The organism is Rhodoferax saidenbachensis (assembly GCF_001955715.1).
Lineage (GTDB): Bacteria > Pseudomonadota > Gammaproteobacteria > Burkholderiales > Burkholderiaceae_C > Allorhodoferax > Allorhodoferax saidenbachensis.
Window position 1 is genome coordinate 1,304,124 of the sequence record NZ_CP019239.1, and the last position, 111,015, is coordinate 1,415,138.

Here is a 111,015-nt window from a genome sequence, read left to right on the forward strand (position 1 = left end):
TACACCACGGTGGCGCGTCTCACCTTGCCCCGGCAGGACACGGCGTCAGCTGCCGGTACCGCCCTGGCCGCCGAAGCGGAGGCAGCGGTGTTTGATCCCTGGCAGGCCCTGGCCGCGCACCGCCCGCTGGGTGACGTGCAGCGCGCACGCAAGGTGGTGTATTTCGAGAGCCAGAAGGGCCGCGGCGCGGTCTAACGCCCGCACCTGGGTAGGTGGCGGCAGGATCTTCGCCGAGGCTATTGCTGATCCAGATCAAGGTTGCAGCCGCGAAACCGACGCACTATGGAAGTCTTCCATACCGTTGAAAGAGGATTCCATGTTCCAACACATTTTGCTGGCCACAGATGGCTCCGCAGCGTCTGCCCACGCGGCCACCCTGGCAGTCGGGCTGGCACGTACCCATGGCGCCCGCCTCACGGCCCTGTACGTGGCCGACCCTTACCCCTATCTCGGTATTGGTGAGGTCAATCCTATGGGCTTTGAGGCCTACCAGGCCGCAGGCCAGCAACTCGCAAGCCAGGCGCATGCACAGGTGGAGGCTTTGTGCCAACAAGGCGGCGCCATCGTGCCGCTGCAGGTCAAGCTGGTCGAAGAAGTGGCCGCAGCCCGCGGTATCGTGGAGACCGCCCGTACCGATGGGGCTGACCTCATCGTGCTGGGCTCCCACGGGCGTTCAGGCATTGCACGGCTGATGCTGGGCAGTGTGGCCAACAAGGTGGTGGCCGAGTCCAGCGTGCCGGTACTGGTCGCGCGCTAAGTCTGTTGCGTTGATGCGCTCGCTGCCAGCCAGTCTTTGACACAGGTGTTGAAGGCCGCAGGCTGGTTCAGCATGACCCAGTGCCCGGTGGCAAAACCGCGTGTCGTTGAGGGCGGATGTGTATTCAGTTGCGTCAGCCATTGCGGTGAATGGAACATGAAGGGTTTGTGCTCGCCGTACAGGTACAGGGTAGGGCATTGCAGATCCACCGGCGCGGTGTGGCGCAGTCCGCCGGCCACGCCCATCCAAGCCATGGCGTATGGAAAGTTCATGGACCAATGGATGGCGTCTGCCGGTGTGGGGCAGCGCATGGCGCGCGCCATCCAGCGTGTCATGCGTGTTGCAAAGCCATCGCTGAGCCAACGGCCCACTTGCCACGCCAGCGCCAGCCACACCTGGTAGAAAACAATTTGCAGCTTGGCGGAGGTGTTGAGGGAGCGCAGGTAGGCGTTGCTGTTGTGGTCACCAATATCCACGCCGACGACACGTGCCACGCGGTCCGGGTGGCGTGCCGCAAATTCGTAGCCAAAGATGCAACCCCAGTCGTGCAGCAGCAGGGTGACCGGTTGATGGGGGCTTACCGCATCTGCGATGGCAGCGATGTGCGCCACCATCGCATCCAGCGCAATGGCCTGCGCCGTTCCGTTGGCATCGGTGGTGAAGCCTGGCAGCGTAAACCGCACACAGCGATAGTGGTTCTGGAGTGCTTCTACCGTGCCGTCCCACAGACGGTGGGTGTCGGGCCAGCCGTGCAGCATCAAGATGACTGGGCCGCTGTTGCCCTCTACCCAGACCTCGCTGGCCCCGACCTGCAAACTAGGCAACCGTCACGCCTTTCCAGAACGCCACACGCCCGCGCACCATTTCGGCTTCGGGCTTGGGATCGGCGTAGTACCAGACGGCGTCGGTGTTGATGTCACCATTGACGTTGAGCGTGTAGTAGCTGGCCTGGCCTTTCCAGGCGCAACTGGTCTTGTGGTTGCTGAACATCACGTACTCGCGCTTGAGCGCGCTTTCGGGGAAGTAGTGGTTGCCTTCCACCAACACGGTGTCGTCGCTTTCGGCAATCACGGTGCCGTTCCAGGTTGCTTTCATGGGCTTGCTTTCGGAGTGGAGTTTTCAGATTTTCGCGGTGGCGGCTTTGCGCTCGGCAGCCACCTTTTGGGCCGAGGGGCGCTCGCCGATGAACTTGATGTAAGGCTTGTAGTCCACGCCCGCAGCGAGCAGCATGTCTTCGCCGTAGACGGCCTTGCTGGCCATCCCTACCAGCGGCAGGTTGTTGTAAGCCACGCAGTCGGCCATGGTGAAGCTGCCGCCGACCACATAGGGCGCAAACTGCACGAGGCGCTTGAACGCGGCAATGTTCTTTTCCAGCTGTTTGCGCACGCGAGCCTGGGTGGACTCACTGACGGTACCGCCAAAGAACGATTGGGCGTACAGCTCGCGCGCCACCAGCTCCAGGTGCAGGTCGATGAAGAGAATCATCTCGCGCACTTTGGCTGCGGCAAAGGCATCGGCCGGCACCAGCGCGGGACTGGGGTGGGCGGCTTCCAGGTATTCCAGAATCGCGTGGCTTTCGCACAAGCTGCCCTGTGGTGTGCGGATGAAAGGAATCTTGCCCAGTGGCGAGCTGGCCAGTACGGCTTCTTCCTTGCTGCCGGTGCCCACATGCTCTTCGGCATAGGGCAAACCTTTTTCCAGCAAGGCCATCTTGGCCACGTTGTAGTAGTTGGATACGGCAAAGCCGCACAGTGTGATCATCTGCCTTGTCTCCTCGTTGTTATGCAGGCAGTCTAAGCGGGCGTCAGGGTAGGGTCAATTCAGGCCCAGAAAGGCCGCCAGACCTGCCGTGTCCATGGCGCCGGCATTGGCCACCACCTGGCCGGTGTTCTGGTTTTTGGCCAGCACGTAGGGCACCGACTCCACACGCATGCTGTTGAACAGCGTGGTGTTCTTCTTGATGGCGTCTTCGATTTCGGAGGGCACGCTGGCCGAGGCCGACATGCCGCCCTGGCCGGCCAGGATGGAAGTTTCATGCGCGGTCATGGCTTCAGCCGGGTTGCTGGCCATCAGCAGCGCCGCACCCTGGGGCGCGCTTTTGGCATTGATGAAGGACACAGGCACCCAGACAAACTTCACTTTGCTCTGCAATGGCACCGAGGCTTGCCACAGGTGGCCGCAATGCGGGCACTGCGGGTCAAACATCACATAGACGGTATTGGCGCTCATCATGGCGCCCACGGTAAAACCTTTGCCCTCTTTGGCGACGGTTGCGTAGGACTGCGCGGGTGTGCTGGTGGAGGCGGCGGGCGCTTCGTCTTTGGGGGAGCATGCGCCCAGTACCAGGGTGAAGGCGGTGGCCAGGGTGAGGCCCAGGGTTTTGAGGTTCACGGAAGTTGTCCTTGTTGTCATTGGATAAGGGGGATGGCTGATTTTCGCCGTTAGGCAATGCCCAGCGTCTGGCGCAGGGCTTGTCCGGTGATGCGCTGGCCTTTTTGGTGTGCTGCCACCATTTGGCACATGGCGGCACTCAGCGGTGCGGTGGTGTGGTGCTGGGCGGCCAGTCGGACCACGGCGCCGCACAGGTCTTCGATTTCGGTGGTGCGGCCTTGCTGCATGTCTTCCCACATGGAGGAGCGCGCTTGCGCATCCATGCGCAGCATGCGCGCGGCCACGCGCGTGAACAACCAATTGGGCAGGCGCAGCACATGGGGCAGCATGCTGGGGGCCACGGCGGACGCCTTGGCCGGCTGGATGTCCGCACGCGCCATTACGGCCAGCGCTTCGGTCTGCAGCGCGGCCAGCACATGGCGGTAGTCGCGGTCCGTCAGTTCTTCGCGCAGTGGCAGGTCTGACAACGCGTTGACCGGGTTGTTCAGGTTCAGTAGCAGTTTGCCCCATTGCACGGCCCGCATGTCGGGTGCCAGCACGGTGGGCAATCCCGATGCGGTCAGGACGGCAGCCATGTCCCGCGTGACCGGGCTGTCGGCCAGGCACAGGCTGCCCACCGTACCGCGGTGCACCTGGTTGGGTTGCAGTGCCACCACGTTGTAGGGCGCCATGCCCGCCACCGCCTGCAAGTGGGGTGCTGCGTTGGTGATGCGTGCCACGTTCTCCACGCCGTTTTGCAGCGACACCACCACGGTATCCGATGGGCAGGCCGCACCGATTTCGCGTGCGGCAGCTTCCGTGGCACCGCCCTTGACGCACAGCAAAACGACCGTAGGTTCCTTGCTGTCTTGCAGCTTGGACCAGGCCAGGGCTACGCTGTCGGCCAGTACCAATTGACTGGTCTCCAGGTGGGCCTTGAAACCCTCCAGGTCCGACACCGTCAGGCCGCCCTGTGCCAGCGGCGCCATGGTGCGTGGGCGGCCCACAAAGGCCACGCGCTGGCCTGCGGCAGCCAGCCGGCCGCCGACGTAACAACCAATGGAACCCGCGCCGACAATGATGAAATGCATAGTTTTAATAGCCTGTTTACGATTTATACGGAGTCACGTTGGGCCGCAATCGGGATGCGTTGTACGCCAAGACCTTGCGACATGGGCTCACGCCCTGCACCATTTTGCGCCTCGCAGTCCATCCCGAAAAGACACTTGCGGGACTCCGTATAGATCGTAAAAAGGTCTGCAAAATCTGCCCCTGGCCCCCGTAAAATATGCGCAAGCAGCTACTGAATTGGTAGCAATCACCGATTCCGATTACACCCATCTATCGCACCATGCCTCTGCACGCACCCCTGATCATTGATATCGCCGGTCTTTCGCTTACCAAGGTGGACCGTGAACGCCTCAAGCATCCGCTGGTGGGCGGGCTGATCCTGTTCGCGCGCAACTGGCAGGACCGGGCCCAGCTCACTGCGCTGTGCCGCGAGATCAAGAAGGTGCGCACCGACCTGCTGATCTGTGTGGACCACGAAGGCGGGCGTGTGCAGCGTTTCAAGACGGATGGCTTCACCCACCTGCCGCCCATGGGTGCGCTGGGCGAGATGTGGATGGCCCCAACAACGTCGTCCTCCAAAGCGGGCAAAAAGGCCGGCCCGTTGGACGCTACCAATGCCGCGACCGCTTGCGGCTTTGTGCTGGGTGCCGAACTGCGTGCCTGCGGCGTGGACTTCAGCTTCACCCCGGTGCTGGACCTGGATTTTGGCGAGAGTGGCGTCATCGGCAACCGCGCTTTCGCGCGCGATCCGCGTGTGGTGAGCCTGCTGGCCAAGAGCCTGATGCACGGCCTGCTGCAAAGTGGCATGGCCAACTGCGGCAAACACTTCCCTGGCCATGGTTTCGTGAAGGCCGATTCGCACACCGACATCCCCGTCGACAAACGCAGCCTGAAAGCCATCCTGGCCGACGACGCGGCCCCGTACCGCTGGCTCAACACCGTGACCAGCAGCGTCATGCCGGCCCATGTGATTTACCCCAAGGTAGACGCCCGCCCGGCCGGTTTCTCCAGCATATGGCTCAACGACATCCTGCGCGGCCAGATGGGTTTTGGTGGCGCGATTTTCAGCGACGACCTGTCCATGGCCGGTGCACGCCTGATCGACGGCAAAGAGGTCAGCTACACCGAAGCCGCCGTGGCTGCGCTCAATGCCGGTTGCGACATGGTGCTGCTGTGTAACCAGTCGCTGGGCAAGGGCGAACCGGTAGACGAACTCATCGCCGGTCTGACCGAAGCCCAGCTCAAGGGCCATTGGAATCCGCTGGAAGCCAGTGAGGAGCGTCGCCTGGCATTGCTGCCGCGCACGCCCGCTCCCGATTGGGACACCCTGATGGTTCAGCCTGATTACATGCACGCGCTGGACTGGGTGCTTTAAAGCCGGTTTCAGCCGTTGATCCGCATGTTGTGCGTGCTAGGATGGCGGCGGCAATACGCTGATAATTCTGACAACTGAAGGAGTCACCCCCATGCAATTCAAGTCCCTGATCGCTGCTCTCGTTATGGTTGCCGTCTCCAGCCTGTCGGTGGCACAGGCACAAACGGCGTCGGCAGTTGCTGCCGCTCCCCAAGGCAGTGCCAAACCCGCCAAAAAAGCGGTGCACAAAAAGCACATCCACAAGACAGCCGCCAAAAAGGCGCACAAGTCCAAGCACCACAAAAAGGCCGCCAAGGTCTGAAGCGCTTCGTGCGCCCAAAGAAAAAGGCCTCGTCAGAGGCCTTTTTCTTTGGGCGCTAACGTCCATACTCAGGGCGAGCGGTGCAGGCGCGGTGCGGACAGGGCGACGATCTGGTCGCTGGTGGCTTCGTCCACCGCACGGTGGCGCTCCAGCAGCTTGGCGTTGGTCAGCAGCACGCGCAGTTGCTGCACATCCTTGACCGTGGGAGCGACCCGGATTTGCGCCAGCGCGGCCTGGGCGTTGCCCCCTTGAACCAGGGCGGCGACTTTGGTGGCCCAAACGCTTTGACGGGACATGGTGAGATTCCTGAATACAGTGGATGCGGGGAGCCATTTTTGCACACCACCGCGCTGTGCGGTGCATTGCCAGCCCTTATTCAAATTCGGGTATCGTCCTTTGGTTTATCGCAGCTCTTTTAATCCATGAAATCCCGCTCTTCTACCGGTGGCCTCGTCTATTCCACCGACAGTGGCCGCATGTGCCCGACTTGCCGCCAGCCCATTGCCGACTGCATTTGCAAAGCCGCCACAGCCCCTGTGGGGGATGGCATCGTGCGCGTCAGCCGCGAGACCAAGGGACGTGGTGGCAAAGGCGTCACGCTGGTCAAAGGCCTGCTGCTGGATGCCGAGGCGCTGGTGGCGCTGGGCAAACAGCTCAAGACCCTGTGCGGCACGGGCGGCACCGTGAAAGACGGCGTGATTGAAGTGCAAGGGGACCATTGCGAACGCGTCATCGAGGCGCTCAAGGGCAAAGGCTTTACGGTCAAGCGGGCGGGAGGGTGATGGTTTTGCGCCGGGCCGCCCCAAACAAAACTGCGCCCCCTCGGGGGGCAGCGCAGCACATGCAATGGCAAGCGTGGGGGCATTGAACGATGCAGCCTGAAGACCTGCAATTGCTGGTGACGCGCACCATGCCTTTTGGTAAACACCAGGGTTGCCTTATCGCGGACCTGCCGGGCAACTACCTCAACTGGTTTGCCCGCGCGGGGTTTCCCAAGGGCGAGATTGGTCGCCTGCTGCAGCTCATGCACGAGATCGACCACAACGGCCTCAGTGATCTGCTCAAGCCGCTGCGTAATCCACGTTAATTTCTACAGCAGCGGGACATCGCGCAACGTGCCTGGCGCCAATCCGTCCAGCGCATAAGGCCCAATGGCAGCGCGAATCAGCCGCAGGGTGGGGTAGCCCACCGCCGCGGTCATGCGGCGGACCTGGCGATTGCGGCCCTCACGGATGACCAACTCCAGCCAACGGGTGGGAATGGACTGGCGAAAGCGCACGGGTGGGTCGCGCTCCCAGAGTGCTGCAGGCGCTGCAATCAACTGTGCGCGGGCAGGCAATGTGGGGCCGTCGTTGAGCTGCACACCGTCGCGTAGCGTCTGCAACGCTGCCTCATCGGGTTCACCTTCCACCTGTACCCAGTAGGTCTTTTCCATCTTGTGGCGCGGGTCGCTGATGCGGGCCTGCAACTTGCCGTCGTTGGTGAGCAGCAGCAGGCCTTCGCTGTCGGCGTCCAGCCGGCCAGCCACGTACACACCTGGAATATCGATGAAATCCTTGAGCCCGCGCCAGCGCCCCTCAGGCGTGAACTGGCTCAACACGCCATACGGTTTGTTGAAACAGATCAGGCGGGAAACGGTCGGTGAAGCCATGGCTGGGCTCAGTCTGCGGCGGCAGCGGTCCAGAGCCGCTCGCCTGTGGTCTCCAGGTGTGTCAGGTAGATGCGCACCTCAAACTCCAGTTGGTGGTAGCTGGGCTCCATGTGGGCGCAGAGTTGGTAGAAAGCCTTGTCGTGGTCGCGCTCGCGCAGGTGGGCCAGCTCGTGCACCACGATCATTTTGAGGAAAGGCTCGGGCGTGTCCTTGAACAGGCTAGCCACGCGGATCTCGCGTTTGCTCTTGAGCTTGTTGCCCTGCACGCGCGAGATGGTGGTGTGAGTGCCCAGTGCGTTCTTCACCACGTGCAGCTTGCTGTCAAACGCCACCTTGGCTAAAGGCTCGGTACTGCGCAGGTAGTCCTGCTTGAGGTCTTGCACATAGCCATACAGCGCCCGGTCGGTACGCACGCCATGGGGCTGCGGGTACTTGCCCAACAACCAGGGGCCCAGGCCCTTGCCGTCCATCAGTTGTTGGACCTGTGCAAGCGTTGCTTCGGGGTAACCCTGAAGGTAGGGGAAGGGAATATTTACTATCGATTTCATAGCTGCATGCGCATGTTGGGTGCGGGCTAGAGCCAGATTTGGCTACTTTTTTGCAGCTGCGCCCTGGGTCAGCCGCGGTATCCTGCCACTCTTGTGCAGCTCGCGCAGGGCCTTGTTGAAGCGTTCGATCACGTCTTTCTGGCCCATGCTCTTGGCCACTGCGAGGTACAGGGGATCGCGCGCCAGCGGCGTCTTCAGGGTCACCAGTTGGCTGCGTTGTGTCCATAGATCCGGTTCGCTGCGCAGTATGGCTTCGTAGCCCGCCAGACCGTTGCCGATGATCGCGCCGTCGATGCGCCCTGCCAGCAGCTTGCGCAATCGCCCGGCTTGGCCAATGTCCCGGTCGACCTTGAACAGGCCGTCCTGGATCGCGTTGTCCACCAGGTCACCGTAACTGGCGCCAATCACACCACCCAGCGTTTTGCCCCGCAGATCGCCGAGCTGCGCAAAGTTGAATGCATGCCCCCTGCGCACCACGATCTGGATATCGTCGTTGTACATCGGGTCGGAAAAATCAAAGATCTCGCTGCGCTCCGCCGTAAGGGACACACCGACCACGGCCCCACCGCCCCGGCGGGCCAACTCGTAGGCTCGTTTCCAGGGGAACAGCTGGATCTCGTAGGTGTCGCCGCTGCGGGCGCTGACCTTGCGCAGGATATCGACCAGCACGCCCGCAGGTTTGCCCGCGGCATCGTGGTGGATCACCGGAAGGTAGTTGTCATCGCCATACACCACCAGCGTTTCGGCATGCAAGCCCGTAGTGCCTGCGGCCGCCAGCACCGCTGCGAACGCCAGTGAACGAAACCAGGGCGTGCGCACGGCGACTCCTTAGACCTCCCGGCGCAATGCGGGGAACAGGATCACGTCACGGATGCTCGCGCTGTCGGTCAACAGCATCATCAGCCGGTCGATACCAATGCCGCAACCGCCGGTGGGAGGCATGCCGTATTCCAGGGCGCGCACAAAGTCGTGGTCGAAGTGCATGGCCTCGTCGTCACCGCTGTCCTTGGCGTTGACCTGTGCCTGGAAACGCGCAGCTTGGTCTTCGGCGTCGTTCAACTCAGAGAAGCCGTTGCCGAATTCGCGGCCGGTGATGTAGAGCTCAAAGCGCTCGGTCACTTCGGGGCGGTCGTCATTGGCGCGGGCCAGTGGCGAGATCTCGGTGGGGTGCTCCATGATGAAGGTGGGATTCCACAGCTTCTCTTCCACGGTCTCTTCAAAGTACAGCACCTGCAGGCTGGCCAGCGTGCGGCCGGCAAGCTTGTTCTTGGCTTCGTTCAGGCCCAGCTTCTTCAGCGCGTTGGTCAGCCACTCGGCGTTCTCGACGTTGTCACCGGCTTCGGTGTATTTGCGGATGGCTTCGACGATGGTCAGGCGCTCAAACGGTTGTTCCAGGTCCACCGGTTTGTCGGCGTAGGTCAGCTGCAGCGATCCGGTGGCCTTCATGGCCGCGTCGCGAATCAACGACTCGGTGTAGTCCATCAGGTCCTGGTAGTTCCAGTACGCTGCATAGAACTCCATCATCGTGAACTCGGGGTTGTGGCGCACCGAGATACCTTCGTTGCGGTAGCTGCGGTTGATTTCGAACACGCGATCGAACCCGCCGACGATCAGGCGCTTGAGATACAGCTCGGGCGCAATGCGCAGGAACATTTCCTGGTCCAGCGCGTTGTGGTGCGTCTTGAAGGGCTTGGCATTCGCACCACCGGGGATCGGGTGCAGCATCGGTGTTTCGACTTCCAGGAAGTCGTGGCCCACCATGAACTCGCGCAGGGCGCTCACGGCCTTGCTGCGGGCCATGAAACGCTTGCGCGCTTCGACGTCGGTCATCAGGTCGACATAACGCTGGCGGTACTTGGTTTCCTGGTCGGCCATGCCGTGGAACTTGTCGGGCATGGGGCGCAGGCTCTTGGTCAACAGGCGCACGCTGGTGGCGTGGATGGAGAGCTCGCCAGTGCGGGTCTTGAACACCGTGCCTTCGGCAGCCACGATGTCGCCCAGGTCCCAATGTTTGAACGCGGCGTACAGCTCTTCGCCCACGTCTTCGCCTTTGACGTAAATCTGGATGCGGCCACCGGTGGCACCCAGTGATGAATCCTGCAGTGTGCAGAAGCTGGCCTTGCCCATCACGCGCTTGAGCATCATGCGGCCGGCCACCTTGACCTGCACATTCAGCGCGGCCAGTTCTTCGGTGGTTTTGGCTTCGAAGTCGGCAAACAGCGCTGCGGCCTTGTGGCTGGGTTTGTAGTCGTTGGGGAAGGCCACGCCTTTGCCGTCGACCTGTTGCTGGCGGATGGTTTTGAGTTTTTCGCGGCGCTCCAGGATCAGCTGGTTTTCATCCTGCACAACGGGAGCAGAAGTGGCGGCGGTGGCTTGGAGGTCAGACATGGGAGTTAGGCTCGGAAAAACTGGAAATGCAAAAATGGAATGCGAGCGGCTTGGCCGCAGCCCTCAATTCTAAGAGGGCTGCAGTCGTTATCATCCTCCCACCCTTTTCAGAGTTGCCATGCTGTACCAAATTACCTCGCTTTTGCTCGAAGTGGCCGCTGGCCTGATTGCCGGCATGTGCCTGCTGCGCCTGTATATGCAGTACCAGCGCATCCCCATGTCGGCCCGTGCTGGCAACCCCATGGGCAACTTCATCTTTGCACTGACCGATTGGTTGGTGCTGCCCCTGCGCAAAGTGCTGCCCGCCATGGGGCGCTGGGACACGGCCAGCCTGGTAGGTGCCTTCCTGGTCCAATTGGTGCGTTTTGCGCTCTTGTGGGCCATGAACGGGTTTGCCGGTGGCGCGCTGTCGTTGCTGGTGTATGCGGTATTCGGGCTGGTGTACCTGTGCCTGTACGGGCTTACCGGCATGGTGATCGTTTATGCCGTGCTGTCCTGGGTGCAAACCCAATCGGCTGTGAGCGACCTGATGGAGCGGCTGGTCATGCCGGTGCTCATACCCATTCGGCGCGTGCTGCCGCTGGTGGGTGGGGTGGACCTGTCGCCGCTGGTATTGCTGGTACTGCTGCAGATTCTGGGCATTGTGCTGGGCTCCGCCCAGACCGCCGCCCTGATGCTGCTGTAAAAGTCGGCGCCTTGGGGCGCGTCAGATCACCGCGTCTGCGGGCTGACGCTGCAGCATGGCCAGGCAATTGGCCACGTTCTGGCGCAATTCACGGCGATCGCAAATGAAGTCAATGGCGCCCTTGGTCTGCAAAAACTCGGAGCGTTGGAAGCCTTCGGGCAACGTGACACGCACAGTGGACTCAATCACACGCGGGCCGGCAAAACCGATCAGCGCCTTGGGTTCCGCAATCACCACATCACCGAGGAAGGCAAAGCCCGCACTCACACCGCCCATGGTGGGGTCGGTCAGCACGCTGATGTAGGGCAGGCCTTTCTTGGCCAGGCGGGTCAAGGACGCATTGGTCTTGGCCATTTGCATCAAGGAAAGCAGACCTTCCTGCATACGTGCGCCACCGGTGGCGGTAAAGCACAGGAAAGGTACTTTTTGCTCAATCGCAGTTTCGACGCCGCGCACAAAACGCTCGCCGACCACGGAGCCCATCGAGCCGCCCATGAATTCGAACTCGAAACACGCGGCCACCAGGCTGATGCCGTGCACGGCGCCGCCCATGACGATCAGTGCATCGGTCTCGCCGGTGTTTTCCAGCGCTTCTTTGAGGCGTTCGGGGTATTTGCGGCTGTCCTTGAACTTGAGGGCGTCCACGGGCAGGACTTCCTGACCGATCTCGAAGCGGCCTTCGTTGTCCAGAAACGTATTGAGGCGCGCACGGGCGCCAATGCGGTGGTGGTGGCTGCAACTGGGGCAGACGTTCTGGTTTTGTTCCAGATCGGTCTTGTAGAGCACCGTTTCGCAGCTCGGGCACTTGATCCACAGGCCTTCAGGCACGCTGCGGCGGTCCGCAGGGTCGGTTTGCTGAATTTTCGGGGGTAGTAGTTTCTCAAGCCAGCTCATGCATGTTCTCCAAAGCGGTGTCCAAAGGACAGGGTGGCATTATGAATCCAAAGCGTCCCGAATCTCCCGCAGGAAATTTTGCGCTGTGAAACCGACTTGGTCGCGTGGCTGGTCCTCCAGTAACTGGATGATCTTGCTGCCAATCACCACGGCGTCGGCCACTTTGGAGATGGTTTTGGCCGTCGCCGCATCGCGGATGCCAAAGCCCACGCCCACCGGCGTGCTGATGTGCTGGCGGATGCGTGGCAGCATGGCCTCCACGGCACCAATGTCCAGTGCGCCCGAGCCGGTCACGCCCTTGAGCGACACGTAATACACATAGCCACTGGCCACACGCGCCACCTGTTGCATGCGTTCGTCGGTACTGGTTGGGGCCAGCAAAAAAATCAGGTCCATGCCATGGGCGCGCAGGTCAGCCGCAAAGGTTTCGCATTCTTCGGGGGGGTAGTCCACGATCAACACGCCGTCTACACCAGCGTCGGCGGCGTCCTTCACGAACGGGCTGCTAACGCCATCTTTGGCGTGCTTCTGGTCGTAACGCTCCACGGGGTTGGCGTAGCCCATCAGCACCACGGGAGTCGTGGCATTGGTCTTTCGGAACTCGCGCACCATGGCCAGCACTTGCACCAGGCCAATGCCAAAGGCCAAGGCCTTGTCGCCTGCCTTCTGGATCACCGGGCCGTCGGCACTGGGGTCCGAGAAGGGCACGCCCAGCTCGATGACATCCGCACCACCGGCCACCATGGCGTGCATCAGCTCGGGCGTGACATCGGCAAAAGGGTAGCCTGCGGTGACAAACGGAATTAGCGCTTTTCGGCCTTGGGCCTTGAGCGTATTGAATGTCGTGGTAATGCGGGACTGGGCTTGTTTGCGAATCAAGGCGCCTACGCCTTTGAGAACGATGGTCATGCTGCAACTCCGTTCTTTACCAACTGCACCGGTTGCTCGCCGCCTTTGACGGATTGGCCTTTACAGCTGGGTCGGCAATAAAAGTCCGCATTGCTCAGATCGGCGACGGTGCCGATGTCCTTGTCGCCGCGGCCGGACAGGTTCACCAGAATGCTTTGGTCGGTGCGCATGGTCTTGGCCAGCTTCATGGCGTAGGCCACCGCATGGCTGGATTCCAGCGCGGGGATGATGCCCTCGGTGCGGCACAGGTAGTGAAACGCGTCCAGCGCTTCCTTGTCGGTGATGCCCACGTACTCGGCTCGGCCAATGTCAGACAGGAAAGCGTGCTCCGGGCCGACGCCGGGGTAGTCCAGGCCCGCGCTCACGCTATGGGTCTCGGTGACCTGGCCGTTGTCGTCCTGCAGTACATAGGTGCGGTTGCCATGCAGCACGCCCGGGCTGCCTTTCTGGATGGAGGCGGAGTGCTTGCCGCTCTCCAAGCCTTCGCCCGCGGCCTCTACGCCAATCAGGCGGGTGGTTTCGTGCTGAATATAGGGGTAGAAGATGCCCATGGCATTCGAGCCACCGCCCACGCAGGCAATGACGGCATCCGGCTGCTCGGTCTTGCAACCCGCGGCTGCCAGCATCTCGGGCATCTGCACCAGGCATTCGTTGCCGATCACGCTCTGGAAGTCGCGCACCATCATCGGGTACGGGTGCGGGCCTGCTACCGTGCCGATGATGTAGAAAGTGTTGTCCACGTTTGCCACCCAGTCACGCATGGCTTCGTTCAGCGCGTCCTTCAAGGTCTTGCTACCGCTTTCCACGGGCACGACCGTTGCGCCCAGGAGTTTCATGCGGTAGACGTTTGGGCTCTGGCGTTTGACGTCTTCACTGCCCATGTAGACCACACATTCCAGCCCGTAACGGGCGCAGATCGTTGCGGTGGCTACGCCGTGCTGACCAGCGCCAGTTTCGGCAATCACGCGCGGCTTGCCCATGCGTTTGGCGAGCATGGCCTGGCCGATGGTGTTATTGACCTTGTGCGCGCCGGTGTGGTTCAGGTCTTCACGCTTGAGGAAGATCTGCGCACCGCCCCCTTTACCGTCCGACATTTCCCGGCTCATGCGGGCCGCGTGGTAAACCGGGGAAGGGCGGCCGACAAAGTGGGCCAACTCGGACTGGAACTCGGCGATGAAAGCCGGGTCGTGCTGGTACTTGGCGTAAGCGTCTTTCAGCTCATTGATCGCGTGGGTCAGCGTCTCAGAGACAAAACTGCCGCCGTATTTGCCAAAGTGGCCCTTGGCGTCGGGTTGTTGGTAGTCGTACATGGTTTTCCATCCGTGACCGGACGGAGCTGACACTGGGTGCAGTCCGTACCGGAGATTATTGAAATTGCTGGTCCGCTGCGCGCACGGCGGCAACGAACTCGAAAATCTTTGCGGGGTCTTTGATGCCCTTGAGGGGCTTGCCCTGAGCGTCCACGGCTTCCACGCCGGAGCTCACGTCCACGGCAAGCGTTTTACAGCGCGGCCGAACCTGGGCTATGCCATCGCCCACGTTTGCACTGGTGAGTCCACCACTCAAGACGAGGTGAGCGTTGACGCTTGGAGGAAGAAGTGACCAATTGAATGTTTTGCCGCCGCCTCCGTAGCCGTCCACATGGGCGTCTAACAGAATGGCTTGGGCGTTCGAATAATCGTGCGCGTATTTTACGAGGTCAAACGCCTGCGCGTCATCCCCCAGCGGAATACGCGCCGCACGCAAGTAGGGGCGTGCCCCATTGCCGGTTGCATTCAGGCAGTCCTGCGGCGTCTCATCACCATGAAATTGGGCTGTAGCCCCCGCAATCATTGCGCAAACAGCTATCACTTCTGTATCAGATGCATTGACAAACAGCAGCACTGGCGTGATGAAAGGCGGCAGACGTTTGGCCAGTTCGGCCGCGCGCTGTGGCGTGACCGCCCGCGGGCTCTTGGGGTACAGCACAAAACCGATGGCGTCCGCACCGGCCGCCACCGCCGCATCCACATCCTCTTCGCGGGTCAGGCCGCAGATCTTGATTCGGGTTCTAGGGTTTGTCATGGCAAGCCATCATACGCAGCGGTGCGGTCCGGAATGCCCCACTTGGCGTCGTAGCGGGGCCCAAGAAAGTACAAACCGTCGGGCGAGAACGTGGGTGCTGCCGCGCGGCGGTTGCGCGCAGCCAGTACCTCGGCCATCCACTCGGGCGGCTGTTTCCCCTGGCCAATCTGCACCAAGCAACCCATGATGTTGCGGATCATGTGGTGCAAGAACGCGTTCGCCTCAAACTCAATACGCCAGTAGGCGCCGCGTTTGCTGAAGGCGATCTCCAGCATGTTTTTAACCGGAGTCAGCGCTTGGCACGCGGACGCTCGGAAAGAGGTGAAGTCGTGTTCACCGATCAGAATATCGGCGGCCTGGCGCATGGCTTGCCCATCCAGCGTGTTGAAGGTCCAGCCGACCCGGCCATGGTCCACGCTGGGGCGTATGGCTGACTCATACAACACATAGGCGTAGCGCCGCGAAGTGGCGCAGGCCCGGCAGTGGAATTCGTCGGGGGTTAAAACGGCCCACTGCACTGCGATGTCGCGTGGCAGGTTGGCGTTGGTGCCGCGCACCCAGGCGTAGGTGTCGCGCGTAAGCGGAGTGTCGAAATGCACCACCTGCATGATGCCGTGCACCCCGGTGTCAGTGCGCCCCGCACACAACGTGGAAACCCGCTGCGCAGCGAATTTGCTGAGTGCCGCTTCGAGTTTGTCCTGAACAGTCAGGCGCGAGGGCTGGCTTTGCCAGCCCTGGTAGGCCCGCCCGTTGTAACTGATGCCTAGCGCGACCCGCACGGTACTGTCTGGATGCGTGAGGAGACCCAACCCGCCGAAGCAGGTTTAGCTCAGATTGGCCAGTGCGCGTTGGGCTTTGGCCCGCATCTCGCCAGTGGCTTCGGCAACCACCTCTTCGATGAGGGCTCGGGCACCGTCTTCGTCGCCGATGGAGACGAATTCTTCGGCCAGCGCCAATTTGGTTTCCAGGGGGTCTTCACCCACGCTGGTGGGCGATTCGGAAGGCTGCTCGGAGGGCGTGGGTTCCAGATCCAGCGACAGGGAACCCATGTCGAATTCCAGCATGCCGGTGTCTTTTTCGGCTACGGGTTCAGCGGCGGCCACCGGCTCGACCTGCATGGGGCTGGTCGCGTCGAAATTGAGACCTGCACCATCGTTGCCACCCAGGCTCAGGCCGTCCATCGACAAGGAGATGTTGGGCAACTCTGGCGTGGGTTCTGGTGTGGGTGTCAGTGCGGCGGTGCCGGAAATGTCGAAGTCCAGGCCTGCCGCGGAGTCTTGCTCCGGCGCTTCCATTTTGAGCGTTTGTTCTGGCTTGGCTTCCGCAACGGTGCCACCGGTCACATCACTGATTGCGCTGGCGGGTTCGTCGTCCAGGGAGAAGTCCAGATCCAGGTCCAGATCCACACCGGGGCGGTTGTCTGCCAGGTCGGGATGCGCGGATTGCGCCACGGTGCTTGTCCCAAAAGCCGAGGCATCTGCGCTTTCGGTTGCGCCAGCCGAGCTGCCTGCCGATGGCGCACCACCAGGTTGGTACAAGGGATTTTCAGGGTCAAAGGCTAGGCCCATTTCGCAAATGCGGGCCCACTCTGGGCTGGCGTTGCCAGTGAGTTTGAAGGCCTGGGTGGCGGACGCTTCAAAGCCCTGGGCATCGCGCCGTTTGGCGAATATTTCCAGCAGCTTGGTGTGTATCGCCAGTCGGCCCGGGTTGGTGCGTACGGCTTCCTTGAGGATTTCTTCCGCTTGCAGATCGCGCCCGTAAGCGAGGTAAACATCGGCTTCCGCGACGGGGTCCACATCGTCGGCTGCATCCAGTTGGCTGGCCGAGTACACCATGGACGAATTGGAGGCCGGGCCATCGTTGGCCGTGTCCACGCGCTGTCCACCGCTGGCGCCGAAGAACGAGTCAGGTTGCAGACGGCTTTCGAGGAAGGAGCTGTCGACTTGCGCGGCGTTTTTCTTGCGTTGGCGAATTTTGTAGAAAGCCAAGCCAGCCAGGATTGCCAGCAAACCACCCGCGGCAGCGGGTACCAGCGGATCACCGAGCAATTCGTCCACCAACGAAGGCTCTTCCATGGGCGGTACGGCGACGGGAGCCGCTTTGGGCTTGGCCGGTGCCGAGGCAGCGGCTTGTGGCGCAGATGCCGGTGCAACGGGTGCTGCTGGTGCAGACGCAGCAGGGGCGGGTGCAGGTGTGGTGGCTACCGTGACGGCAGGGGTGGGAACTGCCGGTTTTCCGGCTTCAGACGCAGCAGGGGCCGGGGCTGTTGCAGCCTTGGGCGCACTGGCGGCTTTCATCTTGTCCAGGTCGCTGATGTTCTTGGCGATTTCAGCAGCGCGTGTAGCGGCGTCCTTCTCGGCGCGCTCTTTGGCGATCTTGGCATCGTCCGCTGCTTTGCTCTGCACAGAGCCTTTGGACAGCGTCAGCTTGTCAGGTGCTGCGCTGGCCGGCTTTTTGTCTTCCACTTTGGCATCGATGCTGCCACTGGCTTTGCGATCGGCTGCAGGGACGCCGGCGCTGGGCGCGTTGGCCGCCAGATTGCGACGGAAATCGTTGAAATCCTTGCTCTGGGCCACGACGATCTGGCTGGCCTCGGCCGCGGGCACGGACTGCGCCTGTTCCGCGGTCGGCACGTTCATCACGGTACCGGCACGAAGGCGGTTCAGGTTACTGTTGACGAAGGCGTCCGGGTTGGCGCGCAGGAGCGCCACCAGCATCTGGTCCAGCGACACATTGGCGGCCTTGGTGCGCGCAGCAATCTTGCTGGCGTTGTCACCGTTCTTGACCGGGACTTGTTTGTCACCCTCCGCGCCGAGCGCGGTAAGGGGCTTGGCCGGCGCTGCGGCTGCTGGAGTCGCAGCTTTGGGGGCTGGCGGGGCTTTGGCAACGGGTGCACTGCGTGGGGTGTCACTGCTGACAGGTGCCGTGGTGGCTCTGACCGGCGCAGGTACGCTGGGTGCGGGAGAAATCTGGGGCAAGGTGGGTGCGACCTGGGCCTGGCGCAATACCGGCGGGTCAAACAACATGGTGTAGTCACGCACGATGCGTCCGGAAGCCCAACTGGCTTCGAGGATCATGTCCACAAAGGGATCGTTGATGGGACGGCTGCTGCTCAGGCGGATGTAGGCCGTGCCATTGGCACGACGCTGCAAGGACACCTGCAGATTGGACATGGCGGGGTTGTATTCCATGCCCGCAGCGGTAAAGGCCTCGGGAGCCGCCACATTGGTGCGCAGGGAAGATGCCTCTTCGGCATTGATGTCCGGTACCTCAATTTCGGCGCGTAGGGGTTCGCCCAAAGCTGACTGGACCGTGAGGCGGCCGAGCGATAGCGCCATGACCTCGGTTCCAGACAAGCCGAGTAGCGCAACGGCTGCAGCCGCCAATGCGGTCTTTTGCCAACGATGTGACTTAGCGATCAATTTTGTAGCCTCCGGTGTTCGGGTGAGCGGCAATTTACTTCTCAATTTGCGGCCAAATTACCCGACTCTCAAAACGTAAAAAGTACCATAACATCAATGTCTTAGCCTGACAAGCTAAGAAACCTTTTAACTTTGAAAGCCCCCGGCCCCGAGGCAAATCTCAGGGTGAAATTGTTGCCAATCGACAACGACAGACCGCAAGTTCACAGGCGGTCTGTCGTTGAAATGGCTGGTTTATGTTGCTAGCAAAATCCGTAGCATGCGACGCAGTGGTTCTGCGGCTCCCCAGAGCAATTGGTCGCCAATGGTGAAGGCGCCCACGTATTCAGGTCCCATCGCCAGCTTGCGAATGCGGCCAACCGGGATGGTCATGGTGCCGGTTACCGCCACGGGGGTCAGGTCCTTGATCGTGGCTTCGCGGGTGTTGGGTACCACTTTGACCCACTGGTTGTCCGCGGCAATCATGGCTTCGATGTCGGCCACGGGCACATCCTTCTTGAGCTTGAAGGTCAGGGCCTGGCTGTGGCAACGCATGGCGCCCACACGCACGCAGAAGCCGTCCACGGGAATAGCGGCGGAGTTGAAACCTTCGCCCATGCCAAGTATCTTGTTGGTTTCGGCCATACCCTTCCACTCTTCCTTGGACATGCCGTTGCCCAGGTCCTTGTCGATCCACGGGATCAGGCTGCCGCCCAGCGGTACGCCAAAGTTGGCGGTCTCGGCACCGGTCAGGGCGCGCTGCTTGGCAGAGACCAAGCGGTCGATTTCCAGAATCGCGCTCTTGGGGTCGTCCAGCAGGGCTTTGACTTCCGAGTTCAGTGTGCCGTACTGGGTCAGCAGTTCGCGCATGTGTTGTGCGCCGCCACCAGAGGCAGCCTGGTAAGTCTGGGTGCTCATCCACTCGACCAGACCGGCCTTGTAAAGCGCGCCCACGCCCATCAGCATGCAGCTGACGGTGCAGTTGCCGCCCACCCAGTTTTTGCCGCCCTTGGCCAGCGCGTCCTGGATGACGGGCATGTTGACGGGGTCCAGGATGATGACCGCGTCTTTCTCCATGCGCAGGGTGGATGCGGCGTCGATCCAGTGGCCGTTCCAGCCCGCTGCGCGCAGCTTGGGGAACACCTCGGTGGTGTAGTCACCGCCTTGGGCGGTGATGATGATGTCGCAGCGCTTGAGCGCGTCGATGTTGAATGCGTCTTGCAGCGTGGTTTCGTTTTTGGCTTGCGCAGGGGCCTTGCCGCCTGCGTTGCTGGTGGAGAAGAACAGGGGTTCGATCAGGTCGAAATCCTTTTCTTGCACCATGCGGTCCATCAAAACCGAGCCGACCATGCCGCGCCAGCCAACCAAACCTACCAACTTGCTCATATCAACGCCTTTTCAAAAAGTTAAACAAACAATGCTCTTACACGAGTGTTTATGGACTTGTTTGCCCGGCTCGTCTGGCCGGGTGGGCGCACGACGAACCAGGCTGGGTCAGCCCTTAATGGTCGTGGTTTTGGTGATAGTTGCGCGCGCTGCCTTGCTTGCCAGGGCGGCAGAAGCAATGCTCAGGGAGAGAGGGAGGGCGGCAAACATGGCTTTATTGTAGCTCGAAATAAAAATTTTCTGCCCCGCGCGGACTGAAATGGTTTTTCAGTGGCAGGGCAACAACGCAGTGTGTCGCCCTGCAGAGGGTCGTTACGCCAGCGCTTTCACCACGGCGTCGCCCATCTCCTTGGTGCTGGCGCGGGTGGTGCCTTCGCTGTAGATGTCGGCCGTGCGGAACCCTTGCTCAAGTACCTTTTTCACGGCGGCTTCAATGCGCAGCGCGGCGGCTTCCTGGTTCAGGCTGAAGCGCAACATCATGGCAGCGGACAGGATGGTGGCCAGCGGGTTGGCAATGCCTTTGCCGGCAATGTCGGGCGCGCTACCGTGGCTGGGCTCATACAGGCCCTGGTTGCTGCTGTTCAGGCTGGCCGAGGGCAGCATGCCGATGGAGCCGGTGAGCATGGAGGCTTCGTCCGACAGGATGTCTCCGAACATATTGCCGGTGACCAGCACGTCAAACTTCTTGGGCGCCTTGACCAGTTGCATGGCGGCGTTGTCCACCAGCATGTGGTCCAGCTCGACGTCGGGGTACTGCTGGCCCACTTCGACCATCACGTCTTTCCAGAGCTGCGAGGTTTCCAGCACGTTGTTCTTGTCCACGCTGGTCACGCGCTTGCTGCGCTTGCGTGCGGCCTGGAAAGCCACGTGGGCAATGCGCTCGATCTCGGGACGGCTGTAGCGCATGGTGTCGAACGCTTCTTCGGCACCGGGGAAGTGGCCGTCGGTGGCGATGCGGCGGCCGCGCGGCTGACCGAAGTAGATGTCGCCGGTCAGCTCGCGGATGATGAGGATGTCCAGGCCGGCGATGAGTTCGGGCTTGAGGCTGGAGGCGCCCACCAGTTGCTCGTAACAAATGGCGGGGCGGAAGTTGGCGAACAGGCCCAGGTTTTTGCGCAGGCCAAGGATAGCCTGCTCGGGGCGGAACTGTCGCTCCAGCTTGTCGTATTTCCAGTCGCCCACGGCGCCGAACAACACGGCGTCGGCTTCCTTGGCCAGTTTCAGGGTGGCTTCGGGCAGGGGGTGGCCATGCGCGTCGTAGGCCACGCCGCCGACCAAGGCGGTTTCCATTTCCAGGGGGAGGGCCAGCGCGTTCAGCACCTTGACGGCTTCCGCGACGATTTCGGTACCAATGCCGTCACCCGGCAACACTGCGATTTTCATATTCAGACTTTGAGTTTGGTGAAGGCGGGTGGCGTTATACGCCGAATTCCGCCTGATTTGCTATTATTTTCGTAGCTGCTTACGCACGCATGGTGTGGGCTAACCACGGTTTTTGTGCCAAACGTTGTGCTTCGAAGGCCTTGATCTTGTCTGCATGGCGCAGGGTCAAGCCAATGTCGTCAAAGCCGTTGATCAGGCAGTACTTGCGGAAGGCCTGCACATCAAAGGCAATCTCTTCGCCCTGAGGCTTCATGATCACTTGGCGCTCCAAGTCGATGGTGAGCTGGTAGCCAGGGAAGGCCAGCGCTTCGCTGAACAACTGGTCCACCTGGGCTTCCGTCAGCACGATGGGCAACATGCCGTTCTTGAAGCTGTTGTTGAAGAAGATGTCCGCGTAGCTGGGCGCGATGATGGCGCGAAAACCGTATTGGTCCAGCGCCCACGGTGCGTGTTCGCGCGAGGAGCCACAACCAAAGTTCTTGCGCGCCAGCATGATGCTTGCTCCCGCGTAGCGCGGCTGGTTCAGCACAAAGTCCGGATTGGGCTTGCGGCTGGCCGGGTCCTGTCCGGGATAGCCCGCATCCAGATAACGCCACTCGTCAAACAGGTTCTGGCCAAAGCCGGTCTTGCGGATGGACTTGAGAAACTGCTTGGGGATGATGGCATCCGTGTCCACGTTCTCGCGGTCCATGGGCGCGACCAGGCCCTTGTGGATGGTGAACTTGTTCATTTCTTGGCCGCGCCTTCGATTTTTTCTCCAGCCTTCTGGATGTCCTGGCCTACGCCCTTGACGGTATTGCAGCCGGTCAACACGAGCAGGAAGGAAGCGGCGATCAGGGTAACGAGTGTTTTCATGGGGTACTCCTTGAGTGCAAAGGCTTAGCTGAATTTACGGATGTCGACAAAGTGGCCATGGATGGCGGCAGCCGCAGCCATCGCGGGGCTGACCAGATGGGTGCGTCCACCGGCGCCCTGGCGGCCTTCGAAGTTGCGGTTGCTGGTGGAGGCGCAGCGCTCGCCGGGCTCCAGCCGATCGGCATTCATGGCCAGGCACATGGAGCAACCGGGTTCGCGCCACTCAAAACCTGCGGCCTTGAAGATTTCGTGCAGACCTTCGCGTTCGGCCTGGTCTTTCACCAGACCGGAGCCGGGCACCACCATGGCCAGCTTGATGTTTTTGGCCACTTTTTGGCCCAGCTTCTTCACCACGGCCGCGGCTTCGCGCATGTCTTCAATGCGGCTATTGGTACAGGAGCCAATGAACACCTTGTCGACGAACAAGTCGTCCAGTGCCTTGCCGGGCTCCAGGCCCATGTAGGTGAGCGCGCGCTCAATGGCTCCGCGCTTGTTGGCGTCCTTTTCCTTGTCCGGGTCTGGCACGCGACCATCAATGCCAAGCACCATTTCAGGCGAAGTGCCCCAGGTGACCTGCGGCAAAATCTGCGTCGCATCGAGCTCCACCACGGTGTCGAAATGTGCGCCGACATCGGTGTGCAGCGTCTTCCAGTAGGTAACGGCTTGGTCCCACTCCACGGCGGCAGCATCGCCGTTGATGGCACTGTGGCCAGGGGCGAGAGGGCGGCCTTTGACGTAGTCAATCGTCTTTTCGTCTACGGCCACCAAGCCAGCGCGTGCGCCAGCTTCGATGGCCATGTTACAGACGGTCATGCGGCCTTCCATGCTCAGTGCACGTATGGCCGAGCCACCGAATTCGATGGTGTAGCCGGTGCCACCAGCCGTGCCAATTTTGCCAATGATGGCCAGCACGATGTCCTTGGCGGTAATGCCTTTGGCGACCGAACCGTCGACCTTCACCAGCATGTTCTTGGCCTTTTTTGCCAGTAGTGTTTGCGTGGCCATCACGTGCTCGACTTCGCTGGTACCAATGCCGTGTGCCAATGCGCCGAAGGCACCGTGGGTTGATGTGTGCGAATCGCCACAGACAACAGTCATGCCAGGCAGCGTGGCACCGTTCTCGGGCCCGATGACGTGCACGATGCCCTGGCGTTTGGACAGGAACGGGAAGTAGGCGGCGGAGCCGAACTCAGCAATGTTGCTGTCCAGCGTGGTGACCTGTTCCTTGCTGGTCGGGTCGGTGATGCCGTCGTAGCCGCGTTCCCAGCCGGTGGTGGGCGTGTTGTGGTCGGCGGTGGCGACGATGGAGCTGACACGCCAGACTTTGCGACCTGCCACGCGCAGGCCTTCAAAGGCCTGCGGGCTGGTCACTTCGTGCACCAAATGGCGGTCGATGTACAGAATGGAGGTGCCGTCGTCTTCAGTATGGACAACGTGGTCGTCCCACAATTTGTCGTACAGGGTACGGCCGGTGTTGGGTGTGCTGGTGCTGGCCATGGTTTTCCTTCGTGGTCTTGGATTTTATGCTTGGAGGGGTTGGGGCTGGGCCGATGCGGTCAGGTGGTCCACCAGCAGGCGGGCGGTACGCGGCAAGCTCGAAAAATCGCGCGCCACAAGGTCGATCTGGCGTGTTGCCCAGATGTCGGTGAGCGCTACAGATACCAGTTCACCCACGCCGCGCATGAGCTGGAACGCCTGTAAGGGCATAACGCCAATGCCCAGCCCGTTGTGGATCATGCGGCACATGGCATCCAGGCCTGTGACCTGGATGCGCAGTTTGACCGAGCGCCCCAATTGGGCGGCCGCTTCGCGCATGGCCAGATAGATGGAGCTGTTGGAGTGCAGGCCGACGTGGTCAAAGGCCAAAGCGTCTTCAAAAGCGATGGCGGGCTGCTGGGCCAGCACGTGGCCTTTGGGCACCACCATGACCAACTGGTCTTGCCGATAGGCGTGGCGCTGCAACTCGCCGATACCGTTGGCCGTATTGCAGATGCCCAGGTCGGCGGCGCCTTCCTGGACCGCACGGATGACCTCGGTACTGAGGTGTTCTTCCAAATCAATTTTTACTTCCGCATGCTGGCGGATAAAGGCGCCCAGGTCTTCCGGTAAAAACTGCACGATGGCCGAGATGCTGGCGTGGATGCGCACATGGCCGCGCACACCGTCCGCGTATTCACTGAGCTCGCCCTGCATTTTTTCCAGGCTGAACAGCACAGTACGCGCGTGGTGCAGCAGGCTTTCACCGGCCGGGGTCAGGTCTACGCCACGGGTATGGCGGTATAGCAAAACCGTATCCAGATTGGCTTCCAGGTCACTGAGGCGCTTGCTCACGGCAGACGGGGCTATGAATTCGCGTTCAGCCGCCTTGCCAATGCTGCCCAGCTCGCAGACGGCTACAAAGAGCTGCAGCGAAGTCAGATCCATGCGGCGAGCGAAACTGCGTTCAGAGTTCTTCATGGGGCGTTAAATGCCATCGCGTTTTACGATGAATCATTATTTTCACCCTTTAAAAAGATTTTTGACATCGTTTTTCGAGATGACTGTCATTCCCAGAGCTGATTTTTGTGGCCTGGAATGTAAAAACCCACCCGGTGTTACCACCGGGTGGGTTTTTACGTTTACGACGTGCGGCTTAACGTTGGCCGATAGGGGCCACGTCGCGGCGCACTGCACCGGTGAACAACTGACGTGGACGGCCGATTTTGTATTCGGGATCGCCAATCATTTCGTTCAACTGAGCGATCCAGCCCACGGTACGGGCCAGCGCGAACACTGCGGTGAAAAGTGGCACAGGAATGCCAATGGCGCGCTGCACGATGCCGGAGTAGAAGTCGACGTTGGGGTAAAGCTTGCGCTGCACAAAGTAGTCGTCTTCCAGGGCAATCTTTTCCAAAGCCATTGCCAGTTTGAACAGCGGGTCGTTTTCCAGCCCCAATTCGGCCAGTACTTCCTTGCAGGTTTCCTGCATGAGCTTGGCGCGTGGGTCGTAGTTTTTGTAAACGCGGTGGCCAAAACCCATCAGCTTGACGCCGGAGTTCTTGTCCTTGACCTTTTCCATGAATTCGCCAACCTTGCTGATACCACCCATGCGCTGGATGTCTTCCAGCATGTTCAGGCAGGCTTCGTTGGCACCGCCGTGGGCAGGGCCCCACAGGCAGGCCACGCCAGCGGCAATGGCTGCAAACGGGTTGGTGCCGGAGCTGCCGCACAGGCGCACGGTGGAGGTGGACGCGTTTTGTTCGTGGTCGGCATGCAGCGTGAAGATGCGGTCCATTGCACGCTCAATGACGGGGTTGACGACGTAGGGCTCGCAAGGCGTAGCAAACATCATGTGCAGGAAGTTGCCGGCATAGCTCAGCTCGTTCTTCGGGTACATGTAGGGCTGGCCGACGGTGTACTTGTAAGCCATGGCCACCAGCGTAGGCATCTTGGCAATCAGGCGGATCGCGGAAATGTCGCGGTGCTCTGGGTTGGTGATGTCGGTGCTGTCATGGTAGAAGGCCGACAGAGCGCCCACCAGGCCGGTCATGATGGCCATGGGGTGGGCATCGCGGCGGAAGCCACGCAGGAAAAACTGCATCTGCTCGTTGACCATGGTGTGCTGGGTCACGCGGTGGGTGAACTCGACCTTGCCTGCGGCATTGGGCAGGTTCCCGTACAGCAGCAGGTGGCAGGTTTCCATGAAGTCGCAGTTGGTCGCCAACTGCTCAATGGGGTAACCACGGTACAACAGTTCGCCCTTGTCACCATCGATGTAAGTAATGGCCGACTGACACGACGCGGTGGACAAAAAGCCCGGGTCGTAAGTGAACATACCGGTCTGTGCGTAAAGCTTGCGAATGTCCACAACATCGGGGCCCACATTGCCGTGGTACACCGGCAAATCTACGCTGGGGCTGCCGTTACTGAACGACAGGGTGGCTTTGTTGTCAGCTAATTTCATTTACTTGCCTTTCAGGGGGTTCTTTCAACATACTCAAAACTTCTTGCACGTCCGCGCGGTCCAGTTCAGCGTCCACCTGGGCCAGCGATTTCCGTGCCAATTGCACATCCAGCAGATCGTTGTCACTCAGGTCCATCAGGGCGCCCAAGGCGTTGGCCTGCCTGACCGTCAACGACGCACCAAAGCGCTTGAAAAACCGTTCGATCAGAAGATCGTTCTCCAGCAGACCGCGGCGGCATCGCCATACCAGCTTGCTGCGTGCCCGTTCGTCGATCAGTTCGTTGTCCATGCACTCAGGATGCTGCACCTTAAACGGCGCGCAGCACCATCATTTCCTTGATCTTGCCAATTGCCTTGGTGGGGTTCAACCCCTTGGGGCAGACGTCCACGCAGTTCATGATGGTGTGGCAGCGGAACAGGCGATAGGGATCTTCCAGATTGTCCAGTCGTTCGGCGGTGGCTTCATCGCGGCTGTCCGCGATGAAGCGGTAGGCCTGGAGCAGACCGGCGGGGCCGACGAACTTGTCGGGGTTCCACCAGAAGCTGGGGCAGCTCGTCGAACAGCTCGCGCACAGGATGCACTCGTACAGGCCGTTGAGCTCTTCACGCTCTTCGGGCGACTGCAGGCGTTCCTTTTCGGGCGGCACGTTGTCGTTGATCAGGTAGGGCTTGATCGAGTTGTATTGCTTGAAGAACTGCGTCATGTCGACGATCAGGTCACGCACCACCGGCAGGCCGGGCAGGGGCTTCAGGATGATGTCGCCCTTGAGCGTAAGCATGTTGGTCAGGCAGGCCAGGCCGTTCTTGCCATTGATGTTCATGGCATCAGAACCACACACGCCTTCGCGGCATGAGCGGCGGAAGCTGATGGTGGGGTCCTGTGCCTTGAGCTTCATCAGCGCATCCAGCAGCATGCGCTCGTGGCCATCCAGCTCCACTTCAATGGTCTGCATGTAGGGCTTGGCGTCGGTGTCCGGATCGTAGCGGTAGATCTTGAAAGTGCGTTTGGTCATGGTGGTTCGCTCGGGTAGGTCCGGATTTAGAAAGTACGCGTCTTCAGAGGCACGGAATCCACTGTCAGCGGCTTCATTTGCACCGGCTTGTAGGCCAGGCGACTGCCTTCGCTGTACCACAGCGTGTGTTTGTGCCATTCGGTGTCGTTGCGACCGTTCGGGTGTTCGGGTGTGTCGCCGTAGTCGTCGACCGAGTGCGCGCCACGGCTTTCATGGCGTGCTGCGGCGGACACGATGGTGGCCTGCGCTGCTTCGATCAGGTTTTCCACTTCCAGCGCCTCGATGCGGGCAGTGTTGAAAATCTTGGACTTGTCCTTGAGGCCGATGCTCTTCACCCGCTCGCGCAGAGCGGCGATCTTGGCGACGCCTTCGTCCATGATGGCCTGGGTGCGGAACACACCAGCGTGTTGCTGCATGGCGGCGCGCAGGTCGTTGGCCACGTCCTGGGCGTATTCACCGTCGGTCGCGTTGTCCAGACGTGCCACGCGGGCCAGGGTCTGGTCTGCGGCATTGGCGGGCAGCGCCTTGTGGGTGCGGCTCTTGTTGAACTCGACGATATGGTTGCCGGCAGCGCGGCCAAATACCAGCAAATCGAGCAGGGAGTTGGTGCCCAGGCGGTTGGCACCGTGCACGCTCACGCAGGAGCATTCGCCTACAGCGTACAAACCATTGACCACTTGGCTCTGGTTGTTGGCGTCTTGCGTGACGACCTGGCCGTGGATGTTGGTCGGAATGCCGCCCATCTGATAGTGGATGGTGGGCACCACGGGAATCGGTTCCTTGGTGATGTCGACGTTGGCGAAGTTGTGGCCGATCTCGAACACCGAAGGCAGGCGTTTCATGATGGACTCCACACCCAGGTGGGTCATGTCCAGCAGGATGTAGTCCTTGTTGGGGCCGCAGCCGCGGCCTTCCTTGATTTCCTGGTCCATGGAGCGGGACACGAAGTCGCGGGGGGCCAAGTCTTTCAGGGTAGGCGCATAACGCTCCATGAAGCGTTCGCCATTGCTGTTGCGCAGAATCGCACCCTCGCCGCGGCAGCCTTCGGTCAGCAACACGCCGGCGCCGGCCACGCCGGTGGGGTGGAACTGCCAGAATTCCATGTCTTCCAGCGGGATACCAGCGCGTGCTGCCATGCCCAGTCCGTCACCGGTGTTGATGAAGGCGTTGGTGGAGGCGGCAAAGATGCGGCCTGCGCCGCCGGTCGCCAGCAGGGTGGTCTTGGCTTCCAGAATGTGGATGTCGCCGGTTTCCATTTCCAGTGCGGTCACACCAACCACGTCGCCATCAGCGTCGCGGATCAAATCGAGTGCCATCCATTCGACGAAGAAGCTGGTCTTGGCCGCCACGTTTTGCTGGTAGAGCGTGTGCAACATGGCGTGACCTGTGCGGTCGGCTGCGGCGCAGGCGCGCTCTACGGCTTTTTCACCGTAGTTGGCGGTGTGACCGCCGAAGGGGCGCTGGTAAATCGTGCCATCGGGATTGCGGTCGAACGGCATGCCCATGTGTTCCAGGTCGTAAACGACCTTGGGGGCTTCCCGGCACATGAATTCGATGGCGTCCTGGTCACCGAGCCAGTCGGAGCCCTTGACGGTGTCATAGAAGTGGTAGTGCCAGTTGTCCTCGTTCATGTTGCCGAGCGAGGCGCCAATGCCGCCTTGTGCAGCCACGGTGTGTGAACGGGTGGGGAATACTTTGGACAGCACGGCCACGTTGAGACCGGCACGTGCCAGTTGCAGCGAAGCGCGCATGCCGGAGCCACCAGCGCCGACGATGACAACGTCAAATTTTCTTTTGGATACGGAGGTAGACATGAATTACAGCCTGAAGAAGCGGGCGCTCAAACGCGCCACAGAACCTGGATGGCCCAGCCGGCGCAGCCGACCAGCCAGACGATGGAAAACACCTGCAGCGAGAGACGCAGTCCCACGGGTTTGATGTAGTCCATCCAGATATCGCGCATGCCGACCCACACGTGGTAGAGCAGGGCGACGATGACGGTGAAGGTCAGCACTTTCATCCATTGCGATGAAAAAATGCCAGCCCATTTGTCGTACCCAATGGGGCCTTTGGAGAAGATGACTTGCGCCAGCACCACCAGGGTGAAAAGAGCCATCAGGGCGGCGGTCACGCGTTGGGCCAGCCAGTCGCGGAGTCCGTAATGTGCGCCAACGACGATGCGTTTGGAGCCGTAGTTCACTGCCATGGTCAGGATTCCTTGTTGTTATGGGGTGTGGTCGGGCTTAGTACAGGCCAAACAGCTTGGCGCCCAGAATCGCCGTGAGGCCCAGGCTCAAAGCCAGGGTCACGATAGCGGAGCTGCGGCCAAATTCTTTGCTCACCGCGTGGTTGACGTCCATCCACAGGTGGCGCAGGCCGGCGATGAAGTGGTGCAGGTAGGCCCAGATCAGGGACAGCGCCACGAGTTTGAAGAACCAGCCGGGCACAAATCCAAGGCCGATAGTGAAGGCACTGCTGAATTTGGCGAATGAGATTTCCGACGTGATGGAGGTGTCAAACATCCAGATGATGAAAGGCATCAGCACAAACATCAGCGCGCCGCTGACGCGGTGCAGGATGGAGACCCAACCAGCGGGCGGCAGGCGGTAGGTAGGGAGATCGGTCAGCGCGTTGATGTTGCGAAATTCCGGGCGTTTGGCGCGGGGGGAGGAGGCAAGCTCAGTCATGCGGATGGGCTTTCTTGGATGTAACTGTTATGTAATTATTCAAACGACAGACCAAAATTCTATTGCACCGCATCAATCTGACTGCGGACTTGCGTCAAATGACCTGTCAATTTAGCGTATTTCGATAGTAGTGTGTATCGGTCAAGTACAGGCCGCGGCGCATTTCCATGGGCGTGTCGTTGTAAGTGTAGGCTGTGCGTTCCACACTCAGCAGCGGTGTTTGGCTGTTGACTTGCAGCAGTGCGCATTGCTCTGTATCTGGAAGCACGGCGCGGATTTTTTCTTCGGCGCGCACCATGCGCACGCCAAATTCGGTTTCAAACAGCGCATACATCGGGCCATCGTAGTCGCGCAGGCGCTCGGCGGTCAGGCCTTTGAAGGGCGTGCCGGGCAGCCACAAATCCTCCAGAATCGTCGGCACCTTGGCAAATGAGAGGACGCGGCGCACCTGCAGCACGGCGTCACCTTGGCGAAGCGCCAGCGCGCGCGCTACGTCGGTGGACGCACGCAAACGCTTGCAGTCGATGATTTGGCGCTGTGCCGGGCCTTCGCTGTTGGGATCACCGTTGTCGGGGAAGAGTTTGAGGAAGCGGTACTGGACATGGTGCTCGGCATGGGTAGCCACAAACGTGCCCTTGCCCTGGCGGCGTACCAACAGGTTTTCTGCGGCCAGTTCATCGATGGCTTTGCGCACCGTGCCCTGGCTGACCTTGAAGCGGGCGGCGAGGTCCATTTCACTGGGAATGGCCGTGCTGGGCTTCCATTCGCCCGACTGCAGGCTTTGTAGCATCAGTACCTTGATTTGCTGGTACAGCGGGCTGAAGGCGGGGGTCGCTGCGGAAGCCGCAGGCGCACCCACTGGAGCGCTGGCAGGCGCTGCGCTTTCACTGGGTGGCGGGGGCGTTGCGGTCATGACGGGGGTTTCAGTGGTCAGCTTGAAGTCAGGCGCGGATGGATGTGGAATCATATCTTATATAAGACATAAGACAAATTGACTTCGGGCGGAAATCGGGAGTAAACTTGCCCGCATTCTGCAGGGCTCCACCCGTTTTGTGTGAAGCCGTTGTCAGTCACCGCTTTCCCAACACTTTTACAACCCTTCCTGGAGTTCTCACCATGAGCAAGAAGCCTGTTCGCGTTGCCGTTACCGGAGCCGCCGGTCAAATTGGATACGCCATTCTGTTCCGCATCGCCTCTGGCGAAATGCTGGGCAAAGACCAGCCTGTGGTGTTGAGCCTGCTGGAAGTTCCCATGGAAAAAGCCCAGCAAGCCCTGCAAGGCGTGATCATGGAGCTGCAAGACTGCGCATTCCCCCTGTTGGTGGGTATCGAAGCGCACAGCGACCCCCTGACCGCGTTCAAGGATGTGGACTACGCACTGCTAATCGGTTCGCGCCCCCGCGGCCCCGGCATGGAACGCGCCGAACTGCTGGCCGTCAACGCCGAAATTTTCACCGCCCAAGGCAAGGCCCTGGACAAGGTTGCCAGCCGCAATGTCAAGGTGCTGGTCGTTGGCAACCCTGCCAACACCAATGCCTACATCGCCATGAAGAGTGCACCGAGCCTGCCACGCAAGAACTTCACCGCCATGCTGCGCCTGGACCACAACCGCGCGCTGAGCCAGATCGCTGCCAAGACCGGCAAGGCCGTGGCCGACATCGAAAAGATGACCGTGTGGGGCAACCACTCGCCAACGATGTACGCCGACTACCGCTTCGCCACCATCAAGGGTGAAAGCGTCAAGACGATGATCAACGACGAAGTCTGGAACAAAGACACCTTCCTGCCCACCGTGGGCAAGCGCGGTGCGGCCATCATCGCGGCCCGTGGCGTGTCTTCCGCCGCATCGGCTGCCAACGCGGCCATCGACCACATGCGCGATTGGGCTCTGGGCACCAATGGCAAGTGGGTCACCATGGGTATTCCTTCGGATGGCCAGTACGGTATCCCCAAGGACACCATGTTCGGTTTTGCTGTGACCTGCGAAGGTGGCGAGTACAAGTTGGTCGAAGGCCTGGAAGTGGACGCGTTCTCGCAAGAGCGTATCAACGTCACGCTGAAAGAGCTGCAAGACGAGCAAGCTGGCGTCGCCCACTTGCTGTAATCGGCTGCTACAGTGGCCCATCCGCGCAACGTACTCTTAGGCGCCCAGGGCGCAGCAGGTTTGTTACCTGTGTGCGACCACTACAGCGGCGTGGAGGCGCGGATGGTCAAAAGCCTGCAACTGCAGGCCGAGATGATGGAGGAATTTGGGGCCTGCGTCTTTGACGTGACCCTGGACTGCGAGGACGGCGCCCCGGTGGGCGGCGAAGTTGATCATGCAAATATGGTCGTGGCCCTCGCCAATACTGCGCAAGCAGCTCCTGATTTGATAGCAAATGTGGTGCCGCGCCGTGTCGGCGCTCGGCTACATGCCGTGGACCACCCGGCATTTGCCTCGGATGTACAGATCGTGCTGGGCGGTGCCGCCAAGGCCCTGAGCTACATCATGGTGCCCAAGGTCGAATCCATCGCCGATGTGGAGCGCGCCGTTGCCGCCATTGATGCGGCCGCCTGGGGCGTGCGGTCCACGCCTGTGCCTTTGCATGTACTGATTGAGTCTCCCGCTGCCGTGCAACAGGCATTTGAGATTGCGGCGCATCCTCGGGTGGAGTCTATCAGTTTTGGGCTGATGGATTTTGTGTCGTCCCACGGCGGGGCCATTCCGGCGTCGGCCATGGGCGTGCGTGCTGCGGGTGATATGGATTCTTTCGACCAGTTTCACCACCCGTTGGTGCTGCGCGCCAAGACAGATATCTCCAGTGCCTGCCATGCATATGGCAAGGTGCCTTCGCATTGTGTGGTGACGGAATTCAAGGACACGGCCATCTTGCAGCGCGCTGCCCGCATGGCGTCGCAGGCGCTGGGCTACACCCGCATGTGGAGCATCCACCCCGACCAGATACGCCCGATATTGGAAGCATTTTCGCCGTCGACCGAAGAGGTGGAGCAGGCCAGCGACATCGTGCTGCAGGCGCAAAAGCAGGAATGGGCGCCTATCGCGGTGCGCGGCAAGCTGCATGACCGTGCGAGTTACCGCTACTTCTGGCAGGTGCTGGAGCGGGCGCACCAGACCGGCCGCAATATGCCGAACGCAGTGCAAGCGTATTTTTCAGCCCCTGTGCATTAACGAGGACAAAACACCATGTTCAAACGGATTCTCTGGAGTGTGTTGCTTGTGCTGCCATCACTGGTACTGGCACAGACGGCAACTAAGGCGCCATCGGCCAAAATGCGGGCCCTCAAGGTGCCTGCCGCGGAGGCATTGCCCCTGACAGAGTTGTCTGCCGAGCATTTGCTGGTGGCCCAGAAGGTGCTTGTGGGCGCCATACCTTGTGAGCTGTCCAATACGGTGGCCATTGCTCCCCATGCCGAGTCGCCTGGTCGTTTCCTGTTGACGATAGGGCGGCAGCAGCATGTCATGGAGCCCGTGCTGACCAGCACCGGCGCTGTGCGCCTGGAGAATGCAGCGTCCGGCATGGTGTGGCTGCAACTGACCAACAAGTCCATGCTGATGGACCATAAGCAGGGAAAACGTGTGGCAGACGGCTGTATGACACCCGGGCAGCAACTGGTGGCTGAGGCCATGGAGCGTACCCCTCCGCCCGGTCTACTGGACCCCGTGGTCGTAGCCCAGCCCGCTGACGAAGTGAAACCGCAGGCAGGCCCCCAAACGGTGGTGACTGCTACCAAATAAATAGCTGGCTGCGCAATATTGACGCGGCCTTTACTGTGTTTTGTTTTAAGAAGGAGTGAGAACCATGTTGCAAGCCTACCGAGACCATGTGGCCGAACGCGCCGCTTTGGGCATCCCCCCACTGCCCCTGTCTGCCAAGCAGACCGGTGAGCTGATTGAACTCCTGAAGGCGCCCCCCAAAGGTGAAGAAGCGACGTTGGTTGAACTGATCACGCACCGCGTTCCCGCCGGTGTGGATGATGCTGCCAAGGTCAAGGCCAGCTACCTGGCCGCCGTGGCGCATGGCACCGAAGAATGCACACTGATCTCCCGTGCGCGCGCTACCGAACTGCTGGGCACCATGCTGGGCGGCTACAACATCAGCCCGTTGGTGGACTTGCTGGATGACGCGGCGGTTGCTTCGCAAGCCGCTGAAGCCTTGAAGAAAACCCTGCTGATGTTTGACCAGTTCCATGACGTCAAGGAAAAGGCCGACAAGGGCAATGCATTCGCCAAGGCCGTGCTGCAAAGCTGGGCCGACGCCGAATGGTTCACCAGCCGCCCCGAAGTCCCGCAAAGCATCACCGTGTCCATCCTGAAGGTGACCGGCGAAACCAATACCGACGACCTGTCCCCCGCGCCCGACGCCTGGAGCCGCCCCGACATCCCGCTGCACGCTTTGGCGATGCTGAAGAACAAGCGCGACGGCATCACACCCGAAGAAGACGGCAAGCGCGGTCCGATCAAGTTCATCGAAGACCTGCGTGCGCGCGGCAACCTGGTGGCTTATGTCGGTGACGTGGTCGGTACGGGTTCGTCCCGCAAGTCCGCGACCAACTCCGTGTTGTGGTTCACCGGCGAAGACATTCCCTACGTGCCGAACAAGCGCTTTGGTGGCGTCTGCCTGGGCACCAAGATTGCGCCCATCTTCTACAACACGATGGAAGACGCAGGCGCGCTGCCGATCGAGCTGGACGTGAGCCAGATGAACATGGGCGATGTGGTCGAGTTGCTGCCTTACGCGGGCAAGGCGCTGAAGGATGGCAAGGTGATTGCCGAGTTCACGGTCAAGAGCGATGTGCTGTTTGATGAAGTGCGTGCCGGTGGCCGTATTCCTTTGATCATTGGTCGTGGCCTGACCGCCAAGGCGCGCGAAGCCCTGGGCTTGGCACCTTCGACTTTGTTCCGTTTGCCAACCAACCCTGAAGACACCAAGAAGGGCTTCAGCCTGGCGCAAAAGATGGTGGGGCGTGCTTGCGGTCTGCCGGTGGTCGATGGCGAACAGCAGGGCGTGCGCCCTGGCACCTATTGCGAACCCAAGATGACATCCGTAGGCTCGCAAGACACGACCGGTCCGATGACTCGCGACGAACTGAAAGACTTGGCCTGCCTGGGCTTCAGCGCAGATCTGGTGATGCAATCGTTCTGCCACACCGCCGCTTATCCCAAGCCCGTGGACGTGAAGATGCACCACGAGTTGCCGGACTTCATCAGCACCCGCGGCGGCATTTCGCTGCGCCCAGGTGACGGTGTGATCCACTCCTGGCTGAACCGCCTGCTGCTGCCCGACACCGTCGGAACCGGTGGCGATAGCCATACGCGTTTCCCTATCGGTATCAGCTTCCCCGCAGGCTCCGGCTTGGTGGCGTTTGCTGCCGCCACCGGCGTGATGCCGCTGGACATGCCTGAATCCGTGTTGGTGCGTTTCAAAGGCAAGATGCAAAACGGCGTGACCCTGCGTGACCTGGTCAACGCGATCCCGCTGTACGCGATCAAGGCGGGTCTGTTGACTGTCGAGAAGAAGGGCAAGAAGAACATCTTCTCAGGCCGCATTCTCGAAATCGAGGGTCTGCCAGACCTGAAAGTCGAGCAGGCGTTTGAGCTGTCTGATGCGTCCGCTGAGCGTTCTGCTGCTGGCTGCACGGTGCACCTGAACAAAGAGCCCATCATTGAGTACATCAACAGCAACATCACCATGATGAAGTGGATGATTGCCAATGGCTACGCCGATGCCCGCACGCTCGCCCGCCGCATTGCTGCGCAAGAAGCCTGGCTGAAGGACCCGCAATTGCTGAAGGGCGATGACGATGCCGATTACGCTGCGGTGATCGAAATCGATCTGGCCGACATCCACGAACCTATCGTGGCCTGCCCGAACGATCCGGACGATGTGAAAACATTGGCCGACGTCGCTGGTGCCAAGATCGACGAAGTGTTCATCGGCTCCTGCATGACCAACATCGGCCACTTCCGTGCGGCTTCCAAGCTGCTGGAAAACAAGCGCGATATCCCGGTCAAGCTGTGGGTCGCCCCACCGACCAAGATGGACGCCAAACAACTCAGCGACGAGGGCCACTACGGTGTGCTGGGCAGCGCTGGTGCGCGCATGGAAATGCCGGGCTGTAGTTTGTGCATGGGCAACCAGGCCCAGGTCAAGGAGGGCGCGACGGTGTTCTCCACTTCCACCCGCAACTTCCCCAACCGCTTGGGCAAGAACAGCAATGTGTATCTGGGTTCCGCCGAACTAGCCGCGATCTGCTCCAAGCTGGGCCGCATTCCGACCAAGGAAGAGTACCTGGCCGACATGGGCGTGTTGACCGCTGCCAGCGACAAGGTGTACCAGTACTTGAACTTTGACAAGATTGATGACTACACCGAGTCTGCGGCAACTGTGAAGGATGGTGTGGCCGCATAAGGCACTCGCCTGTTTCGCAAGGGCCCGCTGATGTAAATCACGGGCCCTTTTTCTTCGTCCCTAGGATAATGCCGACATGCACTTCTTGAACTCCATCCCGCTTTCGCTGCAGACCGTGTTGCTGTTGATTGCCAGCAATATTTTTATGACGTTTGCCTGGTACGGACACCTGAAAAACCTGGCGACCGCGCCCTGGTACACCGCTGCGATGGTGAGCTGGGGCATTGCCCTGTTTGAGTACCTGCTGCAGGTGCCTGCCAACCGCATTGGTTTTCAGCAGGCTGGTATTACGGTGGCCCAACTCAAGATCATGCAGGAGGTGATTACGCTGGGCGTGTTTGTGCCGTTTGCCATGTTCTACATGGACCAGCCCCTCAAACTCGATTACCTGTGGGCCGGGCTGTGTCTGGTGGGGGCGGTTTACTTTATTTTCAGAAGTGCCTGACGATGCAGCCAGCCCCGAGGGAGCGGGGCGGTTAAACTTCGCCCCGTCATAAGCCAGTCCGTTGGTTGGCGCGTTCGTTTGTTAGGAGTCACTATGCTGTTTGGAAAGCTGCTGCCCCGAGAAGGCAATTTTTTTGAGATGTTCAACCAGCATGCCGACCGCATCGTCGAGGCTGCACACGCCTTCTCCAAGCTGGTGGCCAACTACAACGACCTGGACCTGCGCGCCAAGTACAACCAGGAAGTAGACGACGCTGAACGCGCCGCTGACCGCGTGACCCATGATTGCAACAAGGCGATCCACATCACCTTCATCACGCCGATTGACCGGGAGCAAATCCACTCACTGATCAACACCATGGATGACGTGGCCGACTTGATCCAGGATTCGGCAGAGACCATGGCGCTGTACGACGTGCGCCACATGACCGAAGAAATTTCGCGCCTGACCGACCTGAGTGTCAAATGCTGTGAGCGTCTGCGCGACGCGGTCAAACTGCTGGGGAACATCGCTGACCCATCCACCGCAGAAGCAGCGCTCAAGACTTGCGAAGAAATTGACAAGCTGGAGTCTGATGCCGATCGCGTGATGCGTACGGCCATGAGCAAGCTGTTCCGTGAGGAGCCGGACGTCCGCGAAGTCATCAAGCTCAAGGCGATTTACGAGTTGCTTGAAACCATTACGGACAAATGCGAAGACGTGGCCAATGTGATCGAGGGCATCATCCTCGAGAACTCCTGATTCAGCCGGGTACGGAACTATGGAACCCGTTCAAACGGCCCTATGGGTAGTGGTATTGCTGGTTGCGTTGGCGTTGCTGTTCGATTTCATGAATGGTTTTCATGATGCAGCCAATTCCATCGCCACGGTGGTGTCTACCGGTGTTTTGAAGCCCGGGCAGGCTATTCTTTTCGCCGCCTTCTTCAATTTTGTCGCCATCTTTATCTTTCACCTGAGTGTGGCTGCCACCGTGGGCAAGGGCATCGTGCAACCCGGTGTGGTGGACACCCACGTGGTGTTTGGCGCTCTGGTCGGTGCCATCACTTGGAACGTGATTACCTGGTATTACGGCATCCCCAGCAGCTCTTCGCATGCGCTGATTGGCGGCATTGTGGGTGCGGTGATTGCCAAGACTGGTGCCGGCGCGCTGGTCGCCTCGGGCATTCTCAAGACTGTGGCCTTTATTTTCATTTCCCCAGTGCTGGGCTTTGTGCTGGGGTCCATGATGATGGTTGCCGTGGCCTGGATATTCCGGCGTACACGGCCTTCCCGTGTTGACCGATGGTTCCGTCGCTTGCAGTTGATCTCTGCGGGGGCTTACAGCCTGGGGCATGGTGGCAACGATGCCCAGAAGACCATTGGCATTATCTGGATGATGCTGATCGCTACGGGCTATGTCGGTGCTGGAGAGGCTTCTCCGCCCACTTGGACGATTGTGTGCTGTTACGCAGCCATTGGCATGGGCACCATGTTTGGCGGTTGGCGCATCGTGAAAACCATGGGCCAGAAAATTACCAAGCTCAAACCGGTGGGCGGCTTCTGTGCTGAGACCGGAGGCGCAATCACGCTGTTCCTAGCCACGGCCATGGGTGTACCTGTTTCCACCACACACACGATCACGGGTGCCATCGTAGGCGTGGGCTCCACCCAACGCGCCAGCGCAGTGCGCTGGGGCGTTGCAGGCAACATTGTCTGGGCCTGGGTGCTGACCATTCCAGCCAGCGCGTTTGTCGCCGCGGTTGCCTACTGGGTCAGTATTCAGATTTTCTGAAATCGGTCGCGCTTACCGTCTGGTCTTGGTTGTACTGGTACTCGAAATAGCGCTGAATACTGAACGCCAGGCTGGCCATCAAGGCGGTGGTTCCCAGTAACAGCGTGACCACCAGCCCGGCGACGGTGAACCAGTTGGTCTGACCCGGAGCTGCTTCTGTGGGTTGCGCTGGGTTGAATCGCCTGTTCCACTTTTCTGCATCCATCAGGCCGTACACCAGGGCGTTCAGTGCGCAGGCGGCGATGGTGAAGCCTAGCAAAGGGATCAGTAGCCAGCTCCACATGTCGTCCAGCCCAATGCTTCTGGCGCGGTACACGCCATATAGGCCCAGCAGCGTGGGAATCGGTAGCAGTCGAGCCAAGGTGTCGTAGCGGCCCAGCAGGTAGAGTCGGTGCAGGCCCAGTGGCCCACCCCAAAAAGTCAGCCAGACCGCGATGGTTTTGTTTTTCATGCGGGTGTACTCACCGGCGCAGTAGTGCTGCCCAGGCCAATGGCCCGCTCCATCAGCACCACATCCAGCCAACGCTCAAACTTCCAGCCACAGGCGCCCAAAACACCGACGTGCTGGAAACCACAAGAGCGATGGACGCCGACGGAGCCCAGGTTCGCAGAGTCGCCGATCACGGCAATGAGTTTGCGCACTCCCGCGCGCTCGGCCTGGGTCATCAGTTCTATCAGCAACAGTTTCCCCAAACCCTTGCCGTGTGCATCAGGTGCCAGGTAAATAGAATCTTCCGCCGAGAAACGGTAGGCCGGACGCGGCTTGAACCAGTTGCAGTAGGCAAAGCCCAGCACTTTGCCGTCCTCTTCCACGACCAGGTAAGGCAGGTCTTTCGAGAGCACGTCAGAGCGGCGTGTCGCCATGTCCTGTTCGGTGGGGGGCGCAATTTCAAAAGTGCCTGTGCCATGCAGCACGTGGTGGGCGTAAATAGCGGTGATTGCGCTGACATCAGCGTCCAGACTGGGGCGTATTTTGATCATTCGATTGGATAACGTTATAATGGAGAGCTATTCAAAGTGTCACTGGCCGGGTGGTCAGTTGCGTGTCTCAAACTCTGAATGTAATGGTTGAAAGCAATTTCAGCCACCCAAAGGATAAATCATGGTCGTCATTCGACTCGCCCGTGGCGGTGCAAAAGCTCGCCCGTTTTTCAACATTGTTGTGGCTGACAAGCGTACCCGTCGTGACGGCCGCTTCATCGAGCGTATCGGGTTTTACAACCCCATCGCGACTGCCAACGAAGAAAGCATCCGTATCGCTCAGGATCGTCTGACGTACTGGAAGGGCGTTGGCGCCCAGGCATCTCCCACCGTGGAACGCCTGATCAATCAGCACGCCAAGAAGGCTGCCTGATTTTTCATGTCGGTGGCAGGGCGCTTGTCCTGTCCGCTGACTTGATAGATTCCCCACACATGCTACCCGGGCTTGAAGCTGACGAAATGCCGGCGGATGCCATCGAGGTGGGTCGCATTGCCGACGCGTGGGGCGTCAAGGGCTGGTTCAAAGTCCTGTCCCATAGCGCCACTTCAGAGGCGCTTTTTTCATCCAAGCAATGGTTCCTGTTGCCGACAGAACGTGGCCTCAAGACTTTTGAGGGTACAGCCCGTTTGGCCATCAAGGAAGCCAAGGAACATTCCGACACGGTGGTCGCCACCGCGCACGGTGTGCTTGATCGCACCGCCGCTGAGGCTTTGCGGGGCGCCCGCATCTTTGTCTCCCGGTCCAGTTTTCCGGCTGCCAAGACCGACGAATACTACTGGGTCGATTTGATTGGGCTGGACGTCATCAACCGCGAAGACGAGCCCATGGGCACGGTGAAAGAACTGCTGTCTACCGGCCCGCAAACCGTGCTGGTGCTGGAGTACCAGCAGGACGGCAAGGCAACGGAGCGCATGATTCCCTTCGTATCCCAGTACGTTGACGACGTGGACCTGAAAGCCAAGCGCATTCGCGTGGACTGGCAATCTGATTACTAGAGACATGCACCATGCGCTTTGATGTGGTGACCTTGTTTCCTGAATTGTTTGCACCGTTTCTCACGGTGGGGATTACCCGTCGGGCTTACGAGTCAGGCCAGGTGGATGTCCGCTTCTCCAACCCCCGAGACCACGCAATCGGCAATTACCGGCGTATCGACGACCGTCCTTTTGGCGGCGGCCCGGGCATGGTCATGATGGCCGAGCCGCTGGAAAAAGCGCTCGCCAGCATTCAGGCCCAACGGCAAGACAAGGCGCCTGTCGTCCTGTTTTCCCCCATTGGCCAGCGTCTGGACCATGCTGCCGTGCAACAGTGGTCCGCCAGCGACGGTGCCATTCTGGTGTGTGGCCGTTACGAAGGCATTGACCAGCGCTTTATTGACGCCCACGTAGATGTGCAGATCAGCCTGGGGGATTTTGTGCTTTCGGGTGGTGAGGTCGCCGCCATGGCCCTGCTGGACGCGGTAGCCCGGTTGCAGCCCGGGGTGTTGACTGATCAGGATAGCCACCACCAGGACAGTTTCAACCCGGCGCTTGATGGCTTGCTGGACTGTCCGCATTACACCCGCCCGGACGATTGGGAAGGGCGCAAAGTACCGGAAGTACTCACTTCGGGAAACCACGAGCATATTGAGCGCTGGCGGCGTGACCAGCGTCTGGCTCTGACGGCGGCCCATCGCCCGGATTTGGTGGAGGCAGCGCGCAAAGCCGGACGGCTTGGCGCCAAGGATGAGGCATTTTTGACAGGGAAACGCTAGGCTTGCTATAATGGCGGGCTAACCGATCCTCTGTCCGGTCAAATCGGTCCCCCAAACAGGGTGGTCCGAGTCGCATCAATTCCGATGCTGACGCGTGCAAGATCACGAAGGAAATCATGAACCTGATCCAAATTCTCGAGCAAGAAGAAATTGCTCGCCTCGGCAAGACCATCCCCGCATTCGCTCCTGGCGACACTGTGGTGGTTAGCGTGAACGTCGTGGAAGGCACCCGCAAGCGCGTGCAGGCTTACGAAGGTGTTGTGATTGCCAAGCGCAATCGCGGCCTGAACAGCGGCTTCATCGTGCGCAAGATCTCCAGCGGCGAAGGCGTGGAACGTACATTCCAAACCTACAGTCCCTTGATCGCCGGTATCGAAGTCAAGCGCCGTGGTGACGTGCGCCGTGCCAAGCTGTACTACCTGCGTGACCGCAGCGGCAAGTCGGCACGTATCAAGGAAAAACTGCCAGCGAAGAAGACTGCCGCTTAAATCCCGGTTTGCTTCTTCCAAAAGCCGCCCAGCATCTGTCTGTGGCGGCTTTTTTATTGCCCCCTCTCTCCCAAGCTTCACCGATTCATGAGCGTTCCTCCCTTGTTTGATCCGCGTCTGGTTCCTGTCACCGGTGTGGACAGCCATTTGCCCAAGGTGCAGGCTCCGGCATTGCAGGCCGACGCGCTGGCACGCCGGTTTGCCCATCCGCCGCTGTGGGCTCCAGAAGTGATATCCGAGCCCCGCTTTGCCAGTCGTACGGCTGTGCATGCCTCCGTGCTGGTGCCCTTGGTCATGCGCGACCAGTTGATGGTGCTGTTGACCCAAAGAACGGCACATCTGTCCAGTCATTCGGGGCAGGTGGCCTTTCCTGGCGGCAAGGCCGACCCCGAAGACCGCGACGAAGTCGCCACAGCCCTGCGCGAAGCACAGGAAGAAATTGGCTTGGAGCCGCAGTTTGTCGACGTGATGGGCAGCCTGCCGATTTACACCACGGGGAGCGCCTACATCGTGACGCCGGTAGTGGCCTTGGTGCATCCCGGTTTCACGCTCACACCCAACCCACACGAAGTGGCCGATGTGTTTGAAGTGCCGCTGGGCTTTCTGATGGACCCGGCCAACCACCGCCGCCATACGGTGGACTGGATGGGTGCGCCACGGGAGTGGTTCTCCATGCCTTACACCGATGGGGCGCATGAGCGCTTCATTTGGGGCGCGACGGCGGGCATGTTGCGCAACTTCTACCGGTTTTTGCTCGGTTGAGCTCGTTATGATGAAAGCATGAGTTTCATCTCCATATTATTTGCGTTGCTGCTGGAGCAGGCCAAACCACTGGCCCAAGTGAATCCGGTGCACAACAGTGTGCGTGACTGGGTGCGTTGGGTGATGCGCAACTTTGATGCGGGCAAATCCCACCATGGCTGGCTGGCCTGGAACTTTGCCGTGATATTGCCTACCGTTCTGGTGTGTGCCGTGCACTGGTTGCTGGTGTGGTCACTGGGCTGGGCGGTGGCGGTGGTCTGGAATATCGTCATCCTGTATGCCACGCTGGGTTTTCGCCAATTCAGCCACCACTTCACTGACATCCGTGATGCGCTGGCTGCGGGTGACGAAGACCAGGCGCGCCGCCTGCTAGCCCAGTGGATGCGCATCGATGCGAGCGACTTGCCGCGCAGCGAAATCGTGCGGCACGTCATTGAACATTCCGTGTTGTCGGCGCACCGCCATGTGTTTGGCGTGTTTGCCTGGTACTCCTTGCTGGCTGCCTTGGGACTGGGGCCTGCGGGCGCGGTGCTTTACCGCATCAGTGAATATGTATTCCGGCACGCCAGTCGGCCCGGATCGCCGACCCGGCCGCCAGTCAGTGCTGCTGTGCAAGCCAATGCCAGCAAAGCCTGGAACGCTATCGACTGGCTGCCGGCGCGGGTCACCGCACTGGGTTTTGCGTTTGTGGGCAGTTTTGAAGAAGCAGTAGACAGCTGGCGCCAGTACGAAGCCCAAGGCCCAGCAACCAATGATGGCGTGGTGCTGGCTGCCACGGCCGGCGCGGTTAACGTCAAGCTGGGCGGACAAAACAGCCAGGGCGACGGTCAGGTGCCGCAACCGGTGCACCTGCGCGCGGTGGTGGGCCTGGTGTGGCGCACTGTCGTGATGTGGATGGTGTTTCTGGCGCTGCTATCGCTAGCGCGTCTCCTGGGCTAGTACCGCTTCTGCGATAGCTCTTCAAACAAATCGCTATATATTTTGTAGCGGTTTGCGCTGATTCCATGAGGGCTAGAGCCCAATTTAACCATAGAAATCACGCCACAACCGGGTTCGTGCAAATGGCTGCAGTTGTAGAACTTGCAGTCCGAGGCCTGCGCCTTGATGTCCGGCATCAGGCTGGCCAACAGCATGGGCTCGATGTGGTTCAGGCCAAACTCCTGAAACCCGGGCGAGTCGATGACGGCAGTCGTCTTGGCGGCATCCACCCAGTACAGGCTGGTGCTCGTGGTGGTGTGTTTGCCTGAATTCAGCGCCGTTGAAATCTCGTTGGTCAGCACGCGCGCGTTGGGCAGCAGCCGGTTGATCAACGTGCTTTTGCCGGAGCCTGAGGGGCCCAGTACCAGCGTGGTCTTGCCTTGTAGCAAGGGCAGCAGGGTGTCCAGCTCGGTGGCTGCGGTGTCGTCTGCTTTGGGCTTGAGTGCCAGCGGAACCACCTGGTAGCCCATGTCGCGGTAAATCCCCATGCGCTCCCAGGCGCGGCCAAAAGGCTCGGTCAAATCACTTTTGTTGAGCGCAATGATGGGGCGAATCTTTTCTGCCTCGGCCGCGATCAGTGCACGGGAGAGTTGGCTCTCGGAGAATTCGGGTTCTGCCGCAATCAGCACCAGCACCTGGTCCAGATTGGCCGCAAAAGACTTGGTGCGGATCTCGTCCTGGCGGTAAAACAGGTTGCGCCGCGGCTGCACTTTCTCGATGGTGCCTTCGTCTTGCGTGGCTTGCCACAACACGCGGTCACCGACCACGGTCTGGCTCTTTTTGCCCCGCGGGTGGCAGATCAGGCGGCGTCCGTCGGGTGTTTCCACCCACACATGGCGGCCATGGCCAGCGACGACCAGGCCGGGTTCAAGCAGGGGCTGTGCCAACGGGGGCCGTTCTCAGCGCTGCGCCAATGCGTCGACCAGTGCCGCGCATTCAAAGTCGGACCTGGAGACGCCTTGCACATCGTGTGTATTGAAGCGCACGCTGCAGGTGCCGTAGGTCACCAACAATTCGGGGTGGTGGTCCTGCTGCTCGGCCAGGTAGGCCACCGCATTCACAAAAGACATGGTCTTGAGGAAGTTATCAAAGTGGTAGGTCTTCTCGATAGCGATGTCTGCGCCGTCGCCATGCAATTTCCAGCCTTCCACCTTGGCCAGATTTGCTATTAATTGCGTAGCGCTTAGCGCAGTCCGTGGGGGGGCTGCAGACGTATTTGTTTGCGTATCTTGGGCCATGTCAAACTCCGGCAGAGGCAGTGCCCAGCATGCGCCCAAGGCGCTCCGATGCGGGCGGATGCGAATAGTAAAACTTCACGTACACCGGGTCCGGGGTGAGGGTGGATGCATTGTCTTTATAAAGCTTGAGCAGGGCGGATGACAGATCCGCGCCGCTGGTCTGCGCTACCGCATAGGCATCGGCTTCAAACTCGTGTTTGCGCGAGAGCTGTGCAAACAGCGGGCCGACAAAGGTTCCCAGCAAGGGCAGCACCATCATGAACAGCATCAGGGCCAGCGCATCGTTGGGCGCGCCCAGGTTGGGCATCACGCCCAAGCCGGTGAAGAACCACACCTGTTGGCTCACCCAGCCTAGCAATGCAAAACCCAACAGGCTCAGTGCAAACATCGACACCACCCGTTTGAGGATGTGTCTGTGTTTGAAATGTCCCAGCTCATGGGCCAGTACGGCGTCCACCTCGGGTGCGGTCAATTGCTGCAACAGCGTGTCGTAAAACACCACGCGTTTGCTGGCGCCGAAACCGGTGAAGTAGGCATTGGCATGGGCGCTGCGCTTGCTGCCGTCCATGACATAAAAACCTTTGGAGGTGAAGCCGCAGCGCGCCATCAACTGGGTGACGCGGGTTTGCAGCTCGGCGTCTTGCAAAGGTTTGAACTGGTTGAACCAGGGCGCAATCCAGGTGGGATAGACCAGCAGCATCAGCAGGTTGAAACCCATCCACACGCCCCAGGTCCAAAGCCACCAATAGGCACCTGTGGCCCCCATCATCCACACGACCAGCGCGGCCAGCGGACCGCCAATCAGCACGGCCAGCACCGTGGATTTGACCAAGTCCTGCAACCAAAGTGCCAGCGTGGTTTTGTTGAAACCAAAGCGCGCCTCGATGACAAACGTGCGGTACAGGGTGAAGGGCAGATCCAGCAAACTGCTGACCACCGTGAAGACTGCCAGCAGAGCGACCTGCTGGGCCAGGCTGCTGCTCAGCCATTGCCCCAGGGTTTCGTTGAGCAGCGTCAGGCCGCCCAGCAGGGTCCAGCCCAGAGTCACTGCCGCACCCCAGGCCAGTTCCAGCAAGCCGAAGCGTGATTGGGCGATGGTGTATTCGGCGGCCTTCTGGTGGGCTTCGAGCGAGATTTGATCTACAAAGGCGGCTGGCACTGCATGGCGGTGTTGCGCGACATGGCGCATCTGGCGGCTGGCCAGCCAGAATTTCAGCACCAGGCTCCCCGCCAAGGCGAGTGCAAAGACCAGCGTGAGTAGGTTCGAGGGGTTCAGGGGGAAATCTGTCATGGCGCCCGAGTTTAGGCCATCGGCGACAATGGCGGCATGGCTGAATCCAACACCCCCACAAACCCCGTATTGGCGAAATCTGACAAAAACCTGGTCTGGCTGGACTGTGAAATGACCGGCCTGGAGCCTGAGGTTGAGCGGATCATCGAAATCGCCGTCATCGTGACCGATTCCAACCTAGAGACGCGGATTGAGGGGCCGGTATTTGTGATCCACCAGTCCGACGCGCTACTCGACCAGATGGACGCCTGGAACAAAGGCACCCACGGCAAAAGCGGACTGATCGACAAGGTGAAGGCATCCACAACGACAGAGGCTGAAGCCGAAGCGCAACTCCTTGCGTTCCTGAGCCAGTACCTGCCGTCCAATGCTTCGCCCCTGTGCGGCAACACCATCGGCCAGGACCGCCGCTTCCTGGTGAAGTACATGCCCAAGCTGGACGCGTTCTTCCACTACCGCAGCCTAGATGTCAGCACGCTCAAGGAGCTGTCCAAGCGCTGGAAGCCTGAAGTGTATTCATCGTTCAAGAAGCAACAAAAACACACCGCGCTGGCTGATGTGCATGAATCCATCGACGAGCTGGTGCACTACCGTACCCATTTTTTGAAGCTGGATTAGGTAGAAACCCGAATCTGTGCCATAATCGCAGGCTTCGCTACACAACGTAGCGTTTTTGCACATCTCCCTTCATTCACCGGGCATGTCTTCCTAGAGAAGGCAACTAAACGCCCCCAGCACTGAAACAACCCTTTGGCGGGTCAGAGCAGGTTCCGTTTGATGGTTGATGTTTTTTAACCATTGACGGAGCAGTCGCACAACCTGCGGCGCTCGCGTGTGAGAAAAATATGACTGACGCTTTTGAAGTGACAGGCGAATTCGCGCCTGCCGAAAACTTTTCCAATTCCCCCGTGGAATCCACTCCCGAGGCTTCCAGCCACGTGGAACCCCAATTGGCTGCCGCCGAAGACGACGTGACCCCAGTGGTTGCGGAACCTGAAGTGCCTAACGGATTTGTCGAACTGGGCTTGGCGCCTGAGCTGGTGCAAGCTTGTAAGGACCTGGGTTACACCCAACCTACCGTTGTGCAAAGCAAGGCCATTCCTCTGGCCATGGGCTCTGGCGCAACCAAAGATTCGGTTGCCAAATTCATCGATCTGATGGTTTCCAGCCAGACCGGTTCCGGCAAGACCGCTGCCTTCCTGCTGCCCGTGCTGCACACGCTGTTGACGCAGCAAGCCGAAGCCGAAGCCGCTGAAAAAGCTGAATACGAACAAGCTGTGGCTGACGCCGCTGCCAAGGGCGAACCTGTTCCCAAGCGCGCCAAGCGCAAAGACCCGACCAACCCCCGCAACTTCAAGGCACCCACTCCTGGCGCCCTGATCGTTTGCCCCACCCGCGAACTGGCCCAGCAAGTGGCGCATGACGCCATCGACCTGGTGCAACATTGCCGCGGTCTGCGCGTTGCCAACATTGTGGGTGGCATGCCTTACCAATTGCAAATTGCCAAGCTGCAAAACGCGAATCTGGTGGTTGCTACGCCTGGCCGTCTGCTGGATCTGCAACGCTCCATGCAAATCAAGCTGGACCAAGTGCAATTCCTGGTGGTCGACGAAGCCGACCGCATGCTGGATCTGGGCTTCTCCGATGACCTGGCTGAAATCAACCAGCTGACCATTGGCCGCAAGCAAACCATGATGTTCAGCGCAACTTTCGCGCCGCGCATTCAGCAACTCGCTGCCCGCGTGATGCGCGAGCCGCAGCGCGTGACCATCGACAGCCCGCAAGAAAAACACGCCAACATCAAGCAAGTGCTGTTCTGGGCTGACAACGCCACCCACAAGCGCAAGCTGCTGGACCACTGGCTGCGTGACACCACCATCAACCAGGCTATTGTTTTCGCCAGCACCCAAATCGAGTGCGACGGTCTGGCTGCCGATCTGCAACAAGATGGCTTTGACGCTGTGGCATTGCATGGCGCGCTGAGCCAGGGTCTGCGTAACCGCCGCCTGATGGCACTGCGCCAAGGCCATGTGCAAATTCTGGTGGCGACCGATGTGGCTGCCCGCGGTATTGACGTGCCCACCATCACCCACGTGTTCAACTTTGGTCTGCCGATGAAGGCCGAGGATTACACCCACCGTATCGGCCGTACCGGCCGTGCTGGTCGCGATGGCTTGGCCATCACCTTTGCCGAAATGCGCGATCGTCGCAAGATTTTCGACATCGAAGCCTACAGCCGCCAGCCTATCAAGGCCGAGACCATTCCTGGTCTGGAACCCCAACAGCGTGCTCCCGAGTCGCGTCCTTCCGGCTTCGGTGGCCGTGGTCGTAGCGACGGCGCTCCACGTGACCGCAATTTCGGCGGCCCACGTGAAGGTGGCTTTGGTGGCAACCGTGGTGGTTTCGGTGGCAAGCCCGCCGGCGGCAACCGTGACTTTGGCGGCAATTCCCGTGACTTCAGCGGCGCAGCCAAAGAAGGCTTCAGCTACGAACGCAAGGGTGGTTTCAACGACCGCTTTGCGGGTCAAGGCCAAGGCGGCGCACCCCGTGGTGACTTCGCACCGCGCGGCGATTTCGCCCCACGTGGTGATGCACGTCCCCCGCGCGGTGACTTTGCGCCCCGTGGCGATTTCCAGCCGCGCGGCGACTTCCAGGCACCTCGCGGTGATTTCGGTGCACCACGTGGCAACTTCGCGGACCGCAAGCCTGCCTTTGGCAAGCCCGCTGGTTTTGCCAAGCCCGGCAACGGTGGCAAGGTGTTTGTGCCCCGTGACGCCAAGAAGCGCCCTGCACGCAACGCTGACTAAATCGTTCGCTCCATAAAAAGCCCCGCTGATAACCAGCGGGGCTTTTTTTCGTCTGTGTGAATCGGGTTGCTCTTCTTAGTCCATCAGGCCATGCCGTTGCGGCTGGCCAGTTCCACAAACAGCCCCGAATGGTCCAGGTCGGCCAAGCCATGTTCCACACCTTCGGCGTAGAGCTGCTCAAACAGGGCGGTGATGGGCGCTTCAAAGCCGATCTCCTGGGCCGTGCTCATGGCGTTGCGCAGGTCCTTGAGCTGCACGGCCATCCGGCCCTTGGGCGCAAAGTCGCGCTCCACCATGCGCTGGCCGTGCACCTGCAGGATGCGGCTGTCGGCAAAACCACCGGTGATGGCCTCTTTCACCTTGGCCATGTCGGCGCCGCCTTTGGCGCATAACAGCAGGGCCTCGGCGACGGCACCGATGGTGATGCCCACAATCATCTGGTTGGCCAGCTTGGCCAGTTGGCCCGAACCGGTGGGGCCCACATGGGTGGAGCGGCCAAAGACGGTGAGGACGGGCAGTGCGCGCTGGAAATTGGCCGCTTTGCCACCGGCCATGATGGCAAGCAGGCCTTGCTCGGCGCCAATGGTGCCGCCGGACACCGGGGCATCCAGATAGTCAATTTGTAATTCGCTCAGGCGCGCTGCGTGGTCACGCGCTTCGATCGGCTTGATGGAAGACATGTCGATCAGCAGGCTACCCTTGGCCATGGCGGTGGCAGCACCCATCTCAAACAGCACCTGGCCCACGACGCCGCCGTTGTCCAGCATGGTGATCACCACATCGGCTTGCCGCACCGCGTCAGCGGGAGCCGTGTGCACCGTGGCGCCCAGTTCCGCCAGGCGTTGTGCCTTGTGCGGCGTGCGGTTCCACGCGTGAACCTGAAAACCGGCTTCGCACAAACGTTTGGCCATGGGGAACCCCATCAGACCAATTCCCAACACTGCAATTTTCATGTGAGCTCCGTGCAATTCGCTACCAGAATAGCGCTGCACAGAGCCACCGCGCATAGCGTTTGCCCGCGAAATGCTGTCGGCGGGCTGACGGATGTTGCCCCCACGCTGCGTTGCTTCGCGGGTCGCTACCCCCGAGTGGGCCAAGCCGTCTAGGGCCGGCCTGGCAGCGGCTTACCGCTTACATCAGCAGATGCTCACCCGCGTTGTCGCCGCCCAGGGTCACGTAGTTGACCTTGCGGATGTCCATGAGCTTTTTGCCACCCGCATAGCTGATGGAGCTTTGCACGTCCTGTTCCATTTCGACCAGGGTCTCGGCCAGCTTGCCCTTGATCGGCTCCAGGATGCGCTTGCCTTCGACGTGTTTGTACTCGCCCTTGTTGAAGTCGCTGGCTGAACCGTAGTATTCCTTGAACAGCGCGCCGTCCACTTCCACGGTCTTGCCGGGGCTTTCTTCGTGGCCCGCGAACAGCGAACCGATCATCACCATGCTGGCACCAAAACGGATGCTCTTGGCAATGTCGCCATGGCTGCGGATGCCGCCGTCGGCAATGATGGGTTTGGTGGCCACACGGGCACACCACTTCAGCGCGCTGAGCTGCCAGCCGCCGGTGCCAAAACCGGTCTTGAGCTTGGTGATGCAGACCTTGCCCGGGCCCACGCCGACCTTGGTCGCGTCGGCACCCCAGTTCTCCAAGTCAATCACAGCTTCGGGCGTAGCCACATTGCCGGCAATAACGAAGCTGGCGGGCAGGTGCTTCTTCAGGTAGATGATCATGTCGCGCACGCTGTCGGCATGGCCGTGCGCGATGTCGATGGTGATGTACTCAGGCACCAGGCCTTCTTTCACGAAGGTGTCCACGGTGGCGTAATCCGCCTGCTTCACGCCCAGAGAGATCGATGCGTACAGGCCCTTGGCCTTCATGTCGCGGGTGAACTGGACGTTGTCCAGGTCAAAGCGGTGCATCACGTAGAAGTAATTGTTTTGCGCCAGCCAGGCACAAATCTTTTCGTCCACCACGGTTTTCATGTTGGCGGGGACGACGGGGAGGCGGAATTTGCGTCCGCCCAGCTCCACGCCGGCGTCGCATTCCGAGCGGCTTTCCACGCGGCACTTGCGGGGAAGCAACAAGATGTTGTCGTAGTCAAAAATTTCCATGGCCCAAGCTCCTGTCCAGTGTCAAACAAAGATATACGCCATGCGGAATCGCGTAAAAAACTGGGTCCCGCATCGCTGTCGATGAGGGCGCTTGGACTGGGCCCGGCCATAAAAAAACCGGGTCCCAATTGCTTGGGCCCGGTGACTGATTGTATACAAATCTGGTGAAGGCGTGTGGCTTTCTACAATCACCCCATGCTTTCCATGTCCGCCGCCAACGATACTGCGCTGTCCCCCCTGCTACACAACCTCAACCCCGAACAATTGGTCGCCGTGACGCTGCCGGCCGAGCACGCACTGATCCTCGCCGGCGCGGGCTCCGGCAAGACCCGGGTGCTGACCACGCGCATTGCCTGGCTGCTGCAAAACGGCTATGTCTCGCCCGGCGGTATCCTGGCGGTCACCTTTACCAACAAGGCCGCTAAGGAGATGAAGACGCGCCTGTCCGCCATGTTGCCGGTGAATGTGAATGGCATGTGGATTGGCACCTTCCACGGCCTGTGCAACCGCTTTTTGCGCGCGCATTACAAAAATGCCGGCCTGCCGCAGGCCTTCCAGATTCTGGACACACAAGACCAGCTCAGTGCCATCAAACGCTTGTGCAAACAGCACAACATCGACGGTGAGCGTTTTCCGCCCAAACAAATGGGCTGGTTTATCGGCAACTGCAAGGAAGAAGGCCTGCGCCCCAAGGACGTGGTGGCCAGCGACCCGGATACGCGCAAGAAGGTCGAGATTTACCAGCTCTACGAAGACCAGTGCCAACGCGAAGGTGTGGTGGACTTTGGTGAGTTGATGCTGCGCAGTTACGAACTGCTGCGTGACAACACCGCTATCCGCGAGCACTACCAGCGGCGCTTTCGCCACATTTTGATCGACGAGTTTCAGGACACCAACAAGCTGCAGTACGCCTGGATCAAGATGATTGCCGGGCAGGGCAGCGATGGCTTGCTCAACGGCGGCGGTGGCTCCGTACTGGCGGTGGGTGATGACGACCAGAGCATCTACGCCTTTCGCGGTGCGCGTGTGGGCAACATGACGGACTTTGTGCGCGAGTTTGCGGTGCAGCGCCAGATCAAGCTGGAAGAAAACTACCGCAGCTACAGCAACATTCTGGACAGCGCCAACGCGCTTATCAGCCACAACAGCCGCCGCCTGGGCAAGAACCTGCGCACGGCGCAGGGCGCAGGCGAACCGGTGCGGGTGTACGAGGCACCCAGTGATTTTCTGGAAGCGCAGTGGATGGTGGACGAGATGAAACAACTCATCCGCGACGACGTGGAGCGCAAGGAAATTGCGGTGCTCTACCGCAGCAATGCGCAGAGCCGGGTGATTGAGACCACGCTGTTCAACGCCGCGATTCCGTATCGCGTGTACGGTGGTCAGCGCTTCTTTGAGCGCAAAGAAATTAAGGATGCGTTGGCCTATTTGCGCATCTTGGAGAACCCCAACGACGACACCAGTTTTCTGCGTGTGGTGAACTTTCCCGCGCGTGGCATTGGCGCGCGCAGCCTGGAGCTATTGCAGGACGAGGCCAAGGCGACGGGTTGTTCGCTGCACGACGCGGTGAGCACACTCACAGGCCGCCCCGGCGCATTGATTGCGGGTTTTGTCGCCAAACTCGATGTGTTGCGCGAGCAGACGGCTGACAAGACCCTCAAGGACATCGTCACGTTGATGCTGGACCAGAGCGGCCTGCTGGAGCACTACCGCAATGACCGCGAAGGCGAAGACCGCATCGAGAACTTGGACGAACTGGTCAACGCCGCCGAGAGTTTTGTCATGCAGGAAGGTTTTGGCCGCGAAGCGCCGGGTATGGCGCAGTTGGCCAGTGCGCCCAATGCCTTGACCCAAAGCCCGGCCAGCCAGGGCTTGAGCGGCGATGCGCTGAATGCAGCGCCCGACGAATTTGGCGACACCGGCGAAACCCTCTCGCCGCTGCAGGCCTTCCTGACCCACGCCGCGCTGGAAGCGGGCGACAACATGGCCGCCGCCGGACAGGACGCGATCCAGTTGATGACTGTGCACAGTTCCAAGGGGCTGGAGTTTGACTGCGTGTTTATCACCGGCATGGAAGAGGGCCTTTTCCCGCACGAGAACTCCCTGAGTGACCGCGACGGACTGGAGGAAGAACGCCGCCTGGCCTATGTGGCCATCACGCGCGCGCGCAAGCGCCTGTACCTGAGCCATTCGCAAACCCGCATGCTGCACGGCCAGACGCGCTTCAATCTCAAGAGCCGCTTCTTTGACGAACTGCCCGAGGAGTGCCTCAAGTACCTCACGCCCAAACAGCAGCCCATGCCCGCCGGGGGCGGCTTTGGTGGTAGCTGGGGCAATGGATATGCTACGAATTCAGGAGCTGGTCGCGCATATTCCACGGGGGCTACAGCCTCATTTGGCACTTATTCCGCGCCGCAGAAGGAAGTTGCCCGCAAGGAAGACCCCACCGGCCTGCAAAAGGGCCAGAAGGTTTTCCACGCCAAGTTTGGCGAGGGCACGGTGCTCACGCTGGAAGGTGCGGGCGACGATGCGCGCGCGCAGATCAACTTCCCGCGCCACGGCACCAAGTGGCTGGCGCTGAGCGTGGCCAAACTGACACCCGTTCCCTGAGTTTTGGAGAGCCCCCATGAGTCTGGACATTGCCAACACCCCGCCCGCGCCGTACTACGCGGTCATCTTCACCAACCTGCGCACCGCTGTCGATGAGGGGTATGGCGACATGGCCGAGAAGATGGTGGCGCTGGCTGCGCAGCAGCCGGGTTTTCTGGGTGTGGAGTCGGCACGTGACGGTCTGGGCATCACGGTGTCGTACTGGAAAGACCTCGAATCCATCCGCGCCTGGAAGGCCCATGCCGAGCACCAGGTGGCGCAGCAGTTGGGGCATGCCAAGTGGTACGCCGCGTTCAAAACCCGCATCGCCCGGGTGGAGCGCGACTACGCGCTCTGAGCGCGCGCTGATTACAAGCCAAATTGGCCTCTAGCCCTTGTGGAATATGCGCAAGCAGCTATTAAAAGAATAGCTATACGGTGAAAAATGCCAACTGCTAAACTCCTGACCATGCGTAGATGGCTGGCCCTGTTGATTCTGGTTTTGTTGCCCTTGCAGCTCACATGGGCTGCAACGAGCGCCTATTGTCAGCACGAAGCCGGGTCTATGGGCCAACACGTGGGGCACCACGTGCACAAACACAGCAACCCTGCGGACGATGCCTCCGGCACAGTGAAGGCAAATATCGGCGATGCAGACTGTGGCACCTGCCACGCGGGCTGTGCGTTTGCGGTGCCCAGCCATTTGGCGGCCACGGGTTTGTATGCCGCATCGGTTCTGACGGCTGCCCGCCAGCCCCTGCGAACCTCACCACCCCTCGACATCCCAGACCGCCCTCAATGGCCTATCCAGGCCTGATGGGGGAGTTGGCCTCTCGTTTTTTTCGCTGACAGACGCAAAGGCCCGTACGGGCAACGTTGCTCTGTCCGCTGAAAAGTGCGACCTGTGCCGCCGGTTGGGCTGACCCATCCGCTTGCCAAGCGGGCGCAGCCACACGCCTCCCTCGACTCCCAAGTCGCCAGCCGTATGGCTGGCCTGCTTCACAACGGAATCTGAGGTGTTTTTATGGTGTCAAACCCGTGGGGTAGATCCCCGCGATTTTTATGGGCGCTGGTCGTCATGGGCATGGTGGCGCTGGACCAGTTCACCAAAGCGTATTTTTCAGCCACCATCCCCTTTGGCGCGGGCATGGAGATCACCAGTTGGTTCAACCTGGTCCATGCACGCAACACGGGCGCAGCGTTCTCCTTTCTGGCAGACGCCGGAGGGTGGCAGCGGTATTTCCTGATTCTGATCAGCTTGCTGGTTGTGTTGCCGATTGCTTTCGTGTGCCTGATGAAGCGCACCGATCCTGTCCAGCGCTGGATCGGTGCTGCCGTCGTCGCGGGTGGGTCCGGGAACCTCATAGACCGTATCCAGACCGGGGCAGTGGTGGACTTTCTCGATCTGCACTGGAGGGGTCTGCACTGGCCCGCCTTCAATCTGGCCGACGTGTGGGTGGTTGCTGCCGCGCTGGCCTGGCTGGTTTTGTCGGTGCGGGCGCCCTCGGGCCCGAAAGCCGCTGTCGGGGAGACCAGGCCATGAAGCAGGGTTGGCGTTTTTTGCTGGCCGCATGGCTGGTGGCCGTGTTTGCCACTGCCGGGGCCTTGTTCATTGGCGAAGTGATGCTGATGGCGCCCTGCAACCTGTGCTGGTACCAGCGCATCTGCATGTTCCCGCTGGCGCTGCTGCTGGGTAGGGCCTGTTACGGCGAAGACCGGCGCGGTGCGGTGTACGCCCTGCCGCTGGCCGCGGCCGGAAGTGCGGTGGCGCTGTACCACACGCTGCTGGTCGCAGGCGCCATTCCCACGACCTGGATTCCCTGCAGCGCCGGTATCTCGTGTGCGGACCAAAAGTTGGAAATCCTCAACGGAATCCAGATCCCGTGGCTGTCGCTGTTGGCCTTTCTAGCCATCACTGCACTGCTCACCGTTTACCTGAAAAGAACTTCGAAATGAACTCCAAAAAAATCACTGTCATCCTTCTTGTCGCAATTGTTGCCGTGGCGTTTCTCTTCGGCATGAACGTGTACCAGCGCCGTGTTGAGAATGCACAGGCCGAAAAAGTCAGCCAATCGGAAAGCAGCCTGGTGCGGGCGCATTCCACCATCCTGGGGCCCCAAGACGCGCGCGTGACCATCGTCGAATTTTTCGACCCGGCGTGTGAGACCTGCCGTGCGTTCTACCCCTTCGTCAAGGATCTGATGAAGAAGTACCCGAACGACGTGCGGCTGGTCATTCGTTACGCGCCTTTCCACAACGGCTCGGACAAAGTGGTCAAGATGCTGGAGGCCGCCAAGCGCCAGGACAAATACCTGCCTGTTCTGGAAATGGTGTTGGCCGCCCAACCGATGTGGGCCGACCATGGCAACCCCAATGTGGAGCTGGCCTACCAGGCCGCAGCACAGGCGGGCCTGGATATCAAAAAAGCGCTGGCCGATGCGCAAGACCCTGCCATCGACACGGCGCTCAGGCAAGACATTCAAGACTTGACGACGCTGCAGGTCACCAAGACGCCCACTTTTTTTGTGAATGGAAAAGGCTTGCCCACCTTTGGTTCCGAGCAACTCGCTGCCTTGGTGGCCGAAGAGGTTGCCAAGAGCCGGAAATGAGGGCGTATCCATGCAGACAAGTCATCTTCTGGCAGGCGGGCAACGTAGGGGGCCGGTCTCTTGCCCACATGGTCAGCTGTCGCGCTGGGTGCCGCTGGTCGCAGCGCTCTGGATGGGAGCGCTGCATCCTTCGTATGGCGAGCCGTTGTCGGGCAAATCCAGGCCGGTGGCCGAAGCCAGGCCAACGCCATCCACCGATGGCGTGGCAGAGGCCCGGTTGATAGAGGTGTACCGCCAGATCGCCAACGCCAACCACCGCGACGCCTTGCGCAGGGCGGAGAAGCTGGTCACGGACTACCCGCATTTTCAGTTGGCCCAGTTGGTCTACGGCGACCTGCTGTCCACCCAGACACGGCCCCTGCAGGCGGTGGGTGATGTCCCCTCTGATTTGGCGCGGGCCGGTGCCGAGAATCTGAACGCACTGCGGTCTGAGGCACAACTGCGCATTGCGGCCATCAAGGAGCGTCCTCCTGCAGATGCCCTCCCTTCCCAATTCGTGGCCTTGTCCCGGCGCAACAAACACGCTATCGCGGTAGACACCGCCAAGGCACGCCTGTATCTGTTCGAGAACACGGGTAACGGCACCCGTTTGCTGGCGGACTATTACATCTCGGTGGGCAAAGCGGGGGTGGGGAAAAATGTGGAAGGTGACCTGCGCACCCCGTTGGGTGTCTATTTCATCACCAGCAGCCTGGACCCCAAAAGTCTGCCCGACTTGTATGGCTCGGGGGCGCTGCCGGTCAGCTACCCCAATGTGCTGGATGTGCGCAGAGGCAAAACCGGCAGTGGCATCTGGCTGCATGGCACGCCATCGCACCAGTTCACACGCGAGCCCCAGGCCACCGAAGGCTGTGTCGCGGTGGCAAACCCCGATCTGGACCGCATCATCCGTACCGTGGAAATTCGCACGACGCCGGTGCTGATTGGCAAAAACTTCCGCTGGTTGCGCCCGTCCCAACTGGCCGCTGAAAAGCAGTTGTTGACCGATACCCTGAAGACCTGGGCCCAAACCAAGAAAGACGGGCAGGCGGCGGACCTGCTCCGGTTCTACGCCAACGATTTCAATGCGGATGGCAAGGACCTGGCCCAGTTCGCCCAGGGATTGCGCACCGAGCTGCAAAAGCTTGGCGGGCGGGCGGTGCAGCTCAGAGACCTGTCGCTGATCCGCTGGACGGACGAGGCCGAGATCCTGGTGGTGACCTTTGGCGAGGTGGTGATGGGCGAGCGCTCCGGGCGCACGGTGCGCCAATACTGGCAACGCCGCGCCAATGTATGGAAGATCATTTACGAAGGCGTTGCCGGGTGAGTACAGCGGTGGATTTACCCCTGTGGCTGCGTGGATTTTTATAAAAAGCGGCCGAAACCCTTTTGGAGTATGCGCAAACAGCTATTAAAACGATAGTGTTTGCATCGGCGCCCTCGGCGCACCTGTAGCGCATGGGCATCTTGCCAACACCGGACAACCGGCGGCACGTCGCGTTCAAGACCCGCATTGCCTGGTGGGGCGCGACCAAGCGCTCTGGGGGCAGGCCGCAGGGCGTGGGGGGAAGGGTTTCACACAACTGTCACGTTGGGTTTCTAGCATAGGGGTATCCATCCCCCAACCCTGGAAAACCGACCATGACATCACTGCAACAACCCGGCCGGCGCACGGCGCTCAAATTCCTTGCCACGGCGCCCATGTTGCCCCTGAGCACCCTTGGTGCAAGTACCTTGCTCGGCGGTTGTGCCACTACTGGTACGGCCATGTCCAGCGCCCCATTTGCGTCGGCGGCCTTCAGCGCCATGGCCGCCCCCACACTGGCCAATCCGGCTGCCATGGCGACCACTACCGTGGCCTCCAGCCTGCAAGTGACCCTGCAGGATGGCACCACCCGTGCGTACAAGCTGGCGTACGAGCCTTTCTTCATCACCGGTGACCAAGTGCCCGATGGCAAAGGCGGCACCGTGCTGGCCGGCGGCTACGTGGATATTCTGAACAAGCCCATTTTCGACAAATCGGTCCCAGGCAAAGAACGTCAGTTTTTCTCGGACTGCCCGGATGGCACCTCCCTGTTGCAACTGCCAACGACGACGGTCAAGGGCATCAAGGGCAAGGCCGTGTTTGCCGTAGTTCAGTTTGAATACACCAATGCCGACCAATCCGGCGCCGATGCCTATGGCACCTTGCCATCCCCCATCGCGGTGTTGACGTTGGACCAAGACCCCACCACGGGCAAACTCACACTGGTGAAGTACCACAACGTGGACACCTCGCAGGCGCAAGGTCTGTGGATCACCTGTGGTTCGAGCCTGTCGCCCTGGGGTACGCATCTGTCCAGTGAAGAGTACGAACCCGATGCCTTCTCGGTGGCGGACAACAAGGTCTTCAAATCCTTCAGCAAAAATCTGTTTGGTGACGAAAGCATTGCCAACCCTTACCACTATGGCCATCAGCCCGAAGTGACGGTGAACCCCGACGGTTCTGGCACCCTGGTCAAGCACTATTGCATGGGCCGCCTGTCGCACGAGCTGATCCAGGTCATGCCAGACAACCGTACCGCGCTGATGGGCAACGACGCCACCAACAGCGGCCTGTTCATGTTCGTGGCGGACAAGGAAAAACAGCTGTCTGCAGGTACCTTGTATGTGGCCAAGTTGGGCGCAGGCTTCTCTATCGACCCTGCTGCGCCTGGCGCCAAGATCAGCTGGATCAAACTGGGCCATGCCACCAGCGACGACATTGAAAAAATGGCCAACACGCTCAAGCCCACGGACATCATGGATGTCCGCAAGGCCGACCCGAGCGACGCCAGCTTCACCAAGATTTTCTACAACGGCACCGCCAACTGGATCAAGGTCAAGCCTGGCATGGAAAAGGCCGCCGCTTTCCTGGAAACCCAGCGTTACGCCTACCTGATGGGGGGCAGCATGGGCTTCACCAAGATGGAAGGCACGACCGTCAACATCAAGGACAAGATTGCCTACTCGGCACTGCAAAACATCCAGGACTCCATGGTCAAGGACGGCAAGGGATGGAATGCCCAAAGCGGCATTACCGTGAACAAGGCCTTGATCGCGGGTGGCGTGATGGCCCACAACCTGGCAGGCGGCCAGGCTGACCAAACCGGCGCTGCCATCAAGAGCGAGTGGGTACCCCACCAGATGCGTGCCTTGTTCATGGGTGAGGACATCGCCTCGGACGCTTTGGGCAATCTGGCCAATCCGGACATGGTGTCCAACCCCGACAACCTCAAGTTCTCGGAGAAGCTGCGGACCTTGTTCATTGGCGAGGACAGCAGCACCCACGTGAACAACTTCGTGTGGGCCTACAACGTGGACACCAAGAAGTTCAGCCGTTTGATGTCCATGCCCGTCGGCGCGGAAGCCACCGGTCTGGGTGTCGTGGACGACTTGAATGGCTGGACCTACATCACCACCAATTTCCAACACCCCGGTGACTGGATTCCCAAGTTGCACGGCAAAGTGCAAGCCACGCTGGACCCGTTGGTGCGTGCCAACTACAAAAACCGCTTCGGTGCAGCGGTGGGTTATTTGACGGGTGCTCCCGCAGCCATCAAGCTGGGCTGAACGATCGTCACATGAATGAAAAAGCCGGGCAGTGCCCGGCTTTTTCATGGTGCAAGAGAGGCTCTTAGAGCATGGGCATTTCAGCCGGATGCCGCTGACCGTCCTTCTCTTCCATATAACCCCTGCCGTCTTTCACGCCCTTTTTGCCGAGCACTTGCCAGGCGGTGCGCTGGTTCACCAGTTGGGCCAGGAACTCCAGCTCTTCGTCGGTGTGGTTGATGGCCTTGGCGGGCGTCAGTGAACGGCCGTTTTTCGGAGTGACTTCGCCCCAGAAAGCCTGGTGATAGTCGGAGCGGCTGGTGGTCTTGTCCCGGCCGGAGCTCATGTCCACCGTGCCATAACAGTTGCAGAAATAGCTGCGGCCTTCCTGGTTGGCAAAGATCTCGGTGTACACGCCGGTACCGCGGATGCCTGCGGTCAGGGTTGGCGTGATGATCTGGCGGCTGGTGCCCTTGCCCCACACGCTGATTACAGCGCCTGTCACCAAACGCAGCAGGCTCACGGCGCTCAAGGTGTTGCCACGTTCCACTGTCATCATGGAGTTCTGGCGCACGTGGAAAGACGAATTGCCCAGCACAAAAATCAGGCTGGAGCCCGGGCCGGTGGCGATCTGGTCGCCAGTTTGCACTGACTGCCCGTTCACCAGACGGCCGCCGTTGACCGTGGCGTCACCCACCAGTTCCACCACATTGCTGCGTGATTGCGCTTGTGCGGCACCAAAGCCGCCCATCGCGGTCCAGGCTGCGGCAGATTGCAGAAAACTGCGGCGCTGGAACCACAGCACCTCGGATTCAGTGCGGCCTTGCAAATGGTGCTGCGTCATGGGGTGTCTCCGGTAGTGGAAAGGTCAAAACTGTCGCTGTACGTGAAATAGAGGGAGGTAAAAAACATGGCTGCTATCAGCAGGATGGCCGGAAACAGCAGGGCGGCCGTGGCATCTGCACTGCCCCACAACGCGCCCATGGTCGCCACCAGCATACCCACGGCCAGGAATACAGCCATCCAGACCAACCCGAATACCGTGAAGGCCCAGAAATTGCGCATGCAGGCCACCAGGCTGAAAAACAGGCTCTTGACCGGCGACACGCCATGCCAGTGCACCAGTGCCGGGGCATGCCAGAACATCAGCGACAAAGGCATGTACAGCGCCAGGAACAGCAGCAGCGCGATCTGAAAATTGGGCTCCTGCAGGGTCTCGGCGTTAAACGCCCCGCCCAGCAGATACAGCTTGGCCAGTTGGCCGCCATCCACCAGCGCAGTCAGTCCCATGGTGCCCAGAAATCCCAGCGCATACAGGGCGCCCAGCACCAGCATGGCCTGGGTTTGCGGGCGTCCGGCACGAAAGGCGCTGAACAACATCAGGGGCATGGGGAACTTGCCCTCGGTGGCCTGCTGGCTCGCAGCCATCAGGCCCAGTGTGGCCGCCGGCATAAACGCCAGGGCCAGCGCACTGCCAATGAAGGGGACCATGCTCAGGATGGACATGGTGGCCATGAACATGAAGAACATGCCTGCCAGCGCCAATGGCTGTTTGAAGAAGGTCCGTATGCCCAGCTTGACCCACTGGCTTCCCCGGCTGGCCGGGACGATTTGGAGCTTCATGCGGCAAGGCTTTCGGTGGTTTCCACCACAGGCAGGGTCAGAGGGTGTTGGATACGCTGGCGCAGTACCCGCTCGAAATGGCTGGGGTCATGTGCTTTGAGCATGGAGGCTTCGCGTGGCAGGTGCAGGTCCCAGAGGCGTGAGAGCCAGAAGCGCAGTGCACCGGCGCGCGCCATGGCGGGCAGCAGCGTGCGTTCTTGCGCTTTCAGCGGGCGCACGGCGGTGTAGGCGTCCAGGAAGGCGGCGGTGCGCTCGGCATCCGTCGCGCCGGTTTCCAGATCAATACACCAATCGTTGAGGCACACCGCAATGTCGAACAGCCAAGCGTCGTTGCCGGCAAAGTAGAAATCGAAGAAACCGGTGAGGGCGGGCGTGTGCGCTGCATCGGCCGCCACCTCGAACATCACGTTGTCGCGGAACAGGTCGGCGTGGATGGCGCCTTGTGGCAGGGCGCCATAGGCCGACTGCGTGGCCACGTGGTTCTGGTAGGCCAGTTCGCTTTGCAGCAGCGCCGCCTGGGCGGGCTCCAGAAAAGGCAGCACCACGGGCACCGTCTCGTTCCACCAGGGCAGGGCGCGCAGGTTGGGCTGCTGCATCGAATAGTCACGCCCGGCCAAATGCATGCGGGCCAGCATGCTGCCTACCAGCGTGCAATGCGCGGCGTCAGGGCGCAGTTCGCTCTTGCCGCGCAGGCGGTTGACCACGGCAGCGGGCTTGCCATTCAGGTGGTGTAGCACGTCGCCGTCGCGGTTGGCGGCCGGGTCCGGCACGGGAATGCCGTGGTGGGCCAGGTGTTTCATCAGCCGCAGGTAAAACGGCAACTGCTCGGCGCTGAGCCGCTCGAACAGGGTCAGCACATAGGCGCCCTGGTCGGTGGTGACGAAATAGTTGGTGTTTTCAATGCCGCCCGAACACCCCTCCATGGATTGGAGGGTGCCCAGGGCAAGACTTTGCAAAAATTGGTTGGCTTCCTCGAAGGAAACCTCTGTGTAAACCGCCATGGCCGAATTGTAGGGCCCATGCCGGAACCGGCCGTCTGTGGGACAGGCAAAATGGCCCTATGAGTGAAACTGTCAAAACCCTGCTGCTGGTCGATGGCTCCAGCTACCTCTACCGCGCCTTTTTTGCCGGTGGCGAAACCATGAGCATCACGCTGCCCGACGGCACGGTGCAAAAGACCGGTGCCATCCGCATCATGATCAACATGATGAACAGCCTGCGCAAGGAAGTGCCGGCCGATTACGTGGCCTGTGTGTTTGACGCCAAGGGCCCGACCTTTCGCGACGCCATCTACCCCCAATACAAGGCGCACCGCGACCCCATGCCCGACGACCTGCGCAGCCAGATCGCACCCATCCACGAGGTGGTGCGCCACCTGGGCTGGACCGTACTGGACGTGCCCGGCGTGGAGGCCGACGACGTGATCGGCACGCTGGCCGTCACCGCAGCCAACCAGGGCATCGAAGTGATCGTGAGCAGCGGCGATAAAGACCTGGCGCAACTGGTCAACGAACGCATCACCATCATCGACACCATGAACGGCAAGCGCCGCGACCTGGCCGGTGTGCAGGCAGAGTTCGGAATACCCGCCCACCTGATGCTGGATTACCAGAACCTGGTGGGTGACACCGTGGACAACGTGCCCGGCGTGCCCAAAGTGGGCCCCAAGACGGCCGTGAAGTGGCTGCTGGAATACGGCTCGCTGCAAGCCGTGGTGGACAACGCGGACAAGATTGGCGGCGTCGTGGGCGAGAACCTGCGCAAGACGCTGGACTGGCTGCCGACAGGCCGCAGCCTGCTGACTATCAAGACCGACTGCGACCTGAAAGACTGGCTGCCCGATCTGCCTGCTATGGATTCCATAGCTGTCGGCGCAGAAGATACGGGGGCTTTGGTCACTTTTTATGAGAAATATGGATTCAAAGGATTGGCCAAGTCACTCAGCGGCGCCAGTGCCGACGCGGGCACACCGGCCGCCGCGCCCAAGGCTGGCAAGGCCAAGGCGTCTGCCCCGGGCCTGTTTGATGAAGCCGAGCCTGCCGCAGCTGCGCCTGCACCCCGTGCCAGCAACCTGGCCTACGACACCATCCTGACCTGGGAGATGTTCGACACCTGGTTAGCCAAGCTGGAAGCCGCCGAGCTGGTTGCGCTGGACACCGAAACCACCTCGCTCGATGAAATGCGTGCCGAGATTGTTGGCATATCGTTCAGCGTGGAGCCGGGCCAAGCGGCCTACATTCCGGTGTCCCACCGGTACCCGGACGCACCGGAACAACTGAACCGCGAAGAGGTGCTGGCCAAACTCAAACCCTGGCTGGAAAACCCCAAGGCACTGAAGCTGGGCCAACACATGAAATACGACCGCCATGTGTTTGCCAACCACGGCATCGAGGTGCAGGGCTACGCGCACGACACCATGCTGCAAAGCTACGTGCTGGAAGTGCATATGCCGCATGGCCTGTCCAGCTTGGCAGACCGGCATCTGGGGCGCAGCGGCATCACGTATGAAGATTTGTGCGGCAAGGGCGCGAACCAGATTCCGTTTGACCAGGTCGATATTGCCAAGGCCGCTGAATACTCCTGCGAAGACTCGGACCAGACGCTGGACGTGCACCGCGTGCTGTGGCCGCAACTGCAGGCCAACGACAAACTCAAGTTCATCTACGAACTGGAAATCGCCAGCAGCGAAACCCTGTACCGCATCGAGCGCAACGGCGTGTTGATTGACGCGCCCACCTTGGCCAAACAAAGTCATGAGCTGGGCCAGCGCATCCTGCAACTGGAAACCGAGGCGTACGAGATTGCAGGGCAACCGTTCAACCTGAGCAGCCCCAAGCAGTTGGGCGAAATTTTCTTTGACAAGCTGGGCATGCCGGTGGTCAAGAAGACCGCGACGGGCGCGCGCAGCACCGATGAAGAGGTTCTGGAGAAGCTGGCCGAGGACTACCCACTGCCCGCCAAGCTGCTGGAGCACCGCGGACTGGCCAAACTCAAGGGCACCTACACCGACAAGCTGGCGCAACTGGCGTTGCCAAGCGATGGCCGTGTGCACACACATTACGCCCAGGCCGTGGCCGTGACAGGACGCTTGAGCAGCAACGACCCTAACTTGCAGAACATCCCGATCCGCACCGCGGAAGGCCGCCGCGTGCGTGAGGCCTTTGTGGCACCTGCTGGCTCGGTGATTGCCAGCGCCGATTACTCACAGATCGAGCTGCGCATCATGGCCCACATCAGCGACGATGCGGCATTGCTCAAGGCCTTCCATGACGGGCTGGACGTGCACCGCGCCACGGCCGCTGAAGTGTTTGGCGTGCCGGTGGACCAGGTGAGCAGTGAGCAGCGGCGCTACGCCAAGGTCATCAACTTCGGCCTGATCTACGGCATGAGCGCCTTTGGCCTGGCGCGCAATCTGGGCATCGACAACACCGCGGCCAAGAACTACATCGCGCGTTACTTTGAGCGTTACCCGGGCGTCAAGACCTATATGGAAACCACACGCGAGCTGGCCAAAAGCCAAGGCTATGTGGAAACCGTGTTTGGCCGGCGTTTGCAGCTGGCCGGTATCAAGACCGCCAAGGGTGCGCAATTGGCAGGGCTGGAGCGGGCCGCGATCAACGCACCCATGCAGGGCACAGCGGCGGACCTGATCAAGCTCAGCATGAACAAGGTGCAGCAGGTGCTGGACGCCGAAAAACGCGCCACCAAGATGATCATGCAGGTGCACGATGAACTGGTGTTTGAGGTGCCGGACCACGAGGTGGAGTGGCTCAAGACCGAAATCCCACGCTTGATGGCCGGTGTGGCGGACCTCAAAGTGCCGCTGCTGGCCGAGGTGGGGGTGGGCCCCAACTGGGACAAGGCGCATTGAAAAGACGGTGGCTCTACAGCTTGCCATGTGTCACAGAGCGAGGCCTAGAATGCAGCACCGCATGCTGGTCACCGCCTGGGTTGGATGACAGGAATGCAGGGGTTGGTTGGGTGTGTGGAAGTGGTTTGGCGTAACTAAGAATGGAGTTGATATGGCTGCCTTTTTCAATAACGTATCGGTGGGCAAGCGTCTGGGTGCGGCATTCGCACTGGTTCTGGCGCTGTCCATTGTCGTCATCCTTGTAAGCCTGTCACGTCTGAGTGCGGTGGCGGACGCCAGCCGAGAAATGATTGCCAGTCCGATCAAGACGGAGCGCATCATCGGCGACTGGTATCGCAATATTTATGCGGGTATTCGCCGCACATCGGCCATTGCGCGCAGCAGCGATCCGTCCCTCGCTGCTTTTTTTGCGGAAGACCAGGCTGCATCTACCAAGAGCTCCACGGAATACCAAAAGATGCTCGAAGAGTTGATGGAAACTGACAAGGAGAAGGCCTTGTATGCGGCGGTCGGAGAGCAACGCAAGGCCTACATCCAGGTGAGGGATGCGGTCGTCAATCTGAAGAAGGAAGGTAAAGCGGAAGAGTCTCTGAAGCTGATGGAGGAAAAGTTCGTTCCGGCTGGAAAGGTATATCAAGCCAAGATGGAAGAGCTGCTGACCATGCAGCGCCAAGAGATTGATGAAATCGGTAAATCCATTGATGAGATTTACAAATCAAGCCGCACGTTGATGATTGCTTTAGGCGTCGTCAGCGTTTTACTCGGACTGACGGTGGCCTGGCTCCTGTCCAACAGCATTACGCGCCCACTGAACCAAGCCAGTGCTGTAGCACGGCAAGTGGCCGAAGGTGACCTGACGACCCATATTGACAACCAGCGCACGGATGAAGTGGGGCAGTTGCTCAGCAGCCTGCAGGACATGCAAACCAGCCTGGTCAAGGTGGTCAGCAATGTACGCAGTGGCTCCGAATCCGTCGCTACCGCCAGCGCCGAAATAGCCCAAGGCAACAACGACCTGAGTGCCCGCACCGAACAACAAGCCTCTGCGCTGGAAGAAACCGCGGCCAGCATGGAAGAACTAGGCTCCACCGTCAAACAAAACGCGGACAGTGCCCGCCAGGCCAATCAACTCGCCATGAACGCCTCTACCGTCGCCATCAAGGGCGGCGAAGTGGTCGGTCAGGTGGTCGAGACCATGAAAGGCATCAACGAATCCAGCCGCAAGATCAGCGACATCATCAGCGTGATCGACGGTATTGCCTTCCAGACCAACATCCTGGCCCTGAATGCCGCGGTGGAAGCCGCCAGAGCGGGCGAACAAGGGCGCGGCTTTGCGGTGGTGGCCAGTGAAGTCCGAAGCTTGGCCGGCCGTTCTGCCGAAGCCGCCAAAGAGATCAAGAGCCTGATCGGCGCCAGTGTGGAGCGGGTGGAACAGGGAACTGCGCTGGTCGACCAGGCGGGCACCACCATGACCGAGGTGGTCAGTTCCATCAAGCGGGTGACTGACATCATGGGAGAGATCAGCGCGGCCAGCAACGAACAGGCTTCTGGCGTCGCTCAGGTAGGCGAGGCGGTGACCCAGATGGACCAGGCCACGCAGCAGAATGCGGCGCTGGTGGAAGAGATGGCGGCAGCGGCATCGAGCCTGAAGAGCCAGGCCAATGAGCTGGTGCAGGTGGTGGCCGTGTTCAAACTTGGCGCCGCAGACCAGACGGTGACCCGTTCGCCAAGCCCCGTTGTTCACAAGGCCGCACCAGTGAAGGTGGCTGCGCGTAGTGCCCCCGCTGCTGCGGGTGCAAAGGCATCCGTCAAGGCCATGCCCGCCAAGCCTGTGCCGAAAGCTGCCGCCACTAAGGTGGCGAGCCTGTCTGCGCCCAAGGCCAGCGCCAAGGTCACCCCCGCGGGCGGAGATGACGATTGGGAAACCTTTTAACTTTGAAGCCACCGCGCACCGGGATTCCCCCGGTTTGCACGGAGTTTTATTGCTTGCCTACACGCATCCGCCTTTTACCAACCCTAGGAGACACGCATGTTTGAAGAATTGAAGAACAGCATCCAATCCCTCTTGCCCGGCCAGAGCACGGAAAACGGTGCCACCCGCCGTACCGCCCTGAAAACGGCGTTGGGTGTCGGCTACGCGGCAACGGCCATGCCCATCATGGCGCAGACGGCCATCCAGACATCTACACAGGGGCTCGCCGCGGGAGAAGGCATTTACGACATGGAGGGCTTTTCGGTGCCCTTCTATTACGCCGCCCCAGAAGGCAAGAAGAACCTGCCCGTGATACTGGTGGTGCAGGAAATCTTTGGCGTGCATGAATACATTGCCGATACCTGCCGCCGTTTTGCCAAGGCCGGTTATTTGGCCATCGCCCCGGATCTGTACGCCCGCCAAGGCGATGCGTCCAAATACACCGACATCGGCAAGCTGATCGCGGAAGTGGTCAACAAAGTGCCCGATGAACAGGTCATGGCCGATCTGGACGGTGCCATCGCCTGGGCTGCCGAAAACGGTGGCAATGTGAAAAAGGTGGGCATTACCGGTTTCTGCTGGGGTGGCCGTATCACCTGGCTCTACGCCGAGCAAAGCAAGAAGGTCAAGGCTGGCGTGGCTTGGTACGGGCGCCTCGTCGGTGCGCCGTCTGCACTCACGCCCAAACACCCGCTGGAACTGGCGGCCAGCCTCAAGGCGCCGGTCTTGGGTCTGTACGGCGGGCAGGACGGCGGCATTCCGCTCACCACGGTGAATGAAATGAAGGATGCCCTGGCAGCCGCCAAGGGCAACAAGGCCGCTGCAGCTTCGGAATTTGTGGTGTACCCACAGGCACCGCACGCCTTCCACGCCGACTACCGCTCCAGCTACCGCAAGGAAGCGGCAGAAGACGGCTTCCAGCGCGCGCTGGCATGGTTCAAGGCCAAGGGAGTCGCGTGACCCTCATTGCGATTCTGATAGGTACTTTGGCGGCGGGCATTGGCAGTGTCTGGGTAGCCGCCGCCCTGAGCTTCGGGCCGCTGGCACGCTACACCCAGCACATGCTGAGTCTGGCCGCCGGGGCCCTGTTGGCCACGGCCTTCATGCACCTGCTGCCCGAGGCGTTCGAGAGCCAGGCCGGTGCGCAGGAGCTGTTCATGGCCCTGCTCATCGGGCTGGTGTTTTTCTTTTTGCTGGACAAGGCCGAGCTGTGGCACCACGGCCATGAGCACCACCACGGCGGCGAGGCAGACCATGCGCACGCACATGCTGACGATCACCACCATGGGCATTCGCATGCCCCGGTCACTGGTAGCTGGGCGGTTCTCACCGGTGACAGCGTGCATTGTTTTGGCGACGGCATCCTGATTGCCTCGGCCTTTATGGCCGATACCCGCCTGGGCTTGCTCGCATCGGTGGCGGTGCTGGCCCATGAGATACCGCACCACATGGGCGATCTGATGGTGCTGCGCCGGGGCAACAGCAACCGCCGCATGGCCCTGGTCAAGGTGTCCCTGGCCGGTGCCGTGACGGCTCTGGGTGGCCTGGTGGGTTTCTGGCTGGTCGACCAATTGCAGGACTACCTGCCGTACTTTCTGGTGATTGCCTCCAGCAGCTTCATCTATGTGGCGTTGGCCGATCTGATTCCGCAACTGCAAAGGCGCCTCAATGCGAAGGAGACCGTCGTGCAGGTGGGCTGGCTGTTGGCCGGTATTGCGCTGGTCGGTCTGGTGAGCCAGATGCCCCACGGGCATTGAGCGTATTCCGTTCGCCCTGAGCCTGTCGAAGGGTGGGGCGAGCACTAGACGCGCTGGACTTCGACAGGCTCAGTCCGAACGGAGGGTTTTGAGTCGGATTTATCCCTGTGCCACGGGTCGCGCGGGGTCACTGCTCCACTCACTCCAGCTTCCGGCAAACAGGGCCGTACGGCCCAAACCCGCCACTTCCATAGCCAGCAGATTCGGCACGGCACTCACGCCGCTGCCGCACTGGTGCACTACGCTGGCCGGGTCACGCTGGCCCAGCAAGGCTTCAAATTCGGCACGTAGCGTGGCCGCGGGTTTGAACAATCCATCCGCACCGATATTCGCCGTGAACGGACGGTTCAGCGCACCGGGGATATGGCCCGCCACCGGGTCGATGGGCTCTATCTCTCCGCGGTAGCGGGGGGCGCCGCGCGCATCCAGTACCTGTTGGTCCGCGTGTCCCAGGCGGCGCACCACGGTGCCCACATCGACCAGCGTGGCCAGGGGGGCCTTCAGCGCGAATGGGGTAGCGGGGCGGGCGGCTTCGGTGGCGGCAGTGACTGCATTGCCCGCTGCCTGCCAGGCCTGCAGCCCGCCATCCAGCACGGCCACGGCTTCATGGCCCGCCCATTTGAGCATCCACCACAAGCGGCCGGCGTAGTTCACGCCCTGGCGGTCGTACACCACCGCTTGCATGCCGTTGGCAAAACCCACGCTGCCCAGCCAGGCAGCAAAGGTCTCGCGGGAGGGCAGCGGGTGGCGCCCACCGGAGGCGGCTGTCGGGTCACCTTTGGCGCTCAGCGCCGTATCCAGGTGGGCGTACACCGCGCTGGGGATATGGGCCTCTGCATATTGGGCTGGACCTTGGGTTGCGTTCATCAGATCGAAGCTGCAGTCAAACACCATCAGCGGCGCGCCGCTGGTTTGCAGGGCCTGGAGCTGGGCGACGGATATCAGGGTGGTGTAGGTCATGGTGTTGCGATTATCTATTTGCTTTCGAATTGTTGTTTGCGCTCGCTGGGCTGCGCGACGTATACCCAGTGGCCTCATCAGTCCGTTGCGCGGCGATCGCGCTCATTCATTTCGCAGCGTTAAACTGTGCGCATGGAACTAGAGGATGTCTTTGCAGTTGATAGGGTGTACAGGCGCTAAAAATGGCCCATGAAAACACTCCCTACAGCTACCGACAAGACGCACTGGTGCCCCACTTCCCCGACGACAAGCCCATCATCGTCTTCGATGGCATGTGCGTTCTGTGTTCAGGCTGGGTGAATTTCGTGCTCAGCCATGACACGCGAGCAAAATTCCGTTTGCTTTCCGCTCAAAGCGAGTTGGGTCAGGCTCTTTATAGGCATTACGGCCTGAGTCAAACCGATTTCGAAACAAATATCCTGATCGAAGATGGAAAGCCTTGGTATCGGCTGGACGGATCCATTCGCATGGCACAAGGGCTGGGGTTTCCCTGGAGTTTTGGGGGAGTAGCTCGCTTCCTGCCTCAGTCCTTGAAGGACTGGCTCTACAACCTCATTGCATCCAATAGGTACAAATGGTTTGGTCGCCGGGATACCTGCTACCTTCCGGACGCCCGATTTCAGGAACGATTTCTGAGCTGAAAACTACCATGAAGGTACTTGTTCTGGGCGGATACGGAATCTTTGGCGCGCGCCTTTGCGAAATCCTTGCGGCTGATCCTAGGGTGTCACTAGTCATCGCGGGTCGATCACTCAATAAGGCGCAGAAACTTTCCAGTACGTTGCCCCAAATTGCGACAGTCCATGCAATTGCCATTGACCGGGACTCTGACCTCCATGGCCATTTCATCCATATAAAGCCTGACTTGGTCATTGATGCCAGCGGACCCTTCCAGAACTACGGTAGGGATCCCTACAGGGTTGTTCAGGCATGTTTGGACTGCCATGTGAACTATATGGACTTTGCTGACGGTTCTGAATTCGTCAATAGCATTCACCAGTTCGATCAACAAGCAAAAGCCCAGGGGGTCTATGTTCTTTCTGGAGTCAGCAGCTTTCCTGTGCTGACAGCTGCAGTAGTTCGAAGAATCACGAAAGGTTGGCACAAAGTCATCACCATACGAGGTGGAATTGCCCCGTCCCCCTATGCGGTGGTCGGCGAGAACGTGATCCGGGCAATTGCGGCATATTCTGGCCAGAAAATCCCTCTGGTTCGGGGTGGCGTGCAAACCCATGGCTACGCCCTGACTGAAATCCATAACTACACCATCAGCCCGCCGGGCCGACTACCCCTGCGCAGGACCCGGTTTTCTTTGGTGGACGTACCCGACCTTCATGTGTTGCCCCAGCTTTGGCCTGATGTTCACGAAGTCTGGATGGGCGCAGGTCCGGTACCTGAGGTCTTGCATCGAATGCTCAACGGACTGGCCTGGTTGGTTCGGATTGGATTGATCCCATCGCTGAGGCCGTTTTCTCTGGTGTTCTATCACGCAATCAAAATCCTGCGTTGGGGCGAACACCGCGGAGGCATGTTTGTGGAGGTCAAGGGTACCGATTCGAATGGGAAGCCGGCTACCCGGTCATGGCACATGCTGGCTGAAGGGAATGACGGGCCCTATATCCCTTGTTTTGCTCTACAGGCGCTTGTCGAGCACGCGCTCGATGGTCAACCTCCAAAGCCTGGGGCACGACCAGCGTCCGGTGAACTGGAGCTTGAGGACTATGAGCGGATCTTCACCAAGCGAACCATTTATACGGGGGAGCGGCAAGACGTTACGAACATGGAAGCGCGCTCACCTGTTGAGCGAGTACTGGGACCTGCCTGGCAGCAACTTCCGCAGTCAGTTCGCGCGGCCCACACAAACACGAGATCAACTCGGGCCCTGAGTGGCTTGGCCAGCGTTGAGCGAGGCACAGGAATTTTGGCGCGTATCACGGCGGGCATCTTCCGATTTCCCAAGGCAAGCAAAGAAGTGCCCATTACGGTTACTTTCGACCAATCATCCAGTCGTGAGATTTGGACACGGGATTTTGGTGGTCGGAAGTTCCAGAGCACTTTAAGCTCGGGAAGCGGGCGCAATGAGCACCTGCTTGATGAACGGTTTGGACCATTCAAGTTCGGCATGGCACTGATACTAGAAAAAGGGAGACTTAACTTTGTTGTTCGCAACTGGAGCTTCTTCGGCTTAAGCATGCCAAGGAGTTGGGCACCGTTTGGGGATAGTTATGAATGCGAGAAAGCTGAGATGTTCCACTTCCACGTAGAGATCAGGCACCCGTTGCTAGGCTTGGTTGTGAGGTACGTGGGCTACCTTGCTCCACGTATTCCAGAAAATAGCTAACAACCTCAAACCTCAAACCTCAAACCTCAAACCTCAAACCTCATTCCCATTGACCTTTTGCTGACCTCTGCCAGCCCAGATTCACCAACCAGTCAATTTCGGTGACCGATTGCTCTCAGTCTGATTCAGTCAATGCTCTTCCGCCGGGGTATCCGGTAGCGCCCGTGAACGCAACACCGTCGCCAAAATCCCGCTCGTCACAATGACCGCAATCCCGGCCCAGCCCGTCGGCGTAATGTGGTCACCAAACAGCGCCAGACTAAAGAACACGGCAAACACGATGCCCGCGTACTGCATGCTGGCGACGACCAGCGTGGCGCCCTGGCTGTAGGCGCGGGTCATGCACCACTGGCCCAGCGAGGCGAGGATGCCGATGGGGACCACCCAGGCAGCGTCCTGCCAGGCTACCGAACTCCAGGGGGTGAATTGGGTAAACAACATTCCGGCGGCGCCCACCACGGCGCTGCCCACTGAAAAATAGAACACCGTGCGTTCTTCGGGCTCACCGATTTTGCCCAGGGCGGTGACTTGCATGTAGGCCAGTGCGGCCGCCAAGCCGGAGAGCAGGCCCACCACGCCGGCAAACAGCTGGTTCTGGTCCATGGTGGGGCGTAGTGTCATGACCACGCCGGTAAATCCCATGAGCACGGTACCGATCAGCGCGCCCTGGGGCTGGTTTTTTCCGTAGAGCAGGGCGCCGCCTACTACAAAGGCCGCCACCCAGACGCCGCTCATGTAGTTCAGTGTCATGGCCGTGGCCAGTGGCAGGTGGGCAATGGCATAGAACCAGGAGCCCAGCGAGATGACGCCAATGAAGCTGCGCCACATATGCATCATCGGTACCGGCGTGCGCAACGTGGCGCCGCGCGCGCGCACCACGATGCCCATGAAGATGATGCTGACGATGCCGCGGTAGAACACCAGCTCAAACGTACCAAAGCTGTTGGATGCGTACTTGATGCCCACGGCCATCAATGCGAACCAAAAAGAGGCCAATACCATCCACAGGGCTTGCATGCTTTTAACAGTCAAAAAGTGCTGTAGCCCGCATATAGCGTGCGCAGTCAGCTATTAAATTAGTAGTGTTTAGAGGCTGGGTTTGGCTGCACCCAGGGTGCGGCGGTACCACTCGTGGAAGTGCTGCATGCCGTCTTCCATGGGGCTTTGGTAGGGGCCGACCTCGTTGTCGCCACGCGCCAGCAGGGCGGCGCGACCGGCGTCCATGCGCTCGGCGATTTCATCGTCTTCCACGCAGGTTTCCATGTAGGCGGCCTGTTGGGCTTCGACAAATTCGCGTTCGAACGCGGCAATCTCTTCGGGGTAGTAGAACTCCACCATGTTCATGGTCTTGCCCACACCCATGGGGTAGAGCGTGGACACGGTCAGCACGTGGGGGTACCACTCGACCATGATGTGCGGGTAGCAGGTGAGCCAGATGGCGCCGTATTTGGGCGGCTGTCCGTTGCGGTAGTCGAGCAGGGCGTTCTGCCAGCGCTCGTAGACCGGGCTGCCGGCCTTACCCAGGCGGTTGGCCACACCCACGGTCTGCACCGAGTAGTGTTCCTTGAACTCCCAGCGCAGGTCGTCGCAGGTGACAAACTGGCCCAGGCCCGGGTGGAAGGGCCCGACGTGGTAGTCCTCCAGATAGACCTCGATAAAGGTCTTCCAGTTGTAGTTGCACTCGTGCATCTCGACCTTGTCCAGCACATAACCGTCAAAGCTCAGGTCGGCGCGCGGGCCCAAGTCGGCCATGGCGGCTGCGACGTCAAAGCCATTGGCCTCAAACAGCAGGCCGTTCCATTCCTGCAGCTTGTAGTTGTTGAGGTTCAGGCAGGGGTCTTGCGCAAAGTGGGGTGCGCCTATCAATGTGCCGCTCTGGCTGCCGTTGCCACCCGCATGCGCGCCGCTGTAGGTCCAGCGGTGCAGGGGGCAGACGATGTTGCCGCTGGCAGCCCCTGTGGCGGTTTGGGTCAGGGAGCCGCGCCCTTGCAGCATCAGGGCCTGGCGGTGGCGGCAGACGTTGGAGATCAGTTCCACGCCGCCCGCATTGCGCACCAGCGCGCGGCCCTGCTTTTCCTGCGGCAGGGTGTAGTAGTCCCCCACGTTGGGGACGCTCAGGGTGTGCCCCACGTAGCGGGGCCCTTGCTGAAAGATACTTTGCATTTCGCGCTGGTAAAGCGCCGGGTCAAAGTAGCTTGAAACGGGGAGCTGGCTGTGGGCCTGCTGGAGTGGAAGGCTCAGGTCAGACATGGTCGACCCCACAGAATGCGTGGAAAAATAGTTTGCACAGGTGTTGCACAACTCGGTCCTGGAAAGAGACAAAACCCCTGCAGGCAGGGGAATGAATGGCAGCTACCTCGAGAGCTGCGCGAGGGGGGATTGTAAGGCCCTAAAATCCCCCTTTGCCGGTCACAGACCGGTGCAACCACTTTTTGCCCATTTCCATGCCCAAGGCTCCCGCCACCTCCTCCCCCGCCGCCACAGAGACCCTGAGTTACGAAACCGCCATGGCCGAACTCGAAGCCCTGGTGGCGCGGCTGGAGTCTGGCGACATGCCGCTGGAGCAATTGCTCAGTGGTTACCAGCGCGGTGCCGAGCTGCTGCAACTGTGCCGCAGCAAACTGCAGGCCGTGGAAGACCAGATCAAGGTGCTGGACGACGGCGCCCTCAAAGCCTGGAAAGCCCAATGAGCGCCGTGATGTCTGCACCATCCACAACCGTTTTCGCTTTAGACACCTGGAGCCGCACCCGTCTGGCCCAGGTCGAGCAGGCGCTGGAGCGCTGGGTTACGGCCGACGCGCCCCTGGGGCTGGACCATGGCGCCCCGGCGGCGCTGGTCGAGGCCATGCGCTACGCCGTGCTCGATGGTGGCAAGCGCCTGCGCCCGCTGCTGGTGCTGGCGGCCCACGAAGCCGTGGCGGCCAATGGTCACGGCTGCCCCGCTGCGGCACTGCGGGCAGCCTGCGCGGTGGAGCTGATCCACGCTTACTCTTTGGTGCACGACGACATGCCCTGCATGGACAACGACGTGTTGCGCCGGGGCAAACCCACCGTGCATGTGCAGTTTGGCGAGGCCAGCGCCCTGCTGGCGGGCGACGCACTGCAGGCGCTGGCGTTCGAGCTTCTTACGCCGCTGGACGAGTCTGTGCCCTGTGCGGTGCAGGCACGCCTGTGCAGTTTGCTGGCCCGTGCTGCGGGCAGCGCGGGCATGGCCGGTGGTCAGGCGATTGACCTGGCCAGCGTGGGGCTGCCCCTGACCGAAAACCAACTGCGTGAGATGCACCAGCTCAAGACCGGTGCACTGCTCCAAGGCAGCGTCGTGATGGGCGCGCAGTGTGCCAACCCCACGCCGCAGGCGCTGGCAGCGCTGGAGGCCTATGGCGCAGCGATTGGCCTGGCCTTCCAGGTGGTGGATGACATACTGGACGTGACGGCCGACTCCGCCACCTTGGGCAAGACGGCGGGCAAGGACGCCGACAACGACAAGCCGACTTATGTGTCGCTGATGGGGCTGCAGGCCAGCCAGGCCTATGCACAAGCCTTGTTGACCCAGGCACTGGACGTGCTGGACGCCAGCGGTCTGCTCGATACCGTGGCACTGCGCGCCTTGGCCGATATGGTGGTGAACCGCGCGCATTGAACGCATTGCTTCAGAATTTATAAGAAATAGGCCTCTAGCCCTTTAAAAATAAGCGCAAGCAGCTACAAAAAATATAGCATGTCGAACACTTCCTACCCCCTGCTGCAAACCATCAACGCCCCCGCAGACCTGCGCGCATTGCCGCGTGCCGAGCTGCGCACCCTGGCTGACGAGCTGCGTGCCTATGTGCTCGACAGTGTCTCCCAAACCGGTGGGCACCTGAGCTCCAACCTGGGGACCGTGGAGCTCACCGTGGCATTGCACTATGTGTTCAACACGCCGGATGACCGATTGGTGTGGGACGTGGGCCACCAGACCTACCCGCACAAAATTTTGACGGGTCGGCGCGACCGCATGGCCAGCCTGCGGCAGATGGGTGGCCTGTCGGGCTTTCCGCAGCGGGCCGAGAGTGAATACGACACCTTTGGCACGGCGCACTCCAGTACGTCCATCTCTGCCGCACTGGGCATGGCACTGGCCGCCCGCATTCAGGGCAAAGACAACCATTCGGTCGCCATCATCGGCGACGGCGCACTGACCGCCGGCATGGCGTTTGAAGCGCTCAACAACGCCGGTGTGGAAGACTGCAAGCTGCTGGTCATCCTCAACGACAACGACATGAGCATCAGCCCGCCCGTGGGGGCGCTGAACCGCTACCTGGCGCAGTTGATGAGTGGCCAGTTTTATGCAGCCGCCAAAAACGTGGGCAAGACGGTGCTCAAGGGCGCACCACCGCTGTTTGAGCTGGCCAAACGCATCGAAGAGCAGGCCAAGGGCATGGTGGTGCCGGCCACGTTGTTTGAAAAATTTGGCTTCAACTACATCGGCCCCATCGATGGGCACGATCTGGACTCGCTGATTCCCACGCTGGAAAACATCAAGCACCTGAAGGGACCGCAGTTCCTGCACGTGGTGACCAAAAAAGGCCAGGGCTACAAACTCGCCGAGGCTGATCCCGTGGCCTACCACGGCCCGGGCAAGTTCGACCCTTCCATCGGCTTGCAAAAGCCTGCCGCTGCGCCCAAGCAAACCTTCACCCAGGTGTTTGGCGAATGGTTGTGCGACATGGCCGCGCAAGACGAGCGCCTGGTCGGCATCACGCCCGCCATGCGCGAAGGCTCAGGCATGGTGGAGTTTGAAAAACGTTTCCCAGAGCGTTACTTCGACGTAGGCATTGCCGAGCAACATGCTGTGACTTTTGCCGGTGGTCTGGCCACGGAAGGCCTGAAGCCGGTGGTGGCGATTTACTCCACCTTCTTGCAGCGCGCCTATGACCAGTTGATCCACGACGTGGCCATCCAGAACCTGCCCGTGGTGTTTGCGCTGGACCGCGCCGGGCTGGTCGGTGCCGATGGCGCCACCCACGCCGGTGCGTATGACATTCCTTTCCTGCGCTGTATTCCCAACATGTCGGTGGCCTGTCCGGCCGACGAGAACGAATGCCGCCAGTTGCTCAGCACCGCGTTTGCGCAAAACCACCCGGTAGCGGTGCGTTACCCGCGGGGCGCCGGTGCCGGTGTGGCCACGCAGGAGAGCCTGGAAGGTCTGCCATTTGGCAAGGGCGAGATCCGCCGTCAGGGCCGTGGCATTGCCATCCTGGCCTTTGGCACGTTGTTGTACCCGGCACTGGCCGCTGCGGAGGCGATGGACGCCACCGTGGTCAACATGCGCTGGGCCAAGCCGCTCGATGTGGAGTTGCTGCTGCAGGTCGCGGCACAACACCAGGCACTGGTGACGCTGGAAGAGGGCGCCGTGATGGGCGGCGCCGGCAGTGCCGTGACCGAGGCATTGCATGCAGCAGGTGTTGCCGTGCCCGTGCTGCAATTGGGCTTGCGTGACGAGTTCATCGAGCACGGTGACCCTGCGCGTTTGTTGTCGCTGCAGGGGTTGGATGCGTCGGGCATCCAGGCGTCCATCCAGCGCCGCTTTGGCAATCTGCGCACGCCGGTGGTGCGCGCAGCCTGAAGGCATTCTTACAGGGGCCTGATAGGCTGCTCGACAAGCAGCCTTGCAGAATCCTGAAAGCGTTTTGTGCTGCGTGTGTTTTCAAGGGAAAACCCCCACAGTGCGAGGGGCGGCCGTTCCTACAATCCCCACTGACTCTTCGCAGTCCTCGCGGGTTGGCATAACCATATCGCGAGATGGATGGTTACAACACATACCGGAGTACTACATATGGATCGTCGTTCAATTATCAAAAACGCTGGCATCGCTGGCGTTCTTGCCGCAGGTGCTGCACCTGCAGTGCATGCCCAGGCCGCCCTTCGCTGGCGTCTGGCTTCCAGCTTCCCCAAATCGCTGGACACCATCTTCGGTGCGGCGGATACATTCGCCAAAAAAGTGACCGAAATGTCGGGCGGCAAGTTCACCATCACCACCCACGCAGCCGGCGAATTGATGCCTGCTTTCGGTGTGGTGGATGGCGTCCAGAACGGTACCGTGGAAGTGGCCCACACAGCGCCTTATTACTTCCATGGAAAGGATGAGGTCTTTGCCCTGGGTTGTGCCATTCCCTTCGGTCTGAACAGCCGCCAGATGACAGCCTGGATGTACGAAGGCAACGGCCTGAAGCTGATGCGCGAGTTCTACGGCAAGTACAACATCGTCAACTTCCCTGGCGGCAACACCGGTGCCCAAATGGGTGGCTGGTACCGCAAGGAAATCAAGTCGGTTAAGGACATCAAGGGTTTGAAATTCCGCGTGGGCGGTTTCGCTGGCCGTGTGATCGAGCGCATGGGTGGCGTGCCCCAGAACATTCCTGGCGGCGAAATCTACCAGGCGCTGGAAAAAGGCACGATTGATGCAGCTGAGTGGGTGGGTCCTTACGATGATCAGAAGTTGGGCTTCAACAAGGTGGCTCCGTTCTACTACTACCCCGGCTGGTGGGAAGGCGGCCCCCAATTGGACTTCTTCATCAACGACAAGGCCTATGCCAGCCTGTCTGCGGAAAACAAGGTCATTGTGGAATGCGCCGCCGCATTCGCCCACACCGAAATGCAGGCCAAGTACGACGCCAAGAACCCCAACGCGCTCAAGCAACTGGTGGGTGCCAAGGTCAAAGTTCTGCCTTTCCCCAAGGACGTGATGGATCTGGCTTTCAAAGAGTCCATGGCCCTGTACGCAGAAGTGGGCGCCAAGAACGAAAACTGGAGAAAGGTGTACGCAGACTACTCCGCTTTCCGCAAGGACCAGAACCTCTGGTTCCGCTTCACCGAAGCCCGTTTCGACAGCTTCATGCAAGCCCAGAAGCTGTAATCGAAAGATTCACGGCACAGCAAAAAGCCCCGCTTGCGGGGCTTTTTCTTTGGCCCGCATTTTGTCCTGTAGTGGGGTCTTTGCCTGCCCGGCAGCGGAGCACGGTATGGGCAAAAAAAGACCCGGTCCACGCAGTGTGCGCAGACCGGGTCGATGTGAAGTGGGTAAGAAGTGAGGCTACTTCTTGGGCTCGTCTTTGCCCATGGATTCCTGCATGGCCTTCATGGGGTCTTCTTCTGCATGCGTGGCATCTTCCGTGGCAGGTGCTGCTGCGCCATCGGGCATCTGAACGTCGGGTGTTTCAGGCATCTTGCTGTCGGCGTCCATCTGCATTTGCACCTGGTCCATATCGACGGCTTCAACCTTGTCCAGTCCGCTGGAGACAATGCCAGGGAAGAAGATGATCAGCGCAACCATGATGACCTGGATGAGCACAAACGGTACCGCGCCCCAGTAGATCTGCATGGTCGTGACGGGCTGGATCAGCTTCTTGGTGAGGCGGTCGGTGTATTCCTTGGCAGGGGCTACGCTGCGCAGGTAGAACAGCGCAAAGCCGAAGGGCGGGTGCATGAAGGAGGTTTGCATGTTCACGCCCAGCAGCACGCCAAACCAGATCAGGTCAATGCCCAGCTTTTCCGCCACGGGTGCCAGCAAGGGCACCACGATGAAGGACAGCTCAAAGAAGTCCAGGAAAAAGGCCAGGAAGAAGATCAGCACATTGACCACAATCAGGAAGCCGGTCTGGCCGCCTGGCAGGCCCGTCAGCAGATGCTCCACCCATTTCTGGCCGTCCACACCCTGGAATACCAGGCTGAAGATGGTGGAGCCGATCAGGATGAACACCACAAAGCAGGACAGCTTGGTGGTGGTGTTGAGGGCCTGCTTGAGCAAGCTCATGCTCAGGCGTCCGCGGGCTATGGCCATGATGAACGCACCCAGTGCACCCATGGCGCCGCCTTCAGTCGGCGTGGCAATGCCCAGGAAAATGGTACCCAGCACCAGGAAAATCAGCAGCAGCGGCGGGATCAGCACAAAAGTGACGCGCTCCGCCATGCGAGACAGCAGGCCCATGCGGGTAACTTTGTTGATCAGTGCAATCACGAAGGCCAGCATCACGCCAGCGCACATGGACACCACGATAGTTTCGTCGGTGGCCACCTTTTCAACCAGCTCGCCCTTGAACCAGCTGTAGACATTGGCGTAGTGCTCGCCGAAGTACACGGCGACGGTTGTGGACACAATGGTCAGGATCAGCAGGGATAGCAGGCCGCTTTTACCGCTGTCTTCACGGATGGTGCGTGCTTCCAGTGGTAGCGCAGGTACCCAGGCGGGTCGGAAAATGGCCAGTAAAACGACATAACCGGTGTACATGGCGGTCAGCATGAAACCGGGGATGAAGGCACCCTTGTACATGTCACCCACGCTGCGGCCCAGCTGGTCGGCCAGAATGATCAGTACCAGGGACGGTGGAATGATTTGTGCCAGTGTGCCGGACGCGGCAATCACACCCGCAGCAATGCGGCGGTCATAGCCATAACGCAGCATGATGGGCAGGGAAATCAGACCCATGGAAATGACGGAGGCGGCCACCACACCGGTGGTCGCTGCCAGCAGGGCACCCACGAAAATCACGGCAAAGGCCAGACCACCGCGCACCGGGCCAAACAGTTGGCCAATGGTTTCCAGCAGGTCTTCGGCCATGCCGCTGCGTTCGAGGATCAGCCCCATCAATGTGAAGAAGGGGATAGCCAGCAAGGTGTCGTTCTGCATGATGCCGAACAAGCGCAGGGGTAGCGCTTGCAAGAGCGCTTCGGGCAACACGCCCAGTTCCACGCCCACGAAGCCGAAAAACAGGCCGCAGGCGCCCAGGCTGAACGCGACGGGAAAGCCCATCAGCAAAAAGAGGATCAAGCCCGCGAACATGATCGGGGCCATATTGGTAGTAAAGAATTCCATGAGTGGCTCCGGGCTCAGACAGCTTTGTTTTTGGATTCAGCCAGGCGCTGGATGGCTTCTGCCAGTTCCTCTTCGGCAGACTTCTCCACTTTTTTGGCAGTGGGGTCTTCTATGAGGCCTTGCAAGAAAGCCAGGCGCTTGATCAGCTCGGACCAGCCCTGCAGCAACAGCAATGTGAAGCCCAACGGAATCATGGCGTACACCGGCCAGCGCACCAGGCCACCGGCGTTGCCCGATATTTCACCGGAGTGAAAGCCCTTGAGGAAGAAAGGAATGCCGTACCACAGGATGGCCAGGCATACCGGGGTCAGAAAGAAGGTGAATCCAATCACATCGATCCAGATCTGCGCGCGCTTGGATAGTTTGCTGGACACCACATCGATCTTGACGTGTTCGCCATTGAGCAGGGTGTAGCCCGCAGCGATCAGGAACGACGCGGCAAACAGGTACCACTGGACCTCCAGAAATGCGTTCGATCCGATATTGAACGCCTTTCGCACAGCGGCATTGACGCCGCTGATGATGGTGGAGGCCAGGATCAGCCAAATGACGTATTTGCCGATCTGTGTGTTGAGCCAGTCGACGGCTCTGGATAGTTTGAGAAGTGCCTGCATAGTGGCTCCTGATTGTTATTCGTGTCGCCATATGCGGCACGCCCGATACCAAGCACCCCAACGGGTACCAAAGAACGTCGAGCGTAACCCGTTGTCGCTGAAATAAGCCTGACGCTGGCCTTCGGTGTTTACCCTTAGGCGCGCCGGTTACGACTACAACAATCGGAAGGCGATGATGGCCACGATGGTGGGCGGTGTGGCGGCGATCAGCAGGCCCAGGGGATGGATGGCGCTTTCATTGAACTTGCCACGCAGGATGGATACACCGGCCGGATTCGGTGCGTTGGCGATGACGGTCAGGCCGCCCCCGGTGACGGCGCCCATGACCAGCGCCAGCTTGAATTCTTCACTCAGGCCTGCAACCTGTGAACCCAGATAAGTCAACGCGGCGTTGTCCGTGATGGCCGTCAGCAACGTAGCACCCGCGTACACGGTGCTGGCATCCATGCCGGTCAGCGCGCGTTCCAGCCACCATTGCTGCATGCCGCCCAGGACCACCAGGCCACCCAGGAAAAAAGCCACCATGAGGGCTTCACGCAGGATCAGCGGGTTCTGGTGGCGCTGGTAGGCCGTGGCGAATCCCAGGAAGAACAACAGCAGCCCCAGGAACACGGACGTGTGGTGGGAGAACACAACGATCAGTGCCAGGAACAGCAGGTGCACCAGTACCACGGACACTGGGACTGGCGCTATGGCGCTGACCTGTGCTGCGGGCAGTGCTGCGATTTCGCGACGGAACAGCAGCATGGCCCCGGCCGCATTCACGCATACCGCTACCGCCGCCTTCCAGCCGATGTGGCTGACCATGAACCACAAATCCCAATTCCACTGGGTCGCCACCATCAATACGGGAGGAGCTGCAAAGGGCGTGAGCGTGCCGCCTATGGAAATATTCACGAACAAGACGCCGATAGTTGCGTACTTGAGTTTGCTGGAGATGGCGTTGGAATACAGGGTGTCGCGCAGGATCAGTGCCGCCAGCGTCATGGCAGCCGGCTCGGTGATCAGGGAGCCCATCAACGGGACCAGGGCCAGCGTGACAAAATAAATCGACATGCTTTGCTGCAGGGGAAGCACGCGTGCGACGACTTTGACGACACTCTCCACACACTGCAGGATGGGGCGGGTGCCGGCCACCACCATGATGGCAAATACAAAGAGGGGCTCACCGAAATTGCGGCTGTCCAGGTAGGTGGTGGCCTCGGTTTTTCCGCTGATGGCGAGCATGAAGATCATCATGACCATGGCCCAGAAGCCAAACACCACCTCCACTTCACCCAACAAATGCCAGATGCCCGCATGGTTGGGCTGGGTGTGGGCCAAGTGCTCAAAAAATTTGGTGGAGAAGGTGTGAATGACGGCCAGTGCAAACAGGACTGCGCCGATGATTTGAATATGGGTGGGGGCGGACATGGGTTTTCTTTTCAACTAGCGGGTCATGAAGCGCACATTGCGCGCACCGCAGTCTAATGTTTGCAAGCCGGTTTGGGGCTGAACAAACCCTGACACACCGGTCCGGAACAGGCCAGGCACCCACAATTTACGGAAAATAGGGCCAAAGGCCCGGCTCGCTCAAAAGTGAAGTGCAACACACCGATTGAAACTTCAATAAGGTGTGTCCATGAAACTGAACCAAGAGTACAAACAGCTCGATTACAAAGAGCGCCAGACCATTGCTGTATGCCTTGAGCTCGGATTGAGTATCCGGGCGGTAGCCCGAGTACTGGGTCGTGCCCCCTCCACGGTGAGTCGTGAGATCAACCGAAACAGCGGTGCTGGTGCCTATAGTTGCCGATTCGCACAACAGCGCTTTGTGCGCAGGCGTCGCCACAGCAGACCGCCCCCGAAGCTGGTGGCGGGCAATGCCCTCTTCGCCTCTGTGCACGCCTTATTGCAACTGCGTTGGTCACCCCAGCAAATTGCCTCTCGCCTAGCTACACTGCATCCGCATGAGGCGCACCAACGCGTCTCTCACGAAACCATCTACAACGTCATCTACGCCCAACCCCGGGGTGAGCTGCGCCGCGAGCTCATTGCCTGTTTGCGTCTGGCCCGCACCAAGCGCTGGCCCCGTTCACGTGGCGAAGACCGCCGCGGTCAGATCGCTGATCTCTTGAGCATCCATGTACGTCCCCCGCAGGTTGAGGATCGACTGTTCCCTGGTCACTGGGAAGGTGACTTGATCAAAGGAGCAGGCAACCTCAGTGCTGTGGGCACCCTGGTAGAGCGCAGCACCCGGCTCCTGATGTTGGTAAAGCTGCCGCATCCCAACCCAGCCACTGCAGCCCACGTGCTGCAAGCGTTTACGGACAAGCTCAACGGTATTGCCAAGCCTATGCGCCAAACACTGACTTATGACCGGGGGCGTGAGATGGCTCACCATGCGCAATTGACAGCCAACACCGGGGTTGCCGTGTATTTCTGTGATCCGCACAGTCCTTGGCAGCGTGGCACCAATGAGAACACCAACGGTTTGGTACGACAGTTCCTGCCAAAGGGGACAGACCTGTCGGGTTACAGCCAGGAGCAACTCGACGGGATTGCTGACTTGATGAATGGACGGCCTCGCAAGACGCTGGGCTGGTTGACTCCGCTGGAGGTGTACGGCCAGTGGCTGGCCAAGCTTGAGCACTCTCCTGACTCCATCCAATAAACTCAGCTTGTGTTGCACTTGGATTTGACTCCGCCCCCTGTCAATCATGCGCGAGCAGCTATCAATAACGTAGCAGATTTCAGGCCTGCCATGGTCAGCAGCAGTGATCCCAGCACATGTACCGCCGTGGTTCCCAGTGCCATGGCGTAGCGTTGCTGTTGCAGCATGGCCACCACTTCCGCCGAAAAACTGGAGAACGTGGTGAGCCCGCCCAGAAACCCGGTGATCAGTGCGAGGCGCCAGGCGGGGTCGAGCTGGGGCAGCGCCTGAAACACCGCCACAGCCACGCCGACCAGATAGCCGCCGATGAGATTCGCAGCCAGTGTGCCCAGGGGCATGGCGGTGCTTGCGGGGTTCAGCCACAGGCCGAGTTGCCAGCGGGCCAATGCGCCCACGCTGGCGCCCAGACTGATGGCGAAGACTGCCAACATCAGGGTGTTCCTGCGTAGGGTGAGCCCTGTACGGTCAGTCCAGCTTTGGACAGCTTGGCGGCGGTGGCTGGTTTGAGGCCTTTGACACGGACCATGAAGTCGGCCCAGTCCTTGAAAGCGCCTTGCTCACGCGCCTTGAGGATGCGGGCCGTGCTGCTGGGCCCCAGGCCTCTGATGCTGTCGAGTTCGGCCTCGGTGGCCTGGTTGACTTCCACTGCAGCAAAACTCGCAGCGCTCAAAAGCGCGATCGACAGGAACATCAGGCATCGCTTCAGCATGGAACAACTCCTTAGGGGCGGGCGGACAACCACTGCACGTATTGGGCCACACCGGTTTGCACATCGGCAAACTGGTGGTCGCAGCCGGTGGCGCGCAAAGCGGTCAGATCCGCCTGGGTGTAACACTGGTATTTGCCGCGCAAGGCATCGGGGAAGGCCACGTATTCCACCAGGCCTTGTTGGGCCACGGCAGGCAGGTCCAGTGCGGCATGGCCTTGCTGCGCGCGCAGGGCGTTGACGACCGAGCTGGCCACATCGTTGAATGGCTGGGCATGGCCCGTGCCCAAATTGAAAATGCCGGATTCGGTCGGATGGTCAAAAAACCAGAGGTTCACGGCCACCACGTCATCGATGAAAACAAAGTCGCGCATCTGCCCGCCGGGCGCGTAGCCGCCGTATTCACCAAACAGCTTGACCCGGCCCTCGGCCTTGAACTGGTGGTACTGGTGAAAGGCTACGCTGGCCATGCGGCCCTTGTGTTGTTCACGCGGGCCGTAGACGTTGAAGTAACGAAAGCCCACCACCTGCATGGTTTTGCCGGCCTTGGTGCGCTGGAAATCGTTGCCACACTCGCGGCGCATACGTTGGTCGAACAGCAGTTTGGAGTAGCCGTAGACGTTGAGCGGCGCCTCAAACGCCGGGTCTTCACGGAAGGTGTCCGAGCCGCCGTACGTCGCCGCGCTGGAGGCATACAACAAGCGTGCACCACGCTTCTGGCAGGCCTGAAACAGTTGCCAGGACAGCGTGTAGTTGTTGGCCATCATGTACTTGCCGTCCTGTTCCATGGTGTCGCTGCAGGCGCCTTCGTGGAACACGGCCTCGATCTGGCCATAGTGGCCGGACGCAAATGCGTCATAAAACGTGTCGGCGTCCACGTAGTCCGCAATCTTCAGGTCGGCCAGATTGCGGAATTTGTCGCCTTGTTTCAAATCATCCACGGCGATGATGTCGTCAATGCCGCGGGCGTTGAGCCCGGCAATGATGTTGCTGCCAATAAAACCGGCGGCGCCGGTGACCACGATGCGTGTCATGCAAATAGCTCCTCGTACGACACCGTCGCGGTGCCGAATTTACCCACCACCAAACCACCGGCCCGGTTGGCCAGCGGCACAGCGTCGCGCAGGCTCAGGCCCGCACCCACCAGCGTCGCCATGGTGGCAATCACGGTGTCGCCGGCGCCCGTCACGTCAAACACTTCGCGCGCCTGCGCGCTCACATGCAGTTGGCCTGCGGCGTCAAACAGGGTCATGCCTTCTTCGCTGCGGGTGAGCAGCACGGCATCCAGTTGCAGTTGCGTGCGCAGGTTTTGCACCTTGGTGCGTAATTCTTCTTCATCGCGCCAGCCGCCTACTGCCTGTTGTAGCTCCGCCCGGTTGGGCGTAATGACGGTGGCCCCGCTGTAGCGCGAATAGTCGGAGCCCTTGGGGTCGATCAGCACGGGTTTGCCGGCAGCGCGCGCGCGCGCAATCATGTCGCCCACATGGGCCAGGCCACCCTTGCCGTAGTCGGAAAACAGAATGGCGTCGTGCGCGGGCAGCAGGCTTTCAAAAACGGCCGTCTGGCCCGACAGAATTTCGTGGTTCGGGGTGTTTTCGAAGTCCAGCCGGATCAGTTGCTGTTGTCGGCCAATCACGCGCAGCTTGACGGTGGTCTTGAGGTCGCTGTCACGGCCAAAATGGGTGCGGATGCCGGTGGTGGCCACCAGCGCTTCTAGCTTGTGGCTGGCTTCGTCGTCGCCCACTACGGTCAATAACGATGCCTGGGCACCCAGCGTGGCCGCGTTGAACGCCACATTGGCGGCACCACCGCAACGTTCTTCTTCGCGTGTGACACGCACGACCGGTACGGGAGCCTCGGGGCTGATGCGGTCCACCGCACCGTACCAGTAGCGGTCTAGCATCACGTCGCCCACAACGAGCACGCGTGCTGCAGAAATTTGGTCTTTGGTCATAGCCATCTGTATCGGGCCTTGCGGCGTGTCTGTGTTTTATAGCTCTTCCACGCGGCGCGCGGGGTAGCTGTCCCAGGCTTGGCAGCCCGGGCATTGCCAGAAATGTTGCTTGGCTTCAAAGCCGCAGGCCGCACAGCGGTAGCGGGTGAGCGGTTTGACGGCATGGTCCAGTGCGCGCTGCACCTGGGGGTGAAACTGCTCGTGTTCCAGTTTTTCGCCAGCAATCCATTTGGCGGCGGCCACCAGGGATGGCTCTTTCTCCAGATGGTGGGCATACCACTCGCGCGCGCTGGTGGTGGCATCGCCGCTGGCGGCTTCCAGGGCCACGATGGCGTCCAGCACATCCAGCGACGGTGTTTCTGCGTACAGCGCCTTGAGTTTTGCCAGGGCCTGTGCACACTGGCCGCCCCGCATCGCGCAGTCGGTCAGCTGGGCCGCAATCAGGGGGATGGCAGAGGGCGCCGCGTCCAGTGCTTCCATGAGGGTGAGGGCCGCGCTGTGTGGGTCGCCCGACTGGTCTTGCAGGCGGGCCAGATCCATGCGCGGGCGCGGGACCTCCGGGGCGGTTTGCGTGGCTTGTGTCAGAAGAGCCTGGGCTTGCTGGGTATCGCCCTGTGCCGCCAATGTGGCTGCTTGTTCACACAGGTAGTGGGCCAGCCGGCCCTTGAAGCTGCCTTGCCCCGCCGATTCCAGTTTCTCCGCAATCTGTGCCGCCTGGGGCCAGTCGCGGGAGCGCTCATAGTTGGCCAGCAGCGCTAGGCGGGCCTGGGCTTCAAAACGGGTGCCTTCGAGCTTGCGCAGGGCTTCTTCGGCACGGTCCAGCAGGCCGGCCTTGAGGTAGTCCAGCGCCAGGGCATGTTGCGCACGGTGCCGGTCGTCCAGCACCAGGTCGCCACGCGACAGCAGGTGCTGGTGCACCCGCACGGCACGTTCGTATTCGCCGCGGCGGCGGAACAGATTGCCCAGCGCGAAATGCAGCTCGGAGGTATCCGGGTCGTTTTGCACCGCTTCGATGAAAGCGTCAATGGCCTGGTCCTGCTGCTCGTTGAGCAGAAAGTTCAGACCCTTGAAATAGGCCTTGGGGGCCTGGCGGTTTTCCAGGCGCAGCTGGCGCATGTCCATGCGCGAAGCCAGCCAGCCCAGTACAAAGGCCACAGGCAGGCCTAGCAAAATCAGCGTCAGATCAAATTCCATGGATAGTCGGTACGGCAGGTTTGTCCGCGTCGGCAGCTGCTACGGCAGCCAGCGCTGCGGCGGCATCGCGTTGCGCACGGTAGGCGGCGCGGCGGTGTTGCCACCAGCGTGGCACCATGCCCAGCACGCCGATCACCAAGCCCAGCGCAAAGGCGATCAGCACGACCAGCACCAGTGGCCCCGTCCATTGCTGTCCGAAGAAAAAGCGCACCGTCACATCGCCCTGGTTATTCAGGGCAAAAGCGAAAAGGGTAAAAAAAATGGCTGCTTTAAGTAACCACTTAAAGAGCCATGCGACTTGTTTCATTCATCTCCTAGGGTAGCGAGATGATTCTAATGGAGCGCAATCAAACTTTTGTCTTGGTTTCCAGCTCGGCAGTGCGGGTATCCACAGCTTCACGCAGGGCCTTGCCGGGCTTGAAGTGGGGGACGCGTTTTTCGGGAATCGCAACACTCTCGCCGCTGCGCGGATTGCGGCCCATGCGGGGCGGGCGACGGTTGATGGAGAAGCTGCCAAAGCCGCGAATCTCGATGCGGTGGCCGCGTACCAGGGCGTCGTTCATGGCGTCCAGAATGGCCTTCACGGCGAATTCGGCGTCGCGGTGGGTCAGCTGGCTAAAACGGTTGGCCAGTTCTTCAACGAGGTCGGAGCGGGTCATGGATTTTTGGTTTCAGCAAAGAAAACGACCGGCCACACACACGCGCAGCCGGTCGTTCATTCAGTTCAACAGCAAGTCTTAGTTGTTGTTGTCCAGTTTGGCGCGCAGCAGAGCGCCCAGGCTGGTGGTACCAGCGTTTTCACGGGCAGATGCCTGGCTCAGAGCAGCCATGGCTTCGCCTTGGTCCGCAGCGTCCTTGGCCTTGATGGACAACTGGATGTTGCGGGTCTTGCGATCCACATTGACAACCACAGCGGTCACTTCGTCGCCTTCTTTCAGCACGTTGCGAGCGTCTTCAACGCGGTCGCGGCTGATTTCGGAAGCGCGCAGGTAACCAATGATGTCTTCGCCCAGATCGATTTCAGCACCCTTGGCATCCACAGTCTTGACCTTACCGGTTACAACCTGGCCCTTGTCGTTGATCGACACGAAGGTGGTGAAAGGATCGGAGTCCAGTTGCTTGATACCCAGGGAGATGCGTTCGCGGTCCACGTCCACAGCCAAGACCAAAGCCTCGACTTCTTGGCCCTTCTTGAATTCGCGCACAGCAGCTTCGCCGGTTTCGTTCCAGGACAGGTCGGACAGGTGCACCAGACCGTCGATACCAGCAGCCAGACCGACGAACACGCCGAAGTCGGTGATGGATTTGATCGGGCCCTTCACGCGGTCGCCGCGCTTGGTGTTTTGTGCGAACTCTTGCCATGGGTTGGCCTTGCACTGCTTCATGCCCAGGGAGATACGGCGCTTGTCTTCGTCGATTTCCAGAACCATGACTTCGACTTCGTCACCCAGGGCAACGATCTTCGAAGGCGCAACGTTCTTGTTGGTCCAGTCCATTTCGGACACGTGCACCAGACCTTCGATTCCGGGTTCCAGTTCCACAAACGCGCCGTAATCGGCGATGTTGGTGATCTTGCCGAACATGCGCGTACCTTGGGGGTAACGGCGGTTCACGCCCATCCAAGGATCGTCGCCCATTTGCTTCAGACCCAGAGACACGCGGTTCTTTTCGGTGTCGAACTTCAGGATCTTGGCAGTGATTTCTTGACCAGCAGTCACCACTTCGGAAGGGTGACGGACACGGCGCCATGCCATGTCGGTGATGTGCAGCAGGCCGTCGATACCGCCCAGGTCAACGAATGCACCGTATTCGGTGATGTTCTTGACCACGCCTTGCACCACAGAACCTTCTTTGAGGGTGTGCATCAGCTTGGCGCGTTCTTCGCCCATGGAGGCTTCGACCACGGCACGGCGAGACAACACGACGTTGTTGCGCTTGCGGTCCAGCTTGATAACCTTGAATTCCAGGGTCTTGTTTTCGTACGGAGACAGATCCTTGGTAGGACGTGTGTCGACCAGCGAACCGGGCAGGAATGCGCGGATGCCGTTGACCAGAACGGTCAGGCCGCCCTTGACCTTGCCGGAAGTGGTACCAGTGACGAATTCGCCGGATTCCAGGGCTTTTTCCAGGCTCATCCAGGAAGCCAGACGCTTGGCCTTGTCACGGGACAGGATGGTGTCGCCATAGCCGTTTTCAACGGAGTCGATGGCCACGGAAACGAAGTCGCCAACTTGCACTTCGAGTTCGCCCTTGTCGCTCTTGAATTCTTCGATTGGCACGTAGGCTTCGGACTTGAGGCCAGCGTTGACAACAACGAAGCTGTGCTCGATACGTACGACTTCAGCGGTGATGACTTCACCGGTGCGCATTTCCGAGCGTTGCAGAGATTCTTCAAATAGGGCTGCGAAAGATTCAGACATTTGTGTTGCGGTTTTCACCGCGGGGTTAAGTTATCGAACCCCATTGCCCTTGGTGTGAACCGGTGCGCTGACGCGCGAGGAGAGCCGTGGGGGCCAAATTTGCAAAGGCGTGAGCCTTTGCCGGTTAGTCTTTCAAGCGGACTTAAAAGGCTGTTTGCTTTGCCACCAGTCCAACACGATTTCAACGGAGGAATCCACCGTCAAATCCGAGTTGTCCAGCAACTGGGCGTCTTCTGCAGGCTTTAGAGGAGCGACGGGCCGGGAGGAGTCACGGGCGTCGCGGGCTTCCAAGTCCGCGCGTAGATCGGCGAGTATAGCCGGAATTCCCTTTGAAATCAACTGCTTATAGCGTCGTTCCGCGCGGCAGGTGGCGCTGGCGGTCAGAAACACCTTTAAAGGCGCGTTGGGGAAAATGATGGTGCCCATGTCGCGGCCATCGGCCACCAGGCCCGGCAATTGCCGGAAATTGCGCTGAAAGTCCACCAAAGCGCCCCGTACCAGCGGAAAAGCCGATACCCGCGAGGCATTCATGCCCGCTTCTTCGGTGCGGATGGCATCACTGACATCTTCACCATCCAGCAGGATGTGGCTGCCCTCAAAGCGGATCGGCAGGGAGCGCAGCAAGGCGACGATGGCCTCCTGGTTCGCCACTTCCAGCGCAATACCGGCGCGTGTAGCGGCCAGGCCGGTGATCCGGTACAGCGAGCCGGAGTCCAGAAAGTGGTAGCCCAGCTTTTCTGCCACCACGGCGGCCAGGGTGCCTTTGCCAGAGGCCGTGGGACCATCCACGCAGACCACCGGAATGTGGGTCGCGGAGGCCTGCGCCACCGAGAACAGGGTTTCAAAGTAGTCGGGGAAGGTCTTGGCTACGCATTTGGGGTCTTCAATGCGCACCGGCAATCCGGCCGGGTTGAAGACGGCCAGCGAAAAACACATCGCGATGCGGTGGTCGTCGTAGGTATGGATGCTGGCAGCGCGCCAGTCTTGTGCGCTGGTCGGCGGTGTCACGCGGATGAAGTCTGCTCCTTCCACCACCGTGGCGCCCAGCTTGCGCAGCTCGGTGGCCATGGCGGCGATGCGGTCGGTTTCCTTGACGCGCCAGCTGGCGATATTGCGCAGCGTGGTGGTGCCGTCGGCGTAAAGCGCCATCACGGCCAGCGTCATGGCGGCGTCGGGGATGTGGTTGCAGTCCAGGTCGATGGCTTTCAGGGGCCAGGCTGCGCGGCGCACTTCTAGCCAGTTGGGTCCGCTTTCAATGCGTGCCCCCATTTGTTTGGCGGCGTCAATGAAACGGATGTCACCCTGGATGGAATCTGCGCCTACGCCCTGGATTTTGATGCCATTTTGGCCTCTAACCCCCATGGATATTGCGCCAAGCGCTATGAAATAGCTAGCAGATGAGGCATCGGCTTCGACGTGCAGCACTTTCGGTGACTGCAGTTTGCAGCCCGCCGGAATGGTGAAACGCTGCCAACCGTCGCGCCGCACCTGCACACCAAAGCGGGCCAGCAGGTTCAGCGTGATCTCGATATAGGGACGGGAAATCAGTTCCCCCACCACTTCAATCACGATGTCCTTGGTGGCCACTAGCGGTAGCGCCATCAGCAGTGCTGTGAGGAACTGGCTGGACACATCGCCACGGACCTGGATGGGCGCGTCCAGCTTCAGGTTGGGTTTGCCAATCCGCAAGGGGGGGAATCCGTCCTGGCCCAAATAATCAATGTGGCAGCCCAACTGGCGAAGTGCATCCACCAGGTCGCCAATCGGGCGCTCGTGCATGCGCGGAACGCCACTGAGTTCAAAATCACCGCCCAAGACGGCCAGCGCGGCGGTCAGTGGGCGCATGGCGGTGCCGGCATTGCCCATGAACAGCTTGGCGGGAGCGGTGCCCAGGCGGCCACCCAGGCCGGTGATCTCTACCGTGCTGCCGTTTTCCTGTACGCCACAGCCCAGGGTGCGCAGGGCCGCCAGCATGACGCGGGTGTCGTCCGAGTCCAGCAAGTCGTGGATGGTGGTGGTGCCTTCGCACAGCGCGGCGAGTAGCAAGACCCGGTTGGAAATGCTCTTGGAGCCGGGGAGGGTGACGCTGCCGGAGGCGCCCAGCAGCGGTGGAAGGTCCAGGAATTCGGTGGAGAACATTACTTGTTGAGTTTGGAGGTCATGCTCCAGTTGGCGCGGGTGTTGCTGGCCTGTTCGATCAAACCTTCGAGGGCTTCCGCGTTGCCGCTGGAGATCATCAGTTCGAGCGCTTGCAGGTTGCGCTGGAAGATCTTGCTTTGTGCCAGCAACTCTTCGCGGTTGGATACCAATATGTCGCGCCACACCTTCGGGTCGCTGGCGGCAATACGCGTGAAGTCACGAAAGCCGGGGCCGGCCAGTGACAGGTAGTCTTTGCCTTGGGGCTGGCCGGAAATCGCGTTCATCAAGGCAAACGAAATCAGGTGTGGCAGATGGCTCACGGCAGCGAAGGCGGCGTCGTGCTGTTCGGGCGACATCTGCAGCACCCGGCAGCCCAGTGCGGTCCATACGTCCACTGCTTTTTGCAGTTGCGTGGTGAGGGTGCGCTCGATCGGGGTCAGGATGATTTGGCGGCCGGCATACAGATCCGGGTCGGCATGTTCCACGCCCGAAACTTCTTTGCCCGCAATCGGGTGGGCGGGCACAAAGGAGCCGATCTGTTCGCGCAGCGCCCGGCGGCCCGCGTCAATGACGTCGCGTTTGGTGGAACCCACATCCATGATCAGCATGTCGGAGGTCACGAGGTGTTTGATGGCCTTGAACGTCGCCTCGGTGGCGGCTACCGGTACGGCGATCAGCACGATGTCTGCGCCCGACACGGCCAGCAGGGCGGAGGGCGCTTCGATATCGATGACACCCATGGCGCGCGCGCGTTCGGTGGTGCTGGGCGATTTGCTGTACCCCACCACACGTTTGACCAGGCCGGCACGTTTGAGTGCCAGCGCAAACGAGCCACCCATCAGTCCACAACCAATCAAGCCAAGCTGTTCAAACATAGGTGTTCCTGTCGTGGTGTGGCATCCATCAGCGGTCAGTCGGCCAATGGGTAAGTACCCAGCACTTTGTAAAAAGCGCACAGCCCTTGCAGATCCTGAAGTGCTGCTGCGACCTGGGGCTGGGAAGGGTGGCCCTGCAGGTCAATATAAAAATAGTATTCCCACTGGCCTGAGCGTGCCGGGCGCGACTCAAAACGTGTCATGGACACACCGTGCTGCTTGAGTGGCACCAGCATGTCGTGTACGGCGCCGGGCCGGTTGGGTACCGAGACCACGAGGCTGATGCAGTCCTTGCCTGTGGCTTGCGGCGCGGGCATGGTGGTGGGCAGGCACACCACGACAAAACGGGTGCGGTTGAAGGCCACGTCCTGAATGGCCAGTGCGGCCGTGTGCAGGCCAAATTCAGCCCCCGCGCGTTCGCTGGCAATCGCGGCCCAGGCGGGGTTGGCTGCAGCCAGGCGCGCGCCCTCTGCGTTGCTGGACACGGCACGCCGCTCGGCATTGGGCAGGTGGGTGCTGAGCCATTGTTGGCACTGGGCCAGCGCTTGCGGGTGGGCCAGCACCACTTCAACGCCCTCCAGCGATGCAGTGCTGCGCAGCAGGTTGTGGCGTACCAGCAGGCTGATCTCGCCCACGATGTGCAGCGGGGAGTGCAGCAGCAGGTCCAGCGAGCGGGTCACCACGCCCTCGGTGCTGTTCTCTACCGGGATCACACCAAACTCGGCCGAGCCCGCGGTGGCCGCGTGGAACACTTCGTCAAAGTTGGCGCAAGGCAAGTGGGTGATGCTGGAGCCGAAAAAGCGCAATGCAGCTTCTTCGCTGAAGGTGCCCTTGGGGCCCAGGTAGGCCACGCGCTGCGGTGCTTCCAGGGCGCGGCAGGCGGACATGACTTCGCGCCAGATGAAGGCCACGCTTTCGTTTTTGAGGGGGCCTGCGTTGGTCTGTTGCAAACCGCCGATGACCTGGGCTTCGCGCTCGGGGCGAAACACCGGCGAGCCGTCAATGCGTTTGACTTCGCCGACTTCGTTGGCGAGTCCGGCGCGGCGGTTGAGCAGGGTCAGGAGTTCCTTGTCAACAGCGTCGATCAGGGTGCGAAGTTCAGGCAGTGTTTTGGCCATGGATGTGGGGGCGCTCAGTGCGGTTAACCGTGGGTGCGCTCAAATTCTCGCATGTAGGCGACCAGCGCCTGCACGCCTCCCAGCGGCATGGCGTTGTAAATGCTGGCGCGCATGCCGCCGACAGATTTGTGGCCCTTGAGTTGCAGCAGGCCAGCGGCTTTGGCACCCGCCAGGAAGGCATCGTTCAGCGTTTCGTTGCGCAGGAAGAAGGGAATATTCATGCGTGAGCGCGCATTGCGGGCAACCCCGTTGATGTAAAAGCCGGATGCATCAATCGCCTCATACAACAGCTCCGCTTTGGCAATGTTGCGTGCCTCCATGGCGGCGACACCGCCCTGGCGCTTGAGCCACTGGAACACCAGGCCTGCCATGTAGATGGAATAGGTGGGTGGTGTGTTGTACATCGAGCCGTTGTCAGCCACTGTCTTGTAGTCAAACGCGCTGGGGCAAACGGGCAGGGCGTGGCCGAGCAGGTCTTCGCGTACTACCACCAGCGTGACACCGGCGGGCCCGAGGTTCTTCTGGGCACCGCCAAAAGCCAGACCAACCTTGCTCCAGTCCACTGGGCGTGAAGCCACATGCGAGGAGAAATCGATCACCAACTCGGCTTTGGAGCCCAGGGCTTTGAGGTCAGGCAGAGTTTGAAATTCGATGCCGTTGATGGTCTCGTTGGTGCACAGGTGCACGTAGCTGGCCTGATCGCTGAGCTGCCAGCTGCTGGCGGCGGGAATGGCGGTGAAGCCATCGGCCTTGCCGCTTGCAGCAACAGCGGTCTGGCAGTACTTGCCAGCTTCCTTGTGGGACTTTTCACTCCAACTGCCGGTCAGCACAAAGTCGACATGGCCCTGGCCACCCTGGGCTGCGCGCAAGGCGCTGAGGTTCAGCGGAACAATGGCGTTTTCAGCCAGACCACCGCCCTGCATGAACAGGATTTTGAAGTTGGCAGGCACGGCCAGCAACTCACGCAAATCGGCTTCGGTGCGGTCGTAGATCGACTGGAACTCTTTGCCGCGGTGGCTCATCTCCATCACACCCATGCCGCAGCGTTTGCCACTGGCGTCCGGCCAGTCCAACATCTCGTCGGCGGCCTGCGCCAGCACTTCGGCCGGCATGGTGGCCGGACCGGCCGAGAAGTTGTAAGGGCGTTGCATCAGACGGTTTTAGGTGTCAAATCGGGCTCTAGCCCTTGGTGGGTGTGCGCAGGCAGCTATTAAATTTATAGCGTTTCGGTAGGTCAGGCGGCTTCCGGGCTGTCGTCATCGGCTTCGGGGGCATCCGTATCCGCGACGTTGGCGTCGTTTTCCACAATGCGCTGCAGGCCGCTTAGCTTGGAGCCTTCGTCCAGACCGATCAGCGTCACGCCTTGTGTTGCACGGCCCAGTTCTCGGATCTCACTGACGCGGGTACGTACCAGCACGCCCTTGTCCGTGATCAGCATGATTTCGTCGTCGGCATGGACCAATGTCGCGGCGACGACCTTGCCGTTGCGTTCGGACTGCTGGATCGCAATCATGCCCTTGGTGCCGCGGCCATGGCGGGTGTATTCGGTGATGCTGGTGCGTTTGCCGTAGCCGTTTTCGGTGGCGGTCAGCACGCTTTGCTGCTCGTCTTCGGCCACCAGCATGGCAATCACGCTTTGGCCTACGTCCAGCGACATGCCGCGTACGCCGCGGGCATTGCGGCCCAGCGGGCGCACATCTTCCTCGTCAAAACGCACGGCCTTGCCGCCGTCGCTGAACAGCATCACGTCGTGTTTGCCGTCGGTCAGTGCAGCGCCAATCAGGTAGTCGCCCTCGTCCAGGTTCACAGCAATGATGCCACCCTTGCGCGGGTTGGAGAACTCATCCAAGGCGGTCTTCTTGACCGTGCCCATGCTGGTGGACATGAATACGTACTGGTCGGCCGGGAAGGTGCGTTTTTCACCCGTGAGTGCGAGCACCACGGTGATTTTTTCGCCTTCTTGCAGCGGGAACATGTTGACGATGGGGCGGCCACGCGAACCGCGTGAGCCCTGCGGCACTTCCCAAACCTTGAGCCAATACAGGCGGCCGCGGTTGGAGAAGCACAGGATGTAGTCGTGGGTATTGGCCACAAACAGCTGGTCGACCCAGTCGTCTTCCTTGGTGGCAGTCGCCTGCTTGCCGCGGCCGCCGCGCTTTTGCGCGCGGTATTCGCCCAGAGGCTGGCTCTTGATGTAGCCACTGTGGCTCATCGTCACCACCATGTCGGTGGGCGTGATCAGGTCTTCGGTGGACAGGTCAAACGAGGAGTGCTCGACCAGTGAGCGGCGCGCACCCAACTTGGTCTGGCCGAATTCCTGTTTCACATGGCCCAGCTCTTCGCCAATGATGGTGGAGACACGTTCGGGCTTGGCCAGGATATCCAGCAGGTCTTCGATCTCCGCCATGACTTCCTTGTACTCGGCGATGACCTTGTCCTGTTCCAGACCGGTCAGGCGTTGCAGACGCATTTGCAGGATTTCCTGCGCCTGCGTTTCGGACAGGCGGTACAGACCGTCGTTGCCCATGCCAAATTCTTTTTCCAGACCATCGGGGCGGTAATCATCCGCATTGACCACGCCGCCATCGGCGCGCGTACGGGTGAGCATCTCGCGCACCAGTTTGCTGTCCCAGGGGCGGTTCATCAGCTCGACCTTGGCCACCGGTGGCGTAGGCGATTCGCGGATGATGCGGATGAACTCGTCGATGTTGGCCATGGCCACGGCCAGGCCTTCGAGCACGTGGCCGCGTTCGCGCGCCTTGCGCAGGTTGAACACGGTACGGCGTGTCACTACTTCTCGGCGGTGGCCGATGAAGACTTCGATCAAGTCTTTCAGGTTGCACAGCTTGGGCTGACCGTTGATCAGGGCCACCATGTTGATGCCGAAGGTGTCCTGCAGCTGTGTTTGCTTGTACAGGTTGTTCAACACCACTTCTGGCACTTCGCCGCGCTTCAGCTCGATTACCAAGCGCATGCCCGACTTGTCGGACTCGTCCTGGATGTGGCTGATGCCTTCGATCTTCTTCTCGTGGACCAGCTCGGCCATGCGCTCTTGCAAGGTCTTTTTGTTGACCTGGTAGGGCAGCTCGTCAACGATGATGGCCTGGCGCTGGCCCTTGTCGATGTCTTCAAAGTGGCACTTGGCGCGCATCACCACGCGGCCGCGGCCAGTGCGGTAACCGTCCTTCACGCCATTGATGCCGTAAATGATGCCGGCCGTAGGGAAGTCGGGCGCCGGGATGATTTCCATCAACTCGTCAATGGACGCGCCGGGGTTTTTCAGCAAATGCAGGCAGGCGTCCACCACTTCATTCAGGTTGTGTGGGGGGATGTTGGTCGCCATGCCCACGGCAATACCGCCCGAGCCGTTCACCAGCAGATTCGGAATGCGGGTTGGCAGTACCAAAGGTTCTTTTTCAGAGCCGTCGTAGTTGGGCCCGAAATCTACTGTCTCTTTGTCCAGATCGGCCAGCAGTTCATGGGCCATCTTGGACAAACGGATTTCGGTGTAACGCATGGCGGCCGCGTTGTCGCCGTCCACCGATCCGAAGTTGCCCTGGCCATCCACCAGCATGTGACGCATCGAGAAGTCCTGCGCCATGCGAACGATGGTGTCGTACACCGACTGGTCACCGTGCGGGTGGTATTTACCAATGACGTCACCGACGATACGCGCGGACTTTTTGTAGGCCCTATTCCAGTCGTTGTTGAGCTCGTGCATCGCAAACAACACACGGCGGTGCACCGGCTTCAGTCCGTCCCGTGCATCGGGCAGGGCGCGGCCCACAATCACGCTCATGGCGTAGTCGAGGTAGCTCCGGCGCATTTCCTCTTCAAGGCTGATGGGCAGGGTTTCTTTGGCGAACTGGGTCATGGAATGGTGGGCTGTAGGCTATGTCTGGGACAACCTGCCATTCTACGGTCTGGCCAATGTGGCATGTGTGCAACATTCTGGTGCAATGTCATGCTCGTACAAGCTTTGGGGGCATGTGGTTCCGAAACCGTTACAAGCTATGGCACAATAGGCTGAGCGTTATAAATTAGTGCATGCACTATTTGAGCGTCTTCCGATTATTCGCAGCGCTGCTGCAGTTTGTTCCGCAAAAGGAAAGTCATGAAACAATTGAATAAAGTAGCCATTCTTCTTGCTACCGCAGCACTCGCAACTGTCGCTGGCGCCCAAGAAATCCACAACTGGAAAAACGCTTCCAGCGAAGTCTGGAAGAACGCTTCCGGTCAATGCTGGCGTGATGCCGCTTGGACTCCCGCTACTGCTGCTGCCGGTTGCGATGGCGCGATTGCTGCTCCTATGGCTGCGCCTGCTGCTCCTATGGCCGCCCCTGCCGCCGCTCCGGCTGCTGCTCCCATGGCTACTCCAGCCGCCGCCGCTGCCAGCAAGGTAACTTACGCTGCTGATGCATTCTTTGACTTCGACAAGTCTGTTCTGAAGCCTGAAGGCAAGGCCAAGCTGGATGATCTGGTTGGCAAGGTCAAGGGTATTAACCTGGAAGTGATCATTGCTGTGGGTCACACCGACTCCATCGGAACTGATGCCTACAACCAGAAGCTGTCTGTGGCACGCTCTGAAGCTGTCAAGGCTTACTTGGTGTCCCAAGGTATCGAAAAGAACCGCGTTTACACCGAAGGCAAGGGCGAGAAGCAACCTGTTGCTGACAACAAGACCAAAGAAGGTCAAGCCAAGAACCGCCGCGTTGAAATCGAAGTGGTCGGTACCCGCGCTACCAAGTAATCAGTCTCGTACTTGATTCTCAAAAACCCGCTTCGGCGGGTTTTTGCTTTTCTGCTCACCGATAATCAGTCCATGACCTCCACACTGAACGCCGATCCGGCCGAACTGGCCAAATTCTCCGAGCTGGCCCACCGCTGGTGGGATTTGGACAGCGAATTCCGCCCCCTGCACCAGATCAATCCCTTGCGTCTTAACTGGATCAATGGAATCCAGCCTTTACAAGGACTCAAGGCGCTGGACGTCGGATGTGGCGGCGGCATTCTGGCCGACTCCATGGCGCGCAAAGGGGCTGACGTATTGGGGATTGACCTTTCCAGCAAAGCGCTCAAAGTCGCCCAGTTGCACGCATTGGAAGCACAGACCCCGCGGGTGGAGTACCGGGAAGTGAGTGCGGAGGCGCTTGCAGCCGAGGCCCCGGCGCAGTTCGATGTGGTGACCTGCATGGAAATGCTGGAACATGTTCCCGACCCGGCATCGGTGGTTCAGGCTTGTGCTGATCTGGTTAAACCGGGCGGATGGGTGTTTTTCTCCACCCTCAATCGGGGTGCCAAATCTTTCCTGTTTGCGATTTTGGGGGCGGAGTATGTGCTCAATCTGTTGCCACGTGGCACGCATGAATACGCCAAGATGATTCGCCCCAGCGAGCTGGCCCGTTATGCACGTCATGCCGGGCTGGAGCTGCACGACACGCAAGGGATGGAATACAACCCCATCACACAGCGTTATTGGCTCAGCGCAGACACCAGCGTGAACTACCTGTTCGCCACCCAAAAACCACTGTCTGCAGCATGAACATCGCTTTTACCGGTATCACAGCCGTTCTTTTCGATCTGGACGGAACACTCATTGACAGTGCCCCCGACCTGGGGGCTGCTGCCGATCAAATGCGCACAGATCGGGGCTTGCCATCCTTGTCGCTGGATACCTACCGACCTATGGCGGGCGCGGGCGCCCGTGGCATGCTCGGCATTGCCTTTGGTATGGCGGTGGATGACCCCGCCTACGATGCCATGCGGGAGGAGTTCTTCGTCAACTATGAACGTCGCATGACCCAGCTCACCGCTGCATTTGACGGTGTGCCCGAGCTGATTGCCCAGCTGGAAGAGAAGTCTCTGTTGTGGGGCGTGGTAACCAACAAGTCATCCCGCTTCACGGATCCTCTGACGGGTGCCATGCCGCTGTTTTCCGGCGCAGGTGCCATCGTGAGTGGTGACACCACGCCCCACGCCAAACCCCACCCTGCGCCTTTGCTGGAGGCCGCACGCCGTCTGGGTGTCACCCCTGCGCAATGCCTGTATGTGGGGGATGACGAGCGCGATGTGGTGGCCGGTCTCGCTGCGGGCATGCAAACCGTAGCCGCTACCTATGGATATCTGGGCAACAAGACGGATATCCGGGCTTGGGGTGCACACGCCGAGATTAATTCTCCGCTGCAGCTCTTGCAATTGCTGCCAAGCGCCTAAAATAGGTGTTGAGGGGCTGCACTGGTTTCGACACGGGTTCGGACGCGCAGCAGGGCATGTCGAGCTGAGTGCGCTCGTAAAACAGATTCAAAAAAACTAACTGCAAACGACGAACGTTTCGCACTCGCTGCTTAATTGCACGTGAGCCTCACAACAGCAAGCCGATAGGCTGGGCAAGGGTGGCGCAAGCTGTCCAGGCTGTGGGGTAATTTCATTCGGCTGGATCTGCCTTGGGTGACTTAGGGTGGGTCGAGAAAATAGGTTACTGGCGATTTGCATAGCGTGCCACTGCGCGATGTGAAGAGCGAGATCCAAACCAGATGGCTACACATGTAGAACTGTTCGAAGAAGGCTTGTGGACGGGGGTTCAAATCCCCCCAGCTCCACCATACTCTCTGACAAAGGCCGCTAACTAGCGATGGTTAGTGGCCTTTTTCTTTGGTAATTCAATGGGTTACGTTGCATATCCCTCTAAGGGCTGCTATTGACTGCCCCGTCAATGCGGGGGTACAAACTGGGGGAGATTCCAGAAAAGAGGGGGGATTTAGAGCCTGTACCCCCAAAAGTCGTACCCCCACTAGGAGCCGTACCCCATCTGGCAAAAGCCGCTAACCAGCAATGGTTAGCGGCTTTTTTCATTCCGTCACTCTGCCGCGCGACGCCTTGATCTCCGAGCGTTGGCCTTTGGTTTGCAGGCGCCGCTGTTTGGCGCCATAGGTGGGCTTGGTGGGCTTGCGTATGCGGGGTGGTGTGGCGACGCTGGCAACCAGCTCATGCAGGCGCGCAAAGGCGTCCATGCGGTTCATGTCCTGGGTGCGGTGTTGCTGGGCCTTGAGCACCAGCACGCCGTCGCGGGTGATGCGGTTGTCGTGCAGGGCCAGCAGGCGCTCTTTGACATCGTCGGGCAGGGAGGATACGGGAATGTCAAAGCGCAGATGGATTGCGCTGGAGACCTTGTTGACGTTCTGCCCACCAGCGCCTTGGGCGCGTATCGCGCTCACTTCGACCTCGGATTCCTGGACGGCAATCAGTCGTGTCATGGCGAGGGTGGCCGGTGAAGAATTTGGGTGCTGCGCATGGTCTGCTGATTGTCGCTGCACAGTTACACTGTGTTTTTACGCATTCACGTTAACCACGGAGTTCACCATGGCCAAAGGTCAGCAAAAGTCCAACAAGGAATCCAAGAAACCCAAGAAGGACACGTCTCCTCCCAAGCCCGCCTCTGGCGGCAGCTCGGAGCCCGTGCGTGCCACCATCACCACCGCCGTGATCCCGCGCGGCAAGGACAAGAACAAATAATTTTCAACGCGCTCAGGGCTGCAGATCAGCAGACCGGCTGTCCAGTGGCGTGATGAAGGAGTTTTGTTCCCACCCGGAAGCCAGGCGGCTTTCGGGAAACCCGGAGGGTTTGTCCATCTCGGCATCGAGCCGTGCGAAATTGCTGCTCTTGCTGTCCCGCTGCCGGGACACGGCGGCTTGCAAATTGCCCGCCACGTCCTTGAAACGCATTTCCAGATGATCGCGGTCACTGCCCTTGAGTGCTTTTTCGCCCAGAAACGCCGTGCGTAGCTGGGTCAGGTGCGGCAGGTTGTCGGGGTCGACCACCCAATAGCGCAGGCCACATTGGGTCAGCAGGGTGTGTTTGAGGGTCTGGTTGCCCAGCGACAGGCCATGGGTGTTCTGTATGTCCACGCAACCGAGGACCCGCCCATCCATGCTGCACACCGTGAAAGTGCAGTACACGCCATTGAGCAGCTTGTACCAGTGACGGGCTTCCTGCTTGTCAAACGGCGTGGTGAACCGGGTTACAGGTAGTTTGATCAGGATGTGCTGGTCGAACATGATCTTCGTCAGCCAGATCCAGACTCGGCGCTCATTGGAATTCACCAACGGACGCGCCTTGAGCGGCCATGTCTGGGGAAGGCGGCGGCTTTTGCGCACGCTGAATGCATTGCGCCAATGTAGCAGGCCGGCGCCAGCCACCGCACCGAGCACCGCGCCCGTCACGAAGTAAATCAACATATTCATCCACCCTGAATGTTTTGGTCCTCTGCGGGGCCTCACAAGTGGAAATCAGTTTACAGGCTTTTGTTGCTGTAGCGAAGCGCTTTCAAGCGCCCCCTTGCTGCATCGCACAGGACACCGTCTAGGCGCCGTAAATCCGGTGCACCGCAGGCAACTGGGTGTTGAGCAGGGCAATCAGTGTGGGGTCAAACTGCTGGCCCGACTGGGCGTTCAGGTAGGCCAGGGACTCGGCCAAGGGCCAAGCTTTTTTATAGCAGCTCTCACAGACCAGTGAATCCAGCACATCGGCCACGGCCACGATGCGACCCGCCAGGCTGATTTTTTCTCCGCTGAGGCCCCGCGGGTAGCCGCTGCCGTCCCAGTGTTCGTGGTGTTCCCGAGCGATCACTGCACCCAGCACATGCAGCTCCGACTTGGAGGGTGACAGCAGTGCAAACCCTTCCTGCGCATGGGTTTGCATCACGGTCCATTCCTCGGCCGTCAGCGGGCCGGGTTTGGTCAGAATATGGTCGGGCACGCAGGCCTTGCCCACGTCATGCAGGGTCGCCGCCACACGCATCAGCGCCACCTCGCGCTCGGAGCCGCCAGTTTGTTCCAGCAGCAGGGCGGCAATGTCGCCGATGCGTTGCAGGTGCAGCGAGGGCCGGCTGTTGCGCCGCTCGATGGCGCTGCCCAGGATGGAGATGGTGTCGCGCTGGGCGACTTCGGTGCTTTCGCGCAGCAGCAGGCTGTCATAGGTGATGGCCACGTTGCTGGAGAACATCTCCAGCAGTTCCCGTGCGCTGTCCTTGATGGGCTCCGGGAACACCATGTAGATCATGCTTTCGCTGCCGGCCTTGGTGCGGAAGTAGCCGGCATAGTGCAGGTCCCCGTGGTGGCCCACTTTTTCTTTCAAGGTGCGCTTGAGCGCGTCCTGCACGTCCTGGGGCAGGTTGCCCATTTCGTCGTCCACCAGCAGTTCCGAGAAGGCTTCGGTGGCGGCCAGCACCCGGATGCGGCCATTGGCGGCATTGGCGGTGTAGGCCGACATGCGGCTGGCGCACAGGCCTTCGCCGTTCAGACCCAGCAGGAAGTTCACCTGCTCCAGCACGGCGGAGGCAAAGCCGCGCAGATTCTGCGAATCACAGACCTGGCTGATGGCTTCGATGGAGCGCTTGAGGCCCTGGCGGGCCTGCTCGATGCGCATCAGGTCGCGGTAGGCGCGCAGCCCGGCATAAAACACCGTGATCAGCTTGCGCCGGGTCAGGTCGGTTTTTTCCTTGTAGTCGTTGATGTCGTAGTCTTTGATGACCTGTTCTTCGGGCGCCTGACCGGGTTGCCCGGTGCGCAGCACGATGCGCACATTCAGGTTGCCGATGTCTTCGCGGATGTGGCGGGCCAGCTCCAGGCCAGCGTGTTCGGTTTCCATCACCACGTCCAGCAGGATCAGCGCGATCTCATTGGGCTGGGCCAGCACCTGCCGCGCTTCGGCAGCGCTATAGCAGTGGATGAAGGCGAGTGTGCGGCCATCCATCTCGAAGCCCGCCATCACCAGCTTGGTGACTTCATGCACGGCGGGTTCGTCGTCCACCACCATCACCTGCCAGGGTGTGCTCACTTTGCGCAGGCTGGGCTCGGTTTGCTCGTCACTGAAAACCAGATCATCTGACATAGCAGGGTGTCTCTGTTGGTGAAATCGGTTAAGAGCCTGCATGGATCGAAGACAGGCCTCAGCAGTCTAGCGGATTGCACTGGCACTGCGATACTACGGGCCATGCAACTTCAGGACATTCTCTATTCGCAGGGCTTTGGCACACGCCGCGTGTGTGCCGGCCTCATCCAGCAGGGCTTGGTGCAGGTTTATATGCCAAATGAGCCTCTAGCCCCCGTCACCTGTGCGCAAGCAGCTACTGAATTTGTAGCGGAAGGCCTGCGTTTCCGGGTCCAGGGCGTGGACTGGCCGTACTACGAGCGCGCCTACCTGATGCTGCACAAGCCCACGGCCACCGAGTGTTCGCAAAAACCGTCCACCTACCCCAGCATCTACACACTGCTGCCGTCACCGCTGCGCCTGCGCCCGCAAAAGGCGGCGGTGCAGGGCGTGCAGGCGGTGGGTCGGCTGGACCAGGACACCACCGGACTGCTGCTGCTCACCGACGACGGCAAGTTCATCCACCGCATGAGTTCGCCGCGCCACCATGTCCCCAAGGTCTACGAAGTGACTGTCAAGCATCCGCTGGACGACAAACAGGTGCAAAAGCTGCTCAGCGGTGTGGTACTGGACGACGACCCCAAGCCGGTACGCGCTGCAGCCTGCGAAGCGGTGGGCGAATTCCACCTGCGCCTGACGCTGACCGAGGGCAAATACCACCAGGTCAAACGCATGGTCGCTGCCGTGAGCAACCGGGTCGAAGGCCTGCACCGCTCGCAGATAGGCGGTCTGCGCTTGCCCGACGATCTGGCCCCAGGGCAGTGGAAATGGTTGACAGCGGCTGATCTGGCGCAAATTTCGGCGTAACTGCCTGTAAAGCAGGCAGAAAAGCAGGGCCCGGCCGCTACACTGGCGGCCACTTGCAAAGCGACGCCCTCCTGTGACCCTTCTGAAACGACTTTTGGCCCTGTGTGTGGCGTCCCTGGCTTTGGCCAGTGGTGCCCAGACGCCAGTGGCATCTCCCCCCCCTCCCGCTGCCCCCATCTTTGTACTGAATTCGCTCGAAGCCAGCATCAGCGTGGTGGACCCGGAAACTTGGACCGAGCTGCGGCGCATCCCCACCGGCAAGGAGCCGCACCACCTGTACCCCACGCCCGACGGCAAGTCCGTGATCGTGGCCAACGCGCTGGGTGACTCGCTGCTGTTCCTGGAACCCAGGACGGGTGCGGTGCAGCGTACCGTACGCGGCATTCTGGACCCCTACCAACTGCGCTTTTCACCCGACATGCAGTGGCTGGTGATCGCCGGCAACCGGCTCAACCACGTGGACATTTACCGCTGGGATGGCAAGGAACTGACCCTGGCCAAACGCATCGCCACCGGCAAGACGCCCAGCCACCTCTGGATCAACAGCAAGAGCACCACGGTCTACGCCACCATGCAGGAGAGTGACGAACTGGTGATGATTGACCTCAAGACCCAGACCCTGCAATGGCGCGGTTCCACAGGCTCGCTGCCGGCTGACGTGTTCGGCACAGCGGATGACAAATTCATCCTGCTGGGCCTCACCGGGGGTACGGGCGTGGAGGTGTATGACGTGAGTGGTGCCAAGCCCCGCTGGGTCAAGACCATTCCCACCGGCGCCGGGGCGCATGCCTTTCGCAGCGCGGGAGACAAGCGCCACGTGTTTGTGAGTAACCGCGTGGCCAACACCATCAGCAAGATCGACACCCAGACCATGACCGTGGTGGACCAGTTTGCCGTGCCCGGCGGCCCGGACTGCATGGACCTGTCCAGCGACGGCCGCTACCTGTACGTGGCCTCGCGCTGGGCCAAAAAACTCAGCGTGATCGACACGGGAACGCGCCAACTGGTGCGACAAATAACTGTAGGAAAATCACCGCATGGAGTCTGGACCCAAGACCACGCCCCGCGCTGACATGCACCGTGCTGCGCTGCAAATTGCTACTTTTTTAGTAGCTGCTTGCGCAAGTGCTGCGGGGGCTGCAGGCACAAATGCCTGTGAAAACCCGGTGTACCTGACACTGGACACCGGGCACATGGAAGTGGCCCCCATGATGGCCGAAGTCCTCAAACGCCAGCAAGTGCGTGTCACCTTCTTCGTGGCCAATGAACGTACCAAGGTGGCCGATGGCAGTCTGGGCAATGCCTGGGGCAGCTGGTGGCGGTCCGTGGCGGCCGACGGGCACGAATTTGCCTCCCACACCTACGACCACGTGGTCTGGCGCGGTGACTTGCCGGGCGTGAAGCCCAGCTTTCGCATGCAGCCCACCGCAGGCGCGTTGGAGGGCCGCGAGTTCACCTGGGACGCCGCCAAATACTGCGAACAGATTGAGCGTGCCGCCCGCCGCATCGAAGACTTCACCGGCAAAAAAAGCCTGCCCCTGTTTCGCGCACCCAGCGGCAAGACCTCTCCGCGGCTGTTGGCAGTGGCCGAGTCTTGCGGGTATGCGCATGTGGGCTGGGCGCCGGCCGGTTTTCTGGGGGACGAACTGCCAAGCGAGAAATACAGCAACGAGATGCTGCTGCAAAAGGCGCTGCGCGATATCCGCAAGGGTGACATCCTGATGGCGCATCTGGGCATCTGGTCCCGCAAGGACCCCTGGGCGCCCGCCGTGCTGGAGCCGCTGATCGTCGGGCTCAAGGCCAAGGGTTTTTGTTTTGACACACTGCGCAACCATCCGGCCTACAAGGACTGGATCGCCGCGCACGGAGGCTAGGCTTGAGCGGGCTCATCAATGGCATGGTGGAAGGCTTTGCGCAACTGCAGACCTGGTTGTTTGAAGCGCTGGTGCAGCCGCTGATGTTTGCCACCGGCTTGGCCGGTTTTCTGGAAAATGGGTATGACGCCACCGGCTGGTTTCTGGTTGGGCTGATCCAGCTCGCCGTCATGCTGCTGGTGATCGTGCCATTGCAGCGTTGGCGCCCGGTGGAGCCGGTGACTGACCGCGTCGCCATCCGCACGGATATTCTGTACACGCTGATCCAGCGCCTGGGTGTGTTCCGCGTGGCGTTGTTTTTCCTGATCGATCCACTGTTTGACGCCATGTTTGGCTGGGGCCGCGTGGCCGGTCTGCCTACGTTTCATCTGGACGATGTCTGGCCCGGCGTGACCGACCTGGCCTGGGTGTCCTGGCTGATGTACCTGGTGGTGTTTGACTTTCTCAACTACTGGATACACCGCGCACAGCACGGATTCTCATGGTGGTGGCAGTTGCATGCGCTGCACCATTCGCAGCGCCAGATGACGCTGTGGAGCGACAACCGCAACCACCTGCTCGACGACCTGATACGCGACGCACTGGTGGCCGTCGCAGCCCAACTCATCGGCATTGCGCCGGGACAGTTTGTGGCCGTGGTGGCCTTTACCCAACTGTGTGAAAACCTGCAGCATGCCAATTTGCGCCTGTGGTTTGGCACGGTGGGAGAGCGCCTGTGGGTCAGCCCGCGTTTTCACCGCCTACACCACAGCGTGGAGGCAGACCGACGCGGTGCCAACTTCGGCGTGTTGCTGCCGTGGTGGGACATGTTGTTTGGCACGGCCGATTTTGCGTTGCGCTACGACCCCACGGGGGTGCGCGATCAGGTGGAGGAGGGCGTGGATTACGGGCGCGGTTTCTGGGCGCAGCAGTGGCTGGGCCTCAAGCGCCTGTGGCAGCGCGCCTGAAATCGGGCGCGCGTGCAACACTACACTAGCGCCATGCATCTTCTGCTCGATTCCTTCTGGCGCGCGGTGGCCTACTGCCTGCGCCCCCGCATCATCCTGTTGTCCCTGTTGCCACTGGTTCTGATGATCTCGCTGACGGCCGGGCTGGGTTACTTTTTCTGGGATGCGGCCATGGACCAGGTGCGCATGGCACTGGAATCCTTTTCGCTGCTGAACCAGGCCTTGGAATGGCTGCAGAGCATGGGTGTGGGCCAACTCAAGATGGTGCTGGTGCCATTGATCGTGGTGTTTGGTGTCACGCCCTTGATCGTGGTGTTGTCCCTGCTCGTGGTGGCCTTGCTGATGACGCCCGTGATGGTGAACCTGGTGGCGCGGCGCCGCTTTCCGGATCTGGAGCAAAAGCAGGGCGCGTCTTTCCTGCGCAGTCTCGTCTGGTCGGTGGGCTCCACGGTGGCAGCGCTGGTGGCGCTGGTGGTGTCGGTCCCGCTGTGGTGGGTGCCGCCATTGATTCTGGTGTTGCCGCCGCTGATCTGGGGCTGGCTGACCTACCGTGTGCTGGCGTTTGATGCGCTGGCTGCACATGCGTCTGCCGAAGAACGGCAGGAACTGTTTCGCCGCCACCGCGGCTGGCTGTTAGGCATGGGGGTGTTTGCCGGGTATCTGGGCGCGGCGCCCAGTCTGCTGTGGGCCTCGGGTGCCCTGCTTGCCGCTGCATTTTTTGTCTTTCTGTTGCCCCTCGCAATCTGGATTTACACGCTGGTGTTTGCCTTTGCGTCCCTGTGGTTCACCCACTACTGCCTGGCGGCTTTGCGTGACCTGCGTGCGCAACGCGCCGCCCAGGAAGTTGTTGAGGAGGCCGCCGAGGTGGTGGCTCCAGTTGCGCCCGCCTTGCCGCTGGAGGCGCCATGAATTTTGGTCTGGTCATCATCGGTGACGAAATACTGTCCGGCAAACGTGCCGACAAACACCTGGCCAAAGCCATCGAGTTGCTGGGCGCACGTGGTTTGCAGGTGGCGTATGCCGACTACGTGGGGGACGCACCCGAGCGTATCACCGCTACGCTCCAGCGCGCGTTTGCCTCCGGGGACGTGGTGTTTTCGTTTGGCGGCATTGGTGCTACGCCGGATGACCATACGCGCCAGTGCGCTGCCAAGGCGCTCGGTCGTGAACTGGCCCTGCACCCCCAGGCCCAGGCATTGATCCTGGAGCGCATGGCAGATATTGCGCGTGAGCAGGGGCTGCCTTACGAGCCCAATCGCAGTGACAATTTACACCGCCTGAACATGGGTACGTTTCCAGTGGGTGCAGAGATCATTCCCAACCCTTACAACAAGATTCCCGGGTTTAGCTGCACGGGCGCAGGCGGGGGGCGTGTTTACTTTGTACCGGGATTTCCGGTGATGGCTTGGCCCATGGTGGAGTGGGTGCTGGACACCCATTACGCGCATCTGTTTGCGCGCGGCGCTTGGGCAGAACAATCCGTGATCGTGTTCGGCGCCATGGAGTCCACCTTGACGCCCCTCATGGAGGAGATTGAACGCCAATATGCGGTGAAAGTGTTCAGTCTTCCCAGCGTGGACCACCCTGAATATGGTCGGCATATCGAGCTGGGTGTGAAGGGCTTGCCTGCGCAGGTGGCGCAGGCCTATGGTGTTCTGCGCCAGGGGCTGGTCGCCTTGCAGGCCTCGCTTGGCCCTGAATTGGTGCGTTCCTGATATTGCACCAATTTCGTGCATTCAGGTGGGTTTCAATTTTGGTGCATTTCGTTTCGTTGCCTCTGAGGCTGCGCGTATTCTTTGCGTAGCCGCACTCTCAAAAGCGCACGTTCTCAGGGCAAAATAGCGCGTTTTCGTGAAAATGTCTGCAGGGCGATTTTTGGCACAAAAGCTGCATTGTGGACAGGGCAAACTTTTTAACAACCGTGTGCATTTTTTGCAAATAGGAGTATTTGATGGCCAAGACCGTCGCTGACGTGATGAAGATGGTGAAAGAAAACGAAGTCAAGTTTGTTGATTTCCGTTTCACCGATACCCGTGGCAAGCAGCAGCACACCACCGTGCCTGTTTCGCATTTCGACGAAGACAAGTTCACTTCCGGCCACGCATTCGACGGTTCTTCCATCGCTGGCTGGAAAGGCATTGAGGCTTCCGACATGTTGTTGATGCCCGATCCCAACACGGCCAACATCGACCCCTTCTTCGAAGAAACCACCATCATCATGAACTGTGATGTGGTGGAGCCAACTGACGGCAAGTCCTACGACCGCGACCCACGTTCCATCGCCAAGCGCGCTGAAGCCTACCTGAAGGCTTCCGGTATTGGTGATACCGCCTACTTCGGTCCCGAGCCAGAATTCTTCATCTTCGACGGCGTTCGCTGGAGCACAGAATCCAACAACACCTTCTACGAAATCGATGAGTACGAAGCACCCTGGAACACCGGTGCCAAGCTCGAAGGCGGCAACCGTGGCCACCGCCCCACCGTCAAGGGCGGCTATTTCCCCGTGCCTCCTGTCGACAGCACGCAAGACATGCGCGCCGAGATGTCCCTGATCCTCGAATCCCTGGGCATCCCGGTTGAAGTGTTCCACCACGAAGTGGCGGGCGCTGGCCAAAACGAAATCGGTACCCGCTTCTCCACGCTGGTGGAACGCGCTGACTGGACCATGCTGCAAAAGTACGTGGTGCACAACGTGGCCAATGCCTACGGCAAGACCGCCACGTTCATGCCCAAGCCTTACCACGGTGACAACGGTTCCGGCATGCACGTGCACCAGTCCGTGTGGAAAGATGGCAAGAACCTGTTTGCTGGCGACGGCTATGCAGGTCTGTCGGACTTCGCGCTGTACTACATCGGCGGCATCATCAAGCACGCGCGTGCCCTGAATGCCATCACCAACCCCGGCACCAACAGCTACAAGCGTCTGGTTCCTCACTTCGAAGCACCGGTG

113 protein-coding genes and 1 other RNA gene (2 of these 114 running past the window's edge) are annotated in these 111,015 nt (G+C 60.3%); 53 read left to right on the plus strand and 61 right to left on the minus strand.

The features are described 5' to 3' along the window. Positions 1 to 195: the 3' end of a catalase family protein gene (locus tag RS694_RS06210; protein ID WP_241463941.1), read on the plus strand. Its footprint begins 834 nt before the window's first position; 195 of the gene's 1,029 nt are visible here — the last part of the coding sequence; its start codon lies off the left edge, out of view; the stop codon is at positions 193 to 195. A gap of 121 nt (positions 196 to 316) precedes the next feature. Next, the gene (locus RS694_RS06215) at positions 317 to 757 is read left to right on the plus strand and encodes a universal stress protein (protein WP_029706871.1); all 441 of its coding nucleotides are present in this window, start codon (positions 317 to 319) and stop codon (positions 755 to 757) included. Here the strand turns inward: RS694_RS06215 and RS694_RS06220 are convergent. Genes RS694_RS06220 through RS694_RS06240 form a run of 5 tightly spaced genes read right to left on the minus strand, consistent with a single transcriptional unit; the run spans position 754 to position 4,218 of the window. After that, positions 754 to 1,581, minus strand: coding sequence for an alpha/beta fold hydrolase (locus RS694_RS06220; protein ID WP_037246932.1), 828 nt, complete (start codon positions 1,579 to 1,581; stop codon positions 754 to 756). The genes RS694_RS06215 and RS694_RS06220 overlap by 4 nt on opposite strands. Then, positions 1,574 to 1,852, minus strand: coding sequence for a DUF427 domain-containing protein (locus RS694_RS06225; protein ID WP_029706868.1), 279 nt, complete (start codon positions 1,850 to 1,852; stop codon positions 1,574 to 1,576). The genes RS694_RS06220 and RS694_RS06225 overlap by 8 nt, the downstream gene beginning before the upstream one ends. 24 nt (positions 1,853 to 1,876) lie before the next feature. Continuing rightward, positions 1,877 to 2,518 carry a glutathione S-transferase family protein gene (locus tag RS694_RS06230; RefSeq protein WP_029706867.1) on the minus strand — a complete coding sequence of 214 codons (642 nt, stop codon included), beginning with the start codon at positions 2,516 to 2,518 and terminating at the stop codon, positions 1,877 to 1,879. Between the two features lie 54 nt (positions 2,519 to 2,572). Beyond that, positions 2,573 to 3,148, minus strand: coding sequence for a thioredoxin fold domain-containing protein (locus RS694_RS06235; protein ID WP_241463939.1), 576 nt, complete (start codon positions 3,146 to 3,148; stop codon positions 2,573 to 2,575). A 50-nt stretch (positions 3,149 to 3,198) separates the two neighbouring features. Further along, a complete protein-coding gene (locus RS694_RS06240) occupies positions 3,199 to 4,218 on the minus strand; it encodes a 2-dehydropantoate 2-reductase (protein WP_029706865.1) in 1,020 nt (339 codons plus the stop codon). A gap of 260 nt (positions 4,219 to 4,478) precedes the next feature. Here RS694_RS06240 and nagZ point away from each other — a divergent pair, with 260 nt between their 5' ends. Together nagZ and RS694_RS06250 are read left to right on the plus strand one after the other, a co-directional pair. Beyond that, the gene (gene nagZ / locus RS694_RS06245) at positions 4,479 to 5,573 is read left to right on the plus strand and encodes a beta-N-acetylhexosaminidase (protein WP_029706864.1); all 1,095 of its coding nucleotides are present in this window, start codon (positions 4,479 to 4,481) and stop codon (positions 5,571 to 5,573) included. Between the two features lie 91 nt (positions 5,574 to 5,664). Further along, on the plus strand, positions 5,665 to 5,874 hold the full coding sequence (locus tag RS694_RS06250) for a hypothetical protein (protein WP_029706862.1): 210 nt from the start codon (positions 5,665 to 5,667) through the stop codon (positions 5,872 to 5,874). A 68-nt stretch (positions 5,875 to 5,942) separates the two neighbouring features. Here RS694_RS06250 and RS694_RS06255 read toward each other — a convergent pair whose 3' ends face one another. Further along, positions 5,943 to 6,170 (minus strand): hypothetical protein, encoded by a 228-nt coding sequence (locus RS694_RS06255; protein ID WP_029706861.1) that lies wholly within the window; start codon positions 6,168 to 6,170, stop codon positions 5,943 to 5,945. A 126-nt stretch (positions 6,171 to 6,296) separates the two neighbouring features. Between RS694_RS06255 and RS694_RS06260 the strand changes: the two genes are divergently transcribed. Then, the gene (locus RS694_RS06260; protein WP_029706860.1) at positions 6,297 to 6,656 is read left to right on the plus strand and encodes a translation initiation factor Sui1; all 360 of its coding nucleotides are present in this window, start codon (positions 6,297 to 6,299) and stop codon (positions 6,654 to 6,656) included. A gap of 89 nt (positions 6,657 to 6,745) precedes the next feature. Beyond that, positions 6,746 to 6,961, plus strand: coding sequence for a DUF3820 family protein (locus tag RS694_RS06265; protein WP_029706859.1), 216 nt, complete (start codon positions 6,746 to 6,748; stop codon positions 6,959 to 6,961). A gap of 3 nt (positions 6,962 to 6,964) precedes the next feature. Here RS694_RS06265 and RS694_RS06270 read toward each other — a convergent pair whose 3' ends face one another. Genes RS694_RS06270 through lysS form a run of 4 tightly spaced genes read right to left on the minus strand, consistent with a single transcriptional unit; the run spans position 6,965 to position 10,461 of the window. Next, positions 6,965 to 7,525, minus strand: a complete 561-nt coding sequence (locus RS694_RS06270) for a pseudouridine synthase (RefSeq protein WP_081708579.1) — start codon at positions 7,523 to 7,525, stop codon at positions 6,965 to 6,967. Positions 7,526 to 7,533: 8 nt separating this feature from the next. Beyond that, a complete protein-coding gene (locus RS694_RS06275) occupies positions 7,534 to 8,073 on the minus strand; it encodes a M48 metallopeptidase family protein (RefSeq protein WP_029706857.1) in 540 nt (179 codons plus the stop codon). 42 nt (positions 8,074 to 8,115) lie between these two features. Next, positions 8,116 to 8,892 carry a substrate-binding periplasmic protein gene (locus RS694_RS06280; protein WP_029706856.1) on the minus strand — a complete coding sequence of 259 codons (777 nt, stop codon included), beginning with the start codon at positions 8,890 to 8,892 and terminating at the stop codon, positions 8,116 to 8,118. Positions 8,893 to 8,901: 9 nt separating this feature from the next. After that, positions 8,902 to 10,461, minus strand: coding sequence for a lysine--tRNA ligase (lysS, locus tag RS694_RS06285; RefSeq protein ID WP_029706855.1), 1,560 nt, complete (start codon positions 10,459 to 10,461; stop codon positions 8,902 to 8,904). Between the two features lie 118 nt (positions 10,462 to 10,579). Here lysS and RS694_RS06290 point away from each other — a divergent pair, with 118 nt between their 5' ends. Continuing rightward, positions 10,580 to 11,146, plus strand: a complete 567-nt coding sequence (locus RS694_RS06290; RefSeq protein ID WP_029706853.1) for a YggT family protein — start codon at positions 10,580 to 10,582, stop codon at positions 11,144 to 11,146. Positions 11,147 to 11,167: 21 nt separating this feature from the next. Here RS694_RS06290 and accD read toward each other — a convergent pair whose 3' ends face one another. The 19 genes from accD to RS694_RS06385 all read right to left on the minus strand — a co-directional run bounded on the left by accD (position 11,168) and on the right by RS694_RS06385 (position 30,594). Then, complete coding sequence (accD, locus tag RS694_RS06295) at positions 11,168 to 12,040, minus strand: acetyl-CoA carboxylase, carboxyltransferase subunit beta (RefSeq protein ID WP_029706852.1); 873 nt, start codon at positions 12,038 to 12,040, stop codon at positions 11,168 to 11,170. Positions 12,041 to 12,079: 39 nt separating this feature from the next. After that, positions 12,080 to 12,949 carry a tryptophan synthase subunit alpha gene (gene trpA / locus RS694_RS06300; protein ID WP_051391779.1) on the minus strand — a complete coding sequence of 290 codons (870 nt, stop codon included), beginning with the start codon at positions 12,947 to 12,949 and terminating at the stop codon, positions 12,080 to 12,082. Continuing rightward, a complete protein-coding gene (gene trpB / locus RS694_RS06305) occupies positions 12,946 to 14,259 on the minus strand; it encodes a tryptophan synthase subunit beta (protein WP_029706849.1) in 1,314 nt (437 codons plus the stop codon). Before trpB ends, trpA begins: the two co-directional genes overlap by 4 nt. Positions 14,260 to 14,314: 55 nt before the next feature. Further along, positions 14,315 to 15,013, minus strand: a complete 699-nt coding sequence (locus RS694_RS06310) for a phosphoribosylanthranilate isomerase (protein WP_029706847.1) — start codon at positions 15,011 to 15,013, stop codon at positions 14,315 to 14,317. Further along, a complete protein-coding gene (gene truA, locus RS694_RS06315) occupies positions 15,010 to 15,792 on the minus strand; it encodes a tRNA pseudouridine(38-40) synthase TruA (protein ID WP_029706846.1) in 783 nt (260 codons plus the stop codon). Before truA ends, RS694_RS06310 begins: the two co-directional genes overlap by 4 nt. Before the next feature lie 45 nt (positions 15,793 to 15,837). Next, entirely contained in the window at positions 15,838 to 18,351 is a 2,514-nt protein-coding gene (locus tag RS694_RS06320) for a FimV/HubP family polar landmark protein (RefSeq protein ID WP_083664559.1), read from the minus strand. 318 nt (positions 18,352 to 18,669) lie between these two features. Then, complete coding sequence (gene asd, locus RS694_RS06325) at positions 18,670 to 19,800, minus strand: aspartate-semialdehyde dehydrogenase (protein WP_029706843.1); 1,131 nt, start codon at positions 19,798 to 19,800, stop codon at positions 18,670 to 18,672. A gap of 312 nt (positions 19,801 to 20,112) precedes the next feature. After that, positions 20,113 to 21,183, minus strand: coding sequence for a 3-isopropylmalate dehydrogenase (leuB, locus tag RS694_RS06330; RefSeq protein WP_029706842.1), 1,071 nt, complete (start codon positions 21,181 to 21,183; stop codon positions 20,113 to 20,115). 79 nt (positions 21,184 to 21,262) lie between these two features. Continuing rightward, on the minus strand, positions 21,263 to 21,913 hold the full coding sequence (gene leuD, locus RS694_RS06335) for a 3-isopropylmalate dehydratase small subunit (RefSeq protein ID WP_029706841.1): 651 nt from the start codon (positions 21,911 to 21,913) through the stop codon (positions 21,263 to 21,265). Next, on the minus strand, positions 21,910 to 22,038 hold the full coding sequence (locus RS694_RS06340; RefSeq protein WP_029706840.1) for an entericidin A/B family lipoprotein: 129 nt from the start codon (positions 22,036 to 22,038) through the stop codon (positions 21,910 to 21,912). The genes leuD and RS694_RS06340 overlap by 4 nt, the downstream gene beginning before the upstream one ends. Positions 22,039 to 22,062: 24 nt before the next feature. Further along, entirely contained in the window at positions 22,063 to 23,535 is a 1,473-nt protein-coding gene (gene leuC, locus RS694_RS06345) for a 3-isopropylmalate dehydratase large subunit (RefSeq protein ID WP_029706839.1), read from the minus strand. A 24-nt stretch (positions 23,536 to 23,559) separates the two neighbouring features. Then, entirely contained in the window at positions 23,560 to 24,495 is a 936-nt protein-coding gene (locus RS694_RS06350) for a LysR substrate-binding domain-containing protein (protein ID WP_029706837.1), read from the minus strand. A 175-nt stretch (positions 24,496 to 24,670) separates the two neighbouring features. Next, on the minus strand, positions 24,671 to 25,981 hold the full coding sequence (gltA, locus tag RS694_RS06355; protein ID WP_029706836.1) for a citrate synthase: 1,311 nt from the start codon (positions 25,979 to 25,981) through the stop codon (positions 24,671 to 24,673). Further along, on the minus strand, positions 25,968 to 26,270 hold the full coding sequence (locus RS694_RS06360; protein ID WP_029706835.1) for an FAD assembly factor SdhE: 303 nt from the start codon (positions 26,268 to 26,270) through the stop codon (positions 25,968 to 25,970). Before RS694_RS06360 ends, gltA begins: the two co-directional genes overlap by 14 nt. Positions 26,271 to 26,289: 19 nt before the next feature. Further along, positions 26,290 to 26,994, minus strand: a complete 705-nt coding sequence (locus RS694_RS06365) for a succinate dehydrogenase iron-sulfur subunit (protein WP_029706834.1) — start codon at positions 26,992 to 26,994, stop codon at positions 26,290 to 26,292. A gap of 26 nt (positions 26,995 to 27,020) precedes the next feature. Then, a complete protein-coding gene (sdhA, locus tag RS694_RS06370; protein WP_029706832.1) occupies positions 27,021 to 28,808 on the minus strand; it encodes a succinate dehydrogenase flavoprotein subunit in 1,788 nt (595 codons plus the stop codon). A 26-nt stretch (positions 28,809 to 28,834) separates the two neighbouring features. Continuing rightward, the gene (gene sdhD, locus RS694_RS06375; RefSeq protein WP_029706831.1) at positions 28,835 to 29,200 is read right to left on the minus strand and encodes a succinate dehydrogenase, hydrophobic membrane anchor protein; all 366 of its coding nucleotides are present in this window, start codon (positions 29,198 to 29,200) and stop codon (positions 28,835 to 28,837) included. A gap of 37 nt (positions 29,201 to 29,237) precedes the next feature. Continuing rightward, complete coding sequence (sdhC, locus tag RS694_RS06380) at positions 29,238 to 29,681, minus strand: succinate dehydrogenase, cytochrome b556 subunit (protein WP_029706830.1); 444 nt, start codon at positions 29,679 to 29,681, stop codon at positions 29,238 to 29,240. A gap of 106 nt (positions 29,682 to 29,787) precedes the next feature. Continuing rightward, the gene (locus RS694_RS06385; RefSeq protein WP_051391790.1) at positions 29,788 to 30,594 is read right to left on the minus strand and encodes a GntR family transcriptional regulator; all 807 of its coding nucleotides are present in this window, start codon (positions 30,592 to 30,594) and stop codon (positions 29,788 to 29,790) included. Positions 30,595 to 30,797: 203 nt separating this feature from the next. Between RS694_RS06385 and RS694_RS06390 the strand changes: the two genes are divergently transcribed. From RS694_RS06390 to RS694_RS06420, 7 genes are all read left to right on the plus strand, one after another. After that, on the plus strand, positions 30,798 to 31,784 hold the full coding sequence (locus RS694_RS06390; RefSeq protein ID WP_029706828.1) for a malate dehydrogenase: 987 nt from the start codon (positions 30,798 to 30,800) through the stop codon (positions 31,782 to 31,784). A 12-nt stretch (positions 31,785 to 31,796) separates the two neighbouring features. Next, a complete protein-coding gene (locus RS694_RS06395; RefSeq protein ID WP_029706827.1) occupies positions 31,797 to 32,849 on the plus strand; it encodes an HpcH/HpaI aldolase/citrate lyase family protein in 1,053 nt (350 codons plus the stop codon). A 15-nt stretch (positions 32,850 to 32,864) separates the two neighbouring features. Next, on the plus strand, positions 32,865 to 33,416 hold the full coding sequence (locus RS694_RS06400; protein WP_051391778.1) for a hypothetical protein: 552 nt from the start codon (positions 32,865 to 32,867) through the stop codon (positions 33,414 to 33,416). A gap of 64 nt (positions 33,417 to 33,480) precedes the next feature. After that, positions 33,481 to 36,090, plus strand: coding sequence for a bifunctional aconitate hydratase 2/2-methylisocitrate dehydratase (gene acnB / locus RS694_RS06405; protein WP_029706824.1), 2,610 nt, complete (start codon positions 33,481 to 33,483; stop codon positions 36,088 to 36,090). 76 nt (positions 36,091 to 36,166) lie between these two features. After that, positions 36,167 to 36,535 carry a DMT family protein gene (locus RS694_RS06410; protein WP_029706822.1) on the plus strand — a complete coding sequence of 123 codons (369 nt, stop codon included), beginning with the start codon at positions 36,167 to 36,169 and terminating at the stop codon, positions 36,533 to 36,535. 93 nt (positions 36,536 to 36,628) lie between these two features. Continuing rightward, positions 36,629 to 37,276, plus strand: coding sequence for a DUF47 domain-containing protein (locus tag RS694_RS06415; RefSeq protein WP_029706820.1), 648 nt, complete (start codon positions 36,629 to 36,631; stop codon positions 37,274 to 37,276). Between the two features lie 19 nt (positions 37,277 to 37,295). Beyond that, on the plus strand, positions 37,296 to 38,306 hold the full coding sequence (locus RS694_RS06420; protein WP_029706819.1) for an inorganic phosphate transporter: 1,011 nt from the start codon (positions 37,296 to 37,298) through the stop codon (positions 38,304 to 38,306). On the opposite strand, the gene RS694_RS06425 is transcribed toward RS694_RS06420, so the two are convergent. Together RS694_RS06425 and RS694_RS06430 are read right to left on the minus strand one after the other, a co-directional pair. After that, positions 38,287 to 38,757 carry a hypothetical protein gene (locus RS694_RS06425; protein ID WP_029706818.1) on the minus strand — a complete coding sequence of 157 codons (471 nt, stop codon included), beginning with the start codon at positions 38,755 to 38,757 and terminating at the stop codon, positions 38,287 to 38,289. The genes RS694_RS06420 and RS694_RS06425 overlap by 20 nt on opposite strands. Then, complete coding sequence (locus RS694_RS06430) at positions 38,754 to 39,287, minus strand: GNAT family N-acetyltransferase (RefSeq protein ID WP_029706816.1); 534 nt, start codon at positions 39,285 to 39,287, stop codon at positions 38,754 to 38,756. Before RS694_RS06430 ends, RS694_RS06425 begins: the two co-directional genes overlap by 4 nt. Before the next feature lie 121 nt (positions 39,288 to 39,408). Between RS694_RS06430 and rpsP the strand changes: the two genes are divergently transcribed. The 6 genes from rpsP to RS694_RS06460 all read left to right on the plus strand — a co-directional run bounded on the left by rpsP (position 39,409) and on the right by RS694_RS06460 (position 43,230). Continuing rightward, entirely contained in the window at positions 39,409 to 39,660 is a 252-nt protein-coding gene (gene rpsP, locus RS694_RS06435; protein WP_029706815.1) for a 30S ribosomal protein S16, read from the plus strand. A 59-nt stretch (positions 39,661 to 39,719) separates the two neighbouring features. Continuing rightward, positions 39,720 to 40,283 carry a ribosome maturation factor RimM gene (gene rimM, locus RS694_RS06440; protein ID WP_029706814.1) on the plus strand — a complete coding sequence of 188 codons (564 nt, stop codon included), beginning with the start codon at positions 39,720 to 39,722 and terminating at the stop codon, positions 40,281 to 40,283. A gap of 11 nt (positions 40,284 to 40,294) precedes the next feature. Continuing rightward, on the plus strand, positions 40,295 to 41,041 hold the full coding sequence (gene trmD / locus RS694_RS06445; protein ID WP_029706813.1) for a tRNA (guanosine(37)-N1)-methyltransferase TrmD: 747 nt from the start codon (positions 40,295 to 40,297) through the stop codon (positions 41,039 to 41,041). Positions 41,042 to 41,157: 116 nt separating this feature from the next. Beyond that, entirely contained in the window at positions 41,158 to 41,529 is a 372-nt protein-coding gene (rplS, locus tag RS694_RS06450; RefSeq protein ID WP_029706812.1) for a 50S ribosomal protein L19, read from the plus strand. An 87-nt stretch (positions 41,530 to 41,616) separates the two neighbouring features. Then, positions 41,617 to 42,291 carry a CoA pyrophosphatase gene (locus RS694_RS06455; RefSeq protein WP_029706811.1) on the plus strand — a complete coding sequence of 225 codons (675 nt, stop codon included), beginning with the start codon at positions 41,617 to 41,619 and terminating at the stop codon, positions 42,289 to 42,291. A gap of 18 nt (positions 42,292 to 42,309) precedes the next feature. Beyond that, entirely contained in the window at positions 42,310 to 43,230 is a 921-nt protein-coding gene (locus RS694_RS06460) for a CobD/CbiB family protein (protein WP_029706809.1), read from the plus strand. Here the strand turns inward: RS694_RS06460 and rsgA are convergent. The 3 genes from rsgA to RS694_RS06475 are packed head-to-tail and all read right to left on the minus strand — an operon-like array spanning position 43,227 to position 45,798. After that, positions 43,227 to 44,156, minus strand: a complete 930-nt coding sequence (gene rsgA / locus RS694_RS06465) for a ribosome small subunit-dependent GTPase A (protein ID WP_029706808.1) — start codon at positions 44,154 to 44,156, stop codon at positions 43,227 to 43,229. The two genes, RS694_RS06460 and rsgA, sit on opposite strands and share 4 nt — an antisense overlap. Before the next feature lie 12 nt (positions 44,157 to 44,168). Continuing rightward, complete coding sequence (locus RS694_RS06470; protein WP_029706806.1) at positions 44,169 to 44,507, minus strand: 4a-hydroxytetrahydrobiopterin dehydratase; 339 nt, start codon at positions 44,505 to 44,507, stop codon at positions 44,169 to 44,171. Position 44,508: 1 nt separating this feature from the next. Beyond that, entirely contained in the window at positions 44,509 to 45,798 is a 1,290-nt protein-coding gene (locus RS694_RS06475; RefSeq protein WP_174407683.1) for a M48 family metallopeptidase, read from the minus strand. A 36-nt stretch (positions 45,799 to 45,834) separates the two neighbouring features. Here RS694_RS06475 and orn point away from each other — a divergent pair, with 36 nt between their 5' ends. Continuing rightward, positions 45,835 to 46,416 (plus strand): oligoribonuclease, encoded by a 582-nt coding sequence (orn, locus tag RS694_RS06480; protein WP_029706804.1) that lies wholly within the window; start codon positions 45,835 to 45,837, stop codon positions 46,414 to 46,416. Positions 46,417 to 46,643: 227 nt separating this feature from the next. Next, entirely contained in the window at positions 46,644 to 48,605 is a 1,962-nt protein-coding gene (locus tag RS694_RS06485; RefSeq protein ID WP_029706803.1) for a DEAD/DEAH box helicase, read from the plus strand. A gap of 83 nt (positions 48,606 to 48,688) precedes the next feature. On the opposite strand, the gene RS694_RS06490 is transcribed toward RS694_RS06485, so the two are convergent. Then, entirely contained in the window at positions 48,689 to 49,612 is a 924-nt protein-coding gene (locus RS694_RS06490) for an NAD(P)-dependent oxidoreductase (protein ID WP_051391777.1), read from the minus strand. A gap of 124 nt (positions 49,613 to 49,736) precedes the next feature. Further along, positions 49,737 to 50,714: a GMP reductase gene (locus RS694_RS06495; RefSeq protein WP_029706801.1), complete on the minus strand. Its 978-nt coding sequence runs from the start codon at positions 50,712 to 50,714 to the stop codon at positions 49,737 to 49,739. A 195-nt stretch (positions 50,715 to 50,909) separates the two neighbouring features. Here RS694_RS06495 and RS694_RS06500 point away from each other — a divergent pair, with 195 nt between their 5' ends. From RS694_RS06500 to RS694_RS06535, 8 genes are all read left to right on the plus strand, one after another. Continuing rightward, positions 50,910 to 53,324: a UvrD-helicase domain-containing protein gene (locus RS694_RS06500; RefSeq protein ID WP_051391776.1), complete on the plus strand. Its 2,415-nt coding sequence runs from the start codon at positions 50,910 to 50,912 to the stop codon at positions 53,322 to 53,324. 22 nt (positions 53,325 to 53,346) lie between these two features. Further along, complete coding sequence (locus RS694_RS06505) at positions 53,347 to 53,661, plus strand: antibiotic biosynthesis monooxygenase family protein (protein ID WP_420805927.1); 315 nt, start codon at positions 53,347 to 53,349, stop codon at positions 53,659 to 53,661. A 111-nt stretch (positions 53,662 to 53,772) separates the two neighbouring features. Beyond that, the gene (gene czcI, locus RS694_RS06510; RefSeq protein ID WP_029706798.1) at positions 53,773 to 54,120 is read left to right on the plus strand and encodes a cation efflux protein, CzcI family; all 348 of its coding nucleotides are present in this window, start codon (positions 53,773 to 53,775) and stop codon (positions 54,118 to 54,120) included. Between the two features lie 207 nt (positions 54,121 to 54,327). Beyond that, entirely contained in the window at positions 54,328 to 54,846 is a 519-nt protein-coding gene (lspA, locus tag RS694_RS06515; RefSeq protein WP_037246920.1) for a signal peptidase II, read from the plus strand. After that, on the plus strand, positions 54,843 to 55,259 hold the full coding sequence (locus tag RS694_RS06520) for a disulfide bond formation protein B (protein WP_029706796.1): 417 nt from the start codon (positions 54,843 to 54,845) through the stop codon (positions 55,257 to 55,259). The genes lspA and RS694_RS06520 overlap by 4 nt, the downstream gene beginning before the upstream one ends. Beyond that, positions 55,256 to 55,912 carry a DsbA family protein gene (locus RS694_RS06525; protein ID WP_029706795.1) on the plus strand — a complete coding sequence of 219 codons (657 nt, stop codon included), beginning with the start codon at positions 55,256 to 55,258 and terminating at the stop codon, positions 55,910 to 55,912. The genes RS694_RS06520 and RS694_RS06525 overlap by 4 nt, the downstream gene beginning before the upstream one ends. 10 nt (positions 55,913 to 55,922) lie before the next feature. Beyond that, a complete protein-coding gene (locus tag RS694_RS06530) occupies positions 55,923 to 57,218 on the plus strand; it encodes a L,D-transpeptidase family protein (RefSeq protein WP_081708577.1) in 1,296 nt (431 codons plus the stop codon). Between the two features lie 314 nt (positions 57,219 to 57,532). Then, positions 57,533 to 59,482: a PhoX family protein gene (locus RS694_RS06535; protein WP_029706793.1), complete on the plus strand. Its 1,950-nt coding sequence runs from the start codon at positions 57,533 to 57,535 to the stop codon at positions 59,480 to 59,482. 64 nt (positions 59,483 to 59,546) lie between these two features. On the opposite strand, the gene RS694_RS06540 is transcribed toward RS694_RS06535, so the two are convergent. From RS694_RS06540 to RS694_RS06550, 3 genes are read right to left on the minus strand one after another with little or no spacing between them, the layout of a single operon-like run. Then, positions 59,547 to 60,305, minus strand: a complete 759-nt coding sequence (locus tag RS694_RS06540) for a FecR family protein (RefSeq protein WP_029706792.1) — start codon at positions 60,303 to 60,305, stop codon at positions 59,547 to 59,549. Continuing rightward, the gene (locus RS694_RS06545; protein ID WP_029706791.1) at positions 60,302 to 61,084 is read right to left on the minus strand and encodes a BPSS1780 family membrane protein; all 783 of its coding nucleotides are present in this window, start codon (positions 61,082 to 61,084) and stop codon (positions 60,302 to 60,304) included. Before RS694_RS06545 ends, RS694_RS06540 begins: the two co-directional genes overlap by 4 nt. Continuing rightward, positions 61,081 to 62,085 (minus strand): homoserine kinase, encoded by a 1,005-nt coding sequence (locus RS694_RS06550; protein WP_051391773.1) that lies wholly within the window; start codon positions 62,083 to 62,085, stop codon positions 61,081 to 61,083. Before RS694_RS06550 ends, RS694_RS06545 begins: the two co-directional genes overlap by 4 nt. A gap of 59 nt (positions 62,086 to 62,144) precedes the next feature. Between RS694_RS06550 and polA the strand changes: the two genes are divergently transcribed. The 4 genes from polA (at position 62,145) to RS694_RS06570 (ending at position 68,684) form a co-directional block, all read left to right on the plus strand. Then, the gene (gene polA / locus RS694_RS06555) at positions 62,145 to 64,955 is read left to right on the plus strand and encodes a DNA polymerase I (protein WP_029706789.1); all 2,811 of its coding nucleotides are present in this window, start codon (positions 62,145 to 62,147) and stop codon (positions 64,953 to 64,955) included. A 151-nt stretch (positions 64,956 to 65,106) separates the two neighbouring features. After that, the gene (locus RS694_RS06560) at positions 65,107 to 66,888 is read left to right on the plus strand and encodes a methyl-accepting chemotaxis protein (protein ID WP_076069470.1); all 1,782 of its coding nucleotides are present in this window, start codon (positions 65,107 to 65,109) and stop codon (positions 66,886 to 66,888) included. 96 nt (positions 66,889 to 66,984) lie between these two features. Next, the gene (locus tag RS694_RS06565; protein WP_029707338.1) at positions 66,985 to 67,887 is read left to right on the plus strand and encodes a dienelactone hydrolase family protein; all 903 of its coding nucleotides are present in this window, start codon (positions 66,985 to 66,987) and stop codon (positions 67,885 to 67,887) included. After that, complete coding sequence (locus RS694_RS06570; protein ID WP_029707336.1) at positions 67,884 to 68,684, plus strand: ZIP family metal transporter; 801 nt, start codon at positions 67,884 to 67,886, stop codon at positions 68,682 to 68,684. The genes RS694_RS06565 and RS694_RS06570 overlap by 4 nt, the downstream gene beginning before the upstream one ends. 99 nt (positions 68,685 to 68,783) lie before the next feature. Here RS694_RS06570 and RS694_RS06575 read toward each other — a convergent pair whose 3' ends face one another. Next, the gene (locus RS694_RS06575; RefSeq protein ID WP_029707335.1) at positions 68,784 to 69,644 is read right to left on the minus strand and encodes a sulfurtransferase; all 861 of its coding nucleotides are present in this window, start codon (positions 69,642 to 69,644) and stop codon (positions 68,784 to 68,786) included. Between the two features lie 182 nt (positions 69,645 to 69,826). Here RS694_RS06575 and RS694_RS06580 point away from each other — a divergent pair, with 182 nt between their 5' ends. Both RS694_RS06580 and RS694_RS06585 read left to right on the plus strand, forming a co-directional pair. Further along, positions 69,827 to 70,285 carry a thiol-disulfide oxidoreductase DCC family protein gene (locus tag RS694_RS06580; protein WP_029707334.1) on the plus strand — a complete coding sequence of 153 codons (459 nt, stop codon included), beginning with the start codon at positions 69,827 to 69,829 and terminating at the stop codon, positions 70,283 to 70,285. 8 nt (positions 70,286 to 70,293) lie between these two features. Then, a complete protein-coding gene (locus RS694_RS06585) occupies positions 70,294 to 71,985 on the plus strand; it encodes a saccharopine dehydrogenase family protein (protein ID WP_029707332.1) in 1,692 nt (563 codons plus the stop codon). Positions 71,986 to 72,114: 129 nt separating this feature from the next. Here RS694_RS06585 and RS694_RS06590 read toward each other — a convergent pair whose 3' ends face one another. Both RS694_RS06590 and RS694_RS06595 read right to left on the minus strand, forming a co-directional pair. After that, positions 72,115 to 73,002 carry a DMT family transporter gene (locus tag RS694_RS06590; RefSeq protein WP_029707331.1) on the minus strand — a complete coding sequence of 296 codons (888 nt, stop codon included), beginning with the start codon at positions 73,000 to 73,002 and terminating at the stop codon, positions 72,115 to 72,117. Positions 73,003 to 73,071: 69 nt separating this feature from the next. Then, complete coding sequence (locus tag RS694_RS06595; RefSeq protein ID WP_029707329.1) at positions 73,072 to 74,235, minus strand: aromatic ring-hydroxylating oxygenase subunit alpha; 1,164 nt, start codon at positions 74,233 to 74,235, stop codon at positions 73,072 to 73,074. 194 nt (positions 74,236 to 74,429) lie between these two features. Here RS694_RS06595 and xseB point away from each other — a divergent pair, with 194 nt between their 5' ends. The 4 genes from xseB (at position 74,430) to RS694_RS06615 (ending at position 78,880) form a co-directional block, all read left to right on the plus strand. Beyond that, positions 74,430 to 74,675 carry an exodeoxyribonuclease VII small subunit gene (gene xseB / locus RS694_RS06600; RefSeq protein WP_029707327.1) on the plus strand — a complete coding sequence of 82 codons (246 nt, stop codon included), beginning with the start codon at positions 74,430 to 74,432 and terminating at the stop codon, positions 74,673 to 74,675. Positions 74,676 to 74,683: 8 nt separating this feature from the next. Next, the gene (locus RS694_RS06605; RefSeq protein ID WP_029707326.1) at positions 74,684 to 75,625 is read left to right on the plus strand and encodes a polyprenyl synthetase family protein; all 942 of its coding nucleotides are present in this window, start codon (positions 74,684 to 74,686) and stop codon (positions 75,623 to 75,625) included. Between the two features lie 78 nt (positions 75,626 to 75,703). Further along, a complete protein-coding gene (gene dxs, locus RS694_RS06610) occupies positions 75,704 to 77,590 on the plus strand; it encodes a 1-deoxy-D-xylulose-5-phosphate synthase (protein ID WP_029707325.1) in 1,887 nt (628 codons plus the stop codon). Positions 77,591 to 77,800: 210 nt separating this feature from the next. Next, complete coding sequence (locus RS694_RS06615) at positions 77,801 to 78,880, plus strand: TRAP transporter substrate-binding protein (RefSeq protein ID WP_029707323.1); 1,080 nt, start codon at positions 77,801 to 77,803, stop codon at positions 78,878 to 78,880. Between the two features lie 177 nt (positions 78,881 to 79,057). On the opposite strand, the gene RS694_RS06620 is transcribed toward RS694_RS06615, so the two are convergent. The 3 genes from RS694_RS06620 to RS694_RS06630 all read right to left on the minus strand — a co-directional run bounded on the left by RS694_RS06620 (position 79,058) and on the right by RS694_RS06630 (position 82,863). Continuing rightward, positions 79,058 to 80,836, minus strand: a complete 1,779-nt coding sequence (locus tag RS694_RS06620; RefSeq protein ID WP_029707321.1) for a TRAP transporter large permease — start codon at positions 80,834 to 80,836, stop codon at positions 79,058 to 79,060. 14 nt (positions 80,837 to 80,850) lie between these two features. Continuing rightward, positions 80,851 to 81,450 carry a TRAP transporter small permease subunit gene (locus RS694_RS06625; RefSeq protein ID WP_029707319.1) on the minus strand — a complete coding sequence of 200 codons (600 nt, stop codon included), beginning with the start codon at positions 81,448 to 81,450 and terminating at the stop codon, positions 80,851 to 80,853. Between the two features lie 153 nt (positions 81,451 to 81,603). Further along, positions 81,604 to 82,863, minus strand: coding sequence for a putative Na+/H+ antiporter (locus RS694_RS06630; protein WP_029707318.1), 1,260 nt, complete (start codon positions 82,861 to 82,863; stop codon positions 81,604 to 81,606). A 208-nt stretch (positions 82,864 to 83,071) separates the two neighbouring features. Between RS694_RS06630 and RS694_RS06635 the strand changes: the two genes are divergently transcribed. Beyond that, complete coding sequence (locus tag RS694_RS06635) at positions 83,072 to 84,103, plus strand: IS30 family transposase (RefSeq protein ID WP_029705989.1); 1,032 nt, start codon at positions 83,072 to 83,074, stop codon at positions 84,101 to 84,103. A 44-nt stretch (positions 84,104 to 84,147) separates the two neighbouring features. Here the strand turns inward: RS694_RS06635 and crcB are convergent, their stop codons facing one another. The 13 genes from crcB to gyrA all read right to left on the minus strand — a co-directional run bounded on the left by crcB (position 84,148) and on the right by gyrA (position 98,383). After that, positions 84,148 to 84,534, minus strand: a complete 387-nt coding sequence (gene crcB / locus RS694_RS06640; protein WP_029705988.1) for a fluoride efflux transporter CrcB — start codon at positions 84,532 to 84,534, stop codon at positions 84,148 to 84,150. Next, a complete protein-coding gene (locus tag RS694_RS06645) occupies positions 84,534 to 84,812 on the minus strand; it encodes a ComEA family DNA-binding protein (RefSeq protein ID WP_029705987.1) in 279 nt (92 codons plus the stop codon). The genes crcB and RS694_RS06645 overlap by 1 nt, the downstream gene beginning before the upstream one ends. 11 nt (positions 84,813 to 84,823) lie before the next feature. Next, complete coding sequence (gene rfaD / locus RS694_RS06650) at positions 84,824 to 85,843, minus strand: ADP-glyceromanno-heptose 6-epimerase (protein ID WP_029705986.1); 1,020 nt, start codon at positions 85,841 to 85,843, stop codon at positions 84,824 to 84,826. Then, entirely contained in the window at positions 85,840 to 86,763 is a 924-nt protein-coding gene (rfaE1, locus tag RS694_RS06655) for a D-glycero-beta-D-manno-heptose-7-phosphate kinase (protein ID WP_051391678.1), read from the minus strand. The genes rfaD and rfaE1 overlap by 4 nt, the downstream gene beginning before the upstream one ends. 36 nt (positions 86,764 to 86,799) lie before the next feature. After that, entirely contained in the window at positions 86,800 to 87,957 is a 1,158-nt protein-coding gene (gene lapB, locus RS694_RS06660) for a lipopolysaccharide assembly protein LapB (protein ID WP_029705983.1), read from the minus strand. Continuing rightward, on the minus strand, positions 87,947 to 88,264 hold the full coding sequence (locus RS694_RS06665) for a LapA family protein (RefSeq protein WP_029705982.1): 318 nt from the start codon (positions 88,262 to 88,264) through the stop codon (positions 87,947 to 87,949). The genes lapB and RS694_RS06665 overlap by 11 nt, the downstream gene beginning before the upstream one ends. Before the next feature lie 40 nt (positions 88,265 to 88,304). After that, entirely contained in the window at positions 88,305 to 88,616 is a 312-nt protein-coding gene (locus tag RS694_RS06670) for an integration host factor subunit beta (protein ID WP_029705981.1), read from the minus strand. A gap of 78 nt (positions 88,617 to 88,694) precedes the next feature. Next, complete coding sequence (gene rpsA, locus RS694_RS06675) at positions 88,695 to 90,377, minus strand: 30S ribosomal protein S1 (protein ID WP_029705980.1); 1,683 nt, start codon at positions 90,375 to 90,377, stop codon at positions 88,695 to 88,697. Positions 90,378 to 90,509: 132 nt separating this feature from the next. Further along, a complete protein-coding gene (locus RS694_RS06680) occupies positions 90,510 to 92,516 on the minus strand; it encodes a bifunctional 3-phosphoshikimate 1-carboxyvinyltransferase/cytidylate kinase (protein WP_029705979.1) in 2,007 nt (668 codons plus the stop codon). After that, positions 92,516 to 93,391, minus strand: coding sequence for a prephenate dehydrogenase (locus RS694_RS06685; RefSeq protein WP_029705977.1), 876 nt, complete (start codon positions 93,389 to 93,391; stop codon positions 92,516 to 92,518). The genes RS694_RS06680 and RS694_RS06685 overlap by 1 nt, the downstream gene beginning before the upstream one ends. Before the next feature lie 35 nt (positions 93,392 to 93,426). Next, positions 93,427 to 94,509: a prephenate dehydratase gene (gene pheA, locus RS694_RS06690; protein ID WP_029705976.1), complete on the minus strand. Its 1,083-nt coding sequence runs from the start codon at positions 94,507 to 94,509 to the stop codon at positions 93,427 to 93,429. 23 nt (positions 94,510 to 94,532) lie between these two features. Then, complete coding sequence (serC, locus tag RS694_RS06695) at positions 94,533 to 95,660, minus strand: 3-phosphoserine/phosphohydroxythreonine transaminase (RefSeq protein WP_029705975.1); 1,128 nt, start codon at positions 95,658 to 95,660, stop codon at positions 94,533 to 94,535. 83 nt (positions 95,661 to 95,743) lie between these two features. Then, positions 95,744 to 98,383 carry a DNA gyrase subunit A gene (gene gyrA / locus RS694_RS06700; RefSeq protein WP_029705974.1) on the minus strand — a complete coding sequence of 880 codons (2,640 nt, stop codon included), beginning with the start codon at positions 98,381 to 98,383 and terminating at the stop codon, positions 95,744 to 95,746. A gap of 240 nt (positions 98,384 to 98,623) precedes the next feature. On the opposite strand from gyrA, the gene ompA reads away from it, so the two are divergent. The 4 genes from ompA (at position 98,624) to ssrA (ending at position 101,111) form a co-directional block, all read left to right on the plus strand. Continuing rightward, a complete protein-coding gene (gene ompA / locus RS694_RS06705) occupies positions 98,624 to 99,259 on the plus strand; it encodes an outer membrane protein OmpA (protein WP_029705973.1) in 636 nt (211 codons plus the stop codon). Between the two features lie 72 nt (positions 99,260 to 99,331). Continuing rightward, the gene (gene ubiG, locus RS694_RS06710; RefSeq protein ID WP_029705972.1) at positions 99,332 to 100,051 is read left to right on the plus strand and encodes a bifunctional 2-polyprenyl-6-hydroxyphenol methylase/3-demethylubiquinol 3-O-methyltransferase UbiG; all 720 of its coding nucleotides are present in this window, start codon (positions 99,332 to 99,334) and stop codon (positions 100,049 to 100,051) included. After that, positions 100,048 to 100,722 carry an HAD-IA family hydrolase gene (locus tag RS694_RS06715; protein WP_029705971.1) on the plus strand — a complete coding sequence of 225 codons (675 nt, stop codon included), beginning with the start codon at positions 100,048 to 100,050 and terminating at the stop codon, positions 100,720 to 100,722. Before ubiG ends, RS694_RS06715 begins: the two co-directional genes overlap by 4 nt. Before the next feature lie 12 nt (positions 100,723 to 100,734). Beyond that, positions 100,735 to 101,111, plus strand: a transfer-messenger RNA (tmRNA) gene (gene ssrA / locus RS694_RS06720). Between the two features lie 246 nt (positions 101,112 to 101,357). On the opposite strand, the gene arfB is transcribed toward ssrA, so the two are convergent. Next, positions 101,358 to 101,762 carry an alternative ribosome rescue aminoacyl-tRNA hydrolase ArfB gene (gene arfB, locus RS694_RS06725; protein ID WP_029705970.1) on the minus strand — a complete coding sequence of 135 codons (405 nt, stop codon included), beginning with the start codon at positions 101,760 to 101,762 and terminating at the stop codon, positions 101,358 to 101,360. Positions 101,763 to 101,868: 106 nt separating this feature from the next. Between arfB and RS694_RS20590 the strand changes: the two genes are divergently transcribed. Further along, complete coding sequence (locus RS694_RS20590; protein WP_169731121.1) at positions 101,869 to 102,021, plus strand: hypothetical protein; 153 nt, start codon at positions 101,869 to 101,871, stop codon at positions 102,019 to 102,021. Positions 102,022 to 102,033: 12 nt separating this feature from the next. Here RS694_RS20590 and RS694_RS06730 read toward each other — a convergent pair whose 3' ends face one another. Together RS694_RS06730 and RS694_RS06735 are read right to left on the minus strand one after the other, a co-directional pair. Further along, positions 102,034 to 102,744: a DUF2726 domain-containing protein gene (locus RS694_RS06730; RefSeq protein ID WP_076069472.1), complete on the minus strand. Its 711-nt coding sequence runs from the start codon at positions 102,742 to 102,744 to the stop codon at positions 102,034 to 102,036. 124 nt (positions 102,745 to 102,868) lie between these two features. Next, positions 102,869 to 104,398: a DUF3369 domain-containing protein gene (locus RS694_RS06735; protein ID WP_029705968.1), complete on the minus strand. Its 1,530-nt coding sequence runs from the start codon at positions 104,396 to 104,398 to the stop codon at positions 102,869 to 102,871. 102 nt (positions 104,399 to 104,500) lie between these two features. Here RS694_RS06735 and RS694_RS06740 point away from each other — a divergent pair, with 102 nt between their 5' ends. The 7 genes from RS694_RS06740 to glnA all read left to right on the plus strand — a co-directional run. After that, positions 104,501 to 105,244, plus strand: a complete 744-nt coding sequence (locus RS694_RS06740) for a 16S rRNA pseudouridine(516) synthase (protein WP_029705967.1) — start codon at positions 104,501 to 104,503, stop codon at positions 105,242 to 105,244. A gap of 73 nt (positions 105,245 to 105,317) precedes the next feature. Next, positions 105,318 to 106,316, plus strand: a complete 999-nt coding sequence (locus tag RS694_RS06745; RefSeq protein ID WP_420805917.1) for a YncE family protein — start codon at positions 105,318 to 105,320, stop codon at positions 106,314 to 106,316. Further along, positions 106,282 to 107,118: a polysaccharide deacetylase family protein gene (locus tag RS694_RS06750; RefSeq protein WP_029705965.1), complete on the plus strand. Its 837-nt coding sequence runs from the start codon at positions 106,282 to 106,284 to the stop codon at positions 107,116 to 107,118. The genes RS694_RS06745 and RS694_RS06750 overlap by 35 nt, the downstream gene beginning before the upstream one ends. A gap of 23 nt (positions 107,119 to 107,141) precedes the next feature. Next, the gene (locus RS694_RS06755) at positions 107,142 to 108,065 is read left to right on the plus strand and encodes a sterol desaturase family protein (protein ID WP_152528762.1); all 924 of its coding nucleotides are present in this window, start codon (positions 107,142 to 107,144) and stop codon (positions 108,063 to 108,065) included. A 33-nt stretch (positions 108,066 to 108,098) separates the two neighbouring features. Then, positions 108,099 to 108,974 carry an EI24 domain-containing protein gene (locus tag RS694_RS06760; RefSeq protein WP_029705963.1) on the plus strand — a complete coding sequence of 292 codons (876 nt, stop codon included), beginning with the start codon at positions 108,099 to 108,101 and terminating at the stop codon, positions 108,972 to 108,974. Continuing rightward, a complete protein-coding gene (locus RS694_RS06765; RefSeq protein WP_029705962.1) occupies positions 108,971 to 109,780 on the plus strand; it encodes a competence/damage-inducible protein A in 810 nt (269 codons plus the stop codon). The genes RS694_RS06760 and RS694_RS06765 overlap by 4 nt, the downstream gene beginning before the upstream one ends. 236 nt (positions 109,781 to 110,016) lie before the next feature. Next, positions 110,017 to 111,015, plus strand: partial view of a type I glutamate--ammonia ligase gene (glnA, locus tag RS694_RS06770; protein WP_029705961.1) — the 5' portion only. Its footprint extends 417 nt past the window's final position; 999 of the gene's 1,416 nt are visible here — the first part of the coding sequence; its start codon is at positions 110,017 to 110,019; the stop codon falls past the right edge of the window.

Bases quoted from the DNA above. Each gene is read 5' to 3' on its own strand.
- RS694_RS06340 (WP_029706840.1), bottom strand. From the start codon at position 22,038: ATGAAAACACTCGTTACCCTGATCGCCGCTTCCTTCCTGCTCGTGTTG.
- RS694_RS06420 (WP_029706819.1), top strand. From the start codon at position 37,296: ATGGAACCCGTTCAAACGGCCCTATGGGTAGTGGTATTGCTGGTTGCG.
- RS694_RS06740 (WP_029705967.1), top strand. From the start codon at position 104,501: ATGCAACTTCAGGACATTCTCTATTCGCAGGGCTTTGGCACACGCCGC.
- RS694_RS06565 (WP_029707338.1), top strand. From the start codon at position 66,985: ATGTTTGAAGAATTGAAGAACAGCATCCAATCCCTCTTGCCCGGCCAG.
- RS694_RS20590 (WP_169731121.1), top strand. From the start codon at position 101,869: ATGGCCAAAGGTCAGCAAAAGTCCAACAAGGAATCCAAGAAACCCAAG.
- asd (WP_029706843.1), bottom strand. From the start codon at position 19,800: ATGAGCAAGTTGGTAGGTTTGGTTGGCTGGCGCGGCATGGTCGGCTCG.
- polA (WP_029706789.1), top strand. From the start codon at position 62,145: ATGAGTGAAACTGTCAAAACCCTGCTGCTGGTCGATGGCTCCAGCTAC.
- RS694_RS06410 (WP_029706822.1), top strand. From the start codon at position 36,167: ATGCACTTCTTGAACTCCATCCCGCTTTCGCTGCAGACCGTGTTGCTG.
- acnB (WP_029706824.1), top strand. From the start codon at position 33,481: ATGTTGCAAGCCTACCGAGACCATGTGGCCGAACGCGCCGCTTTGGGC.
- RS694_RS06470 (WP_029706806.1), bottom strand. From the start codon at position 44,507: ATGGCCCAAGATACGCAAACAAATACGTCTGCAGCCCCCCCACGGACT.
- RS694_RS06430 (WP_029706816.1), bottom strand. From the start codon at position 39,287: ATGATCAAAATACGCCCCAGTCTGGACGCTGATGTCAGCGCAATCACC.
- rpsP (WP_029706815.1), top strand. From the start codon at position 39,409: ATGGTCGTCATTCGACTCGCCCGTGGCGGTGCAAAAGCTCGCCCGTTT.
- ompA (WP_029705973.1), top strand. From the start codon at position 98,624: ATGAAACAATTGAATAAAGTAGCCATTCTTCTTGCTACCGCAGCACTC.
- crcB (WP_029705988.1), bottom strand. From the start codon at position 84,534: ATGTTGGCAGTCTTCGCCATCAGTCTGGGCGCCAGCGTGGGCGCATTG.
- sdhD (WP_029706831.1), bottom strand. From the start codon at position 29,200: ATGGCAGTGAACTACGGCTCCAAACGCATCGTCGTTGGCGCACATTAC.
- RS694_RS06250 (WP_029706862.1), top strand. From the start codon at position 5,665: ATGCAATTCAAGTCCCTGATCGCTGCTCTCGTTATGGTTGCCGTCTCC.
- RS694_RS06310 (WP_029706847.1), bottom strand. From the start codon at position 15,013: ATGACAAACCCTAGAACCCGAATCAAGATCTGCGGCCTGACCCGCGAA.
- RS694_RS06530 (WP_081708577.1), top strand. From the start codon at position 55,923: ATGCAGACAAGTCATCTTCTGGCAGGCGGGCAACGTAGGGGGCCGGTC.
- RS694_RS06495 (WP_029706801.1), bottom strand. From the start codon at position 50,714: ATGGAAATTTTTGACTACGACAACATCTTGTTGCTTCCCCGCAAGTGC.
- RS694_RS06755 (WP_152528762.1), top strand. From the start codon at position 107,142: ATGGTGGAAGGCTTTGCGCAACTGCAGACCTGGTTGTTTGAAGCGCTG.
- RS694_RS06460 (WP_029706809.1), top strand. From the start codon at position 42,310: ATGAGTTTCATCTCCATATTATTTGCGTTGCTGCTGGAGCAGGCCAAA.
- RS694_RS06350 (WP_029706837.1), bottom strand. From the start codon at position 24,495: ATGAAGAACTCTGAACGCAGTTTCGCTCGCCGCATGGATCTGACTTCG.
- RS694_RS06485 (WP_029706803.1), top strand. From the start codon at position 46,644: ATGACTGACGCTTTTGAAGTGACAGGCGAATTCGCGCCTGCCGAAAAC.
- RS694_RS06540 (WP_029706792.1), bottom strand. From the start codon at position 60,305: ATGACGCAGCACCATTTGCAAGGCCGCACTGAATCCGAGGTGCTGTGG.
- RS694_RS06670 (WP_029705981.1), bottom strand. From the start codon at position 88,616: ATGACCCGCTCCGACCTCGTTGAAGAACTGGCCAACCGTTTTAGCCAG.
- RS694_RS06270 (WP_081708579.1), bottom strand. From the start codon at position 7,525: ATGGCTTCACCGACCGTTTCCCGCCTGATCTGTTTCAACAAACCGTAT.
- RS694_RS06715 (WP_029705971.1), top strand. From the start codon at position 100,048: ATGAACATCGCTTTTACCGGTATCACAGCCGTTCTTTTCGATCTGGAC.
- RS694_RS06255 (WP_029706861.1), bottom strand. From the start codon at position 6,170: ATGTCCCGTCAAAGCGTTTGGGCCACCAAAGTCGCCGCCCTGGTTCAA.
- leuB (WP_029706842.1), bottom strand. From the start codon at position 21,183: ATGAAAATCGCAGTGTTGCCGGGTGACGGCATTGGTACCGAAATCGTC.
- lspA (WP_037246920.1), top strand. From the start codon at position 54,328: ATGGTGTCAAACCCGTGGGGTAGATCCCCGCGATTTTTATGGGCGCTG.
- RS694_RS06590 (WP_029707331.1), bottom strand. From the start codon at position 73,002: ATGCAAGCCCTGTGGATGGTATTGGCCTCTTTTTGGTTCGCATTGATG.
- trpA (WP_051391779.1), bottom strand. From the start codon at position 12,949: ATGACCATCGTTCTCAAAGGCGTAGGCGCCTTGATTCGCAAACAAGCC.
- sdhC (WP_029706830.1), bottom strand. From the start codon at position 29,681: ATGACTGAGCTTGCCTCCTCCCCCCGCGCCAAACGCCCGGAATTTCGC.
- accD (WP_029706852.1), bottom strand. From the start codon at position 12,040: ATGAGCTGGCTTGAGAAACTACTACCCCCGAAAATTCAGCAAACCGAC.
- RS694_RS06365 (WP_029706834.1), bottom strand. From the start codon at position 26,994: ATGACCAAACGCACTTTCAAGATCTACCGCTACGATCCGGACACCGAC.
- RS694_RS06275 (WP_029706857.1), bottom strand. From the start codon at position 8,073: ATGAAATCGATAGTAAATATTCCCTTCCCCTACCTTCAGGGTTACCCC.
- RS694_RS06390 (WP_029706828.1), top strand. From the start codon at position 30,798: ATGAGCAAGAAGCCTGTTCGCGTTGCCGTTACCGGAGCCGCCGGTCAA.
- rplS (WP_029706812.1), top strand. From the start codon at position 41,158: ATGAACCTGATCCAAATTCTCGAGCAAGAAGAAATTGCTCGCCTCGGC.
- RS694_RS06290 (WP_029706853.1), top strand. From the start codon at position 10,580: ATGCTGTACCAAATTACCTCGCTTTTGCTCGAAGTGGCCGCTGGCCTG.
- sdhA (WP_029706832.1), bottom strand. From the start codon at position 28,808: ATGTCTACCTCCGTATCCAAAAGAAAATTTGACGTTGTCATCGTCGGC.
- RS694_RS06685 (WP_029705977.1), bottom strand. From the start codon at position 93,391: ATGTTTGAACAGCTTGGCTTGATTGGTTGTGGACTGATGGGTGGCTCG.
- gyrA (WP_029705974.1), bottom strand. From the start codon at position 98,383: ATGACCCAGTTCGCCAAAGAAACCCTGCCCATCAGCCTTGAAGAGGAA.
- RS694_RS06320 (WP_083664559.1), bottom strand. From the start codon at position 18,351: ATGGCGCTATCGCTCGGCCGCCTCACGGTCCAGTCAGCTTTGGGCGAA.
- RS694_RS06260 (WP_029706860.1), top strand. From the start codon at position 6,297: ATGAAATCCCGCTCTTCTACCGGTGGCCTCGTCTATTCCACCGACAGT.
- rpsA (WP_029705980.1), bottom strand. From the start codon at position 90,377: ATGTCTGAATCTTTCGCAGCCCTATTTGAAGAATCTCTGCAACGCTCG.
- trpB (WP_029706849.1), bottom strand. From the start codon at position 14,259: ATGTACGACTACCAACAACCCGACGCCAAGGGCCACTTTGGCAAATAC.
- RS694_RS06615 (WP_029707323.1), top strand. From the start codon at position 77,801: ATGGATCGTCGTTCAATTATCAAAAACGCTGGCATCGCTGGCGTTCTT.
- lysS (WP_029706855.1), bottom strand. From the start codon at position 10,461: ATGTCTGACCTCCAAGCCACCGCCGCCACTTCTGCTCCCGTTGTGCAG.
- RS694_RS06455 (WP_029706811.1), top strand. From the start codon at position 41,617: ATGAGCGTTCCTCCCTTGTTTGATCCGCGTCTGGTTCCTGTCACCGGT.
- RS694_RS06215 (WP_029706871.1), top strand. From the start codon at position 317: ATGTTCCAACACATTTTGCTGGCCACAGATGGCTCCGCAGCGTCTGCC.
- RS694_RS06230 (WP_029706867.1), bottom strand. From the start codon at position 2,518: ATGATCACACTGTGCGGCTTTGCCGTATCCAACTACTACAACGTGGCC.
- RS694_RS06400 (WP_051391778.1), top strand. From the start codon at position 32,865: ATGTTCAAACGGATTCTCTGGAGTGTGTTGCTTGTGCTGCCATCACTG.
- rfaE1 (WP_051391678.1), bottom strand. From the start codon at position 86,763: ATGACCAAAGACCAAATTTCTGCAGCACGCGTGCTCGTTGTGGGCGAC.
- RS694_RS06665 (WP_029705982.1), bottom strand. From the start codon at position 88,264: ATGAAACAAGTCGCATGGCTCTTTAAGTGGTTACTTAAAGCAGCCATT.
- RS694_RS06580 (WP_029707334.1), top strand. From the start codon at position 69,827: ATGGCCCATGAAAACACTCCCTACAGCTACCGACAAGACGCACTGGTG.
- trmD (WP_029706813.1), top strand. From the start codon at position 40,295: ATGCGCTTTGATGTGGTGACCTTGTTTCCTGAATTGTTTGCACCGTTT.
- RS694_RS06635 (WP_029705989.1), top strand. From the start codon at position 83,072: ATGAAACTGAACCAAGAGTACAAACAGCTCGATTACAAAGAGCGCCAG.
- RS694_RS06750 (WP_029705965.1), top strand. From the start codon at position 106,282: ATGGAGTCTGGACCCAAGACCACGCCCCGCGCTGACATGCACCGTGCT.
- RS694_RS06490 (WP_051391777.1), bottom strand. From the start codon at position 49,612: ATGCGCGGTGGCTCTGTGCAGCGCTATTCTGGTAGCGAATTGCACGGA.
- RS694_RS06415 (WP_029706820.1), top strand. From the start codon at position 36,629: ATGCTGTTTGGAAAGCTGCTGCCCCGAGAAGGCAATTTTTTTGAGATG.
- dxs (WP_029707325.1), top strand. From the start codon at position 75,704: ATGTCGAACACTTCCTACCCCCTGCTGCAAACCATCAACGCCCCCGCA.
- RS694_RS06630 (WP_029707318.1), bottom strand. From the start codon at position 82,863: ATGTCCGCCCCCACCCATATTCAAATCATCGGCGCAGTCCTGTTTGCA.
- RS694_RS06545 (WP_029706791.1), bottom strand. From the start codon at position 61,084: ATGAAGCTCCAAATCGTCCCGGCCAGCCGGGGAAGCCAGTGGGTCAAG.
- gltA (WP_029706836.1), bottom strand. From the start codon at position 25,981: ATGAAATTAGCTGACAACAAAGCCACCCTGTCGTTCAGTAACGGCAGC.
- RS694_RS06385 (WP_051391790.1), bottom strand. From the start codon at position 30,594: ATGACCGCAACGCCCCCGCCACCCAGTGAAAGCGCAGCGCCTGCCAGC.
- serC (WP_029705975.1), bottom strand. From the start codon at position 95,660: ATGCAACGCCCTTACAACTTCTCGGCCGGTCCGGCCACCATGCCGGCC.
- leuC (WP_029706839.1), bottom strand. From the start codon at position 23,535: ATGGCCAGCACCAGCACACCCAACACCGGCCGTACCCTGTACGACAAA.
- RS694_RS06760 (WP_029705963.1), top strand. From the start codon at position 108,099: ATGCATCTTCTGCTCGATTCCTTCTGGCGCGCGGTGGCCTACTGCCTG.
- RS694_RS06560 (WP_076069470.1), top strand. From the start codon at position 65,107: ATGGCTGCCTTTTTCAATAACGTATCGGTGGGCAAGCGTCTGGGTGCG.
- RS694_RS06475 (WP_174407683.1), bottom strand. From the start codon at position 45,798: ATGACAGATTTCCCCCTGAACCCCTCGAACCTACTCACGCTGGTCTTT.
- RS694_RS06730 (WP_076069472.1), bottom strand. From the start codon at position 102,744: ATGTTGATTTACTTCGTGACGGGCGCGGTGCTCGGTGCGGTGGCTGGC.
- RS694_RS06625 (WP_029707319.1), bottom strand. From the start codon at position 81,450: ATGCAGGCACTTCTCAAACTATCCAGAGCCGTCGACTGGCTCAACACA.
- RS694_RS06595 (WP_029707329.1), bottom strand. From the start codon at position 74,235: ATGTCTGACCTGAGCCTTCCACTCCAGCAGGCCCACAGCCAGCTCCCC.
- RS694_RS06425 (WP_029706818.1), bottom strand. From the start codon at position 38,757: ATGAAAAACAAAACCATCGCGGTCTGGCTGACTTTTTGGGGTGGGCCA.
- RS694_RS06645 (WP_029705987.1), bottom strand. From the start codon at position 84,812: ATGCTGAAGCGATGCCTGATGTTCCTGTCGATCGCGCTTTTGAGCGCT.
- RS694_RS06765 (WP_029705962.1), top strand. From the start codon at position 108,971: ATGAATTTTGGTCTGGTCATCATCGGTGACGAAATACTGTCCGGCAAA.
- RS694_RS06620 (WP_029707321.1), bottom strand. From the start codon at position 80,836: ATGGAATTCTTTACTACCAATATGGCCCCGATCATGTTCGCGGGCTTG.
- arfB (WP_029705970.1), bottom strand. From the start codon at position 101,762: ATGACACGACTGATTGCCGTCCAGGAATCCGAGGTCGAAGTGAGCGCG.
- RS694_RS06735 (WP_029705968.1), bottom strand. From the start codon at position 104,398: ATGTCAGATGATCTGGTTTTCAGTGACGAGCAAACCGAGCCCAGCCTG.
- RS694_RS06520 (WP_029706796.1), top strand. From the start codon at position 54,843: ATGAAGCAGGGTTGGCGTTTTTTGCTGGCCGCATGGCTGGTGGCCGTG.
- leuD (WP_029706841.1), bottom strand. From the start codon at position 21,913: ATGAACAAGTTCACCATCCACAAGGGCCTGGTCGCGCCCATGGACCGC.
- rfaD (WP_029705986.1), bottom strand. From the start codon at position 85,843: ATGACACGCATCGTGGTCACCGGCGCCGCCGGTTTTATTGGCAGCAAC.
- RS694_RS06265 (WP_029706859.1), top strand. From the start codon at position 6,746: ATGCAGCCTGAAGACCTGCAATTGCTGGTGACGCGCACCATGCCTTTT.
- rimM (WP_029706814.1), top strand. From the start codon at position 39,720: ATGCTACCCGGGCTTGAAGCTGACGAAATGCCGGCGGATGCCATCGAG.
- nagZ (WP_029706864.1), top strand. From the start codon at position 4,479: ATGCCTCTGCACGCACCCCTGATCATTGATATCGCCGGTCTTTCGCTT.
- xseB (WP_029707327.1), top strand. From the start codon at position 74,430: ATGCCCAAGGCTCCCGCCACCTCCTCCCCCGCCGCCACAGAGACCCTG.
- RS694_RS06360 (WP_029706835.1), bottom strand. From the start codon at position 26,270: ATGGACAACGAACTGATCGACGAACGGGCACGCAGCAAGCTGGTATGG.
- RS694_RS06225 (WP_029706868.1), bottom strand. From the start codon at position 1,852: ATGAAAGCAACCTGGAACGGCACCGTGATTGCCGAAAGCGACGACACC.
- RS694_RS06240 (WP_029706865.1), bottom strand. From the start codon at position 4,218: ATGCATTTCATCATTGTCGGCGCGGGTTCCATTGGTTGTTACGTCGGC.
- RS694_RS06575 (WP_029707335.1), bottom strand. From the start codon at position 69,644: ATGACCTACACCACCCTGATATCCGTCGCCCAGCTCCAGGCCCTGCAA.
- ubiG (WP_029705972.1), top strand. From the start codon at position 99,332: ATGACCTCCACACTGAACGCCGATCCGGCCGAACTGGCCAAATTCTCC.
- RS694_RS06535 (WP_029706793.1), top strand. From the start codon at position 57,533: ATGACATCACTGCAACAACCCGGCCGGCGCACGGCGCTCAAATTCCTT.
- RS694_RS06500 (WP_051391776.1), top strand. From the start codon at position 50,910: ATGCTTTCCATGTCCGCCGCCAACGATACTGCGCTGTCCCCCCTGCTA.
- orn (WP_029706804.1), top strand. From the start codon at position 45,835: ATGGCTGAATCCAACACCCCCACAAACCCCGTATTGGCGAAATCTGAC.
- RS694_RS06680 (WP_029705979.1), bottom strand. From the start codon at position 92,516: ATGTTCTCCACCGAATTCCTGGACCTTCCACCGCTGCTGGGCGCCTCC.
- RS694_RS06550 (WP_051391773.1), bottom strand. From the start codon at position 62,085: ATGGCGGTTTACACAGAGGTTTCCTTCGAGGAAGCCAACCAATTTTTG.
- RS694_RS06585 (WP_029707332.1), top strand. From the start codon at position 70,294: ATGAAGGTACTTGTTCTGGGCGGATACGGAATCTTTGGCGCGCGCCTT.
- lapB (WP_029705983.1), bottom strand. From the start codon at position 87,957: ATGGAATTTGATCTGACGCTGATTTTGCTAGGCCTGCCTGTGGCCTTT.
- RS694_RS06525 (WP_029706795.1), top strand. From the start codon at position 55,256: ATGAACTCCAAAAAAATCACTGTCATCCTTCTTGTCGCAATTGTTGCC.
- czcI (WP_029706798.1), top strand. From the start codon at position 53,773: ATGCGTAGATGGCTGGCCCTGTTGATTCTGGTTTTGTTGCCCTTGCAG.
- RS694_RS06605 (WP_029707326.1), top strand. From the start codon at position 74,684: ATGTCTGCACCATCCACAACCGTTTTCGCTTTAGACACCTGGAGCCGC.
- pheA (WP_029705976.1), bottom strand. From the start codon at position 94,509: ATGGCCAAAACACTGCCTGAACTTCGCACCCTGATCGACGCTGTTGAC.